The sequence below is a fragment of the Antribacter soli genome (assembly GCF_021568775.1).
GTDB lineage: Bacteria > Actinomycetota > Actinomycetes > Actinomycetales > Cellulomonadaceae > Antribacter > Antribacter soli.
The window spans coordinates 1-104,728 of the sequence record NZ_JAKGSG010000053.1 but is presented as its reverse complement, the minus strand read 5'-3'; the positions used below and the strand labels follow the sequence as shown (position 1 = coordinate 104,728).

General features: G+C 69.3%; 100 protein-coding genes, 3 tRNA genes and 3 pseudogenes. 56 read left to right on the top strand and 50 right to left on the bottom strand.

Annotated elements, in window-relative coordinates; translation table 11 throughout:
- Positions 1-106: 106 nt before the first annotated feature.
- On the bottom strand, positions 107-1,150 hold the full coding sequence (locus L1785_RS19150) for a sugar ABC transporter substrate-binding protein (protein WP_236090897.1): 1,044 nt from the start codon (positions 1,148-1,150) through the stop codon (positions 107-109).
- A 290-nt stretch (positions 1,151-1,440) separates the two neighbouring features.
- On the opposite strand from L1785_RS19150, the gene L1785_RS19145 reads away from it, so the two are divergent.
- The gene (locus L1785_RS19145) at positions 1,441-2,457 is read left to right on the top strand and encodes a LacI family DNA-binding transcriptional regulator (protein WP_236090895.1); all 1,017 of its coding nucleotides are present in this window, start codon (positions 1,441-1,443) and stop codon (positions 2,455-2,457) included.
- Position 2,458: 1 nt separating this feature from the next.
- Positions 2,459-3,217: a sulfite exporter TauE/SafE family protein gene (locus tag L1785_RS19140; RefSeq protein ID WP_308113382.1), complete on the top strand. Its 759-nt coding sequence runs from the start codon at positions 2,459-2,461 to the stop codon at positions 3,215-3,217.
- A 42-nt stretch (positions 3,218-3,259) separates the two neighbouring features.
- Here L1785_RS19140 and panB read toward each other — a convergent pair whose 3' ends face one another.
- Genes panB through L1785_RS19125 form a run of 3 tightly spaced genes read right to left on the bottom strand, consistent with a single transcriptional unit; the run spans position 3,260 to position 5,225 of the window.
- Positions 3,260-4,105, bottom strand: coding sequence for a 3-methyl-2-oxobutanoate hydroxymethyltransferase (panB, locus tag L1785_RS19135; protein WP_236090893.1), 846 nt, complete (start codon positions 4,103-4,105; stop codon positions 3,260-3,262).
- Positions 4,106-4,113: 8 nt separating this feature from the next.
- Positions 4,114-4,578, bottom strand: a complete 465-nt coding sequence (locus tag L1785_RS19130; RefSeq protein WP_236090892.1) for a PaaI family thioesterase — start codon at positions 4,576-4,578, stop codon at positions 4,114-4,116.
- Between the two features lie 26 nt (positions 4,579-4,604).
- On the bottom strand, positions 4,605-5,225 hold the full coding sequence (locus tag L1785_RS19125; RefSeq protein ID WP_236090891.1) for a LysE family translocator: 621 nt from the start codon (positions 5,223-5,225) through the stop codon (positions 4,605-4,607).
- 127 nt (positions 5,226-5,352) lie between these two features.
- On the opposite strand from L1785_RS19125, the gene L1785_RS19120 reads away from it, so the two are divergent.
- The 5 genes from L1785_RS19120 to L1785_RS19105 all read left to right on the top strand — a co-directional run bounded on the left by L1785_RS19120 (position 5,353) and on the right by L1785_RS19105 (position 9,302).
- Positions 5,353-5,805, top strand: a complete 453-nt coding sequence (locus L1785_RS19120; RefSeq protein ID WP_236090890.1) for an Lrp/AsnC family transcriptional regulator — start codon at positions 5,353-5,355, stop codon at positions 5,803-5,805.
- Between the two features lie 343 nt (positions 5,806-6,148).
- Positions 6,149-6,274 carry a hypothetical protein gene (locus L1785_RS22950; protein WP_268915472.1) on the top strand — a complete coding sequence of 42 codons (126 nt, stop codon included), beginning with the start codon at positions 6,149-6,151 and terminating at the stop codon, positions 6,272-6,274.
- Between the two features lie 298 nt (positions 6,275-6,572).
- Entirely contained in the window at positions 6,573-7,952 is a 1,380-nt protein-coding gene (locus L1785_RS19115) for a hypothetical protein (protein ID WP_236090889.1), read from the top strand.
- 173 nt (positions 7,953-8,125) lie between these two features.
- Entirely contained in the window at positions 8,126-8,950 is an 825-nt protein-coding gene (locus tag L1785_RS19110) for an ArdC family protein (protein ID WP_236090888.1), read from the top strand.
- A gap of 1 nt (position 8,951) precedes the next feature.
- On the top strand, positions 8,952-9,302 hold the full coding sequence (locus L1785_RS19105; RefSeq protein ID WP_236090887.1) for a hypothetical protein: 351 nt from the start codon (positions 8,952-8,954) through the stop codon (positions 9,300-9,302).
- A gap of 137 nt (positions 9,303-9,439) precedes the next feature.
- Here L1785_RS19105 and L1785_RS19100 read toward each other — a convergent pair.
- The 3 genes from L1785_RS19100 to L1785_RS19090 all read right to left on the bottom strand — a co-directional run bounded on the left by L1785_RS19100 (position 9,440) and on the right by L1785_RS19090 (position 10,507).
- Positions 9,440-9,515, bottom strand: a tRNA-Val gene (locus L1785_RS19100).
- A 75-nt stretch (positions 9,516-9,590) separates the two neighbouring features.
- A complete protein-coding gene (locus L1785_RS19095; RefSeq protein WP_372461887.1) occupies positions 9,591-10,049 on the bottom strand; it encodes a peroxiredoxin in 459 nt (152 codons plus the stop codon).
- Between the two features lie 29 nt (positions 10,050-10,078).
- Positions 10,079-10,507: a DUF3052 domain-containing protein gene (locus L1785_RS19090; RefSeq protein ID WP_236090885.1), complete on the bottom strand. Its 429-nt coding sequence runs from the start codon at positions 10,505-10,507 to the stop codon at positions 10,079-10,081.
- Positions 10,508-10,891: 384 nt separating this feature from the next.
- On the opposite strand from L1785_RS19090, the gene aceE reads away from it, so the two are divergent.
- From aceE to L1785_RS19075, 3 genes are all read left to right on the top strand, one after another.
- Positions 10,892-13,639: a pyruvate dehydrogenase (acetyl-transferring), homodimeric type gene (aceE, locus tag L1785_RS19085; RefSeq protein ID WP_236090884.1), complete on the top strand. Its 2,748-nt coding sequence runs from the start codon at positions 10,892-10,894 to the stop codon at positions 13,637-13,639.
- Positions 13,640-13,795: 156 nt separating this feature from the next.
- Entirely contained in the window at positions 13,796-14,281 is a 486-nt protein-coding gene (def, locus tag L1785_RS19080) for a peptide deformylase (protein WP_236090883.1), read from the top strand.
- Between the two features lie 328 nt (positions 14,282-14,609).
- Positions 14,610-15,107, top strand: a complete 498-nt coding sequence (locus L1785_RS19075; protein WP_236090882.1) for a DUF3145 domain-containing protein — start codon at positions 14,610-14,612, stop codon at positions 15,105-15,107.
- Positions 15,108-15,181: 74 nt separating this feature from the next.
- Here the strand turns inward: L1785_RS19075 and L1785_RS19070 are convergent, their stop codons facing one another.
- From L1785_RS19070 to L1785_RS19050, 5 genes are all read right to left on the bottom strand, one after another.
- Entirely contained in the window at positions 15,182-16,426 is a 1,245-nt protein-coding gene (locus tag L1785_RS19070) for a beta-ketoacyl-[acyl-carrier-protein] synthase family protein (protein ID WP_236090881.1), read from the bottom strand.
- A 112-nt stretch (positions 16,427-16,538) separates the two neighbouring features.
- Entirely contained in the window at positions 16,539-16,787 is a 249-nt protein-coding gene (locus L1785_RS19065) for an acyl carrier protein (protein ID WP_236090880.1), read from the bottom strand.
- A 71-nt stretch (positions 16,788-16,858) separates the two neighbouring features.
- Positions 16,859-17,860, bottom strand: coding sequence for a beta-ketoacyl-ACP synthase III (locus L1785_RS19060; protein ID WP_236090879.1), 1,002 nt, complete (start codon positions 17,858-17,860; stop codon positions 16,859-16,861).
- A complete protein-coding gene (locus L1785_RS19055; protein WP_236090878.1) occupies positions 17,857-18,828 on the bottom strand; it encodes an ACP S-malonyltransferase in 972 nt (323 codons plus the stop codon). Before L1785_RS19055 ends, L1785_RS19060 begins: the two co-directional genes overlap by 4 nt.
- A gap of 115 nt (positions 18,829-18,943) precedes the next feature.
- Entirely contained in the window at positions 18,944-20,101 is a 1,158-nt protein-coding gene (locus tag L1785_RS19050; RefSeq protein WP_236090900.1) for a PucR family transcriptional regulator, read from the bottom strand.
- Positions 20,102-20,226: 125 nt separating this feature from the next.
- Between L1785_RS19050 and L1785_RS19045 the strand changes: the two genes are divergently transcribed.
- Entirely contained in the window at positions 20,227-20,925 is a 699-nt protein-coding gene (locus L1785_RS19045) for a tetratricopeptide repeat protein (RefSeq protein WP_236090877.1), read from the top strand.
- Between the two features lie 122 nt (positions 20,926-21,047).
- Here the strand turns inward: L1785_RS19045 and L1785_RS19040 are convergent, their stop codons facing one another.
- Positions 21,048-22,271: an RtcB family protein gene (locus L1785_RS19040; RefSeq protein WP_236090876.1), complete on the bottom strand. Its 1,224-nt coding sequence runs from the start codon at positions 22,269-22,271 to the stop codon at positions 21,048-21,050.
- 251 nt (positions 22,272-22,522) lie between these two features.
- Between L1785_RS19040 and L1785_RS19035 the strand changes: the two genes are divergently transcribed.
- On the top strand, positions 22,523-23,509 hold the full coding sequence (locus L1785_RS19035) for an aldo/keto reductase (RefSeq protein WP_236090875.1): 987 nt from the start codon (positions 22,523-22,525) through the stop codon (positions 23,507-23,509).
- A gap of 149 nt (positions 23,510-23,658) precedes the next feature.
- Positions 23,659-23,732 (top strand) — tRNA-Ile (locus L1785_RS19030).
- Positions 23,733-23,990: 258 nt separating this feature from the next.
- On the opposite strand, the gene L1785_RS19025 is transcribed toward L1785_RS19030, so the two are convergent.
- Positions 23,991-24,464 (bottom strand): hypothetical protein, encoded by a 474-nt coding sequence (locus L1785_RS19025; protein ID WP_236090874.1) that lies wholly within the window; start codon positions 24,462-24,464, stop codon positions 23,991-23,993.
- On the opposite strand from L1785_RS19025, the gene L1785_RS19020 reads away from it, so the two are divergent.
- The gene (locus tag L1785_RS19020; RefSeq protein WP_236090873.1) at positions 24,455-25,000 is read left to right on the top strand and encodes a hypothetical protein; all 546 of its coding nucleotides are present in this window, start codon (positions 24,455-24,457) and stop codon (positions 24,998-25,000) included. The genes L1785_RS19025 and L1785_RS19020 overlap by 10 nt on opposite strands.
- Positions 25,001-25,135: 135 nt before the next feature.
- Positions 25,136-25,552: an MmyB family transcriptional regulator gene (locus L1785_RS23300; RefSeq protein ID WP_236090872.1), complete on the top strand. Its 417-nt coding sequence runs from the start codon at positions 25,136-25,138 to the stop codon at positions 25,550-25,552.
- Here the strand turns inward: L1785_RS23300 and L1785_RS19010 are convergent.
- A pseudogene (locus tag L1785_RS19010) lies at positions 25,524-26,070 on the bottom strand (helix-turn-helix domain-containing protein); the annotation flags it as partial. The gene L1785_RS23300 and the pseudogene L1785_RS19010 overlap by 29 nt on opposite strands.
- A gap of 77 nt (positions 26,071-26,147) precedes the next feature.
- Here L1785_RS19010 and L1785_RS19005 point away from each other — a divergent pair.
- Positions 26,148-26,672, top strand: a pseudogene (locus tag L1785_RS19005) (SDR family NAD(P)-dependent oxidoreductase); the annotation flags it as partial.
- 291 nt (positions 26,673-26,963) lie between these two features.
- Here the strand turns inward: L1785_RS19005 and L1785_RS19000 are convergent.
- Genes L1785_RS19000 through L1785_RS18990 form a run of 3 tightly spaced genes read right to left on the bottom strand, consistent with a single transcriptional unit; the run spans position 26,964 to position 30,030 of the window.
- A complete protein-coding gene (locus tag L1785_RS19000) occupies positions 26,964-28,484 on the bottom strand; it encodes an aldehyde dehydrogenase family protein (RefSeq protein WP_236090871.1) in 1,521 nt (506 codons plus the stop codon).
- Between the two features lie 35 nt (positions 28,485-28,519).
- Positions 28,520-29,095 carry a TetR/AcrR family transcriptional regulator gene (locus tag L1785_RS18995; protein ID WP_236090870.1) on the bottom strand — a complete coding sequence of 192 codons (576 nt, stop codon included), beginning with the start codon at positions 29,093-29,095 and terminating at the stop codon, positions 28,520-28,522.
- A 56-nt stretch (positions 29,096-29,151) separates the two neighbouring features.
- Complete coding sequence (locus L1785_RS18990; RefSeq protein WP_236090869.1) at positions 29,152-30,030, bottom strand: alpha/beta fold hydrolase; 879 nt, start codon at positions 30,028-30,030, stop codon at positions 29,152-29,154.
- A gap of 358 nt (positions 30,031-30,388) precedes the next feature.
- Here L1785_RS18990 and L1785_RS18985 point away from each other — a divergent pair, with 358 nt between their 5' ends.
- The gene (locus L1785_RS18985; protein WP_236090868.1) at positions 30,389-31,123 is read left to right on the top strand and encodes an NPP1 family protein; all 735 of its coding nucleotides are present in this window, start codon (positions 30,389-30,391) and stop codon (positions 31,121-31,123) included.
- Positions 31,124-31,337: 214 nt separating this feature from the next.
- Here L1785_RS18985 and L1785_RS18980 read toward each other — a convergent pair whose 3' ends face one another.
- Both L1785_RS18980 and L1785_RS18975 read right to left on the bottom strand, forming a co-directional pair.
- Complete coding sequence (locus tag L1785_RS18980; RefSeq protein ID WP_236090867.1) at positions 31,338-31,730, bottom strand: DUF8820 family protein; 393 nt, start codon at positions 31,728-31,730, stop codon at positions 31,338-31,340.
- Positions 31,731-31,743: 13 nt separating this feature from the next.
- The gene (locus L1785_RS18975; protein WP_236090866.1) at positions 31,744-33,666 is read right to left on the bottom strand and encodes a DUF6745 domain-containing protein; all 1,923 of its coding nucleotides are present in this window, start codon (positions 33,664-33,666) and stop codon (positions 31,744-31,746) included.
- A 176-nt stretch (positions 33,667-33,842) separates the two neighbouring features.
- On the opposite strand from L1785_RS18975, the pseudogene L1785_RS18970 reads away from it, so the two are divergent.
- Positions 33,843-34,283 (top strand): annotated as a pseudogene (locus L1785_RS18970) (IS5 family transposase); the annotation flags it as partial.
- Positions 34,284-34,471: 188 nt separating this feature from the next.
- On the top strand, positions 34,472-35,254 hold the full coding sequence (locus L1785_RS18965; protein WP_236090865.1) for an alpha/beta fold hydrolase: 783 nt from the start codon (positions 34,472-34,474) through the stop codon (positions 35,252-35,254).
- An 808-nt stretch (positions 35,255-36,062) separates the two neighbouring features.
- Here L1785_RS18965 and L1785_RS18960 read toward each other — a convergent pair.
- Positions 36,063-36,494 (bottom strand): GNAT family N-acetyltransferase, encoded by a 432-nt coding sequence (locus tag L1785_RS18960; protein ID WP_236090864.1) that lies wholly within the window; start codon positions 36,492-36,494, stop codon positions 36,063-36,065.
- A 235-nt stretch (positions 36,495-36,729) separates the two neighbouring features.
- On the opposite strand from L1785_RS18960, the gene L1785_RS18955 reads away from it, so the two are divergent.
- From L1785_RS18955 to L1785_RS18945, 3 genes are all read left to right on the top strand, one after another.
- Positions 36,730-37,110, top strand: coding sequence for a VOC family protein (locus L1785_RS18955; protein ID WP_308113381.1), 381 nt, complete (start codon positions 36,730-36,732; stop codon positions 37,108-37,110).
- A 105-nt stretch (positions 37,111-37,215) separates the two neighbouring features.
- Complete coding sequence (locus L1785_RS18950; RefSeq protein WP_236090863.1) at positions 37,216-37,866, top strand: SDR family oxidoreductase; 651 nt, start codon at positions 37,216-37,218, stop codon at positions 37,864-37,866.
- Between the two features lie 381 nt (positions 37,867-38,247).
- Positions 38,248-40,497: an RICIN domain-containing protein gene (locus L1785_RS18945; RefSeq protein WP_236090862.1), complete on the top strand. Its 2,250-nt coding sequence runs from the start codon at positions 38,248-38,250 to the stop codon at positions 40,495-40,497.
- A gap of 68 nt (positions 40,498-40,565) precedes the next feature.
- Here L1785_RS18945 and L1785_RS18940 read toward each other — a convergent pair whose 3' ends face one another.
- Both L1785_RS18940 and L1785_RS18935 read right to left on the bottom strand, forming a co-directional pair.
- Positions 40,566-41,930 (bottom strand): HAMP domain-containing sensor histidine kinase, encoded by a 1,365-nt coding sequence (locus L1785_RS18940; protein WP_236090861.1) that lies wholly within the window; start codon positions 41,928-41,930, stop codon positions 40,566-40,568.
- On the bottom strand, positions 41,927-42,604 hold the full coding sequence (locus L1785_RS18935; protein WP_236090860.1) for a response regulator transcription factor: 678 nt from the start codon (positions 42,602-42,604) through the stop codon (positions 41,927-41,929). The genes L1785_RS18940 and L1785_RS18935 overlap by 4 nt, the downstream gene beginning before the upstream one ends.
- A gap of 157 nt (positions 42,605-42,761) precedes the next feature.
- On the opposite strand from L1785_RS18935, the gene L1785_RS18930 reads away from it, so the two are divergent.
- From L1785_RS18930 to L1785_RS18890, 9 genes are all read left to right on the top strand, one after another.
- Positions 42,762-43,091, top strand: coding sequence for a PepSY domain-containing protein (locus L1785_RS18930; protein WP_236090859.1), 330 nt, complete (start codon positions 42,762-42,764; stop codon positions 43,089-43,091).
- Positions 43,091-43,912, top strand: coding sequence for a hypothetical protein (locus L1785_RS18925; RefSeq protein ID WP_236090858.1), 822 nt, complete (start codon positions 43,091-43,093; stop codon positions 43,910-43,912). Before L1785_RS18930 ends, L1785_RS18925 begins: the two co-directional genes overlap by 1 nt.
- Before the next feature lie 45 nt (positions 43,913-43,957).
- Positions 43,958-44,242 (top strand): epoxide hydrolase N-terminal domain-containing protein, encoded by a 285-nt coding sequence (locus tag L1785_RS18920; RefSeq protein ID WP_236090857.1) that lies wholly within the window; start codon positions 43,958-43,960, stop codon positions 44,240-44,242.
- Positions 44,243-44,331: 89 nt separating this feature from the next.
- Positions 44,332-45,204: an alpha/beta hydrolase gene (locus tag L1785_RS18915; protein ID WP_236090856.1), complete on the top strand. Its 873-nt coding sequence runs from the start codon at positions 44,332-44,334 to the stop codon at positions 45,202-45,204.
- 8 nt (positions 45,205-45,212) lie between these two features.
- Positions 45,213-46,229 carry an LLM class flavin-dependent oxidoreductase gene (locus L1785_RS18910; RefSeq protein ID WP_236090855.1) on the top strand — a complete coding sequence of 339 codons (1,017 nt, stop codon included), beginning with the start codon at positions 45,213-45,215 and terminating at the stop codon, positions 46,227-46,229.
- Positions 46,230-46,332: 103 nt separating this feature from the next.
- Positions 46,333-46,575, top strand: a complete 243-nt coding sequence (locus L1785_RS18905; protein WP_236090854.1) for a hypothetical protein — start codon at positions 46,333-46,335, stop codon at positions 46,573-46,575.
- A gap of 69 nt (positions 46,576-46,644) precedes the next feature.
- Complete coding sequence (locus L1785_RS18900) at positions 46,645-47,094, top strand: hypothetical protein (RefSeq protein ID WP_236090853.1); 450 nt, start codon at positions 46,645-46,647, stop codon at positions 47,092-47,094.
- Entirely contained in the window at positions 47,091-48,416 is a 1,326-nt protein-coding gene (locus tag L1785_RS18895) for an FAD-binding oxidoreductase (RefSeq protein ID WP_236090852.1), read from the top strand. Before L1785_RS18900 ends, L1785_RS18895 begins: the two co-directional genes overlap by 4 nt.
- Before the next feature lie 220 nt (positions 48,417-48,636).
- Positions 48,637-49,305 (top strand): hypothetical protein, encoded by a 669-nt coding sequence (locus L1785_RS18890; protein ID WP_236090851.1) that lies wholly within the window; start codon positions 48,637-48,639, stop codon positions 49,303-49,305.
- A 12-nt stretch (positions 49,306-49,317) separates the two neighbouring features.
- Here L1785_RS18890 and L1785_RS18885 read toward each other — a convergent pair whose 3' ends face one another.
- From L1785_RS18885 to L1785_RS18875, 3 genes are all read right to left on the bottom strand, one after another.
- Positions 49,318-49,653, bottom strand: coding sequence for a hypothetical protein (locus L1785_RS18885; RefSeq protein ID WP_236090850.1), 336 nt, complete (start codon positions 49,651-49,653; stop codon positions 49,318-49,320).
- 4 nt (positions 49,654-49,657) lie between these two features.
- Positions 49,658-50,386 (bottom strand): DUF6232 family protein, encoded by a 729-nt coding sequence (locus L1785_RS18880; RefSeq protein ID WP_236090849.1) that lies wholly within the window; start codon positions 50,384-50,386, stop codon positions 49,658-49,660.
- A gap of 115 nt (positions 50,387-50,501) precedes the next feature.
- Positions 50,502-50,795 carry a hypothetical protein gene (locus L1785_RS18875; RefSeq protein WP_236090848.1) on the bottom strand — a complete coding sequence of 98 codons (294 nt, stop codon included), beginning with the start codon at positions 50,793-50,795 and terminating at the stop codon, positions 50,502-50,504.
- Positions 50,796-50,964: 169 nt separating this feature from the next.
- Here L1785_RS18875 and L1785_RS18870 point away from each other — a divergent pair, with 169 nt between their 5' ends.
- Together L1785_RS18870 and L1785_RS18865 are read left to right on the top strand one after the other, a co-directional pair.
- Positions 50,965-51,504 carry a hypothetical protein gene (locus tag L1785_RS18870; RefSeq protein WP_236090847.1) on the top strand — a complete coding sequence of 180 codons (540 nt, stop codon included), beginning with the start codon at positions 50,965-50,967 and terminating at the stop codon, positions 51,502-51,504.
- A 57-nt stretch (positions 51,505-51,561) separates the two neighbouring features.
- Positions 51,562-51,634: transfer RNA gene (locus L1785_RS18865), tRNA-Asn, on the top strand.
- Between the two features lie 122 nt (positions 51,635-51,756).
- Here the strand turns inward: L1785_RS18865 and L1785_RS23295 are convergent.
- Positions 51,757-52,983 carry a tyrosine-type recombinase/integrase gene (locus L1785_RS23295; RefSeq protein ID WP_236090846.1) on the bottom strand — a complete coding sequence of 409 codons (1,227 nt, stop codon included), beginning with the start codon at positions 52,981-52,983 and terminating at the stop codon, positions 51,757-51,759.
- Positions 52,984-53,317: 334 nt separating this feature from the next.
- Here L1785_RS23295 and L1785_RS18855 point away from each other — a divergent pair, with 334 nt between their 5' ends.
- Together L1785_RS18855 and L1785_RS18850 are read left to right on the top strand one after the other, a co-directional pair.
- The gene (locus L1785_RS18855; RefSeq protein WP_236090845.1) at positions 53,318-53,992 is read left to right on the top strand and encodes a GNAT family N-acetyltransferase; all 675 of its coding nucleotides are present in this window, start codon (positions 53,318-53,320) and stop codon (positions 53,990-53,992) included.
- Positions 53,993-54,097: 105 nt separating this feature from the next.
- Positions 54,098-54,757, top strand: a complete 660-nt coding sequence (locus tag L1785_RS18850) for a hypothetical protein (protein ID WP_236090844.1) — start codon at positions 54,098-54,100, stop codon at positions 54,755-54,757.
- A gap of 272 nt (positions 54,758-55,029) precedes the next feature.
- On the opposite strand, the gene L1785_RS18845 is transcribed toward L1785_RS18850, so the two are convergent.
- The 4 genes from L1785_RS18845 to L1785_RS18830 are packed head-to-tail and all read right to left on the bottom strand — an operon-like array spanning position 55,030 to position 58,092.
- Complete coding sequence (locus L1785_RS18845) at positions 55,030-55,875, bottom strand: SMODS domain-containing nucleotidyltransferase (protein WP_236090843.1); 846 nt, start codon at positions 55,873-55,875, stop codon at positions 55,030-55,032.
- 17 nt (positions 55,876-55,892) lie between these two features.
- Complete coding sequence (locus tag L1785_RS18840) at positions 55,893-56,822, bottom strand: S-4TM family putative pore-forming effector (protein ID WP_236090842.1); 930 nt, start codon at positions 56,820-56,822, stop codon at positions 55,893-55,895.
- A gap of 10 nt (positions 56,823-56,832) precedes the next feature.
- Complete coding sequence (locus L1785_RS18835) at positions 56,833-57,690, bottom strand: SMODS domain-containing nucleotidyltransferase (protein ID WP_236090841.1); 858 nt, start codon at positions 57,688-57,690, stop codon at positions 56,833-56,835.
- A 27-nt stretch (positions 57,691-57,717) separates the two neighbouring features.
- Positions 57,718-58,092 (bottom strand): hypothetical protein, encoded by a 375-nt coding sequence (locus L1785_RS18830; RefSeq protein ID WP_236090840.1) that lies wholly within the window; start codon positions 58,090-58,092, stop codon positions 57,718-57,720.
- Between the two features lie 548 nt (positions 58,093-58,640).
- Here L1785_RS18830 and L1785_RS18825 point away from each other — a divergent pair.
- From L1785_RS18825 to L1785_RS18810, 4 genes are read left to right on the top strand one after another with little or no spacing between them, the layout of a single operon-like run.
- Positions 58,641-59,378 carry a TauD/TfdA family dioxygenase gene (locus tag L1785_RS18825; RefSeq protein WP_308113380.1) on the top strand — a complete coding sequence of 246 codons (738 nt, stop codon included), beginning with the start codon at positions 58,641-58,643 and terminating at the stop codon, positions 59,376-59,378.
- Positions 59,375-60,415: a tetratricopeptide repeat protein gene (locus tag L1785_RS18820; protein WP_236090838.1), complete on the top strand. Its 1,041-nt coding sequence runs from the start codon at positions 59,375-59,377 to the stop codon at positions 60,413-60,415. The genes L1785_RS18825 and L1785_RS18820 overlap by 4 nt, the downstream gene beginning before the upstream one ends.
- Positions 60,412-61,233, top strand: a complete 822-nt coding sequence (locus L1785_RS18815) for a protein phosphatase 2C domain-containing protein (RefSeq protein WP_236090837.1) — start codon at positions 60,412-60,414, stop codon at positions 61,231-61,233. The genes L1785_RS18820 and L1785_RS18815 overlap by 4 nt, the downstream gene beginning before the upstream one ends.
- A 10-nt stretch (positions 61,234-61,243) precedes the next feature.
- Complete coding sequence (locus L1785_RS18810; protein ID WP_236090836.1) at positions 61,244-61,705, top strand: NUDIX hydrolase; 462 nt, start codon at positions 61,244-61,246, stop codon at positions 61,703-61,705.
- Between the two features lie 921 nt (positions 61,706-62,626).
- Here L1785_RS18810 and L1785_RS18805 read toward each other — a convergent pair.
- The 5 genes from L1785_RS18805 to L1785_RS18785 all read right to left on the bottom strand — a co-directional run bounded on the left by L1785_RS18805 (position 62,627) and on the right by L1785_RS18785 (position 72,338).
- Positions 62,627-63,394: a DUF3800 domain-containing protein gene (locus tag L1785_RS18805; protein ID WP_236090835.1), complete on the bottom strand. Its 768-nt coding sequence runs from the start codon at positions 63,392-63,394 to the stop codon at positions 62,627-62,629.
- Between the two features lie 371 nt (positions 63,395-63,765).
- Positions 63,766-66,516, bottom strand: coding sequence for an RNaseH domain-containing protein (locus L1785_RS18800; RefSeq protein ID WP_236090834.1), 2,751 nt, complete (start codon positions 66,514-66,516; stop codon positions 63,766-63,768).
- Positions 66,517-66,531: 15 nt separating this feature from the next.
- The gene (locus L1785_RS18795) at positions 66,532-69,807 is read right to left on the bottom strand and encodes a hypothetical protein (RefSeq protein ID WP_236090833.1); all 3,276 of its coding nucleotides are present in this window, start codon (positions 69,805-69,807) and stop codon (positions 66,532-66,534) included.
- The gene (locus L1785_RS23290; RefSeq protein ID WP_236090832.1) at positions 69,798-71,039 is read right to left on the bottom strand and encodes a restriction endonuclease-related protein; all 1,242 of its coding nucleotides are present in this window, start codon (positions 71,037-71,039) and stop codon (positions 69,798-69,800) included. Before L1785_RS23290 ends, L1785_RS18795 begins: the two co-directional genes overlap by 10 nt.
- 48 nt (positions 71,040-71,087) lie before the next feature.
- Positions 71,088-72,338 carry a helix-turn-helix domain-containing protein gene (locus L1785_RS18785; RefSeq protein WP_236090831.1) on the bottom strand — a complete coding sequence of 417 codons (1,251 nt, stop codon included), beginning with the start codon at positions 72,336-72,338 and terminating at the stop codon, positions 71,088-71,090.
- 129 nt (positions 72,339-72,467) lie between these two features.
- Between L1785_RS18785 and L1785_RS18780 the strand changes: the two genes are divergently transcribed.
- The 6 genes from L1785_RS18780 (at position 72,468) to L1785_RS18755 (ending at position 82,367) form a co-directional block, all read left to right on the top strand.
- Entirely contained in the window at positions 72,468-74,714 is a 2,247-nt protein-coding gene (locus L1785_RS18780; protein WP_236090830.1) for an AAA family ATPase, read from the top strand.
- Positions 74,711-75,760, top strand: a complete 1,050-nt coding sequence (gene mcrC / locus L1785_RS18775) for a 5-methylcytosine-specific restriction endonuclease system specificity protein McrC (protein WP_236090829.1) — start codon at positions 74,711-74,713, stop codon at positions 75,758-75,760. Before L1785_RS18780 ends, mcrC begins: the two co-directional genes overlap by 4 nt.
- Positions 75,761-75,895: 135 nt before the next feature.
- On the top strand, positions 75,896-77,860 hold the full coding sequence (locus L1785_RS18770; RefSeq protein ID WP_236090828.1) for a type I restriction-modification system subunit M: 1,965 nt from the start codon (positions 75,896-75,898) through the stop codon (positions 77,858-77,860).
- Entirely contained in the window at positions 77,853-79,028 is a 1,176-nt protein-coding gene (locus L1785_RS18765; RefSeq protein WP_236090827.1) for a restriction endonuclease subunit S, read from the top strand. The genes L1785_RS18770 and L1785_RS18765 overlap by 8 nt, the downstream gene beginning before the upstream one ends.
- On the top strand, positions 79,025-82,156 hold the full coding sequence (locus L1785_RS18760) for a type I restriction endonuclease subunit R (protein WP_236090826.1): 3,132 nt from the start codon (positions 79,025-79,027) through the stop codon (positions 82,154-82,156). The genes L1785_RS18765 and L1785_RS18760 overlap by 4 nt, the downstream gene beginning before the upstream one ends.
- Before the next feature lie 7 nt (positions 82,157-82,163).
- Positions 82,164-82,367: a helix-turn-helix domain-containing protein gene (locus L1785_RS18755; protein ID WP_236090825.1), complete on the top strand. Its 204-nt coding sequence runs from the start codon at positions 82,164-82,166 to the stop codon at positions 82,365-82,367.
- 255 nt (positions 82,368-82,622) lie between these two features.
- Here L1785_RS18755 and L1785_RS18750 read toward each other — a convergent pair whose 3' ends face one another.
- Positions 82,623-83,294: a glutamate--cysteine ligase family protein gene (locus tag L1785_RS18750; RefSeq protein WP_236090824.1), complete on the bottom strand. Its 672-nt coding sequence runs from the start codon at positions 83,292-83,294 to the stop codon at positions 82,623-82,625.
- Positions 83,295-83,501: 207 nt separating this feature from the next.
- On the opposite strand from L1785_RS18750, the gene L1785_RS18745 reads away from it, so the two are divergent.
- The 3 genes from L1785_RS18745 (at position 83,502) to L1785_RS18735 (ending at position 85,287) form a co-directional block, all read left to right on the top strand.
- Entirely contained in the window at positions 83,502-83,786 is a 285-nt protein-coding gene (locus tag L1785_RS18745; protein WP_236090823.1) for a hypothetical protein, read from the top strand.
- An 80-nt stretch (positions 83,787-83,866) separates the two neighbouring features.
- Positions 83,867-84,652, top strand: coding sequence for a hypothetical protein (locus L1785_RS18740; RefSeq protein WP_236090822.1), 786 nt, complete (start codon positions 83,867-83,869; stop codon positions 84,650-84,652).
- Positions 84,649-85,287, top strand: coding sequence for a hypothetical protein (locus L1785_RS18735; RefSeq protein ID WP_236090821.1), 639 nt, complete (start codon positions 84,649-84,651; stop codon positions 85,285-85,287). The genes L1785_RS18740 and L1785_RS18735 overlap by 4 nt, the downstream gene beginning before the upstream one ends.
- A 74-nt stretch (positions 85,288-85,361) precedes the next feature.
- Here L1785_RS18735 and mobF read toward each other — a convergent pair whose 3' ends face one another.
- The 11 genes from mobF to L1785_RS18680 all read right to left on the bottom strand — a co-directional run bounded on the left by mobF (position 85,362) and on the right by L1785_RS18680 (position 98,443).
- Positions 85,362-88,655 carry a MobF family relaxase gene (mobF, locus tag L1785_RS18730; RefSeq protein ID WP_236090820.1) on the bottom strand — a complete coding sequence of 1,098 codons (3,294 nt, stop codon included), beginning with the start codon at positions 88,653-88,655 and terminating at the stop codon, positions 85,362-85,364.
- A gap of 314 nt (positions 88,656-88,969) precedes the next feature.
- Positions 88,970-90,451: a ParB/RepB/Spo0J family partition protein gene (locus L1785_RS18725; protein WP_236090819.1), complete on the bottom strand. Its 1,482-nt coding sequence runs from the start codon at positions 90,449-90,451 to the stop codon at positions 88,970-88,972.
- 107 nt (positions 90,452-90,558) lie between these two features.
- Positions 90,559-91,023 carry a helix-turn-helix domain-containing protein gene (locus L1785_RS18720; RefSeq protein ID WP_236090818.1) on the bottom strand — a complete coding sequence of 155 codons (465 nt, stop codon included), beginning with the start codon at positions 91,021-91,023 and terminating at the stop codon, positions 90,559-90,561.
- Between the two features lie 227 nt (positions 91,024-91,250).
- Positions 91,251-92,657 (bottom strand): glutamate--tRNA ligase, encoded by a 1,407-nt coding sequence (gene gltX, locus L1785_RS18715; protein ID WP_236090817.1) that lies wholly within the window; start codon positions 92,655-92,657, stop codon positions 91,251-91,253.
- A gap of 287 nt (positions 92,658-92,944) precedes the next feature.
- Positions 92,945-93,136 carry a hypothetical protein gene (locus L1785_RS18710; protein ID WP_236090816.1) on the bottom strand — a complete coding sequence of 64 codons (192 nt, stop codon included), beginning with the start codon at positions 93,134-93,136 and terminating at the stop codon, positions 92,945-92,947.
- The gene (locus L1785_RS18705; RefSeq protein WP_236090815.1) at positions 93,133-94,026 is read right to left on the bottom strand and encodes an aminoglycoside phosphotransferase family protein; all 894 of its coding nucleotides are present in this window, start codon (positions 94,024-94,026) and stop codon (positions 93,133-93,135) included. Before L1785_RS18705 ends, L1785_RS18710 begins: the two co-directional genes overlap by 4 nt.
- The gene (gene fxlM / locus L1785_RS18700) at positions 94,023-95,246 is read right to left on the bottom strand and encodes a methyltransferase, FxLD system (protein ID WP_236090814.1); all 1,224 of its coding nucleotides are present in this window, start codon (positions 95,244-95,246) and stop codon (positions 94,023-94,025) included. The genes L1785_RS18705 and fxlM overlap by 4 nt, the downstream gene beginning before the upstream one ends.
- Entirely contained in the window at positions 95,243-96,046 is an 804-nt protein-coding gene (locus tag L1785_RS18695; RefSeq protein WP_236090813.1) for an aldo/keto reductase, read from the bottom strand. The genes fxlM and L1785_RS18695 overlap by 4 nt, the downstream gene beginning before the upstream one ends.
- A complete protein-coding gene (gene tmk / locus L1785_RS18690) occupies positions 96,043-96,669 on the bottom strand; it encodes a dTMP kinase (protein WP_236090812.1) in 627 nt (208 codons plus the stop codon). Before tmk ends, L1785_RS18695 begins: the two co-directional genes overlap by 4 nt.
- Positions 96,666-97,283, bottom strand: a complete 618-nt coding sequence (locus tag L1785_RS18685; RefSeq protein ID WP_236090811.1) for a 3'-5' exonuclease — start codon at positions 97,281-97,283, stop codon at positions 96,666-96,668. The genes tmk and L1785_RS18685 overlap by 4 nt, the downstream gene beginning before the upstream one ends.
- Entirely contained in the window at positions 97,280-98,443 is a 1,164-nt protein-coding gene (locus tag L1785_RS18680; RefSeq protein WP_236090810.1) for a radical SAM protein, read from the bottom strand. The genes L1785_RS18685 and L1785_RS18680 overlap by 4 nt, the downstream gene beginning before the upstream one ends.
- A 204-nt stretch (positions 98,444-98,647) precedes the next feature.
- Between L1785_RS18680 and L1785_RS18675 the strand changes: the two genes are divergently transcribed.
- A complete protein-coding gene (locus tag L1785_RS18675; protein WP_236090809.1) occupies positions 98,648-99,925 on the top strand; it encodes a hypothetical protein in 1,278 nt (425 codons plus the stop codon).
- Positions 99,922-100,383, top strand: a complete 462-nt coding sequence (locus L1785_RS18670) for an NUDIX domain-containing protein (RefSeq protein ID WP_236090808.1) — start codon at positions 99,922-99,924, stop codon at positions 100,381-100,383. Before L1785_RS18675 ends, L1785_RS18670 begins: the two co-directional genes overlap by 4 nt.
- A 45-nt stretch (positions 100,384-100,428) precedes the next feature.
- Here the strand turns inward: L1785_RS18670 and L1785_RS18665 are convergent, their stop codons facing one another.
- The gene (locus L1785_RS18665) at positions 100,429-101,160 is read right to left on the bottom strand and encodes a GntR family transcriptional regulator (RefSeq protein WP_236090807.1); all 732 of its coding nucleotides are present in this window, start codon (positions 101,158-101,160) and stop codon (positions 100,429-100,431) included.
- Positions 101,157-101,690, bottom strand: a complete 534-nt coding sequence (locus L1785_RS18660; protein ID WP_236090806.1) for a GntR family transcriptional regulator — start codon at positions 101,688-101,690, stop codon at positions 101,157-101,159. Before L1785_RS18660 ends, L1785_RS18665 begins: the two co-directional genes overlap by 4 nt.
- A 281-nt stretch (positions 101,691-101,971) precedes the next feature.
- Here L1785_RS18660 and L1785_RS18655 point away from each other — a divergent pair, with 281 nt between their 5' ends.
- From L1785_RS18655 to L1785_RS18630, 6 genes are all read left to right on the top strand, one after another.
- Positions 101,972-102,268, top strand: a complete 297-nt coding sequence (locus tag L1785_RS18655) for a hypothetical protein (protein ID WP_236090805.1) — start codon at positions 101,972-101,974, stop codon at positions 102,266-102,268.
- Positions 102,265-102,642 carry an RNA-dependent RNA polymerase family protein gene (locus tag L1785_RS18650; RefSeq protein ID WP_236090804.1) on the top strand — a complete coding sequence of 126 codons (378 nt, stop codon included), beginning with the start codon at positions 102,265-102,267 and terminating at the stop codon, positions 102,640-102,642. Before L1785_RS18655 ends, L1785_RS18650 begins: the two co-directional genes overlap by 4 nt.
- Positions 102,639-103,499 (top strand): HAD family hydrolase, encoded by an 861-nt coding sequence (locus L1785_RS18645; protein WP_236090803.1) that lies wholly within the window; start codon positions 102,639-102,641, stop codon positions 103,497-103,499. Before L1785_RS18650 ends, L1785_RS18645 begins: the two co-directional genes overlap by 4 nt.
- Positions 103,496-103,831, top strand: a complete 336-nt coding sequence (locus tag L1785_RS18640; protein ID WP_236090802.1) for a hypothetical protein — start codon at positions 103,496-103,498, stop codon at positions 103,829-103,831. The genes L1785_RS18645 and L1785_RS18640 overlap by 4 nt, the downstream gene beginning before the upstream one ends.
- A gap of 224 nt (positions 103,832-104,055) precedes the next feature.
- Positions 104,056-104,565, top strand: a complete 510-nt coding sequence (locus tag L1785_RS18635) for a hypothetical protein (RefSeq protein ID WP_236090801.1) — start codon at positions 104,056-104,058, stop codon at positions 104,563-104,565.
- A gap of 1 nt (position 104,566) precedes the next feature.
- Positions 104,567-104,710 carry a hypothetical protein gene (locus tag L1785_RS18630; RefSeq protein ID WP_236090800.1) on the top strand — a complete coding sequence of 48 codons (144 nt, stop codon included), beginning with the start codon at positions 104,567-104,569 and terminating at the stop codon, positions 104,708-104,710.
- Positions 104,711-104,728 lie beyond the last annotated feature (18 nt).

Genomic DNA, 104,728 nt, shown 5'->3' with positions numbered 1-104,728 from the left:
CGGCTGCCTTGATTCTTTCACCTTCGAAAGGGTCGATGCCGACGACGACGTCGGCGAGGGCTGCGGTGCTGGGCCTCGGTCCCTCGAGGCCCAGCACCAGTCTTTGTCAGCGCACGCCGGCTGCCGCGCCGGCGATCGCGGAGTCGACGTTGGAGGCGTCGATGATTGCCGGGCCGGTCAGGATCGGCCGCTGGGGCAGCTCGATGCCGTACAGCACGTAGCTGTTCGCCATCGACACCGCCAGGTATCCCTGCATGTAGGGCTGCTGGTCGATCGCGAACAGCTGCTTGCCCTCCTTGATCCGCTCGAGCTGGGTCTCGTCCAGGTCGAACGTGCCGAGCGAGACCTTGTCGCCCAGGCCGGCCTGGTCGATCGCGCTCGCCGCGGCATCGGCGTCACCGGTTCCGATGGTGACCACCGCGTCGATGGTGTCGTCCTTCAGGAGCGCAGCCTTGATGCCCTGGGACACGGCCGTGGGGTTGCCGAAGCTCGACGACGGCATCGGGAGCTGCTCGGCCTCGCCGCCCGCCCCCTCGATCCCCTCGGCCAGACCGGCGCACCGCGACTCGCTGTTCGCGGCCCCGGGGAGCGTGTTGACGCAGAGGACGTGCTGGGCGCCTTGCTCACCGAGGTACTCGCCGCCCGTGACCCCCGCGACGTGGTCGTCGCTGCCGACGTAGTTGAGCGCGCCGACCGCGTCGGCCGCCTCGAGGCCACCCGAGTTGTAGATGAACAGCGGGATGTCCTTCTCCACGACGCGCTTGAAGGCGGCGTCCTCGGCTTCCGGCACCCAGTCCGGGCCGACGACGGCGTCGGCGCCGTTGCTGACCGCGGTGTCGATCAGCTTGGCCGCGTCGGGCCCGAGGTTGTCGTAGTTCTGGGGCCCGAGCCAGGTCACGCTGCCACCGCTCGCCTCCACGACCTTGGCGGCATCCTCCGCACCACGCTTCACGCGTGACCAGAACGGGTCGTCCGACTTCCCGCCGACCACGTAGATGTCGGCGCCGCCAACACTGCCGCCACCGCCCGACGTGGCGTCGTCGCCCGCGTCGCTGTTGCCGCTGCCCGAGTTGCAGGCACTTGCCAGCAGCAGCGTCGCTGCCGCCGCGGTTGCCAGGCCCGTCCGGGCCCAGGTGCGCGTCTTGCTCATGAGGTTCCTCCTCTCTCGACCGAACTGCGCGGGTCACTTCACTGTGACTCTTCGAAGACCCCGGAGCCGGTGTTCCGACATGGCCCCTTGTGGCGCCAGTCACCAGGGAACAGTCTCGGAAGAAAGAATATCAAGACATTCTAGCAAAGTTTCTGTAGCGCTCTAGATCCGCAGCCCTAGACCGTTCTAGAAGATTCGGTCCAGATCGCTCTATGCTGTCCTGGTCGAGGTTCGGGGCCGTCCCTGTGGCGGACCCGCTACGGTTGCCCACAGAGACGCGAAGGAGGCGAGTGGACGTGACAGAAGACCCGCGCCGGCGCGTCACGCTCGCCGATGTCGCGCGGCGCGCCGGCGTCTCCACCGCGCTGGTGTCCGTCGTCATGCGCGACGCGCCCGGCGCCAGCCAGGCCAGCCGAGAACGCATCCTCGGGGTGGCGAAGGAGCTCGGCTACCGGCCGGACGTCCGGGCCCGATCGCTGGCGAGCCTGAAGGCACACGTCATCGGGGTCCTCTTCGGCAAGGCGGGACGATTCCACCTGGAGCTGCTCGACGGCCTCTACGCCGCGGCGGAGGAACGGGGATGGGATCTCGCGCTCAGCGCGCTCACCGACAGCCGGGACGAGAAGCAGGCCGTGGACTCCCTGCGCGACTTCCGCCTGGACGCCCTGGTGATGCTCGGCCCACCGGTCCCTGAGCCGTTGCTGGCGGGACAGGTCCCGGTCGTGGTCGTGGGATGGCACGTCGACCACCCCGAGGTCGACATCGTGCGCACCTCCGACGAGCACGGCATGGCGCTGGCGGTCGACCACCTGGTCTCGCTCGGCCACAGCCGGATCGCCCATCTCGAAGGCGGCTCCGGGCTGGTCGCGCAGGCCCGGCGCGACGCCTACCGCAGCGCGATGCGTGCGCACGGCCTGGAAGCGCAGATCCGGGTAGTCCCGTGCGGTGGCGAGGACCAGCTGGACGGACAACGTGGGGCTCGGGCGCTGCTCCAAGCCGGTTCCGAGCTCCCGACCGCGGTGGTGGCGTTCAACGACGACATCGCGGCCGCCGCGATGTCGGTGCTGGCCCAGCAAGGGATCGACGTCCCGCGGGACATATCGGTCATCGGCTTCGACGACAGCGTGCTGGCCCAGAGCCCGGGGATCGACCTCACGAGCATCCGGCAGGTGCCTCGGGAGATGGCCCGCCTCGCGGTCGAACGCATCGTGGCGCGCACCGACGGCGCGGACGTGGCTGACCGGGAGATCGTGCTCGAGCCGGGGCTGCGCGTGCGGACCAGCACCGGTCCCGTCCGCGAGTCCTGACGTGGTGGCCGGCCTCTCAGCTTTCGATTGGACGCTTCTCGCACTCGCGGGGTTCATGGTCGGCTTCGCCAAGACCGCGGTGGGCGGGGTGGGATCCCTCGCGGTCGTCCTGTTCGCCGTCGTGCTGCCTGCGCGCGAATCGACCGGCGCGCTGCTCCCCCTGCTGATCGCCGGGGACCTCGTCGCCGTGGCGCTCTACCGCCGTCACGGGTCGGCCCGTGAGCTGGTCCGCCTGCTACCGGGCGTGGCGCCAGGGCTGCTCCTCGGCGCCTGGTTCGTCGCTCGCGTCGACGACACGGCCATGACGCTGACCATCGGGGCGGTCCTCGTCGTCATGGGAGCGGTGCAGATCGGGCTGCGGCTGAACCGCCGTCACCAAGACCTGCCTGAGCCGCCGGCAGTCCATCCGGTCTGGACCGCGGCCATCGGAGCGGTCGCCGGGTTCGCGACGATGACGGCCAACGCGGCCGGCCCAGTGATGGCGCTCTACCTGATCATGGCCGGGCTGCCGATGCTCCGGATACTCGGCACCGGCGCGTGGTTCTTCCTGGTGGTCAACCTGCTCAAGGTGCCGCTCAGCACCTCTCTCGACCTCATCAGCCGGTCATCCCTGCTGCTCGACGCCTGCCTGATCCCGGCAATGCTGCTCGGAGCCTTCGCCGGAGCCAGGATCGTGCGCGGCTGGCACCAACGACAGTTCGAGCTGGCGACCTTGGCGATGAGCATCGTCGCCGCCGGTCTGCTCATCGCATCGGCCTGATGCGGGAAGAGCGGTGTGCGCGGTGTGCCACAGGTAGGTCGGCTAGAAGGTGTGTTCCGGGCCGGGGAAGGTGCCGGCTTCGACGTCGGCGGCGTAGTCGCGTGCTGCCTGGACGAGGGTGGCGTGGAGGTCGGCGTACTGCTTGACGAACCGTGGCAGGCGTCCGGTGCGCAGACCAGCCATGTCTTGCCAGACGAGGACCTGGGCGTCGCAGCCGTTGCCTGCGCCGATGCCCACGGTGGGTATGGCGACGGCCCGGGTGATCTGGGTGGCCAGCTCGCCGGGGATCATCTCGAGGAGCAGGGCGAAGGCGCCGGCTGTCTCGAGCTCGCGCGCGGTGGCGATCAAGGCGGCAGCAGCCTCGCCGCGTCCTTGGACGCGGTAGCCGCCGAGGGTGTGCTCGCGTTGGGGCGTGAAGCCGATGTGGGCCATGACGGGGATGCCGGAGCGTGCGAGCAGCTCGACGTGGGGCGTGATCTCGTCGCCGCCCTCGATCTTCACGGCGTGGGCTCCCGCTTCCTTGACGAACCGCACGGCGGTGTGGAAGCACTGATCGGGTGAGGCCTCGTAGGAGCCGAAGGGCAGGTCGGCGAGGACCAGGGCGTGCTGGGCGGACCGGGTGACGGCCCGCACCAGGGGCAGGAGCTCGTCGACGGTGACCGGCAGGGTGGTGTCGTTGCCGTAGACGTTGTTCGATGCGGAGTCGCCGACGAGCAGGACGGGGATGCCGGCCTCGTCGAACGTCGCGGCGGTGTACATGTCGTAGGCGGTGAGCATGGCCCACCTGTGCCCGCGTTCCTTCATCTCGCGCAGGTGGTGGACGCGCACGCGCTTGCGAGTCGGTGGAGTGCTACGGCTCGTGCCGTACGGCGCGGGCTGTTCGGTCATTCCGGGTTCTACTTCTGTGCGGGGACCCGGATGAGGGTCTGCTGGCCGGCGGCGATCAAGGTGCGCCGGTCGTGGTCGACGGCGAAGGCCTCCAGCCGGCAGACGCTCAGGGTGTGCCCGGAGCGCAGCACGGTCCCGACGGCCTCGATGTATTGCCCGGCCGCGGGGGCCAGGAGGTTGATCTTGTACTCCACGGTCAGCACCTCCTGCCCTGCGTCGAAATGGGTGAGAGCGGCAAGACCGCCTGCGCTGTCGGCGATCGTGCTGGTCGCGCCGGCGTGGACGTAGCCGTGCTGCTGGGTGAGCTCAGGCCGGTGCGGCAGCCGGATCCGTACCTCGCCCGGGGCGATGCGGATCAGTTCGGCGCCGAGGTGGTCCATCAGGCTTTGGTTCTTGAAGCTCGCTCGGACGCGGGCTTCGACCTGCGCGCTGGCGCCGTTGGACGCCTGCGGGCTGGATGTCTCGTGGTCCACGCTTCTCCTCGGCTGCTGGCGGTGGGTCATCCGGTGATCGCCTGCTCGACGAGCAGGACGAGGCCGATCACGATCATGAGCGCACCCGAGACCCGGGTGACGACCCGGGCCGCGGTGGGCCGCGCGCGGAGCACGCGGCGCGCCGCGAGACCGACCGCTACGTAGACGACGGCGCAGCTGGCCGCGTGCACCAGGCCGAGGGCTGTGATCTGCACGGCGACGGGCCAGTCGGCGCCGGGGTCGGTGAACTGCGGCAGCAGGGCGAGGAACAGCAGGAACAGCTTCGGGTTCAGCCCGCTGACCCCCACGCCGCGGACCGCCTGCCCCAACCAGGAAGCGGCCACAGGTTCGGTGCCCGTGTGTGGGGCGGCGGGACGACGCAGCATCCCGATGCCGAGCCACACCAGGTAGGCCGCACCGATCGCCGTCAGCGCGGTCAGCACCGCTGGGGAACGTGCCACGAGCACCCCGACGCCCGCCGCGACGACCGCGGTCGCGAGCAGGTGCCCGGCGAGCATTCCGCCGACTGCCGGCAGCACCGATCGATTCCGCAGGCCCGCGGCGATCGCGTACGCCCAGTCGGCCCCCGGCGTGATCACGAACAGCACGGACACCGCCCAGAACGCGAGCACCATGGTCGCGGACACCTCACACCCTCCTCCGCACGATCCTCGGCTGCGCCGTGGTGGCGCACGAGGAACGGTAGATCGAGGTCCGCAGAAGGTGGTTCCAAGTTTTTGCGTCCGTGTGGAATGCCGTGGAACGATCCTTGCTGTGGATGCGATCGACCGCGAGATTCTTGCGGAGCTGCAGAAGGACGGGCGCCTGTCGCTCACCGAGCTGGCCGGACGAGTACGCCTGAGCGTGTCACCGTGCCACCGCCGGCTGCGTGCCCTGGAACGGTCCGGCGTGATCAGCGGGTACCGGGCCCAGCTGGACCCGCATGCCCTCGGCCTGACCTTCGAGGCGATCGTGTTCGTCACCATGCGCTCGGCCCGCCGGGAGTCGGTCTCGGCGTTCGAGGAAGCCATCGCCGACATGCCGAACGTGCTCCAGGCCGAGCGCCTCTTCGGCGATCCTGACTACCTACTGCGCGTCATCGCCGCCGACCTGCCGGCCTTTCAACGGCTCTACGACGACCAGCTCGCCACCCTGCCCGGCGTCGAGCGCCTGAGCTCCACCCTCGTCATGAAGAACGTCGTCGGTGATCGAGCCCTACCGCTGTGAGCCGCAGTCCTACGGCAGAGGTCCGGACATGACTGCTGATGCGCCGACCTGGCCGGCCCCGTCACCTCCGTCACGAGCGCGGGGACCCACCACCTGGTCGCAACGGGCGCCGCGCGGTTGATCACCAGCGCCGCCGACATCGTCGACCTGATCGACACGAGCAGTGGTGCGCCCCGGCTGGAGCCTGCCGGGCCCCAAGTTTTCGGCTCGTGCCCACCGCAGGAGCCGAGAACGGACACCGCACGCCAGCGCCCGGGCCGTCGCGGTGACCTCGACGGAGGAGATGATGGACGGTCTCACCCGGGTTTGATGGAGACATCGAAGACCCGGAGGATTGGGAGTCGTGCCTGCACCCCGCAAGTACGAGGCCGCGAATGCGTTCGCACTGGAGTTGGGCGCCCGCACCGCCAAGAACCTCGCGACGGTGGACCTGTGCGGGTCGCTGGTCGAACCGGACGCCACGACCTGACCGCGCGCGGCGTCGGACGTTGGTGGGGGTGCACGAGGCGCCCAGCACCGCTGGCGCAGGACTCAGCCCTCCCCACACAGGAGGCATGAGCACCAGTACGGACCCCATTCCCTCGAAGTTCACCGGCACGGCGCGTGCGAACGGTCGGACAGTTCAGCGCCCCACATGGACACCTCCTTCAAGCCCGGCACGTGTATGCCTCTGCCTCCCCGAGAGGCGGCCTCTTCCGCGCGGTCTGAGGCTCACGAGCCGATGGGGTACTGCCTGGGACGGCCAGCTGGGCATTGTCGCCACCACCGTGACCTGGCACCCTGGTCGGGCACCGACTCGGCACAGAACATGTCGTAACGGCAGGGGGATGTCCGTGGCTGGTGGACAGAGCGTCGACGACGACGGCGCGGCGCCATCGGAGAACGAGCGATCGCAACGAGGCCCGCAGAGTTCGTTGCGCAGGTTCCTTGGCTGGCTGGGTGGCTCGTTGCTCCTCTACCTGCTGGGCGATCCGATCAAGGAGCAGGTCATCGATCCGCTCCTGGCGCCCGTTGCCAGCCGGATCGGCGACGAGGCCGTCGGGTTCCTCTTCCGCCCGCTTGCGGTTCTCCTCATCCCCCTGGTGGTCTGTGCGGGCATCCTCCTGCTGGCAGCTCGTGACGCCGGCGGCCGGCTGCGCACGCCGTACCGCTTCCAGGGTGCGGCGACGTGGCTCGTCGTTGCCTTCCTCGGGACGACGCTCTGGAGCAGTTTCGACGGCAGGCCATGGTTGACGTACCTGTCCACGGCCGCTCTCGTGCTCGTGGCGGTCCTGGGCATCGAGCAGGCCGTGTGGCTCCGCGGCGGCAGAAGCGCCGGGCTCGGCCGCACGATGCTCGCCCTCTCGGCGATGCTGTACGGCGTGACGGAGGCCAAGATCGGCGTCAGCGGCATTGCCGATTCCTCGCTCCCCGCCGTGGAACGCGTCGACACCGGTTCACTCGCCCTGCTCGGGATGCTCTTCTCGGCGTTCGGCCTCGCAATTCTGCTGGATCTACGGTGGCTGCTGACTCTCCTCATGATGGCACTGTCCGTGCAGCTGACGCTCTGGAGCGTCGGCGCCTTCTTCATCGGCCAGCTTCCCCTGCGCAGCGCGACATTCGCGCTCGCTGCGACCGCGACCGCAGCCTTCGTCGTCGCGCTGTGGCGTGATGACGCGCGAGCACCCGGAGTGGCGGGAGTGCTTCGCGGCATCGCCGGGCGAGCCGGGACGCTTGGCGGTGTCGCCGCCGGGGCCGCGGGGGTTTCGCTGTCCGTCGATGTGCTCGTCCTCGACTACGGGGTTCCCGAGCCGTATCGGATCCTCCCTGCGGCGGCGTGGGCCATCGGCGGGCTCGCGTTCTGGACCTACGCCGCCGCACTCCTCACCGGACAGCGCATCATCGTGGGCGTTGCCGGGATCATGCTGGGCGCGGCGTTCGTGTGCGGCGCGGCGGGAGACGCACTCGTCGGAGCAGCGGGCCCCGCCAGCGGCAGCGCGCTGGACATCCCGATCGACTGGACACTGGGAGCAAGCGCGGAAGCCCTGGTCGGCGCCGCGTTCCTGACGATCGGTGGCGGACTGCTCCTGCGACAGCTCGACAAGACCAATCGGATCAAGCGGTGGGCACTTGACCTGTGGCAGCGCTGGGTGCCCTCATCCCCCTGACTAACCTCAGTGCTGGTGTAGACGCCGGACGGCATGTTCGGTGTCGGCTCCGCCGGCGGGCCACTACGCCGTACCCACCGCAGGGCACGGACGAGCCGTTCTGACCCATCGCCTCTAGCGACGTCGCTTGGCACGTGGTGCGCACCCTCCTCCCAGAGAATGGGAGGCCCCCGATGCGCCAGGACACCCGCACGCCCGAGTCGCAGGCCGCCGACCGGCAGGCGAAGCTCGACGCACTGCACAAGACCCTGACCGATGCCGTGCAGGCGCTGGTCACCGGTGAGGACTGGCGGCGCGCGATCGAGTTCGCGGCGAAGTTCAGAAGGTACAGCTTCGGCAACTCCTTGCTCTTGATGCAGCAAGGCCTCGCCGCGTACGAGGCGGGCCTGCTGCCGGACCCGTTCCCGGACTACGTCGCCGGGTACAGGCAGTGGCAGTCCCTCGGCCGCCAGGTTCGGGCAGGGACGCGCGGCTTCCAGATACTGGCCCCGACGACCGCGCGCGTCGTCGTAGCCGAGGACGGCTCCTACCGGCGCCTGGCACGCGGAGAGAAGCCCGCACCGGGTGAGACGACAACCACCCGCATGGTCGGGGTCCGCCCGGCGACGGTGTTCCCGGCCGCCTACACCGACGGCGAGACACCGATCCCGCAGCGTCCGGCCCCGCAGCTCCTGCAGGGCCGGGCACCACCCGGGCTGTGGGACGGCCTGGCGGCCCTGATCCGCGAGACCGTCCCCGATCCCGCAGCGTCCGGCCCCGCAGCTCCTGCAGGGCCAGGCGCCGGCGGGACTGTGGGAGGGGCTCACGACCCTGATCCGCGACACCGGGTTCACGGTCTCCACCGTCCCGGCGGCGGACGCGCTCGGCGGCGCCAACGGCGTGACCCGCTGGCCGACGAACGAGATCCTGGTCCGAGCCGACATGGACCCGCTGGCGATGTGCAAGACGCTCGCCCACGAGGCGGCTCATCGAACCGGGCACTCGCCCGACGACCCTGACGTGCCCGGCCACCGCGGCCTGGTCGAGGTAGAAGCGGAGTCAGCCGCCCTCCTCGTGCTCAGCGCGCACCACGTCGACACCTCCCCGTACACCGTCCCGTACGTCTCGACATGGGCGTCGCGGGTCGAGGGCGTCGACCCGGTCACCGCCGTCCAGCAGACCGCCGCCCGCGTCCGCACGATCGCGCTGAGCATCCTGGACCGTCTCGACACGGCGATGGTGCCCGACGGCGACCCGCCCGGCCTGGACCGGCTCCTGGCCGAGCAGGACGCTCCGTTGGACTCTTCGTCCTGCTGCTCCGGCGCGCCTCGACACCGCCGAACGGCCTCCGGCTACGAGTGGCCGCCATGAGCTCCACCTCCCCACGCAGGGAGGTAAGCGGGCCGTGTCGGAGCGGAGCCAGAGGGAATAGTGAGGGGATAGCTGCGGCCGCTCGTGTCCACGAGAGCGGACGGCGTCGATGCAGGTCACAGGCATAAAACGCCTGGTGGTGGGCCCGGCCGGGATCGAACCGACGACATCCACGGTGTAAGCGTGGCGCTCTGCCAGCTGAGCTACAGGCCCTGGCAGCGGCCAAGAATACTCGCACTGCCCCGCAAAGACCGCCGGGACCCGGCGCGTTGCGCCGGGTCTGGTGGATCAGACGCCCGCGAGCGCCTGGCGGTACCCCTCCAGGTCCCGGCGCTGCCCTCGCGGGTTGACCACGGACCAGCGCACGATCCCATCGGGATCGACGAGGAACGACCCGCGCAGCGGGTGGCCGGTGACGTCGTCGAACACGCCGTAGGCACGGGCGACCTCGCCGTGGGGCCAGAAGTCGGAGAGCAGGTCGAAGCCGAAGCCCTCCTTCTCCTGCCAGGCCTTGAGCGTGAAGACGGGGTCCGTCGAGACGGCGAGGAGCCGCACGCCGGCGGTCTCGAAGTCCTCGATGTTGTCGCGCAGCTCGCACAGCTCGGCCGTGCAGGTGCCCGAGAACGCGAACGGGTAGAAGACGACGAGCACGGTCTCCCCGCGCAGGTCGGCGAGGTTCACGGGCGTGCCGTGCGTGTCGGGCAGGGTGAAGTCGGGGGCCGGGTCGCCCGGCTGGATCGCGGTCACGCCCGTCATTCTCGCTCAGTCCCCCGCTGTCAGCGCCCCCGGCCCCGGAAGGCCAGCCGGGTGGCCGACCAGTCGGGTGCGATCGAGAGCGTGCTGGTGGCCTGCAGGCCTGCGGTGGTCGAGGCCTCCTGGACGTCGCTCGGGCGCACGTGGCCTTCACGGCCCGCCTTGGGCGTGAAGATCCAGATGAGACCGCCGTCGTCGAGCACGGTGAGCACGTCCACGAGGGCGTCGGCAAGGTCGCCGTCGTCCTCCCGCCACCACAGGATGACGGCGTCGGTGACGTCGTCGTAGTCCTCGTCGACCAGCTCGGAGCCGATGACGTTCTCGATGGCGGCACGCAGGTCGTCGTCGACGTCGTCCCCCCACCCGAACTCCTGCACGACCTGGCCGGCGGCAAATCCGAGCCGGGCGACGCCCGTCGACTCGGTGCCCTGGGGATCCGTGGTCTGTCCCACTTTGGTCCTTCGTTCCTTCCGTCGATGTGCGGACGGCAACAGCGGCGCGTCCTTCGTCGCAAAGGTAGTGCACGGAAACCCGCCGTGCTTCGCAACACCACCCGCCGACGTCGAGCAGCACGTCATTGCCGGTGCCAAGCCCCGTACTGAGTCTCACTCTGCCGATACGCCGTCTCATTCCAGACCGAAGTAACGCAGATCACGCGGGCTTGACCGGCACATGGTGTGAACCCGCGGCCGAAGGGGACAGAATGTGTGTTGACCACCTGTGCGTGGAGGGCACCGCGGCTACCACCGAGTGTCGTCCCTCCGCGCGTCGTGGCGCTGACAGGACGGCCCGGGCGAACCCGCCCCGTGCGGCCGAAGAATCGAGAGAGGTTGCTGGTGGCTTCGTTTGACGAGACCGGACCGCTGATCAACGGTCTGCTCAGCGCCGTTCCGGACATCGACCCTGCCGAGACGGCGGAGTGGGTCGAGTCCTTCGACGGTCTGATCGACGACAAGGGCGGCCCGCGGGCCCGGTACGTCATGCTCAACCTGCTCCGGCGGGCCCGTGAGCGCAACGTCCACATCCCGGCCTCCATGGCCACGCCGTACGTGAACACGATCGGCGTGCACGAGGAGCCCTACTTCCCGGGCGACGAGGCGATCGAGCGCCGCTACCGCTCCTGGATCCGCTGGAACGCCGCCGTCATGGTGACGCGCGCCCAGCGCCCGGGCCTGTCGGTCGGCGGCCACATCTCCTCCTACGCGTCGGTGTCGACGCTGTACGAGGTGGGCCTGAACCACTTCTTCCGCGGCAAGGACCACCCCGGTGGCGGCGACCAGATCTACTTCCAGGGCCACGCCTCCCCCGGCGTGTACGCGCGCGCATTCCTCGAGGGCCGCCTGTCGGCGGACCAGCTCGACGGCTTCCGCCAGGAGAAGTCGCACGCGGGCGGCGGCCTGCCGTCGTACCCGCACCCGCGCCTCATGCCCGACTTCTGGGAGTACCCGACGGTCAGCATGGGCCTCGGCCCGGCGTCCGCGATCTACCAGGCGTGGACCAACAAGTACCTCGAGAACCGCGGGATCAAGGACACGAGCCAGCAGGACGTCTGGGCGTTCCTCGGCGACGGCGAGATGGACGAGCCGGAGAGCCGCGGCATGATCCAGCTCGCGGCGCAGCAGCAGCTCGACAACCTGACGTTCGTCGTGAACTGCAACCTGCAGCGCCTCGACGGCCCTGTCCGCGGCAACGGCAAGATCATCCAGGAGCTGGAGTCACAGTTCCGCGGCGCCGGCTGGAACGTCATCAAGGTCGTGTGGGGCCGCGAGTGGGACGCCCTGCTCAACGCGGACAAGGACCGCGCGCTGGTCAACCTGATGAACGTCACGCCGGACGGCGACTACCAGACGTACCGCGCGGAGTCGGGCGCGTTCATCCGCGAGCACTTCTTCGGGCGTGACCCGCGCACGAAGGCGCTCGTCGAGAACATGACCGACGACGACATCTGGAACCTCAAGCGCGGCGGCCACGACTACCGCAAGCTCTACGCGGCGTACGCGGCGGCGCGGGCCCACACGGGCCAGCCGACGATCATCCTGGCGCACACGATCAAGGGCTACGGCCTGGGCTCCGGCTTCGCCGGCCGTATGGCGACGCACCAGATGAAGAAGCTCAAGGCCGACGAGCTCAAGAGCCTGCGCGACTCGCTGCACATCCCGATCTCCGACGAGGAGATCGAGGCGAACCCGTACCTGCCGCCGTACTACCACCCGGGCGCAGACTCCCAGGAGATCCAGTACATGCTGGAGGGCCGTCGCCGGCTCGGCGGGTTCGTGCCCGAGCGCCGCTCGGCCACGCGCTCCCTCACGCTCCCGGGCGACAAGACGTACGAGCTGCTCAAGAAGGGGTCGGGCACGCAGCAGATCGCCACCACGATGGCGTTCGTCCGCCTGCTCAAGGACCTGCTGAAGGACCCGGAGCTCGGCAGGCGCATCGTCCCGATCATCCCGGACGAGGCTCGCACGTTCGGCCTGGACTCCATCTTCCCGAGCGCGAAGATCTTCAACACGCTCGGCCAGCACTACCTCGCGGTCGACCGCGAGCTCATGCTGAGCTACAAGGAGTCCGAGCAGGGCCAGATCATGCACACCGGCATCAACGAGGCCGGTTCCGCGGCCGCGTTCCAGGCGGTGGGCACGTCGTACGCCACGCACGGCGAACCGATGATCCCGGTCTACATCTTCTACTCGATGTTCGGCTTCCAGCGCACCGGCGACCAGTTCTGGGCGGCGGGCGACCAGCTCACGCGCGGCTTCATCATCGGCGCGACCGCGGGCCGCACCACGCTCACGGGCGAGGGCCTGCAGCACGCCGACGGCCACTCGCCGATCATCGCCGGCACCAACGCGGCGATCGTGCAGTACGACCCGGCGTTCGGCTACGAGATCCGCCACATCGTCCGCGACGGCGTCGAGCGCATGTACGGCAACGGCTCCGACGGCCGGGATCAGAACGTCATGTACTACCTCACGGTGTACAACGAGCCGATGGTCCAGCCGGTCGAGCCGGAGGACGTGGACGTCGAGGGCATCAAGCGCGGCATCCACCGGATCTCTGTGTCCGACGCCGATGGCCCCAGGGCCCAGCTCCTCGCCTCCGGCGTGGGCGTGCCGTGGGCGCTCGAGGCGCAGCAGCTCCTGCTGGAGGACTGGGGCGTGGCCGCCGACGTGTGGTCCGTGACGAGCTGGAACGAGCTGCGCCGCGACGCCCTCGCCGCCGAGCACGACGCGCTGGTCGACCCGACGGCCGAGCCGCGTGTGCCGTACCTCACGGAGAAGCTCTCCGGGGCGCAGGGTCCGTTCGTCGCCACGAGCGACTTCGACCACCTGGTCCCCGACCAGATCCGCGCGTGGGTCCCCGGAGACTACGGGGTGCTCGGCGCCGACGGGTTCGGCTTCTCCGACACCCGCGCCGCCGCCCGCCGCCACTTCCTCATCGACGGCCCGTCGATGGTGGTCCGGACGCTGCAGATGCTCGCCCGCCGCGGCGAGATCCCGGCGGACGCGGTCGCCAAGGCCGTGGAGAAGTACCGCCTCCTCGACGTCACGGCCGGCACGTCCGGCAGCGCCGGCGGGGAGTCCTGACCTCGTAGTGCCCGACGCCGGTCTGGTCGCCTCTTGCGGGAGGCGACCAGACCGGCGTCGGGCATTTCCGCGACGAAACCGGGCCGGGCGACCACGGCGTGGCCGGGGGCTGGTGCCGCCCGGACCATGTCGGTGTCACATGGAAGAATGCCGCTCATGGCGATACGAGAGATCCGAGTGGTTCCCGACCCGGTGCTGCGAACCCCGTGCGAGGAGATCACGACGATCGACGACCGGGTCCGCGGCCTGGTCACGGACCTGGTGGAGACGGTCGACAAGGACGGCCGTGCGGGCCTGGCGGCGAACCAGATCGGCGTCAACCTGCGGGCATTCTCGTGGAACGTCGAGGACGAGATCGGCTACGTGCTGAACCCGCGGATCGTGGAGCTCTCCGAGGACACGCAGGACGGTGACGAGGGCTGCCTGTCCGTCCCGGGCCTGTGGTACCCGACGGCTCGCGCCTGGTACGCCAAGGTCGTGGGCATGGACCTCGACGGCAACGAGCTCGTCGTCGAGGGCACCGGCCTCATGGCCCGGGCCCTGCAGCACGAGTGCGACCACCTCGACGGCACGCTGTACCTCGACCGGCTCGACCGGACGGTGCGCAAGCAGGCGATGCGGGAGCTGCGCGAGCGCCTCTGACCACCGGGTGACGGTTCTGTGGAGAAATCACCTTCTCGCGGCGTGGCATCTGGCCTTGTGTCGAGCGCATGTCACGAGATCGTCATGATGTGTTTTCACGAATTGACGAAGAAGGTCTACCCCCGAAGCGCCCGTTTCGGTAAGAATGTGCGACACGAACTCGTTGCGCATGCGTGATTATCTGGACGTTGCGCACTGTTTCACCTCGCACGTCGACGGGGAGTCGGGCAGTATGTGGTGCGGAACACCGTGCGCGTACCGGACCACAGCGTCACCGCCCGGGTGAGGACGTAGGGGAAGACGTACCTCGACCCTCAGGGAGGAAGACATGGCCGGTGCCATCACCCGCGGTGTGCTGTTCGTGCACTCCGCGCCGCGCGCCCTGTGCCCCCACATCGAGTGGGCGGCGGGGAACGTGCTCGACGCGCGCGTCTCCATGGACTGGACCCAGCAGCCGGCTGGCCGCGGCCTCTACCGCGCAGAGCACTCGTGGCAGGGCCCGCAGGGCACGGGCGCCAAGGTGGCGTCCGCTCTGCGCGGCTGGTCGCACCTGCGCTACGAGGTCACGGAGGATGCCAGCCACGGTGCCGACGGCGCCCGCTGGTCCCACACCCCCGACCTCGGCATCTTCCACGCCATGACCGACGTGCACGGCAACATCGTCGTACCCGAGGACCGCGTCCGCGCCGCCCTCGACCTCAAGGAGCCGCGCGCGGTGCGGGACGCGCTGGACCTGGCGCTCGGAGCCGCGTGGGACGACGAGCTGGAGCCGTTCCGCTACGCCGGCGCCGGCGCGCCCGTGCGCTGGCTGCACCAGGTGGGGTGACAGGCACTCCCCCGCGAGACACGTCGGCGGCGCCACCCGTGAGGGAGGCGCCGCCGACGTCGCGTGCGGGGGTGTCAGGCGTTCGTGACCACGAGCGCCACGTTGTGACCACCGAACCCGAAGGAGTTGTTGATCGCCGCGACGTCGCCGCCGGGCAGCTTGGCCGGCTCGCCACGAACGAGCGGGACCTGGAGCTCCGGGTCGGGGTTCGCCACGTTGATCGTGGGCGGGGCGAGCCGCTCGTGCACCGCCTTGACCGTGAACACGGTCTCGAGCGCGCCGGCACCGCCGAGGAGGTGACCGGTCATCGACTTGGTCGCCGAGAGCAGGACGTGGTCCGCGTCGTCGCCGAGCAGGGTGCGGATGGACCGCGTCTCGGTGAGGTCGCCCACCTTGGTGGAGGTCGCGTGCGCGTTGACGTGCACCACGTCGGCGGGGGTGACGCCGGCGTCCTCCAGGGCCCGGCCCATCGCGGCCACCTGGCCGCGGCCCTCCGGGTCCGGCGAGGTGATGTGGTAGGCGTCGGCCGACAGGCCCACACCGGCGAGCTTCGCGTACACGCGCGCGCCGCGGGCGGCGGCGTGCTCGGCGCTCTCCAGCACGACGACGGCCGCGCCCTCGCCGACGACGAAGCCGTCACGGTCGATGTCGTACGGTCGCGACGCGCCCTCGGGGTCGTCGTTGCGCAGCGACAGCGTGCGGGACGCGGCGAAAGCGGCGATCGGCATCGGGTGGATCGTCGCCTCGGTGCCGCCGCAGATGACGACGTCGGCCCGACCGGTGCGGATCATGTCCGCGCCGTAGCCGATCGCCTCCGCGCCGGACGCGCAGGCCGAGACCAGCGCGTGCGCGCCCGCCCGGGCGCCGAACTCCAGCGACACGAAGGCCGCGGGCGAGTTCGGCATGAGCATGGGGACGGTCATCGGGAGCATGCGCCGGGCGCCGCGCTCGCGGAGCGTGTCCCAGCCGTCGAGCAGCGTCCAGACCCCGCCGATGCCGGACGACACCACGGCACCCAGCCGGTCGCCGTCCACCTCGGGCGCGCCGGCGTCGGACCAGGCCTCGCGCGCGGCGATGATCGCGTACTGCGCGGACGGGTCCATGCGCTTGATCTCGGGCCGGGGCAGGACATCCTCCGGCTTGACCTTGATCGTGGCCGCGAAGTTCACGGGGATCTCGTAGCGCTCGGCCCAGTCGTTGTCGAGCGTCCGTGCACCGGACCGGCCAGCGAGGGCGGCGTCCCAGGTGGACGGCACGTCACCGCCGAGCGGCGTGGTGGCGCCGAGGCCGGTGACGACGACGTCGCGTGCGGAGGTCATGTGGTTCTCCCTCGTGGGGTCGGTGGACGGTGGGGTGCTGCTTGCTGCCCGACGCCGGACCGGTCGCCTCCTGTGGGAGGCTGCCCGGCCGGCGTCGGGCACCTGAGCGGGATCAGGCCTGGGCGCCGGCGATGAAGCGGACCGCGTCGCCCACGGTGGCGAGGTTCTTGACCTCTTCGTCCGGGATGCGGACCCCGAACTTGTCCTCCGCGTGGGTGACGATGGTCATCATCGACAGCGAGTCGATGTCGAGGTCGTCCGTGAACGACTTCTCGAGCGCGACGGCGTCGGTGGGCAGGCCGGTCTCCTCGGCGACGATCTCGGCGAGGCCCTCGAGGATCTCCTGCTCGGTGTTGGCCATGGTGTTCCTTCTCTTTCGTGGTGAACCGGTGCCGTCGGCCCCGGGGGACTGCGTTTCGTTCGTGCGGAAGATTACGGCAGCACGACGACCTGTGCGGCATACACAAGGCCCGCCCCGAAGCCGATCTGCAGGGCGAGGTCGCCGGACTTCGCCTGGCCCTCGGTGAGCAGCCGCTCGGTCGCGAGGGGGATCGACGCGGCGGACGTGTTGCCGGTGTCGACGATGTCGCGCCCCACCACGACAGTGTCCGGCAGCCCGAGCTGCTTGACGACCTGGTCGATGATGCGCGTGTTCGCCTGGTGCGGGACGAAGACCTGGATGTCGTCCGCCGTCACGCCGGCCTCCGCCATCGCCTTCGCAGCGATCGGGGCCATCTGGAAGCTCGCCCACTTGAAGACGGTCGGGCCGTCCTGGCGCAGCGTCGGCCAGCCGAGGCTCGGGTCCTCGCGCAGCTCGGCCCAGGAGTGCGTCTGGCGGATCGCCGACGCCTTCGAGCCGTCCGAGCCCCACACGGTCGGGCCGATGCCCGGGGTGTCCGAAGGGCCGACGACGGCAGCGCCGGCGCCGTCGCCGAGGAGGAACGAGATGGTGCGGTCGGTCGGGTCGATGAAGTCGGAGAGCTTCTCCGCGCCGATCACGAGCACGTGGCGGGCGAGGCCCGCGCGCACCAGGGCGTCCGCCTGGCCGATGCCGTACGCGTAGCCCGCGCACGCGGCCGAGATGTCGTAGGCGGCGGCCGGCGTCGCGCCCAGGCGCTCCGCGAGGATCGCGGCGCCCGACGGCGTCTGGTGCCAGTGCGTGATCGTCGACAGGATCACCGCGTCGACGTGCGCGCCGGTCAGGCCCGCTGCGTCGAGGGCCTTGCGGGCGGCCGCCTCGGCGAGGTCCAGGACGTTCACCTCCGGGCCCGAGCGACGGCGGGTCACGATGCCCGTGCGCTGGCGGATCCACTCGTCCGACGAGTCGATCGGGCCGGCGATGTCGTCGTTCGTCACGACGTTCTCACCGCGCTCCGCGCCGATCGCGAGGATGCGGGAGAAATGGGTCGGGGTGGCCTGCTGGAGGATGGTCACTGCTCTGCTCCGGTGGTCCGGGCCGCCGAGTGGCGGGAGATGAGGTCACGGGCCGCGTCGATGTCTTCGGGCGACTTCACCGCGACGGCCTCGACGCCCTTCAGGCCGCGCTTCGCCAGGCCCGTGAGCACGCCACCGGGGGCGAGCTCCAGCAGGCCCGTGACGCCCCGCGCGGCGAGGGTCTCCATGCACAGGTCCCAGCGCACCGGCGCCGTCACCTGACCCGCCAGGTTCGCCAGCACGTCCGCGGCGCGGCCGTGGCCGTGCTCGCCCCCCGCGTACGCCGTGCCGTCCAGGTCCGCCAGGAGCGGCAGGCGCGGGTCGTTCGCCGCCCAGCCCAGCGCCACCGCCTCGAACACCTCGCGCGCCGACGCCATGAACGGCGTGTGGAACGCGCCGGCCACCTGCAGGGGGATCACGCGGGCACGTGCCGGCGGGTTCTCCCCCAGCTTCGCGAGGCCCTCGAGCGAGCCCGCCGCGACGACCTGGCCGCCGCCGTTGACGTTCGCCGGCCACAGCCCCGCGGCCTCGATCGCCGCGAGCACCTCCTCCGGCTCGCCCCCCACCACGGCGCTCATCCCGGACGGCGCCGACGCCGCGGCCCGGGCCATCGCCCGGGCGCGGTGCGAGACCAAGCCTGCCGCGCCGTCGTCGGACAGGACACCCGCGACGGCCGCCGCCGCCACCTCGCCGACGCTGTGCCCCGCGGTGACGTCCACGACGTCGGCAGCGTCCTGGCCGTCCAGGACCACGCGCAGGGCGAGCAGGGAGGACGCCACGATGAGCGGCTGGGCCACGGCCGTGTCGCGGATCGTGTCCGCGTCCGACGTGGTGCCGTGGGCGACCAGGTCCGTCCCGGCGGCGTCCGAGGCCGCCGCCAGAAGGTCGGCGATGCCGGGCAGCTCGAGCCAAGGGCTGAGCATCCCGGGGGTCTGCGAGCCCTGTCCAGGGCAGACGACGGCGAGCACGGGTCCACTGTGCCAACCAGGAACCGGCCCCGGACGTCGCGACCCGTACCAACCTGGCAGAAACCGGTTGTGGGATCCCTACAAGGCGCCGGGCGCGTCTCCGTGCGGGGCGCCCTCAGTCCCGGTCGCCGAGCTGGCCCAGGGCAAGGGCAATCTGCAGCACGAACGACTCCCGCGCGTCCAGCGGGTCCCAACCCGTGATCTCCGACACCTTCCGCAGCCGGTAACGCACCGTGTTCGGGTGCACGTACAGCCGCCGGGCCGCCGCCTCGAGCGACCGGCCCGTACCCAGGTACGCCGACAGCGTCTCGAGCACCGCGCCGCCCGCGTCCCGCAGCGGCACGAACGCCTGCGCCACGAGCGTGCGCCGCGCCGTGACGTCGCCCGTCAGGACGCGCTCCGGGAGCAGGTCGTCCGCCATGACCGGGCGCGGGGCCTGCGGCCATGCCGCCGCAGCAGCCAGGCCCGCGAGCGCCGCGCGCGCCGACCGGGCCGCCTCCGCCAGGCTCGGGACGGGCGAGCCGATCACGACGGGTCCCGGACCGAACCGGGTCAGCAGGTTGGTCGCCGCGCCCACGAGGTCACCCTCGCCGCCCAGCACGAGGACGAGGCGGTCGCCGTGGATACCGACCAGCGCGTCGCCCGCCGCGCGTCGCGCGACGCGGCGCAGCTCCGCCGTCCGCACGTCGTCGAGGGCGCTCGCGGTCGACCCGACGACGACGAGCGTGCTCCCCCGCCCGCTCCACCCGAGGGCCGACATGCGCGAGCGCAGGGAGTCGTGGGAGTCGCCGCGCACCAGGGCGTCGACGACGAGGGCCTCGAGCCGCGCGTCCCACGCGCCGCGAACCTCGGCGGCGCGCGCGTAGACCTCGGCGGCCGAGAACGCGACCTCGCGGGAGTACCGCAGCACCGCCTCGCGCAGGTCGCGCTCGCCGCCGGGCGCGGCGATCTGGTCGGAGAGCTGCTCGACGACGTCGACGCCCACCCGCACGAGCTGCAGCGTCTGCTGCAGGGAGATGGAGCGCGTCAGCTCCGGCGGGGCGGCCGAGAACATCTCGCCGACGCCGTGCGGCGGGCGGACGGGGTCCGCGAACCACGTGATGAACGCGTTCACCCCTGCCTGCGCGACGAGCCCTACGTAGGAGCGGTCCTCGGCGGGCAGGTCGCGGTACCACCCGAGCTCGTCGTCGAGGCGGCGGAGGGTGGCCGCGGTCAGCAGACCGCTGGCGTCGCGGACGCGCTGCAGGTTCTGCGGGCTGCCCTCGGGCTCCACGGTGGCGCCCTGAACGGGTCGGGGGGAGGCTGACACCCCTGGAGCATACGAGGGGGCCTTGTCGACAGTCCACAAACGGACTTTCGGCCTAACGAGCCACGGGGCGAAACTGTAGGGTCGTGGGCATGGCCCTGATGCCCCGGCTCCGCCAGCTCATCCGTCGGCCCTTCTCCGCATCCACGGTCGGGGCTCGCCGGCCGTCACCGTCTGCGCCACGGCGCGGCGACGAGGTGCACGAAGACGCGCTGCGCGCGATGCTGCTCGACGACCCCAACAACGAGAGTGCGTTCAGTGCCCTCGCCGAGATCGTCCGGCGCCGCGCGCAGGAGGACCCGCACCCCGACGACCCTCTCCGCGAGACCGGGGAGGAGCCGAGCGCGGCGGAAGCGCGGCAGCAGGCCGCCGACCTCGCCGTATGGGCGCTCGCCGAGGAGCTCGCCGGTCACCCGCGCGGGTGGTACCCGCTCGTGGAGCTCGGCCGGCTGTCCCTCGCCGACGACCCGGAGGGCGCCGTCCGGCGCCTCACGACCGCGGCCGAGCGCGACCCCCAGGGCCGCGCCCTCGCCGAGGGCATCGGCATCCTGCGGGAGGCCGGCCTGCCGGTCGAGGCGCTCGGCCTCGGCCTCGGGCACTGGCGGGTCCGCGACCACACCCCCGACGTGGGGCGGCACCTCGTGTACGCCGCCATCGAGGCAGGCCGGGTCTTCGAGGCGCGCCAGCACCTGGAGTCGCTGGGCATGCACCCGGACGCGGCGGCGGTCGAGGCCCTGCGGGACGAGCTGGAGCAGGCGATCGCGGTGGCGGAGCGCCGGACCTCGAACTGACCGCGCGTGTCGCCGGCGCACGTCGCAGTTCGGTACCGAGATCCGCAGCTTGAACTACGACTCTCCGTACCGAACTGCGACGTACACGCACGAGGCGACCGGTCCGCCGTCGGCAACGTGGGTCAGCCCTTGACGCAGAGGACCGTGGTCAGGCGGGCCACAACCTCGACGAGGTCGGCCTGGGCGGCGATCACGCTGTCCAGATCCTTGTAGGCACCGGGGATCTCGTCGAGGACCCCGGCGTCCTTGCGGCACTCGACGCCCGCCGTCTGCGCAGCGAGGTCGTCGGTGGTGAAGACCTGCTTCGCCTTGGTCCGCGACATCCGCCGTCCGGCGCCGTGCGACGCCGACCAGTACGACTGCGGGTTGCCGAGACCCCGCACGACGTACGAGCCCGTGCCCATCGAGCCCGGGATGAGCCCGAGGTCGCCCTTGCCGGCCCGGATCGCGCCCTTGCGGGTGACGATCAGCTCCGCGCCGTCGACCTGCTCGCGCGCCACGTAGTTGTGGTGCACGTTCACGCCCTCGTCGAAGGTGATGTCGCGCCCCGGGAACTCGTCGCGGACGGCCTGGACGGCGAGCGCCATCATGACCGCCCGCGACCGCGCCGCGTAGTCCTGCGCCCACCACAGGTCGTTCAGGTACGCGTCCATCTCGGGCGTGCCCGTGAGGAAGACGGCCAGGTCCCGGTCGACGATGCCCTGGTTGTGGTCCTGGCCCTTGGCGATCGCGACGTGACGCTCCGCGAGCTCCTTACCGATGTTGCGGGAGCCGGAGTGGAGCTGGAGCCAGACGTTACCGTCCGCGTCCACGCACACCTCGACGAAGTGATTGCCGCCGCCCAGGCTGCCGAGCTGCTTGCGCGCCCGCGTCTCGAGCTGCTGGACCTTCGGGTGCAGCCGCTCGAAGCGGTCCCAGAACGCCTGCTCGCCCCGCAGCCGCTCAGCGCCGCCCGAGCCCGCGACCGGACGCAGGCGCCGCAGGTCCACCGGCTCGTCGTGGGAGTGGAAGCCCACGGGGATCGCCGCCTCGATGCGCGAGCGCAGCCGCGACAGGTCGTCGGGCAGGTCGTCGGCCGTGAGCGACGTGCGCACGCCGATCATGCCGCAGCCGATGTCGACGCCCACCGCGTTCGGGGACACGGCATCGCGCATCGCGATCACCGAGCCGACGGTCGCGCCCTTGCCCAGGTGGACGTCGGGCATGACGCGCACGCCCTCGACCCACGGCAGGCGGGAGATGTTCCGCAGCTGGTTCAGGGCCGCGTGCTCGACGTCGTGCTCGTGCGCCCACATCAGGGTCTGCGCCCGGGCACCCGACAGGGCGACCGGGAAGGTGATGCTCATGACTGGTCCTTCGTCGATGGTTCAGGGACGGCGTCCGTCGACGCCAGGTTGGCGCGCGTCCGCGCCGTCCGCAGAACCTACGGGCCCGGGTCGCGGAGGGACCAGTGAAAATCGGCGCTGCCGGGCGGGTGCAGCCGAAGCAGGTACTGACAGGGCCCCGCAGTCTCGGCGACGTGCGCCTAGCGTGAACGGCATGGCGTGCATCGGTTCGCCGCACGCCGTCGTCGTCCCCGCCACACCGAGGAGTCAGCATGCACACCCGTACGCTCGGCCAGGGCCTCGAGGTCTCCGCGATCGGCCTCGGCGCCATGGGCATGTCCATGAGCTACGGCCCGACCCCGGGCAGCCGCGACGACATGACCGCCGTGCTGCGCGGCGCGGTCGACCGCGGCGTCACCTTCTTCGACACCGCAGAGGTCTACGGTCCCTACGTCAACGAAGAGCTCGTCGGCGAGGCGCTCGCGCCCGTGCGCGACCAGGTCGTCATCGCCACGAAGTTCGGCTGGCAGATCCGGGACGGCCGGATGACCGGCCTCGACAGCCGGCCCGAGCAGATCCGCCGGGTCGCCGACGCGTCCCTGCGCCGGCTCCGCACCGACATGATCGACCTGTTCTACCAGCACCGCGTCGACCCCCAGGTCCCGGTCGAGGACGTGGCCGGCACGGTCAAGGAGCTCGTCGAGGCGGGGAAGGTCCGCCACTTCGGCCTGTCGGAGGCCGGCGCCGCGACGATCCGGCGGGCGCACGCCGTCCACCCGGTCTCCGCTGTGCAGAGCGAGTACTCGCTGTGGACCCGAGACCCCGAGCCGGAGGTGCTGCCCACCCTCGCGGAGCTCGGGATCGGGTTCGTGCCGTTCAGCCCCCTGGGCAAGGGATTCCTCACCGGCACCGTCGACCCGGCCACCCAGTTCGCTCCCGGCGACATCCGCGCGACCATCCCCCGGTTCACCGAGGAGAACCGGACAGCCAACCAGGCACTCGTCGACCACGTGCGCGAGCTCGCGCGGACGAAGGGGGCGACGCCCGGCCAGGTCGCGCTCGCCTGGCTGCTGGCGCAGCAGCCCTGGATCGTGCCGATCCCCGGGACGCGGCGCATCGAGCGCGTCGAGGAGAACGCCGGCGCGACGTCGGTCCCCCTGTCTGCCGACGAGCGGTCCGACCTCGATGCGCTCGCCGCGCGAATCGGCGTGCACGGCAACCGGTACAACGAGACCGGGATGGCGATGGTCGGGCTCTGACACCGGGGCGGGTCGGGGCCGGCTTGGGGGCCGGGTCGTGGCCGGCTCCGTGGCCGGGCTCGGGACCCGGCGGAATCGGCGTCGGGCCTGGGCCGATGCCCGTCCTGACCGCTCGAACCGGTACTCTCGGCGTACGCCCGTAAGGGCGCGCCCCGTTAGCTCAGCTGGTCAGAGCAGGAGACTCATAATCTCTCGGTCGCGGGTTCAAGTCCTGCACGGGGCACCTCGAAAGGGCGGAGTTCTGCGGATCTCCGAGTCCCGAAAGGGGCGCAGACTTGATCTGCCCAACAGAAACCCAACACTTTGGCTCCGTTCGAGCTCTCGTGCGGCCCGTTCAGGCGACCCAGCTCGGAGTGCGCTGGAGTACCCCGGAGCGGCCCGCGCACCTCAGGGGCATGAACACCAACACTGCCCTGGAGAGCGGCATGCCGACGACGTCTCCGACGACCCGTCAATCCTGACCCGCGGGCAGGACCCGATGTCAGCCGACCCAGTCGTTGAGAGCCTCCGCCATTCTCGCGGTCCTTTTCCTGGCTTGGGCCATTTTGTGCGTGCGGTGGATGGCGTCGAGCGCCGTTTGGAGATCGTGGGTAGGGGCTCGGAGACCGTCCGATTCGTCCTCCTGCTTGAGTGTCGGACCTGCCGCGTAGCATGCCCAGCTATGACCGATGACGTGCTCAGCTACTCCCAGCCCGGACGCTTTACCAGCCTGGACGCGATGCAGCTTCAGCTCATCGACGGGCTGCCGGGCGACCCCGTGGGTATCTGCGCCGTCGCGCAAGGCCTGGTGATCCAGCCTGCTGACGCCAGCGCGTCGGGGATCGGCGAGGACCGGCTCGCGGAGAAGGACATCCGGCCGGCAAGCGAGCTGATCGCCGTGCTGACCGCCCTCGATTCGTCCCCGCTGCACCACGCCCGAACACCCGAGCGGCGGGTGGTCGGGACGTGCCGTCATTTCACCATCCTTGCCTGTGCGTTCTTGCGGGCGCGGGGGATCCCGGCGCGGGCCCATGCGGCTTCGGCACCTACTTCCTTGAGGGACGCGGCGTCGACCACTGGATCACCGAGTACTGGGACACCGACGATCGCCGCTGGGTGCGCGTCGACACCGAACACCTCGGCAACGGCTATGTCGAGCACCCCGAGGATCTCGCTCCGGGCGAGTTCCTGACCGGGGGCGAGGCATGGGTCCGATATCGAGCCGGTCTGGTCGATGGCCAGAACTTCGGAGTGCCCGGCACAGACCACGCCTGGGGGCCGGCCGAGATCAGCGGCAACGCCGTCCGCGACCTCGCCGCGCTGTGCAACCGGGAAATGCTGCCCTGGGACGAATGGGGCCGCATGACTGCGGCGTATGAGGGCAAGACGGGTCCCGACTACGACCACCTCATCGACACGCTGGCTAATACCTGCGCGGAAGACGATGCTCAGGCTTTGAGCCGCCTGCTCGGACACGAGGATCTGGCAGTTCCTGATCACATGCTGAAGTGATCAGCGCCGTGACCCCAGCTGGCGCGACCCCCGGTGTCAAACGCTGCTTGAAGTCTGACCCCTCGTTTGAATCTTGCCCCCCTTCGGACGACCTGCAGTTGCCAAGTGCAGAGAAGCTGAGACGGTGCGCCGTGAGTGGCTGGCCGAGTTCGCCCACCGCCCCGAAGGAGGCCGCCGAGTTCATCGCCACCGCCCTCGCGACCGAGGCTGCGGCCATCAAGAAGGCGAGCCTCGGCGGGCACTCCCTCGCGGCCGAGTGGATCGGGATCGCCGGCTGGTGCAGAACGGGCGGCTCGGCAGACCGTCGCGATCCTGCGGGCCAAGGCCGGTCGCGCCCCGCGCGACCGGGATCTCAGCGACCTGGTCGGCGAGCTCCTCACCAACTGCGACGACCGGCGCCGCCGAGTAGCGCAGCACCGACCAGGACACCATCGCGCAAGGCTGAACGAGATCCCAGACAGGTTCTCGTTCTGGCCCTGGCTTGCGGCTGGCTCGGTCTCGCCGGAGCGTCGGCCGGGTCGTGGGTGGCGGCCCAGCTGGCTAGAAGTTTGAGGGCGTCGTCACTGGGAGAGCCCGCTTCGGCGCTGAACGCGGTCAGTGCCAGGCCGGGGTCGCCGGACAGCTGCATCACCTCGTAGGACAGGTGCACGTCGCCGACGACGGGGTGGTGGATGTGTTTGAGCCCGGTGTGGTGCAGGCGGACGTCGTGCGCGGCCCAGCGGACACGGAAGTCGTCACTGCGGGTGCACAGCTCCCCGACCAGGTCGGTCAATGCCTTGTCGTAAGGGTCGCGACCGGCCTCGGCCCGCAGGATGGCGACGCTGCTCGGCCTCGTCCATGTGGAGTGCTCGGGCCAGGGCGTCGAGCACGCTGTCGGAGACGCCGCTGAGGTCGCCCCGCTCGAGCTGGGCGTAGTACTCGACGCTGACGCCGGCCAGGTCGGCGACCTCGCTACGGCGCAGTCCAGGCACCCGCCGTTTGTGGCCGTAGTTGCGCAGACCGGCCTGCTCGCGAGTGATCTTGGCTCGGCGGGAGCTGAGGAACGCCTTGACCTGCTCACGGTTGTCCACCCCTCCAGGCTAGGCCGGACTCCCAGGACGAGGGGCGGGCCACGAGTACACCGTCCAGCAGCAACTTCTTCGCGCTCATGGCAGGCGGTTACCTGGTGTTGCCGCCGCGGGCCGGAGCGGGGAAGACCCACATGACCGGCCGTCGACGCGGGGTTCCGACTCGTGACGAAGGACGTACGGACATGACTGACAAGACGGCTCAGAGCAAGGTGCTGCTGGTTACCGGCGCAGGCCGGGGCATGGGCGTGGACATCGCGCAGGCAGCCATCGACCACTTCGGTCGCGTCGACGTCCTGGTCAACAACGCAGGGAACCTCTTCGCCGGTTACTTCGAAGAGGTCTCACCCGCGCAGATGCGCCAGCAGTTCGAGACCAACCTCTTCGGCCCGATGAACGTCACCCGCGCCGTCCTACCTCTCATGCGCAGGCAGCGCGCCGGTCACGTCATCACCATCTCGTCGACCGCAGGCCTGGTCGGCCCGGAGTTCACCGCCGCGTACGCCGCCTCCAAGTTCGCAGTCGAGGGCTGGATGGAGTCCCTGCACCAGGACGTCGCGCCGTACAACATCCGCACCACGGTCGTGGAGCCCGGCTACTTCCGTACCGAGCTCCTCGTGGACGGCTCCACGGCCTGGCCCGAGCCGTCCATCAACGACTACGCCCCCCGGACCGTCCCGACGATCCAGGCCATGAAGGGCATGAACGGCCAGCAGCCCGGCGACCCAGCCAAGCTCGCTCGCGCACTGCTGACCATCGCCGGCCAGGACGAGCCGCTGCCGCGCTTCATCGCCGGCGCCGACGCTATCCAGGCCGAGACCTCGCCTACGACGACACCCACGCCTGAACACTACGCATCACGCACACCGCGAATGACCGTCTGCGCCCCCCTTCGATCAGCGGTGCTGGTCGAAGCTGTCGTGGTGCGCGAAGGTGCGCCGGGTGGTGAGGTCGGACCCGGTGAGCACACCCGCCCGGCCCAGAAGCCGCCCGTTCTCCCAGTTGGACAGTCCCAGCTCCGGGCGCTCGAGCGCGTACTGGCCGTCGACCCAGCGCGTGAACCCGTCGCCGACGAACGGCGCGTTGACCAGGTCACGGAACCGCGCGTGCGCGGCCGGGTCCGCCGAGACGAGGGACGCCACGAACTGCGGGCTGTACGCGTTGAACAACGCGACCGCCTCGTCGACGTCGTCGACCACCACCAGGCTCAGCTCCGGTGTGTCCTCCCACTCCCACTCGGTGCCGAGCTCCTCGAGCGGCAGCAGGCTCGCGCGCGACTCCTCGGACGGGCCTTCGGCCCGCCGCACCACGATGCGGCGCTCGAGCTCGGCCGGCGGCACCCAGCCCTCGCTGCCGCTGGCGACGTGCACGCGCGCGACGCCGCCCCGCGCCGCAGCGGCGTCGTCCGCCGCCCGCAGCAGCACGGGCACGAACTCGTCCGCGCGCTCGCGCACGACGGCGACGACGTTGAGGGTGTTGCAGACCTTCCGGTCGAGGGAGTGCCGCACGACGCCGGCGAAGCGCTCGACCTGCGCGGCACCGTCGGCCACCAGCCACGCGCCGCCCGTGCCGTGCGCGCTCACCGGGATCCCGCTCTGCCGCGCGACGCTGCTGAGCTGGGTCACTGCGGCCCCCGAGCCGCGCACCACGGCGAGCGCGAGCCGGGAGTCGCTGAACAGGGCCCAGCCGGCGGCGCGTTCGCGCACCGGGACCAGGGCGAGAGCGCCTTCGGGCAGGCCGGCGGACCGCAGGGCCGGGCGCAGGGCGTGCCGGTCGATCGCCCGGGCCGTCGCGAGCGCGTCGCCGCCGATGCGCAGCACCGCGGTGTTGCCCGTTGCCAGCACGCCGGCGGCGTCGGCGAAGACATTGGGGCGACCCTCGAAGACGAAGCCGATCACCCCGAGCGGGGCGGAGACGATCTCGACCGCCCAGCCGTCGTGCTCGACGCGCTCGACCAGATCGGCGGAACCGTCCCCGGCCCGGGCCGCCTGCTGAGCCGCCCAGCCGCGCAGGCCGGCGATCATGTCCTGGCGCATCTGCGCCGCGACGCGCAGCCTGGTCGTCGAGCGCCCGAGCTGCTCCGCGCGGGCCACGTCGTCGGTGTTGGCGGTCTCGATGAGGTTCCAGACGGCGTCGTCGGCCAGGGCGTCGGCAAACGCCGTGTAGAAATCACGCACCGTGCTCTTACCTGATGACCGCAGCCGCGCGAACGCGTCGACCGCCGCGTCGACCTGCACTGTCACGGCGGTGCGTACCGCCTCCGGGACGTGCAGCAGCGCCCCGGTCGACTGCACAACGTGCAGCTGGTCGCCCGCGCGAAAGGCCGCGGCGAGCTCGGCGGGCACCGTCGTGTACCGGTCCCCGCCGAAGGGGATGACGGCGCCCTCGGTGAGGCTGGTCAGTGCGGCGATGGCCATGACGCTTCCTTGCTCTTGCTCGGTCGTCCAGCGCGTCAGCGCAAACCTGCGGCGTCGAGGAGACCGCCGACGGTGGGTGAGACGAGTCCCGCCAGGTCGTCGGCCCCGACCCCTGCGCGAGCGCTCGCGCCGTCGAAGATCAGCATGAGCTGTCGGGCCAGCAGGTCGGGGTCACGTGCCCCGCCCCGGTCGGCCTCGGCGCGGAAGAACCCCGTCAGGTCGTCCTTGACGCCGCGCGCCACCCGGCTCGCAGGATGAGTGGGGTCCTTGAGCTCGATCTGGACGGCCAGGTATCGGCAGCCCTGGAAGTCGGGCGCCGCCGACTGCGACTCCAGCTGACCGAAGACGTGCAGGATCCGCTCACGCGGTGAACGGTCATCGCCTGCCGGAGGCAGGAGCCACGCCTTGTACGCGGGCGCGCCCCGCTCCAGGCTCACTGCCAGCAGCTCGTCCTTGCTGTCGAACAGCTGGTAGAGGGAACGCTTCGACACTCCCGCCGCCTGGCACAGCGCCTGGATGCCGACGCCGGTGCCCTCACGGTAGGTGAGCGTTGCCGCCGCCTCCAGCAGCCGCTCTCGCGTGCTCGCTTTCGCCTCCGTGGTCATGGTCATGGGGTCAGTCTATCGAGATCCGAGAGAAGCGGAAACCGATCGGTTTATGTTGGTCATCATGCCACGGCGTTCAGCAGGTCGGCCAGCACGTCGGGTCGCTCCAGGGCGATGAAGTGACCCGCCCCGGGCACCTGTGTGAACTCCGCGTCGGGCAGCAGGTCCTTGTTGGCCTGCCGGTCCGACGGCCGGGACCAGTCCTTCTCCCCGTAGACGAGGTGCACGGGGGACTTCACCTCGGGGTAGCGCGAGCGGGCCGCGATCAGGCTGGGCAGGCTCTGGTAGACGGCCCGGGCCACGGTCGGGTAGCCGGGGCGGGTCCCGACGTGGAGCAGCTCGTCGAGGTAGTCGTCCCGCAGGGCGGTCTTGTCGCTCAGTCCGCCCTGCAGGATCGTGCGGAGGGCCGCCTTGGGCTCGACCCCGGCGACCACGGGGCCTATGCCTGGGGCCAGAACGGCCCCGACCACGATCCGGGCAAGGAGGCTGGACCTGGCGATCCCACCGGGGAAGTCGTAGGTGTTGACCGCCACGACGCGCCGTACCCGGTGCGGCAGATCGGCTGCGACAGTCAGGGCGAGCGTCGCGCCCATGGACTCTCCGACCAGCGTCACGTCGTTGAGGTCGAGCTCGGTCAGGAGCCGTTCAACGCCGGCGCGCATCGCCGGCTCGTCATACGACGCCCCGGGCACGATCTCGGAGTGGCCCATCCCTGGCAGATCGAGGGCATAGACGGTGTAGTGATCCGAGATCAGCGGGATGAGCGAGCGGAAGTGCTCGGCCTGCGTACGCACGGTGTGCAGCAGCACGACAGGAGCTCCCGTGCCCGCCTTGAGGTAGCGCAGCGCACCCACGCGGCCGTCGTGCCCACCGAGCGGAGCGAGTGTGTGGCTGATGGTCCCCGGAACATCGATCGTGGACCGCGACTCTGGGCTGGACATGGCTCCCTCTTCCCTCTGGTGTGACCGGGCGACCATGGAAGCCAACCTCGATCCAGCAATCGTAAACCGATCGGTTTCCGTGCGCAAGGCGAGTACCGTTGCCCGTCTCGCCCCACCATGGCAGCAAGCCTAGCGCCGTTTAGAACACTAGTTCGATACACCAGGACCTGCTCGCACGCGAGTACATCGCACCGGCACCGGATGGCCGTCTTGTGGTAACTCGCTGCATTCCCTCGACTGCAAGAGTCAGGCCTTGCCAAGAGGTCTCGGCACACGGAGCGAGTGAATCGGAGAACCCAGCATGACTACTGCAGTGAGCTCGAGAGTTTCGTCTCGCCCGGCCAGGGCCTTTCTGGCCATGGTCGGCGCGGTCGCGCTGACCCTCGGCCTGCCGAACGTCGCCTCAGCCGCAGTGCTGGAGCCGCTGCCCCCGAACGCCACCTCGTTCCAGCGGACGTTCCAGCCGTTCTTCGACTACGACGGCGACGGCTGTCTGCCCGCCGCGGCAATCGACAACAGCGGCAGGCTCAACGGCGGCCTCGACGACAGCGGACCCGTCACCGGTCAGTGCCGCAGCGGCCACCTCGGCATGGCCAACACCTACTCGCGAGCCACGTGCAACAACGGCTGGTGCGCGATCGTCTACGCCTTGTACTTCGAAAAGGACATGAGCTGCGACAACTGCACCGCTACGTCGCACCGCCACGACTGGGAGGGCGTGGTGGTCTGGGTACCGCAGGGCTCGGGAACGCCCTCCTACGTGTCAGTGTCCCGCCACGGCCAGTACGAGACCAAGCCGTGGACCGACATCTCGGAGAAGAGCGGCTCCCGCGTCAAGGCGGTCTACCACAAGGACGGCGCAAGCACGCACGTCATGCGTTTCGCCATGTCCGGTGAGCAGGCGGAGGCGTGGGGCGACGGGGGCTGGGACCAGCCCGCACTGGTCAGCTGGACGGAACTCCGTAGTGATCTGCGCGACACGCTGAACAGGTCCTCGTGGGGCGACGCCAACTTCCCGCTTCAGGACAGCAGGTATCCGCTCGAGCTGAGCAGGGCCAAGCCGTCCGGGATCCCGTTCAACCCCAACGCCTGACACGAGTCCCAGCAGAAATCTCGACCGCACCTACCTGCGCACCGAACAAGGGCAGCCCGCCCGCTGGCGAAGCTCCCGGGTATGAACGATGACGCGGGATTCCCGCTCCTCCAGTCACCCTTCGGCCCGCAACCATTGCGGTGTCCACAGCCCGTACGGCTGGTTGATCTGGATGTGTGGCGCCGCCCGGCGCGACGCGTTGAGAAACGGCCACTCAGTCGGCGACCACTCGCCATCCGTTCGGCGTCATCTCCTCCTGCCGCCGCACCAGGTACTCCCCCGGTCCGCAGCCGAGCGCTGCGTGCTCTGGGTGCAGGACATAGGCCACCGCTTCCGCGGCGACCGTGAACATTCCCACGTCGCGGTAGTGCCACGGCACGGTCGTCCAGGTCACCGGGCCGTCGGCGACGAGCAGGTGGGTATGGCCGGTCTCGCCGCTGATCAGCGCGATCCCCTCGGCCGGCACCGGCACCGGCGGCGACTGGTCGAGGCGGTAGGCCATGCCCACCGGGATGATGGCGACGTCGCCCTGGCGTTGGAGTCCGGTCAAGACGGGGATGTCCACCTCGACGGTGGGCTGGGCTTCGATGCGGCGGGTGTCGGTCACGGGGGCCTCCGGTTCAGGTCGCGCGCTGCATGGTCAGGTAATGCTCCCGGCTCAGCCCGAACAGGCTGGCGGCGGCACGGACCGGATCGTCGTCGGAGCCCCGGACCTCGACTCCGTACCGGCGGCGGGTGCCGTCGCGTTCCAGACTGGCGTTGCTGCACACCAGGATCCGGCCGCCCCACGGCACGTCGTAGAGGGTCAGCGTCTGGCCGGGGTTGCCGGGGTCGAGGGCCGGCTGGCCGACCTGGCGCAGCCCGGCCTCGTCGATGAACCTGGGCCAACCGTGGCGTTCGATCGCGCAACGACGCACCTCGAGGTTGGGTTCGCTGAGAATCCGGGTGACCGACCAGCCCTCCTCGATCAGGTCGGCCGGGACCGGGGTGCCGTGCCAGGCGTAGTACCGCGTGCCGTCGGCGAACTCCAGTACCGGCCCGTCCCCGCGGTGCAGGCGCCGGCCGCGTTCGCGGCCGGTCAACTCCTCGGTGGCCATCGCCACCGGCCGCCGGGAGATGACGCACAGGTCGCGGTGCGGCCACCACCATCCGATGCCAGTCTGGCCGACCTCGACCGCCAGTTCGAGTACGGCGTCGGTGCCGGCCCCGTAGCGGACCAGGTCCAGGTCCCGGGCGAGGTCGAAGAACCCGAGCCAGTATGTCGACAGCCAGGCGGGGTACGCCGGTGGGCACTGCGCGTCCGGCCCGATCACGCGGTGCACCGAGCCCGCCAGGATCGACTCGACCGAGTAGCCGTGGGCACCCTCGACGGGCGGGCCGTAGGCGTCGAACATCAGCAGGTCGAACGCGTCCGCCAGGTGCCACAACGCCGTCGGGTCGGCCTGGTCGCCGAGGTCCCAGTCCGGTGCCGAGGCCGGCCACGTCCCCGGCGGCAGGGTCGGGGCGTCGGCGAAGGCCCGGACGGGTGGGATGGGGCTACCGTTGAAGATGGACAGTGACGGCCCAGCGTCGGCTACCTTCAGCAGCTGCAGGGCGGCGACCGGCGAGTCCACCCAGTGGATGGGCGGGACGGCGAGGTCCCGGTCTTCGTAGATCTCGGCCATAGCCGCTTCGGCCAGCACCCGGTCGACCGGCACGTCGAGGCCGGTCATCGCCCGCCACGGTCCGCACAACCGGGGCAGCGCCGCCACCTGTTCCGGGTCCAAGGTCACCAGCAGCGTGCGGGCCGGGGCGGGCATCGCCGCCTTGTCGGCGTCGGCGGGTGCCTCCGCGCGGACCGCCGCGAGAAATTCGTCGAGTTCGGCGCAGATCCGGGCGACGGAGTCGATCGCCGGGTCGCCGTCGAACGTGCGGCACAGGGCGTCCAGCGCATCGCGGGCCGGCCCGAACGCGCGCGCACACCGATCGGAAAGCTGCCGGGCGTAGTCCCCGGGTCGGACCGTTGCGACCATGTACCGGAAGATCGCCCGATGCCGCCATACCTCGCTGTGCCCGGGCACGCCGGTCTGGTGGAACGTCCTGGCGGGGCCCACCATGGGCCGGTTTCGTCGGGCCGTCGCCACTGCCTCGTCCAGGTGGGCCTGCAGCCGGACGAGGCGTTGGGCCGCGTCCACGAACCCGTCCGGCACCGCGTCGAACAGGGGCCGCGCCGCCCGCACGACACCCTGGACCGCCCTGAGCACATTGATCGTGGTGGCGTAAGGCCCCGTCTCGCCACGGAATCGCCGCAACACGTCCAGCCACGGATGCCGTGCCGCGGGCGGCACCTCGCAGGCGGCGAGGTAGCCGGTCAGCTCCTCGGGCGACGGCAGCGTGGTGCCGACCCGGATCCGTTCGATGGCCTCCGTCGTCAACCAGTACCCGACCTTGGTCGCGCGGGCCACCAGGGCGTGGTCGGCGTCGCCGGGTCGGCGCAACGCGGCCACCAGGGCAAGAAAGCCCGGCGCGTGCGTGGCGGTGCGCGGGTCGGGCTCTCCGTCCACGGTGGCCTCCCAGGTTCCGGGAGACACAGCCTACGGTCTCGTGCCGGGTTTGGAGAAGAATAACCGGTGTGTCCGGTGTGCCCAGTTCGGGTGGATCGGGCGTGCTGCGGGATCGTGATCGACGATCTGGTCGCTGACGGGCTGTGGGAGCAAGTACGCCCGCTGCTTCCGGCTCCGACGCCGCCCGCCCCGGCTCCAAGCACCACCTGATTGTCGACGCGAACGGCGTGCCCCTGCAGGTGAGTCTGACCGGTGGGAACCGCCACGACGTCACCCAGCTGCTACCACTGGTCGACTCGCTGCCCGCGATCCGCGGCGTGGTCGGGCGGCCGCGCCGCAAGCCCAGACGGCTGTTCGCCGACCGCGGCTACGACTACGACATCTACCGCCGCCAGCTGCGCGCCCGCGGCACCGCCCCCAAGATCGCCCGCCGGGGCACCGCCCACGGGTCCGGACTCGGCAAGAAGCGGTGGGTCGTCGAACGCTCATTCGCCTGGCTGCACCAGCACAAACGCCTGCGCACCCGCTACGAACGCCGCGCCGACCTCCGCCTGGGCCTCATGCACCTCGCCTGCGCGATCATCTGCTGGCGCAAACTGCCCGACCAGCCATTCTGAAACGAGCTCTAAATGACGCAAGTCGGTACTCGCCGTAGCCCTCCGCCGCCGCGTCCTGGGCCAACCAGCGCAACCGATCAAGATGACCCTGTCGCCGAGTGCGTCACGGATCATCAGAACTCCAGCCTGCTGGCGGGGATCGTTGGGCCTACCGTTCATGAGTAGGAGTCCACTATTCGGAGGTGGCCATGAGGGAAGCCTGGGAGCTTCTGACATCGGGACCACCGGATGCGGATCGATCGGTCCTGCTCCTACCGGGCGGAGCCAACGCGGCTCGGTCGTTCGACCTCGTGATGGCTGACCCGGCGCTGTCCGGGTTTCGCTTGGTGGCCACGACACTGCCGGGCATGGCAGGCGCGCCTGTGTCCGAAGACGTGTCCATCCCCGCCCTGTCCCGTCGGGCTGGCGAACTGGCCAAAGCACACGGGTGCGACGTGGTCGTAGGCTTCTCCCACGGCGCGACAGTGGCCCTGGACATGGTGCTGTCAGGGCACTTCCAGGGCCCGGTCGTACTCCTCGGCATCAGCCTGACGACTGAGGATGAGGCTCGGTTCTTCCGCGCCGTCGTACGGGCGTCGCAGAAGGTAGGCAGCTGGCCGATGGCCGTGCTGCTCCGGCTCATGCCACTGATGGCCAGATCTGCCAAGACACCTGAGCGGCACAAGAAGGAACTGATCGAGGACTTCAAGCAGAACAGGGCCGGCGATTCGGTCCGAGCAAGCGGCGAGTACCTCGACTACATCGCCGAAGACCGGGACTTCGCTGCGCAGCTGGCCGCGTCTGACAATCCTGTGTGGGTGGTCCACGCCGAAAAGGGGGACGGAGGCCTCACCGACGCCGAGCGCGCCACACTCCAAGCGGCCCACAACGTGACCCTGGTGACGATTCCCGGCTCGGTGTTCCTCCTCCCGGACGAGGCTCCGCAGAAGACCGCCGCAGTGATCGCAAGCGCTCTGTCGCAGGCGTCCTGATCATCCCTGGATTTCAACCTGGGCTCGGTGAAGGCCCACGCACAGCCAGGTCCAAGACCCAGCGCTCCCGCTCCACTATCGCGACGTCGAGGAACGTGCCGTCCTCCAGCGCCACGGCGCCCACGCCGTCCTGACTTCGGCCATGTTCGACAGGCGGCAGACCGCGTGGCGCTGTGACTACGGGTTTGATCGGCTGGTTGCACGTCGGAGCGCACTGATCGGGGCCCGTGTGCCCACGACCTTCAAAACAGCGCTCGAGGCCACGACACGCACTAAATGGCGTAAGTCAGGAGGAGTCCGTGGTGCGATCACGAGCCTCGATGTGACAACTTCACGGTGCCAGCGGCTAGGTGCTCTCGCTGTCTCGCTCGATCGGTGCACGCATCACTGCCCCGAGTCCCGAGATGCGCGGAGCCGCGCGACCCTTGACCGAGGGGGCGACGTCCGCGTTTCGCGTGACGACCTGACCCTCCCCCTCAGAACCTGCCCGATTGAACCCGCATCAACCCGTGGACGACCGGATAGACTGCCGACCGACGCCCGGCGTCAACCCGCAGAATCCCAAGAGATTCCGCGGATACCTAGCCCGGTTTCTGGGTCCGCCAATGGCCTCGGAAGCCTCCTCTCGGTCGCGGGTTCAAGTCCTGCACGGGGCACCATATCGGGCCAGGTCAACCCAGGAATCTCTCCTGAGTGGACCCGGAGACCTGATCGACCGGACCAATCGTCGGGTCCTCGAAGGACCAGGGTGCTCTTCAGGCGAGTCGGCCAGAGCTTGTTTCAGAGATCTCTTCGCTCATCGTCTCGCTCAGAGCGTCTTCTCCAACTTCTTCGCGAGCTGCTCATATCCAAGCCTCTCGTAGAAGGCGTGAGCCCCTGTGCGGCGGAAGGACGATGCGACGGTGGCGCGGCTGCTGCCCGCAGCCGTCGCCCACTCCTCGAAAGTCGCCACGAGGGCCCGGCCAGCTCCGGCGCCACGGCGCCGTTCGGTGACGACGAGAGCGGTCAGCTCGGCCACTGGCGTGTCGAGCTCGTAGGGCCAGAAGAGGTGTCCGGCGGCAAATCCAAGGATGACTTCTTCATCGTGCGGATCGACCGCGACCCATGCGGGGTCGTTCTCACTCTCGGCGAGGCGCGCGAACCGGGCGGCGACCTTCTCCGCCGAGGTCGGATACCCGAGCTGGCCGAGTAGCAGGGCGGTGGCACGCGCATCGTCAGGGACCGCGCCTCGGATGAGCACGCTTCACCCCAGGCCGGCCCCTGACACCGGCAACGGTCGATGGGTTTCGTTGCCCGGGGCGCGGATTCGCTGTTAGCCTCGCGACCGTGATGACCGGTCAGGCTGCTCGCAGCCACGCACAGATGGGCGATCCGGTCGTCGTCTGACGTCATCGATGCCGCGCAGCAACGCTGCTGCCCGCGGCCCGCCGTCGGGTTCCTGAAGCCACACGCAGGAACGACCAACCGACAGAGAGATGACCATGACCGCCAGCTTCAACCACACCATCGTCGCGGCCAAGGACACGGCGGCCTCGGCCGCCTTCTTCCGCGACCTCCTCGAGCTCGAGGACGCGCCCTCCTGGGGCCCGTTCACCAACCTGCAGTTCGACGACGGCTTCCTGCTGCAGTTCGCCGCGACGCCGATCGACTTCCCGCCCCAGCACTACGCGTTCCTGATGGACGATGCCCACTTCGATCGCGCCTACGCCAAGATCCAGGCCGAGAAGCGCGACCACTGGGCCGACCCGCAGCGAGCACGACCGGGAGAGACGAACACCGGGCACGGCGGCCGGGGCGTCTACCTCCTGGACCCGGCAGGCCACTACATCGAGCTGATCACCAGGCCCTACCTGTAGCGGCCGCCGACGGCCGGTGGGCCCCCCAAGAGGTGGACCCATCGGCCCGGCGGGCGCGCCGCCGTCCGGCATAGCCTGGAGCCGAACCTGACGGAAGGAAGCCCCATGTCCCGCGTCCTGATCATCGGCGGCCACGGAAAGATCGCGCTCCTGCTCGCTCCGCTCCTCGTGGAGCGGGGCGACGACGTCACCAGTGTGATCCGCAACCCCGACCATCTGGAGGAGGTCGCAGCCACGGGCGCGACCCCGCTGGTCGCCGACGTCGAGAAGCTCGACACCGCCGGGCTCGCCGAGCTCGTGCGGGGGCAGGACGCCGTCGTCTGGTCGGCGGGCGCGGGCGGCGGGAACCCCGCGCGCACCTACGCCGTGGACCGCGACGCCGCCGTCCGCTCGATGGACGCCGCGAAGGCGGCGGGCGTCGCGCGCTACGTCATGGTGTCCTACATCGGCGCGGGCCCCGACCATGGCGTCCCCGAGACCAGCTCGTTCTTCGCCTACGCCGACGCGAAGAGCGCGGCCGACGAGCACCTGCGCGCCCTCGGGCTCGACTACACGATCCTCGCCCCCGGTCCGCTCACGCTGGACGAGCCCACGGGCCTCATCGAGGTGACGAACCCCGGCGACGGCCGGGTCTCGCGGGCCGACGTCGCCGCGGTCGCCGCCGCGGTCCTGGCCGACGGCGGCACCGTCGGGCGGACCATCGCGTTCGGCAACGGTGGGACGCCGATCGCGGAGGCGGTCGCCGCCGCGAGCTAGGGATGTGCTTGTGACCCGCACGCCGGCCGACGACTGAAGCGCGCCCGGACACGGTCCGCCGGGCTCGATCGCGAGCAACGAGGCGAACCGATGTTACCGGTCACATTGGTCTTGTTATCGGTAACATCCTGCCCTAAGGTGCAGATCGGCGACAGACAGCGTGGTCGGTCAGTGCACCGCACGACAGCCTCGGAGGCGACGGCGAAGTACCTCACGGGGCGGACTGATCCCGCTCGATCCGCCACCTCACTCGTCCATGGCCCGGGACGACTGGCTGACGGTTGACGTCTCCCCAGCCGGCCGATCCCGTCAAGGTGTCCCCTGCCGCGGGCCGGGCGACGAGTGAGCTGCTTCGACCGACAAGGAAGTGGAGGAACTGGCATGAGAAGAAGGATCAAGGCGACGGCACTCGGAGTGCTCCTGGCCGTCTCGGCGGCGATGCTGGCTCCGGTCGTGACCGCACAGGCCTACAACCCGACCGGTGGAGTCATGTACCAGCTCCCCGCGCAGGAGCCGTGCCTCAAGGGCCTCGGCAACTGCGTGGTCTACCCGAAGACGGCGCAGCTGCCGAGCGGACGGCTGGTCGCGGCGTTCGAGAAGTCGACGGTGGTGGACTACCCCGCACCGGACACGATCGGCGGCGCCGTGGGTCAGACCCTGCCGATCTGGAAGAGCGACGACTCCGGCACCTCCTGGCAGCCGCTGTCCGAGGTGCGCTCGCCGGCCGAGCTGTCCAACGACCCGGCGATGGACAAGTACACGAGCAACTGGACCAGCCCGTACCTCTACGTGCTGCCGCAGGACGTCGGCAACCTGAGGACGGGGACGCTGGTCCTCGCGAGCCTGGTCACCGGTGAGGACGAGTACTACCGGGAGCGCAAGGCCGCGGACCCGAGCTGGGTGCCGACGAACGACGGCGACCGCCGTGACCTCGCCCTCGCGCTCTACGCGAGCACCGACGAGGGCGTGAGCTGGGAGTTCGTCAACATCATCGCGACCGGCGGGTGGCAGGGCGGCAGCGCGGGGGCCACAGGCACCAACGTCGCGCAGGCGAACACCACCCGGCAGGTCGACCCGGTCTGGGAGCCGCACCTGATGGTGCGCAACAACCGGCTCGTCACCTACTACTCCGACGAGAACGACTACCTCGGCTACAACACGACGACGGGCGTCCCGACCCTCGACCCGGCGAACGACACCGCACCGGACTCGCACGCCCAGATCTTGGCGCACAGGACCTGGGACGGCACGAGCGCCGCCTGGAGCGCCCCGGTCGTCGACGTCGCCGGAGACACGTTCAACGTGAACGGCGGACAGCAGATCGGCGGTGGCCGGCCGGGCATGACGACGATCGCGCCCACGACCGACGGAAGGTGGATCCTCACGTTCGAGTACTGGGGTGGGGGTTCGAACGTCCGGTACAAGATCGCCGACGACCCCTTGCGGTTCTTCGCCGACGGCGACCCCAACGGCCTCGAGATCGGCCAGCTGCCCGTGGACACCGGATCGCGACGCCTCGCGACGGGCGGGAGCCCGGTCATCGGCACCCTCCCCGACGGGCGCATCATCTACAACGCTGCTGGTAGCGGAAGCATCTGGATGAACGACGGAAGCAGCACCGGCACCTGGACCGAGTACCAGACGACCGTGCCCGCCGGGTACAGCCGCCCCCTGCAGTACGTCGAAGGAACGGGGCGGGTGGCGATCCTCTCGGGGACGTGGGGCGGTGCGACGACCACCCCCGTCATCCGGTTCGGTGAGGTCGACCTGGGGCAGTCGAACGGGGCGTACCAACAGATCGTGAACCGCAAGACCGGCCAGGTGATCGGGACCGGCAACAACACCAACGACGCCAACCTCGGCAACGCCGACGTCCCGGACGTGCGGCTCGAGGCGGCCGGGTCGGCAGCCAACCCGGCTACGCAGCTGTGGCACGTGACGGACAAGCCGAACAACACGGTGACGCTGCTCAACAAGTCAGGTGGCCGCGCAGCAGGGATCTGGACCGGGAACGCGACCGCCGGGCAGCGGATCGGCCAGTGGGTCGACAACATCGCGAACGGGCTCTGGACCGTCGTCCCCGCCTCGGACGGCTACGTCAGGCTCCGTTCCACCGCGAACACGAACCTCTACCTGACCGGTTCGACGGCGGGCGCGCCGCTCACTCTCGAGACCTCACTGGCCGACGGATCGCAGGAGTGGCAGCTCAACCAGCAGCCGTCGCCCGCGGTCCGGGTCCGCAACGTCAACAGCAACCTGTGCGCCGACGTCTGGAACGCCAGCACCGCGAACCAGGCGGCCGTCAGGCAGTACACCTGCAACGGCGGGACCAACCAGCAGTGGACGGTGGAGCCCGTCGGGAGCAGTTACCGGCTCGTGAACGTCAACAGCGGGAAGTGCCTCGAGATCCCGGCGTTCAACCAGGCCCCCGGAACCGCTGCCGTGCAGTACACCTGCAACGGCGGGACCAATCAGCTGTGGACCCGGTCCGGGACACCCGGCGGCATGACGTTCCGCAACGTCAACAGCGGCCTGTGCCTCGAGGTCTTCGGCTTCTCGACCGCGAACGGCGCCGCTCTGGTGCAGTACACCTGCAACGGCGGGACCAACCAGCGGTGGATCGTGGGCTGAGCACCTGAGGGCGCCGGTCTCGCCTCCGCTGTCGGAGCCGGGACCGGCGTCCTTGTCCACGAGCAAGGCTACGGCTGCCCAGCACGCCCGGGGAGCGTCATGGTCGCCACCGTCCCCCCGCCGTCGCTGCGGTTCTCGACGGTCACCGTGCCGTCCAGCTCGGAGACGATGGCCTGGACGATCGTGAGGCCGAGCCCTCGGCCGCCCTGCGCCCGAGGTGCCGAGGATCGGCCGAACGGCTCGAAGACACGAGCGCGGAGCGCGTCGTCAAGGCCCGGGCCACGGTCGGTCACCCAGATCGAGACCCGGCCGTCCTGCCAGGTGGACCGGAGCTCGACGTCACCGGCTCCATGACGAACCGCGTTGTCGACGAGGTTGCTCAGCGCGCGCTCGAGGCGCCCGGCATGCGCGCGGACGACGGGACGGCCCTCGCACCGGACGACGATCCGGCGGCCCTCCTGCCTGGCGCGTGCTGAGAAGCGGGCGGCCGACTTCTTCAGCAGTGACCGGACGTCGACGTCCGACTGGTCCGGCGGAGGACGGCCGTCCTGCGACGAGGCGAGGAGGAGCAGGTCGTCGGAGAGCCTGGTGAGGCGGTCGACGTCCTCGTCCGCCGACCTCAGGACGGCGACGAGCTCGTCGGCCGAGCGGGGCTGGGCAAGTGCGAGGTCGAGCTCGAGCTTCAGCAGTGCGAGCGGCGTGCGCAGCTCGTGGCTGGCCTCCGCGACGAAGCGACGCTCGCGCTGCAGCCCGGCCTCCAGGCGATCGAGCATCTGGTTCAGCGTCAGCCCGAGCTGGTGGAGCTCGTCGCGCGCCGCGGGCAGCGGCAGGCGCTCGCCCGAGCTCTGTGCGGAGATGGCCTCGGCGTGCCGCCGCATCCGTTCCATCGGGCGCAGCGCCGCCCCCGCGGCCAGATAGCCGGCCACCGATGCGAGAACGAGGGCCAGCGGCCCGCCGATCAGCAGCTGGGTGCGCACGCCCCACAGCGCATCGTCCAGGTCCTCCCTGGAGGTGCCGACCGCCAGGACCTGATCCCCGTCCCGGCGGAGCAGGAGGATCGCGGCCTCCCGTTCGTCCTCCTCGATCAGGAGCACCGGACGCTCGACGACCACGTCCTCACCCTGCGCCAGGCCTGGCAGGTCGCCGGTCACCATGGACCCGCTCAACTGTGGCGACGAGACGACGACAGCACCCGCGGGGGTCAGGACCTGGCCGAAGAACTCGCCGGTCATGGCCCCGATCGCACCGCGACGCGCCGACTCCGGGAGGTCGGCGAGCGCATCCATCTGCGCATCGAGAGACACGCGCGCCTGGTCGTGGAGCGTCGCCTCGACGCGGTAGTACACGAAAAGACCCAGCGCCACGAAGGCGATCGTGGCTGCGGCCGTGAACACCGCCACGACGCGTTGGCGAAGGGGCCACCGGTCTCTCATGGACGTGCGTCCCTGAGGCGGTACCCCACGCCCCGCACCGTCTCGAGCGTCTTTCGCCCGAACGGGCGGTCGATCTTCTCCCGCAGGTAGCGCACGTACACGTCGACGACGTTCGACCGCGACTCGAAGGCGATGTCCCAGGCGTGCTCGAGGAGCTGGTCGCGGGTGAGCACCTGATCGGGCCGGCGCATGAACGTCTCGAGAAGATCGAACTCCTTGGCCGACAGCGGGACCTCCTGCTCACCACGCCACACCCGCCGTGTCGCCGGGTCCATGGTCAGGTCCCCGGTCGTCAGCAGGGTCGGGCGAGGCACCGGCCCCCGGCGTGCCAGTGCCCGGATGCGGGCGAGCAGCTCCTCCAGCGAGAACGGTTTGAGCAGGTAGTCGTCCGCCCCGCCGTCGAGTCCCCGGACCCGGTCCTCGACGGCGGTGCGGGCCGTGACCATGAGCACGGGGACCCAGACCCGCGCGGCCCGCAGACGCCGGCAGACCTCGACGCCGTCGATCCCCGGCAGCGCCACGTCGAGCAGCACGACGTCGAAGTCCCCCGCGGTCGCGATCGCAGACGCGGCCTCTCCCGTCGGGGCGACCTCCACGGTGTTGCCCCGCTCGGTCAGGCCACGCTGGAGCAGGCGGGCCATCTTCGGCTCGTCCTCCACGACGAGGATGTGCATCTTCCTCATCGTAGGCGGGCAGGTGAGAGCCGCATGAGAGCGGAGCCCGACGATGCCCGCCATGGATTTCGCGAAACTCATCCCCCGCTCATCTGGCATGCCTACCGTGGAGGTGCAGGGGCAGGGAGCCGGGGGCAACGCGAGAGCGGAGAGTGAGATGGCACCGCAGAAGAAGACGACGAGGCGCATCGCGATCGGCGTGGGTGCGCTGGCCGTGATCGGGGTGGCGGGAGCCGGGGCGGCGATCGGTTCGGGCGACGACGACGGCTCCGACACCGCGATCACCGGCACGGCCCTCACCCGCGCCACCGAGGCGGCGCTCGCCGCGACGGGCGGCGGACGGGTGACCGGGACCGAGGTGGGCGACGAGGAGAGCCTGTACGAGGTCGAGGTGACCCGCACCGACGGCAGCCAGGTGGACGTCCAGCTCGACGAGGACTTCCACGTGGTCGCCACCGAAGGGGAGCACGCAGAGGATGACGGCTGATGAAACCCGTCGAGCGACCGTTGCGCTGGGGGCTGGCAGCGGTCTGCGTGCTCGTCCTGGCTGCCGGCTGCGGTGAGGGCGGGGGCCAAACGGGTGAGCCGGCCGGGGCGGACGCGGACCTGCCGCGGTCGGACGAACCGGTCGACCTGGACCCCGCCGACTTCACCACGGAGATCGACAACGAGTACTGGCCGATGGAACCGGGGACGCGCTGGGTCTACGGGGAGACCGATGAGAACGGCCGGGAGCTGCGCGTCGTCGTGACCGTCACGAGCGTGACGAAGGAGGTCGCCAACGGGGTCACGGCACGCGTCGTCCGGGACACGGTCACTCGGGGCGGCGAGGTCGTCGAGGACACCTTCGACTGGTACGCCCAGGACGCCGACGGGACGATCTGGTACCTCGGCGAGGACACCGCCGAGCTCGACGGCGGCCAGATCACGTCCACGGAGGGCTCCTTCGAGGCCGGGGCGGACGGCGCCCTGGCGGGGGTCATCATGCCGGCCGACCCTGCTGTCGGGATGGCGTACCGGCAGGAGTACCTCGAGGGCGAGGCGGAGGACAACGGCGAGGTGCTCAGTCTCGACGAGCAGGTCGAGGTCCCGGCCGGGCACTTCGACCGGGCTCTGCTGACCAAGGACACGATCACCATCGAGCCCGACGTGCTCGAGTACAAGCTCTACGCTCCCGGCGTCGGCCCGGTGCTCACCCTCGGCATCTCCGGAGGGGGCGGCCGCGAGGAGCTCCTCGAGGTCGCCACCGTGTCCGAGGAGACCGCCCGATCGGCCGGCACCACCCCGCTCGGCGAGGAGTACGGCTGACCGGGGCGAGTGATGAGCGACGGCCACCCAACTACCATGGCGCGCATGGCCGGTCCGACACCGTTCTCGATCGCCGTGCCCGACGAGGTGCTGACGGACCTGGCGGAGCGGCTCGCCGGGACACGGTTCGTCGACGACTCGCCCCGGCGGCCTCCGTCGCGCATGTCGGTCCCGTACCTGCGCGACCTCGTCCGGTCGTGGCGCACATGGGACTGGCGCGCCCGGGAGCGGTGGCTGAACGGTCACCCGCAGTTCACGGCGGACCTGGCGACACCACACTCCACGTGCACGCGCGTGCCGACCGGTCGAACGCGCCGGCGCTGCTCGTGATGCACGGCTGACGGGTTCGGAGCTCGCCGCTTGGCACACTATTCCGCAGGCTCTGGCGGCTGCGGCGCACGACGGCGGACGATGAAGGCATGGCAGCGGTGCGACGCGCGGTGCGGGCGGCGGCCCTGACGGCCGGCGTCCTCGCGGGGGTGGCGGGCCTGGCCGTCGGCGCCGCATGGCTCGGCCAGGACGCGCTCGTGCATCACCCCGACCGCTCGTCGCCGGGCCCGGCAGCGTCGGTGCTCGACGGCGGCGTCGACGTCACGCTGGTCACCTCCGACGGGCTCGATCTGGCGGCCTGGTTCGTCCCGCCCGCGCCCGAGGTACGCGACCGTGAGGTCGCCGTCCTGGTCGCGCCCGGCAACGGTGGCAACCGGCTCGGACGCGCCGGGCTTGCCGAGCTGCTCGCGGGGCGCGGGTTCGCGGTCCTCCTGCTGGACTATCGCGGCTACGGCGGGAACCTCGGCCGTCCGACCGAGGCCGGGCTCGCGCTCGACGCGGAGGCCGCCCGGCGGGCGCTGGCGGAGCGCGGGTACCCGCCCGAGCGGACGATCTACTTCGGCGAGTCGCTCGGCGCCGGGGTCGTCGCCGCGCTCCAGGCCGAGTTCCCACCTGCCGGCCTCCTGCTGCGCTCACCGTTCACGTCCCTCGCCGAGATCGGCTCCCACCACTACCCCTTCCTGCCCGTCGAGGCCCTGCTGCGGGACCGGTACACGGTCCTCGATCACGTGGCCGCGACACAGGTCCCGGTCACGGTCGTGCACGGCGACCGCGACGACGTCGTGCCGCCGGCCCAGAGCGAGGCCGTGGCGCGCGCCGCGCCCCGGCTGGTCGAGCACCTGGTGCTCCCGGGGGCGGGGCACAACGACGCCGTGATGTTCGGGCCGGAGGTCGCGGACGCCGTCGTCCGGCTCGCCGATCACACCGTCGGCGGTCCTGATCAGGCGGTGGAGTCTGGTTGACTGACCGCGTGACGCGCCCGCTGCGGAAGCTCGGCTTCCTGACCATCGGCTTGTTCGACCCCGACCGCCCGCGCGAGGGTCACGAGAGCACACTTCGCCTGATCGAGCTGGGCGAGCGTCTCGGGTTCGACAGCGCGTGGCTGCGGCACCGGCACCTGCAGCACGGCATCTCGTCGCCCGTCGCCGTGCTCGCTGCAGCGTCTCAGCGCACCTCGCGGATCGAGCTGGGCACCGCGGTCACCCCGCTCGGCCTGGAGAACCCGTTCCGGCTGGCGGAGGACCTGGCCACGGTCGACGTGCTCTCGGGCGGGCGGCTCAACCCGGGCGTCAGTGTCGGCACGCCGATCCACTGGGAGCACCTGCGCGACCACCTCTACCCCGGCACCTGGGAGCAGGAGGACTTCTCGAAGCAGCGGGTGGCACGCCTGCTGCACAACCTGGCGGGCGGTGACGTCTCCACGTTCTCCGGGACCGAGGGGATCGAGACCTTCTCCACCCGGATCCAGCCGTTCTCACCGGGCCTGCGCGAACGAGTCTGGTACGGCGGCGGGTCGCACGGCTCGGCGGCGTGGGCGGGCGAGGCGAACGTCAACTTCCTCACCTCCTCCGTCGTGATGGCCGGGGACATCGAGAATCCGGACTTCGCGACGGTCCAGCGCGAGCAGATCGACCTGTTCCGGTCGAAGCACGCGGACGGCGAGGCGGCGCGCGTGTCCCAGGGCCTCGTGGTGATCCCCACCGACTCGGCGACACCCGAGCAGGTGGCCCGGTACGAGGCGTACGCCGCTGCCCGGCTGCCCCGGACGTCGGCTCCGGTGGGGCCCGCGCGGCTGATGTTCGCCCCCGACCTGGTGGGTACGTCCGGGCAGGTCGCCGAGGCGCTGTCCGGTCACGCCGGCTTCCAGGCCGTGGACGAGGTCGCCTTCGCGCTGCCGTTCACGTTCGAGGAGGCCGACTACGTGCAGATCCTCACCGATATGGCCGAGCGGCTCGGCCCGCTGCTCGGCTGGTCACCGGCGTCGTAGCGGCTGGCGGCTGAGGCCCGGCTGATGGCGAGGTCCGGGCCCCCGTGCCTCGGGACGGCCGACGGCCCGGCCCCTGCGTAGCCTGGGCCTGGAGGAGGCGGCGATGATCCCGACGATGATCGTGTACGGGCTTCTCCTCGGGCGCTGGTGGCGCGTCGCCATCGTCTCCGCAGCACTCGTGTGGCCTCTCCTGCTCGTGCTCGCCGACGTCCCGATCAGCGGTAACGGCCTCGTCGCCGCCGCCTTCCTCGGCGCAGCCAACGCTTCCGCCGGGGTGCTCGTCCATCAGGGCGTCCTCTGGCTCGTGCGGCGCCTCCGGGCAGACCGGAAGGACGATCACCGATGACTTCCGGACCTGACGGTCGTCGGACCCGTCAGGTGTGCGAGCACCGGAGCAGCGCCGACGGAGGTCACGATGCGAAACACGGAGCTGGCGAGGCTCGACGGGCTCGTCGGGCAGTGGACGACGGCCATGTCCGACGCCTGGTTCCTGGAACCGAAGGGAACCGAGGTCCCGGGCACCACCACCATCGAGTGGCTCGGCGAGTCGTTCGTGCTGGTCCGGACCCGGTTCTCCGGTGACGAGCACGAACACTCCGAGATGACCATGGTCCTGGGCCGCAGCGACCCCAACGACGCGTACGTCGCGCTCTACCACGACGACCGCGGCGTGTGCCGCGAGTTCGCGATGACCTACGACGGCGAGCGCTGGACCCTGTCTCGCGAGGACCCGGACTTCCACCAGCGCTGGATCGCCGACGTCGGCCTCGACCTGATCCGTGGCCGCTGGGAGGCCTCCGAGGACGCCGGCGTCACCTGGCGCAAGGACTACGACCTCACGTTCGAGCGGAGGGCCGACGCGTGACCGGCTACGTCGACGGGCAGCGGACCATGGCCGAGATCGAGACGCTGCGTCCGGGCGACACCGGGTATGACGAGGCACGCCAGGTGTGGAACGCCATGGTGGACCGGCGTCCCGCGCTGATCGTCCGCTGCCGGAGCACGCGGGACGTCGTGGCTGCGGTCGCGCTGGCTCGCAACGAGGGCCTGGAGATCGGCGTGCGCTGCGGCGGACACAGCGTCGTCGGCCTGTCTGTTCCGGAGGGCGGCCTGATGATCGACCTGACCCCGATGGGCGGGGTCCGCGTCGACCCGGACCGGCGCCGGGCGCGGGTCCAGGGCGGCGCGCTGCTCGGCGCGCTGGACCGTGCCACCCAGGCGCACGGGCTGGCGACGACGGCGGGCAACATCTCGCACACGGGGGTCGGCGGCCTGACGCTGGGCGGCGGGATGGGCTGGCTCGCCCGCCGGTACGGCCTGTCCTGCGACAACGTCGAGTCGTTCGAGGTCGTCACGGCCACCGGCGACGTGGTGCGCGCCTCAGCCGAGGAGAATCCCGAGCTGTTCTGGGGACTGCGCGGTGGCGGCGGGAACTTCGGCGTCGTGACCGAGTTCGAGTTCCGGCTCCACCCCACGGGGACGCAGGCGCTGAGCGTCGAGCTGGACTTCCCGGCCGAGGATGCCTTCCGAGCGCTGTCCCGGTGGCGCGACCTGGCGGTGTCGGCCCCGCGGCAGGCGACGTACGCCGCGTCCGTGGGCGGCGGCGTCGCGACGCTCGGCTTCGTGTGGGTGGGCGACCCGGCGGCCGGGCGCGAGCACACGCGCGCCCTCGAGGCGCTCGGGAGCCCGGCGCAGCGGCGCGTGGCCGACCTGACCTACGTGGAGCTGCAGACACGAGACGACACTCCCCAGGGCCACGCGCAGCGCCGGTACTGGAAGGGCCACTACTTCAGCGACCTGCCCGACGCTGCGATCGAACGGCTCGCGACGCACGACCCCACCGTGTTCGCAGGCATCCAGGCGTACGGAGGCGCGATCACCGACGTGCCGGACGAGGCGACGGCGTTCAGCCACCGCGCGACCGCGTTCGAGTACGTCGGCGCCACCCGCTGGACCGACCCGGCCGAGGACCAGGCACGCATCGCCGCGGCACGGGCGAGCGCGGCGAGCCTGGAGCCGTTCGCCGACGGCGTCTACGTCAACACCCTCGGCGACGACGGCGCGGCCGGCATCGAGCGCGCCTACCCGCCCGCGAAGCTCGCCCGGCTCACGGCCCTCAAGGACGCCGTCGACCCCGACAACGTCTTCCACCTGAACCAGAACATCCGCCCGAGCCGGCCGAGGTAGGCGGCGGGCGCTACCTCGCGTTCCCCGTCGGCTTCCACGCCGTCTGGTCGAACGGTCGCACGAGCCGCATCTGGAACCCGGCGGGCGACCTCATCTGGGACGCGGACGCGCGCGATCGCGCGACACAGGCCACCACCACGGAATAGCCCGCGCGCCGCGGCGCGATGGATCCCTCCACAGGCCTTGCGATCCGTCGGCTAATGCGATTAGCCTCCTTGCTATGACGATGAGCCGCACCGCCTCTCCGCAAGTAGCTCGCTGGACCGCCGCCTCGCTGACCCTCGCGGGAATCCTGTTCCTGCTCTTCCCCGTGCTGCGGCCGTGGCCCGACGAGACGGTCGCGACGATGGATCTCGCCGCCGCCTTCGCGTCCGACCGGTGGGTCCTCGCGCACGTCTTGGGCATCCTGGGCCTGACCCTGCTCGGGCCGGCGTTCCTCGGCCTGCGGACGCTTCTCGGCGGGACCAGGGGCGCCGCCGCCGCGACCGCCGCGACCGCCGCGGCCGTCACCGCCTGGGCCGGCGCAAGCCTGTCGGCCCTGTACTTCGGCGCCGAGATCTTCGGCATCCGGACCATCGCCCAGGCCGCCACCCGCGAGGGGGATGCCGGCCTTCTCGCGGACGTCGAGGTGCTGCGGATGCAGCCGATGGCCGCGACCCTGTTCGCCATCGGCCTCCTGCTGCTCGCGGTCGCCGGAGTCCTCGTCGCGACCGCGCTCTGGCGCTCGGGCGGGCCGACCCGGTGGGCGGGCCTCCCCCTCGCCGCAGGCCTCCTCCTCGTCCTGCCCCAGTTCTGGGGCGGCCCGAGCGTGCGGATCGCGCACGGCGTGCTGGTGGCGGTCGGATGCCTGCTCGCGGCGTGGGCCGTGCGGGCGACGCGTGCCGCCTAGCTCCTGAGGGGGTCAGCCGCCGAAGAGCGTCTGCGCCTGCGCGATCGTCTCGAGGACCGCCTGGCCGGCCGTGCCCGCGAGGCCCGCGATCCCGGCCACCTCCTTCAGCACGGGCAGGAGCTGCTGACGGTCCTTGCCGCTCCCGGACTGCATCGTCGTCGCGGCGCGGTCCAGGGCCGCAGCGTCGTCGGCGTCGACGTGGGGGCGAAGTGTCTCCATGGCGAGGAGCAGCTGCCGCACGGCGGCGTCGAGGTCTTGGGCCTGGTGGTGGTTCACGATGCCGGTCCCGTGATCCCTGACGACCCCGACGTTGCCGTTGCCGTGCACGTAGATGTTGTCGCCGCTCATCGTGTCATCCCCTCGAGATGCCGGTCGCCCGGTCCCTGACCACGCCCACGTTGTTGTCGCCGACGATGACGACGTTGTCCCCACCCGCGAACTCGTAGACGTTCATCGCGCCCGAGTAGCTGGTCTTCGGATCGTTGATCGCCCGGGTCAGGGCACCGCGCAGCTGCTGCAGGGCATGTCCGTCGTCGGAGGTCAGGCGGGTGCTCTCGCCGCCCGACGTCGTGACGATCAGCTGGTGGTACGTGCGGGCCTCCGGCGGGCGGCGCGCCACGAGCGACCAGATCAGGAGGACGACGGCGGGCCACGCGTAGAGCCCGACGACCGTCACCCAGTTGACAGGGTCGGTGAGCACCAGCCACACCGACGCGAGCGGACCCGTCGCCGCGGCGAGGCCGACGACGGGCCACTTCCAGCCGTGCGGGAAGGGTACGCGTCCGCGCAGTGCGCGGAAGGTGAAGACCATGAGCGCGATGTGGCCGACGGCGAACGGCGCGTACACCAACCGCTGGCCCAACGAACCGACGTCCGAGGTCATGAACCCCACGAGCCAGAGGGAACCGAGCAGCGAGAGCCCGAACCCCCAGCGGGTCGCGCGACCCGGCCGGGTTGTCCGAGGCGCGACCGTGACCCTCCGGAGCGACGTCTTCACGACGTTGTGCAGCGGGTAGGTGTCCTGGCCGATCCACAGCGTGCGCCGGACGATCCGCACGTTCTGCCGGGAGATATGGGGCATGGGATCCTTCGGGTACGGCCGTGGTCGGCGGACGAATGGGGGCAAATCTACTACGGCGGCACTTGTCCCGATCAAGGCCTGTCGCCGACGTGTCCGGGTGAGATCTCTCGGTCGTTCAGCGATTCCACGACGCCGCACTGCTCAGCAGGCGACCGCGCTCTTCCAGCCGAGCACGGTCCTCGGCCGGCGGGTTCGTGATCGCGACCACGACGACCACCTGCCGGTCCCCACGGCGGCTCGGATCAGTCTGTCGTGTCACGACCTTGAGCCCGAGCTCTCGTGCAGCACGCCGACCACAGCGCCGGAACTGAGCGATGCCGTCCTCGTCCGGCTCGTCGAACGCACGCACCGCCCGGAAGTCCAGCTCGAGGATCGGCTTCAGCTCCGCGGTCAGCTCGTCGTCGTTCATGTTCTTCCTACCCTTCCCGCTCCCCCACCTTGCACGCGCTCGGTGAGTTCCTCGGTCATGGCACCCATGGTGCCCTGAGCGGGTTGCCGGCGCGCAGCAGGTCCTCCGCCGTCGGCGCCTGGGTCGTCTCCGCGACGCCAGGCTCCGGCACCGACGGTACGGTGACGGCATGCTGTGGTTCAGCCGTCCGCGCCTGCCCGACGACGTCCGGCGCGCCCTGCGCGCGCAGGGCGCCGACACTCCGCTCGCCCAGGCGGCGCTCGCCGACGGGTCGTGGGCCGTGGCGACGCGTGCCGCGCTCGCGACGACGAGCACGCCTCCCGCAAGCGCTCCTGAGGGTGGCCGGACCGTCGTCGTGCACCGCCCGTGGTGCGACGTGGACCGCGCGTCCTTCGAGCCCACGGACGGGGTCCTGACCGTGGAGTGGGTGGACCGCGAGCCCGCGCTACTGCTGCCGCTCGAGCCGGAGCAGCGCACGTCGTTGCCGCAGGTCGTGCGGGAGCGGGTGCAGTGGTCGGTGGTGCACGCCGAGCCCGTCGCGCTCGCCGGCGGACGCTCCGCCCGGGTCGCGGTGCGGCGAACCGCCGACGGCGAGATCTTCTCCCAGGCGATCGCCGGACCGGGCGTCGACCTGGACGATCCGGCCGTAGCGGATGTGATCGACGCCGCGGAGGCCCGGGTCCGAAATGCGGCGGGACTACCGGCCTGAACCTGCTAGAGTTTCTTCCGGCCGCTCGACCGGGAGAACCCGGGCGGGTGGACACCTTCCCGCGTAGCTCAGCTGGCAGAGCATCCGACTGTTAATCGGACGGTCGTAGGTTCAAGTCCTACCGCGGGAGCCGAAAAGGGCCTCTGACCTGGTGCGATACCGGGCAGAGGCCCTTCACGTATCGTCGAACTTTGTACGACGAGTCACTTTCGGGTCACATTGAGTGAAGTCTCGGGCGTCAGGCGGCCCGGTTCAGAGCAGTTCAGCAGCGGCCTCTCCGACCGTCTTGCGGCTCATGTAGATGTCGCGGGTGGTCTTCGTCGAGGCGTGCCCGAGCTGGTTCGCGACCTCGCGGTCCGAGAGGCCGGCTCGGTTGAGTTTGCTCGCGACCGACTTGCGGAACAGGTGAGAGCCCTGCCCCTTGGGGACCTCGACACCGGCATCCTCGAACACCTGACGGATCTGCTTGGTCGTGTTGGCCACATCGCGCAGTGTGCCGCCGCGCCGGGTCGCCGCGCCATTCTTGGCTGTCGGGTAGGTCGCCGTCGGGAAGACGAGGTTCAGCTCGTTCGCCGGCACCCGCGTCATGCGATCCAGCAGCCTCACGACCAGCCACGGCGGCAGCTTGAGTATGCGGTCGCCGATCTTGGTGCTGCCGTGCTCCACGATCTCCAGCGAGCCGCCGCGCGGCCGGGTCACCGTGTGCAAGCCGGTTTCGGCCGTGCCCTCGACGAGGTCGAGGTCGTCCCACCGGAGTGCCAGCGCCTCCCCGATTCGCACGCCAGTGCCCTGCATGAAGGCGATGAGGTCGCCGACGTCGCGGCGGTTGTGCTTGGCCACGGTGTCCGCCACGTGCAGGATCTGCTTCTTCTCCGTGTCCGTGAACTGGTCACGCTTGGCGGTCTCGATCCTCTGCACCACCTTGCGCGGCGCCGTGATGGGTTCCGCCTCCCGGACCGGGTTTCGGTCGATCGCCCCGTTGCTCACCGCGAGCGTGAACATGCCCCGCAGTACTGTGCGCACGGTCTTGGCCGTGCCGCGCCCCTTGCCTGTGCTCTTGTCGATCAGGCTGTGGAGGAAGTCGGCGACGCGGCCGGCGTTGACCTCGCGGACCTGGAGGTGGGCCAGCGCGCCCGTCGTGACGTACTTGTCGAGGTTGAGCTCGTAAAGTCGGAGCGTGTCCTCCGAGTGCTGACTGGCGCGTTCGATGTTGTCCCACCACAGCTTGCCGAGCCGCGCGACCGTCGTGGTGGGCTTGATTTCCGCAGTCGACGGGGCATGGCGGTCTCCGATCGCCGCCTCGAGTTCGGCCCGAGCCTCGTCCTTCGTCACGCCGAACCTCTTGACCCTCCGACGCACGCCGTCGGCGTCGCGCACGTACACAAGCGCCGTCCACACGTCGGGCTTAACCGACGTACCGTCGCTCGTGACGTAGCGCGAGCCATGCTTCGTGAGGGTCTCGGGGTCGCGTCCGGACACCTTCCGTCCAGGGGTATAGATGATGGACCCGCGTTCGCCGGGCCGGATCCTGCTTCGAACCATGGATCGAGAGTAGGGCGGCGCCAATTAGAGGAGCGCGTCGACAGGCGGCGAGTGGCCGATTGCCTTCAGACGCGCGGGCGACACGCCGTGCTCACGAGCTAGCAAACCTCACGCCGTAGTCGAACTCGTCCCGAGCCCTCCGCAAGCCTCCGGCAGAGCAGGCTGGACGCCGGGGAAGTGCGGCCACACCCCAGCCATGCCCGCCGGATCCCAGTCGTCGAGAAGGTCAAATCCGTCGCGACGTTGCCCGTCATCCGCAACGATGCTGGCCATGACCGTCGCGCTTAGGGCCCTATTGACCGCCGTCGTCCCGACGTTCGGACTCGCCGTGCGGTGCGGCGACCTGGAACTGAAGGTGCCCGACGACGCCGACCTGGTGGCGCTCGCCGACGTCGCCGCTACCGGAGTCCATCACGCAGACGCGGCCTTCACCTGGCCGTGGACTCGCGGCGGGCCAGATCGTGTGCGCCGTAACGTGCTGGAGCACCACTGGAGCCTGCGATCCTGCGCCGAGCTGAACTACTGGCGCCTGGGACTGGGCATCTACCGTGCCGAGCGGATCGTGGGCATCCAGTCGATGGTCGCCAGGGACTTCCCAGTCCTCCGATCGGCAACGACCGGCTCCTGGGTGGGCGCCTCGTTCCACGGACATGGGATCGGCACCAAGGCGCGGCACATGGTTCTCCATCTGGCGTTCGAGGGCCTCGGTGCGCGCGAGATGGTCAGCGAGGCGGACACCGACAACGCGGCATCCAACGCCGTCTCGGCCAAGCTGGGGTACGAACTCGGAGGGGAACGGCTCGTCGCGCGCGACGGGAAGCCGGCAGTCAGGCAGCGCTGGCGGCTGACCCGGGAGGCGTGGGACGCCAGGCCAGACCAGCTTCGTCCGGACGTCCGGCTCCACGGCGTGACGCCAGTGCTCGAGCATCTGGGGATCAGCTCCTGACGAAGCTTCTGTCCAGGCTGCTCGAGCGCGTGCGTCGGGGGCCCGGGCTGCTGCCCCTACGTGTCTCCTCGGTCGTGGCGATGGGTGGTGCCGTAGCGTGGCGTGATGAGTGCCAACCGCCTCGCACAGCGTCAACGCCTCCGCCAGGGGCTCGACTGGCTCGAGTTCGACCTGCGCGTCACACATGTGCCCCGTCACGCCGAGTTCCCCGTCTCTTCGTGGACCGTGACCGCCGATCTCGATGACTTCGACGAGGACGGCGAGAGCGCGGCTGAGACCATCTTCTGGATGGACGGCTGGCTGTTCCCGGTCCTCCCGCTCGGAACCAGAATGTTTGACGCCCTGGACGCGACCGCCGCCGATGCTGAGGTCTTCGCGCCGCTCACCGACTCGACCGGCCGGCTCGCCGAGAAGTACCAACCCGGATTCGGCTCCCACCTCGTCATCACCAACCACGCGAAGCTGGCTCCAGAATGGCGCGGCATGGGCGGTCTGGGGCGCTACCTCGCCGGATCTGCGTTCCTCCTGCTCAGCGACTTCGCCACCTGCATCGCCCTTCACCCCAGTCCGTTCGAGCTCCGTGAGAAGCGTGAGGACGACGTTCCCGACCACGAGTGGGAGGCCGGGATCCGCAAGCTGACCGAGTTGTGGATGTCCCTCGGTGCCGAGCCGGCGCCGGGTGGGAACCTCGTGATCGACCCGACGCTGATCCACCTGCAGAACGCGGTCGACCAGCTCTACAAGAACCTCTCCGCATCCGCGTAGTGCGAACAGACCGTCCACCGGCCGCACGGGCCCAGCGGCCGTACCGTGTCGACGAGCTGGTCGCTGAGTACGGTTGCCGGGTGGGCAACAAGAGCCGCGGGGAGCTCTGCGGGGGTTCGACCTCGTCGCGATAGGTCATCCGCGGCTTGTTGTAGACCTCGACCGCAGCCAGCACCGCCGCCAGCGAGTTGTCGACCGGCCGCCAATCGAGACGTACGGCGCGCTCATCGGTTGACCACTTGGTTGACTCGGTTGGTGTCGCAGCGGACTGACTAGCTCGGGAAGCTCGAGCCCAGGATGATCCGCCAGAGACGCTTGGCCTCGTCATGGTCGCCTCTCGCCTCCGCCTCATTCGCTTTGCGTGCTCGATCGGCCGCGGAAGCCAGTGCTTGAATGACCTCCTCCCGTCCAGGCCAGCTGAGGTAGTTACTGAGCGTTCCCGATTGGCCGCCAGGGTCGCTGACGTTCAGGTGCGATGGCGCCCACTCGAAGAAATTGGCCAGGGCGCTCTGCCGGTTGCTTCCGAGCGTCCTGAACGTGCTGGCGGCGATCGTCTCCAGGTGGAAGGAGCGGAGCCGTTTCGAGTGCGCGTTGTTCCACTTCTTCAGAAGCCGCACCAGAGGCGCCAGGTTGTAGCCGAGGTCGGCATGCTTCTTCGCGAACCACGAGTTCGCCACCGTGGGAGCTGTGTTGATCCACCCGCCGTCGCCTCCCGGTAGTCCGTAGACGTCGTTGCCGTGAGAGAACACCGGCGCCACGTCGACATGGCCGCCGTTTTTGAAGAAGATGCGCACTGCTTGGCCTCGAGCGCCGACTTGCGCCGTCGACAGCCCGTTGTACGCTCGGCGCACCCCGTAGAGGAATGCCTGCGAGTCAAGACGGTAGGTGTTCCACGCGCCGTTCGCGTTCGAGAACACCGCCAGGACGTCGATGTCGTCGATGGGACGAACGATCGTTCCCTTCGCGGCCGAGCCCATCAGGATCGCGCGGCTGAAGGGAAGATCGGTGGTGGAGGGGAAGGCGGCTGTAAGGTTCTCCACGACGCGGTCTTTGCGTGCGTTGATGATCGACGTCTGCTGGTAATCCGTGACGGATATGTCGGAGAGGTACTGCGCCATCGCTTGACTCGTGGTTGTCATTCGCCCTCCTGGCGTGCACGCTTGCTCAGCTGCGCAGCGGCAGCTGACATCGCTACCTCGTTCTTCTGACGCTGGAGCTTGTAGATGAAGTCCGGGACTGTCGGTGTGTCACGACGTAGTTCGAACAGCGCCTCCTGCCAGACACGCAGGTTCTCGCCGGTGATCGGCTCGTCCTTGTTACCGATCCTGCTTTCGATCTCTCGGTAGAGCGCCTCTCGATCCTTGGCTGAGCGCACGATGCCGACGATGTACTCGGTCACGTCAAGGAAGGCGGGCAGCAGCGGGAGGACGACCCCCAGCAAGAACGTCGCAAGAGTGAGGCCGGTGACGATGCAAATCGCCGTGAGCACTCCTGCCCAGATCACGGCAACTACCGACCAGATGATTCCCGTGAACCTCAACAGGCGGTAGCTATATGCGGCGTTCGAGCGCTGCGCGATCGCAACCGCAACTTCACCAGTGTCGTCCTTCGCGACGACATACCATCCGAGCATCTTCTCTTGGCCCGCGACCGCCATAAGCTCAGCATCAGGCCCAGCCGCCAGCGAGATGTCCTCGAGCGAAGGCAGCTTCGGACGAGGCGTGCCCGACGGCATCTCGTAGACGTAGAAGTCGAACTGCTCCTGCACTGCGGCAGCCTGCTCAGTGCTCCTCTTCTGAACGTGCATCAACAGGGTGCGTCCGAGGAAGAGCCAGGCTCCCGCGATGCTGCCAACGATCACACTGCTCTCTGGCCAGATCACCGCGACGATGGGCGCGGCGAGGCCGATGACGAGCATCCCGAACCAGCGAATCGCGACCCAACGCTTCGCACGCGAGTACAGACGCTTCTGGGCAATGAGGAGGCGCAGCGCATCGAGCTCGTCCTGGCGACGCAGGAGGGTCGCTCCAGAGGCGGGTGGGGTGTATTCGCCGAGATCAGTCATCGGGCCTCCGTTACCTATTGAAGAGCAGCTTCAACTGCTCAATTGCCTCGGCGTGCTCCCCGTCAGCCTCGTACTCCCGTGCTTTGTTGGCGCGGGTGACCGCTCTGCCGAGCTTTGACAGCGCGTCCTGCCGATTCGACTCCGATGAACATGCCCCGAAACGCGAGCCAAGGCCGGTCGGATCATTCATCGCCGCAAGGTTGGCTTCATACATCTTGTCGAGCGCGAGGTAGAGATCCCAGAACGGCGAGTACGACGACTCGCCATCAAGGTGCTTGGCAGCTCGCATCTCGAGGTAGCAGGACGACACCGGAACGTTGCGCAGGTACTTCCAGATCTTCAGTTGGCGCGCGAGCGTCTTTGCGCCCCCGTTGTGCTTGGCGTTGACGTCGTTAACGTACTTGTTGTGCTCCTTGGGATGAGTCTTCATCCAACCATCAGCCGGGTTGGCCATCCAGTAGCCGCTTGCCGCCGGATAGGCCGGAACGACCTCAACCATTCCGTCGGAGAAACGACACACGACCGCAGGCCGACGCACCACAATCGTGGTATTTGGAAATCGATCCTGAAGCGTATCCTTGACCCGGTTCAACATCGTCCACGGCGACTCAGGCTGAACACCCTTCAATGACGCCAAGTAGTCAGCGTCGCTGTATTGCCAGATACCGGTTCCGTGACGGAGGGAACCGATCTCGAACATGTCGTGGAGCCCCAGGTAGGCATCGAGCCGCATCTCGATGGAGGCACGATGACTCTTCGCCGCATCGAACTGTGACGACGTTGGCGTATACAGGCTGGTGAGGCTGTTGAGCCAGGCTCGGGCAGTCTCACTCATAATCGCGCTCCCAATCGCATCGTCATCAAACATGTGTTGGCCATATCCGCTACTGCACCTCTACCTTCTCGTCCGGGATGTACGACTCCAGAACCGGGTCGTCGCCCTCCGTGACCTCGCGGTCCCGCAGCACATAGTGGACACGCTGATCGTGGAGATGTCGGCGTACATCGCCGACCGCCACTCCACCCCGGGCAGCGTGGTACCCGCTGGCTTGGCCCCGATCACTCCAAGCACCCGCCGATCCAGGTACAGCAGGTAGTCCGGCCGGCCACGCCCCTGGGCCATCGTGACCTCATGCACCGCAACCCCCTGGGCCCCGAACAGGTTCAAGTCGCGGACGTTCTGTACCACCCAGCCCGCCGCCTCCAGCTGGGCATCGATCAGCGCACGCGCCCGCGCCTCTGCGGGAAGCCGTGAAGGGTCGTCAGCCACGTGGCGAGTGTATGTGCGGCCACCGACAAAAGCCGGCAACCGGGCACAAGGTTCACCCTTTGCGACTGAGTCGACGCCTGGGGCCACGATCAAGGGGATCGCCCGTGACCTGGGCGTGGCCCGCGAGACGCTGCGGCTGTGGGGCCGAGAAGCGGACCCTGACGACCGAGCGGGAGTTCCTGCGCAAGGCTGCGAAGTATTTCGCGGGAGCGTCGACCTGGTGGGCCGCTTCCAGTTCGTCGCCGAGCACCATCCCGCCTACTCGGTGAAGCGACTGTGCCAGGTCCTGGGCGTCAACCGGTTCAGGTACTACAAGTGGCAGGCCGGCACCGAGGCCCGCCGGGGGCGGCCGGCGACGCCGTCCTGGCCGACCGGGTCCGGTTTCTGCACCGCGCAGGATCCCGCTCTGCCTGCGGGGAGGTCCCCGCTGCACCGTCGGCGGACGCGTCGATAGCGCTCTGCCTACTCGCCGCGTTGCACGACGTGCACATGGCACGCCCTCCACAGGAGGGCTATATAGCACGCAAGAAGAACCGGGCGAAACGTGCATGGCGCTCATTCTGCTTTCGCGCCGACTCCCCTATGCTGGTCGGGCTGTTCGTGCAGGTGGCAGCGCCATAGGGGTCGGGGGCCGTTCGTCGATGGGTCATGTTGCCGCTCGGGTGCAGGACCGTGGGCTCGTTGTCCTGCCGCAGGTCACTACGTCGGAGTTTGCGATGATCGTGTCCGGGCTGGGTCGGATCTACCCTCACCCGGACGGTGATGCGGACGGGCGGACCACGATCAGCCCTTCGGGACGGCGTGGTGAGCCCGGTCCGGGCTTCACGGTGCAGGCGCTGGGCGTGCATACGGATCGGTCCTCGCTGCCCGTCCCGCCGCGGTTCTTGGGGATGCATCTGGTGCGTCATGACGCCTCGACGGGCGGGTTCCCGCTGTTCGCGGACCTGGAGCTGCTGACGGCCGGGCTGTCCGACACCGAGATCGCGAGCCTATGGATCGAGCGCCAGGCCGACGGGGTGCGGCTTCCGTTCCGGCTCGGGCCGTCGGGTGGGTTCCGGTACCGGGACGACGATCACTTTCGTCTGGCCGGCCCGGCCGTCCTGGTGGCCGAGGTCCGTCGTCGGGCGGCGCGGATCACGCAGACGGTGGACTGGCTGCGCAGCGGGGACGCGTACGTCATCGACAACCACCGGGTCGCTCACGGGCGCACCCGGATCACCGACCCGTCACGGGTCGGTGTGCGGATCCTGGCATACTCGCCGGACCAGACGGAGGCAGAGCTGTGACCACGACCATCCCGTCCTGGACTTCGGCGACCTTCGCCGAGGACGTGCGCGAGCACCTGGCCAGGAACCTCACGCAGGACCAACTCCGCGCGATCCTGGCCGACGAGTCGCGCCCGGCCGATGAACGCTTCACCTGCCTGTACACGCTCCTGCAGGACATGCACCGCGAGGAGCGCGAAGCGGAGTACCGGGGTCTGGTCACCCGGTACGAGCCGGAGTTCGGGTCCAACCCGTACTACGGCACGTTCCGCGCGATCGCAGCGATCGGGGATGGCACGTCGGTCACCCGCCTGCGGCAGGCGCTGCGGCACTCGAGGCAGGCGATCAAGTCCCTGGGCGACCGTCCCGGGGTGTGGCACCAGTACGCCGCGCTGTACGCGGACCTGGGCGATCTGGCCCCCGACCTCGTGACCCCGGCCGAGCTGGGCTTCGCCCTGGACGCGGTCGACACCGCGCTGCGCACCTCGACGAGGGACAACCCGAACTTCCACTTCACGCGTGCCCGCCTGCTGCATCTGGGTGGGCGCATTCGCGAAGCCCTGACCGAGGTTCAGGTCGCCATCCACTATCAGGAGGCCCGCACCCCGGGCGGCGTGCGGCGGCTCGCGCGCTACGAAGCACTCCGCGCCCGCCTGCTCATCGACCGGCAAGGGTCCGACCTCCTGGCGCAGATGGCCCAGACCAAGGCCGCCGTGGACACCGCACGCGGCGACCAGGTGCAGCTCCTGGGCGTGCTCGCCGCAGTCATCGCGCTGATCACCACCGCCGTCACGGTCGCCACCCGCATCGACGTGTCCGACGGCGTCCCGCTGATCCTCGTCGCGACCGGCAGCATCACGATCGCGTTCTCCTGCCTCATGTGGGCCGGCGGCGTCCGCTCCGTCTGGCGCCTGGTTCCCGGTGTGGTCCTGGGCCTGCTCATGTGCCTGGCGGCGATCCATCTCGTCGGGCTCGTGGACCTGACATCCTGGGTACACCAGCTCGGGGGTCTGGCTCCCGGGACCATGCCCTCACCGACGTCTGGAACCGGCGGATGACCACGACCACGACCGGCCTGACCGTGCTGGACACCGCCACCAGCAAGGGCGTCGGCGAGCTGAACGAGGACCTGGCAGGGTCGGCCGGACCGTACGCGTGGATGTTCGACGGCGCCACCGACACCCCCGAAACGTTCCGCCCCGACCCCGACGTCACCGGCGCGTACTGGATCTCCCACACCTGCGACACCTGGCTGCGTTCACGGCCGCTCACCCGGCGCCCCCCGGGACTGGTCACCAGCCTCGCCACCCACGTCGCCGAATCACTCCGCTTGGCCGGGATGCCCGACGACGGGCTGCCGCCGGTCTGCTCTATGGGCATCGTCCGCCGCACGGATGCGCAGGTCGAGGCCGCGATCGTCGGTGATGTGTTCATCTACCACGCCGGCAAATACGCCCTGCTGTCCAACCCCGTGTTCGGGCGCAACGAGCACACCGCGGTCCGCACGCAGCGCGACACCCGCCAGTCACCCCAGGAAGCCGCCGCCGGGATCACCGCCCGCCGGCGGGGCTACCTCAAGGGCCGCGACGGCGCGTGGGTCCTGGGCAACAACCCGGCCGTCGGCGCAGACGTGCTCTTCGCAGCCTGGGACTACACGCCGGGTGACCTGTTGCTCCTGGCGACGGACGGCTTCGCCCGCGCCGTCACCGACTACCACCTGGCCGAGTCGTGGACCGACCTGACCAACCTTGTCGTCCGGCGGTCAGCCGCCAGGGTCATCCAGATGATCCGCGACCACGAAGCGTCCACCGACCAGTCAGCGCCGTTCTTCAAGAAGTCCGACGACGCGTGCGTCACCCTCCTCCAGCTCTCCTGACAGGACCCCGATGCTGAACACCCGCAGCCCCGAAGAGCCGTACCTGATCGAACGCAACACCGGGTACTTCGAGTACCAGCTGCCCATCTCCGTCAAGGCCGTCATCAACTGGCGTGGCCAGCTTCCCCTGCTGCGCAACGAACGCGACGAGTGGGAACTGCCCGGCGGCAAGCTCGACCTCGGCGAGGACCCCGCCGACTGCCTGGCCCGCGAGATCCGCGAAGAGCTCTCCTGGGACACCACCGTCGGCGACCCCTACCACGCCTGGGTCTACCGGATCTTCCCGCACCGGCACGTCTTCGTCCTGACATTCCTCGCCAACTACGACGGCCACACCCCACCCGCCTACAGCCACGAGCACAAGGAACTCGTCCTCCTCACCCCGGACGAGATCGACGCCCTGACCATGCCCCAGGACTACAAGACCGCCATCCGCCAAGCCGCCGACCGGGGACACTTCACCCGGCCTTGACGGATCGGCCGTGGGCAAGGATGAGTCATTGCTGACTCCCACCCACAAGTCCCGGACTCGCCACCCCCCGCCATCTTCGACCTCGTCGCGACGTCGACGTCGAGACGACTGCGAGCCCGTCGAAGCGCTTGTGCGACAGGTGGTCGTGGTCCAGGGCGACCACGTCTACGACGGCCTGGTAGCGCGGACGTGGCCAGGGCTGCCGGTGTGGTGTGGTGCAACGTCATCGTCATGCTGGCGCCGAAGCCCCTGCCGCAAGTTGCCGCATGACGTTTGGCGCGTCTTTGACCAGCGTCGTGCGCCACGGGACTTCTCCGTGCTCTTCCAGGCGACCGATGATCAGAATTGGATTCACCTGCAACTGTGCCGCGACTTCGTCGATCTATCCGGCTCCGACGCGCATTGGGCGCCGCGGGAGCGGCGCCGGAAGGAGCAGTCCGCCCCGCCAGTTCATTAGCGGCCGCCTCGTCCGACCCCAGACTAGCGTCCAGCTCATCTATGACTGGCACACCGGACACGTGGCCGAGGAGGATGTGCGCGATCTCGTGCAGGAGTGCGAACAGGACCTTGTCTATCTGCCGACAAACAGCCATCTACCACTGCAGACGGTCGCCATTCCGACAGCGGTAGCCTCACGCCAGGCGTCGTCGTTGGGAGGATCAGTAGGCGCACTAGCCGAGTCGTTCGATGACCGTCCGGGTCCGCAGTCGCTGCCGGGGAAAGACTGGGGGCAGGGTCGTCACGGCCAGAAGTTGTGCCGGCCGGGGACGACCGAGCGTGAACTGGAGGGTGAATTGAAGTTTCTCGGTCTGCGCGGTCTGCGGGCGGCGCGGATTGTGGTCTACTGGAGATGCACGGACGGCCGTCTGCATCGGGACGACCGACGCACCCGCGCCAAGCGGCAGAAGCCGGTCGACGTGCTCACAGGGCCGCCACCCATGGGTAGGCGGCCTTCGTGGTCTCTCGCCACGGGTGCATCTTGAGCCCGTAAGAGGTGAGCGCGTTCTCGCCGCTCCCGTGGCGGTAGAGACGGCTCGCGAACTGCCCCAGATACTCGGGGTGCGTCTTCCCGTCCCGCCCGGCAGTGAAGGCAGCCGCCGTGGCAGAGGTCGCGAGGTCGGCGATCTGCAGGAGTTCCTCTCGCTTCGGCTGATCGATCGAGCCCCCGGCCGGGTCGACATGCTGCCAAGCGATCTTGCATCTGGGCTCGGGCGTGCTCCGGAGGATCGCTTCGTACTCACGCAGCTTCGCGAGCTTAAACCGGTGCTTGTGGGCCAAGGTGTACGAGACCGGCATCCCGGACCGCCGGGCGTACCAGGAGAGGCGCTCGAGCAGGAATCGGAAGGTGTAGAGGTAGTTCGTGTCGTCGTCGACGTGATCTCCCGCAACAAGGTGGTCCTTGCAGGCGACGACCGAAATGAAGGTGCCCCACTCCTGATGGGCGAGTGCGTGCGCGACTCGGTCGCGCTGCCCCGGCTTCTTCAGGTTCGTAAAGTGAAGGAGCTGTCCAGGCTGGCGTCCCAGCGCCGTGCGGCCCTTGGCCAGCCAGTCGCGCGCCTCGTCGGTCCGATGGACATCGAACACGACCGCCGTCATCACGAAGTGGCGGCTCGATGTCGGCTTCGGCGAGGGATCCCCCGATTCGTCGATGTACGCGACGAGGCGAGAAGGATCGGGGGCGAGGGGCATGCAGATGAGGCTACGGAAGAAAGAGGACTTTCGGCACGTCATCAACCGCCCCCGCCGGTGTTGGCAGGACGCGACCACGAGGGACATCGGCTCCCTTCGGACGAAGTTCACCCGGCAACGGGTGCGCGAAGGCGCGCTTCAGGAGCGGCACTGCGCGCTGGGTGGCCATGGTGGTGACGCACCTGCCGTGATCCGCCGCATGTGTGGGTCAGCCACGAACCGTGAACCCTCTCATCGGACGACCGCACTTGTCCCGTCCGTGCCATGCGCACGGGCGCTGAAGCCAGTACTTCGGCACGCCCTCTCCGCAGTCACTCCTGCCCGCGTGGGTAGCAGCGTCCGTGGCGGCATTGCCGCAGAATCGCTCCCCGTCAGAAGAGCGTCTCTGGCCACTCGTCGTCCGGCTCGTCCAGTATGTCGTCGTCGGGCGTCTCGGGTGCGATAGTGCGCCGGTACTGCGGGTGGTCGAGGTCCATCTGCGCAGCGGCGTGGAGCGGGACAGGGTACTTGGCGCGGTTGGTCCAGTAGAGCGTCTGGTGGCAGAGCTTCGCGATTCCCGCGACGAGGCCCTCGTCGCTGAGATCCGAGCGGTTGGCTACCGGGAAGATCTCGGTGGCGTTCATCGTGTACCAGTTCTGGCGCATCTCTGCGGTCGGGTCGTTCCTGGCGCTCCAGCGCGTGTACTTCTCGCCGACGCGCTGGCCGCCGTCGAACTGGACAGGGACACTGCACAGGTACCACGCAGGGCTACCGAAGTCCGTGGTGAGGCGGTAGAGGCTTCGCGCCGTCGCCTGCTTGCTGGAGCCGGCCGATTCGCCGTTTGCTGCGTTAGTGGCAGCCTCCTTCGACACGGCCGAGACTGCCGTCGGCTTGGGCATCTCAATGCTGGACGTGTTGAGCCGCACGATCGCGCACGGTTGCGACGCAGTGTCCAGCGACGCACCGGGCAGCCAACCTTGCGCGACGTTCGCGTCGGGCCTCTCGTCGAGGCGGCTGTTTTGGAGCCCGGGCCAGATCCGGCGGGTCTCCTCGGCGTCCACAGTCACGGTGTACGGCACGTCGTCGAGGTCGTCGGCGAGGTCCTCAAGTGCCTGGTCGACGAGGCGGCGCACCTCCGACCACTGCTCGTCGTCTCGCTGGAAGCTGGAGGCCGGCGGGAACTGCCGGGCGTGGAAGTCGGTCTGCGCACGGTGGTACGGCTGCCAAGTCGGTCCGGTCAGCGACCACCCGAGGAGCCGCCACGGCTCGTCCTCTCGGGCAGGTGGCACGAGGGCCGAGGCGGTCACTACGTACTTGGGCGAGCCCTTTTCACCAGGGCGTCGACTCTGCTTGCGCACCCGGATCCCGATGTGGGCCATCGAGGCGAATCCCGAGGCGCCCTCCTTGGTAGCGAGGGCGCCGGAGATCCGGTCATCAACGATCCCGAGCGAACGGAACAGGTCGAGGAGTGCCGCCTGCGCAGGGTGATCGTCGAACCCCAGCGCGTCGGCCTTGGGCTTGCGCTTGCCCTCACGGGTCACGAGGTACTGGTTCGGGACGCCGGCCCTGGCGAGCATGACGCTGGTGTGGGTCTTGGCGTCTTCCTCGTCGTCGGGAACCGACATCTCGGTCTCGCACCAGGCGGCGAGCAGTTCGCCCCCCGCGGCCTCTGGCAGGACCTTCGTGGCCGAGGGACGTACAGCGGCGGGACCGTGCCGGAGGAAGTCGGGGGCTTCGATGAAGGTCGCGGAGATCTTGTCTCCGGCGAGGGGGATCTCGGCGCCTGGCTCGGTGTCCTTCAGGTCGAGGTTGAACGCTCGGTTGAAGATCTTGAGCATCCGCTGTCGGACGTCGTCGGAGTACCAGAGGCACACGAACCGGAGGCGGTCGTGACCGAGAGCGCGCACCGAGGCGTGGATCGCCTCGGCCGTCGGGAAGATCCGCGCCTTGATCCTGGCAAGTTCAATGGCCCGCTCGGGTGTCTTCGGCTCTGACTCCAGCTTGGTCGATGCGGGGTCGTTCGGCCGCGCGCCGAACCGCACAGCCGTCTCTCGCATGAGGAGCCGCTCGACGTCGTCGCCGAACGTCTGCGAGGCGTGCTCCTGCAGCCGACGCAAGTGCTCCATGCCGGCGCCGACACCGAAGTTCGCTGAGAGGTACCGCGAGTTCTTCGCAGCGACCGGCCAGATCGTGACCGGGCGCTCCGTGAAGAAGGCGAGCGGCTCGCCCTTCTTCCGCTCGGCGAGGACCTTCTTCTCGACGGTGAGCCGGTCAGACATGGCGTGGAGCACCGTGTCGTTCATCGACAGTCGGCTCAGTGTCTGGAGGGCGAACATGCTGACGCTCCGTGCGCCGCCTCGTCCGTCGAGGGAGACGTTCAGCAGCGGCTTGCCCGTACCCTGGTCGCCGATTGCTGTCTTGCTGAACACGAGCGAGTTCGAGATGCGGGTGACGCTCGAACCGAGCAGCACGACGGGGGTAGAGACATTTGGCAGCGTCTTGAGGCTGACGGTGGTGCGAGACAGCGCGTAGCTCATGCCGTCCGCGCTCACCCAGGGGTCGTCGAGCGCGACGAGGCGTCCGGTGACGTCCGGGCGCAGGGGGACGGCGTGCCCGTCGCCGTGCTGGAACGGCTTGCGGGCGAGCCTGCTGGACAGGTCCCAGCCCACGGTGTCGTAGACCCAGCCCGGAACCCGCGGTTGCTCAGCCTCGCTGACAGCGAGCTGCTCGGCCAGGGACTTGGGCTGCTCGGCGGTCGCGGCGACACGCGCCGCCAGCCGCGTCGGCTCGTTCAGGTCGACCTCCTCCACGGGGATGCCGTGCACGATCCCCTCGAGGACGGTAAACACCCGCTCGAGAAGTGTGGAGCGGATCGGCTGCAGCGATGCGAGAAACCGTCCTTGCGGGGAGAAGTGAACGAAGCCGCCAGTTATGACGCGCAGCACCGTTGTCGCGACGGAGTGGGGAGGCTGAACCTCGCGACCGGTGCGCTGCTTGGCGGCCCTTTCGAGCTGCCACCACAGCCCCATCGTCTCCTGGTCGAGCTCACGCAGGTAGATGACGGTGTCGCCGATCAGCGCGGGAGTGCAGCGTAGCGCGAGCGTGTCGAGGTACTTCCCGGCCTCAAGGGCTCCGTCGGGCACGTGACTCTCCTTCCGTCAGCGGGCAGGGGATAGTTCGGGCGAGATGCCAGCGTATGAGAGGAATGCGTTGAGCGCTTCTCCATACATCCGGTTCATCTGCTGGCGTTCGTCCGGCGACCACTTGGAGTGGATGCGTCGGATGATCGTGTTGAGGTCGGCGCTCCAGGCGTCCTCCTGGAACGCGTAGTCGACCATGTGGAGCACGGCGTCCGTGCCGCCGCGGCGGGCGCGGCCTGCCAGCTGGATGAGGTCGACGAGGACGCCCGCGATGACCTCCTCCTGGAGGACGTGCGGCATCGACGCGAACTGGGGCGCGGCACGCAGCAAGAGCGAGAGACGGTCTCCTGCGGCCTCGCGCGCCTCGGCCAACGCGCGGGCGGGATCTGGCTCTTGTGAGGCGAGCAGCGCATTGAGTCCGGCGGCGTTGATGCTGCCATACATCTCTGCCGGCTCGGTCAGGAGCGCGAGCGGGCGAACGCACAGGTAGATGGCACGCACCGCCGACCGGGTACCGATGACGATGTTCAGGCCGCGGGCGATGAGCTGCAGAGGCACCACGAGGATGCGTCCGTGCTTGGGGAACTCCTCGAACTGCTCCCGCGTGAGCCGGGTCGCGACGCGCGGCTCAGGGAGGTCCGTGCTGGTCGACGTGAGGTCTTCATCCCGGACGGCGACGCACAGCCCACCCTGGAAGTCGGCGGCGCGTGAGATTCCCGTCGCCAGGTGGGCGCACTGGTCGTAGGAGTTGGCGACGACGAGGACGTGCGCCCGGGTGGGGTCCTTCCGGAGCTGCTTCTGCAGCTCCTGGTGGATGTGCGTGTCGTACAGGCGGCTGCCCAGCTCGATGAGGGCAGGCCGCTTGTGGTTCGCGGGCAGGCCCGAGATCCGGATCGGATCCCCGAACAGGTCGTGCTCCGCGCCGTAGTCGACCCTTCGCTGGCGGGCCACGATCGACCGGGCTCTGGCATCGGTCATCCACCAACAGACGTCGGCGTGCACGTGCTCTCGGACGGCCTGGGGGAAGTACGCCGTTGCTGAGAAGCCCATGACCGGGCGTTCGACGTCGGCGAGGACAAGCGAGACGAGACCTCCGAGCTCGGCGGTGAATGCGTGCGGGTCGCCGCCGATGTTCTGCGCGGAGAGCGTCGCGTTCTTCTCGACGTCGTCGAGCCCACCGACCCGATAGCCGGTGATCGATCGTCCGATGGTCCCGTAGGGGAAGATCTCGGTGACCGTGGAGGGCTGGAGGTTCGCGGCGATGCGCTGCGCGGACCGCAACCCGAGGGACCTGTACCCGTGGGCGCGTCCGCGTAGTCCTGACAGCGCATGGTCGAGCTCCAGCATCATTGCCCGCAGGACGAGATCGTTGATCACCTCGGTACGTGACGTGACGTCGGGGACGACGTCCGACAGGACGTCGTGCAGCTCGAGCTTGATCTCGCTGACGTGGTCCTCGCCTCGGGGCGCGACGATGTGACCGAGCAGCGAGGGGATGTCGACGAGCCGTGGGTCGTCGACCGGTACACGTGCCACTCCGCGAGGCGCTGGCATGAGCGCGGCGAGGCGGGTGTAGACCTCTTCGGGGAGCTGCTCACCGTCGACGACCGTCTCGTCCGGCCAGAGTGCTCGCACGATCGCCTTGTCGCGTCCCCGAGAGCGGTGCCACCGGGTGCTGGTACGTGCACCGAGGTGGCGCAGGTCTGTGGCTTCGACGTCTTCGAGGCTGAGACGGCCGCTGGAGATGTTCAGCAGCAGGCTCTCAGCCATCAGACGGACGTGGTTGATTCCGTAGAGCAGGTTCCGCTCGTCGCTGACGGGCAGGCGCTTGGAGTCGGCGTCGATCTCCTGCGGCGCGGCGGTCCAGGGCCGGCGCGAGTGGAGGGTCAGCTCAGAGGTGCACTTCTCCACCGCGCGGCTCTGGAACTGGTCCACCTCATCAACGAGCACCGCGTGGCTGGTCTTGAGGACGAGCTCGGCAGCGCTCGGGCCGTTGATCGCATGCCCGTCGAGGTTCACGCCGATCTTGACCTTGCCCTGCATGAACATGAAGTGGTTGAGCACGACGACGTCAGCGGTGGCCGATTCGTAGGCCGGCTTGAACTTGCCGCACACCCGGACCCACGGGCACATGTGTGACTTGCCTTCACCGCGGACCAGCCTCGTGCACGGCTCCTGCCCGTGCGGGTAGGTGCCGTGCTCGGTCTGCATCAGCGGTCGCAGCGCACAGCCGTAGGCGAGGTCGTCAAGGCTGCGCTGCTCTGCACGGTCCCAAATTCCGGGCTCGGCCGGGTCCTCTTTGACCAGACGCGCGTTCTTGACCACGCGGTCGTGTATCCCCGAGTCCGACATGAGGTGAGCACAGGTGGCGTCCCGCTCGAGGACGCCGGTCTCCCGGAGGTGCTTGAAGTCATCGCGGATCTCCCAGGTCAGCTTGATGCATGCCGGGATGTCTGGCAGGACGATCGCGACGCGCAGGTTGTTCAGCGCGAACCAGCTGGCCATGACCCGGACCAGGACGCTCTTGCCCGTGCCCGTAGGGGCATTGAAGATCTGCAGTCCTCCGGAGCCGAGCCGCAGCGCCTCGGACGGGCTGATCTCGTCGCTGGTTTCCGTCTCTGCGAGAAGGTCGGTGAGGATGCGGTGCAGGTACGGCTCGGTCAGTCGCTGGTCGATCTGGCGAGCGAGCGTGAGCAGGGCGTCGGACGGGATCGTCAGATCGGCCAGCGGCGGGACCGTCGTGAAGCTCGGGAGCTGATCATGGCCTGGCATATCTGAGTTTCCGGGGTACGACGGGATGCTCACGATCCCGGACACCTTGCCCTGGTCCTCGAAGTACTGTTCGGGGACCGTCCAGGAACCGGGGCCGGCGAAAGGCAGCGGCTTACGGACGACGGGCTTCTTCAGCTGACGGTCGACGAACGACAGCAGGTCGCCACCTACCCGTGGGATGACGATCTGCCGGCCCCCGTCGCGGACGACGTCGAACAGCGTGGGGGCGTTGTTGGCGCTCTCGGCGAGGAATGAACGCGCAGCCCGCGAGAAAGCCAGCGGTGAAGCCAGGTCCGCGGGGGCCATGCGGAAGACCGATGCGACCCGTGCGCGCTCCTGCGGGCTCATGTCCGGCCACCGTGACCAGGACCGGTACTGACCGGTCAGGAAGAATGCTGCCGACTCGAAGGTCGCACCGGACTCGACGCCGACCGTCGTCGGGAAGTAGTGGGCGGCCAGGGCCATGGCCGCGCAGAGCGATCGCGTCTCCACATCTGGAGTTCGGTCGACGTTCACAGCCATGAGATCCCTGCCTTCTGACAGATCGATTCAGCGAAGTCAGTGGCCGCCTCGGCCCTCATGCCGTACTTGGCGCAGACGTTCTGCAGCAGCGGCACCTGGTCGGCGCGGTGGTCCGGGACGACAAGCACCTCTGCGCCGCCCTTGTCGCCTTCCTGGCTGTGGACCAGCTGGCCGAGCGTCATCCCGGAGGTGTAGTCCTTGACATCGACCTTGACGCCGTCGTCGGGCCCCGGTCCCCCGCCCAGCACGGTGATGCGGAGGTCGAATAGGTCGAGCCCGGGCCACAGGTCCACACCCAGTCCCCGTTCCTTGAGGCGGTCGTGGAGGGCGAGTTCGATCAGGCCAGGAACCGTCGTGTACCGCCAGACTCCCCGCGCGAGGGCGCGGTGGTCGTCCACAGGTAGGGCCCTCGGCGGGTCGCCGAGAGTGGGCACGAGGACCAGCTCGCGGGGTGGCCTTCGGCGGGCTGGCCTCTGCGGGACGAGCACGGGTGCGCTCCCGTCGTCGGGCAGCCGGAAGCCGTACGACGCCCCGAGGTCGGCATGTGGCGCGTACCAGCAACGAACGACGCCGTGGCCACCATCCTTACGGCCGTTTGCTGCGGCCGTGACCCGCATCGGCCACCGGCACGCCGGGCACGGGTACCACCAGTCGTGGAAGCGTGAGTCGAGCGAGATCTCCCGGTACGCGCCGCGGGCGGCCTCCGGCAGCGCGAGCGCCGCGATGTCGTCGACGCTTCCCGACGGGTACCGGATCAGGTTCGACCGGTACAGCTCGTAACGGTCCTGCTTGCCGCCCTTCTTCATGGCCTCGTAGACGAGCTCCTGGTCGATCTCGTCCACGAGTTGCTGGTCGGTCATGATCCCGGGAAGGCCGTCGGTATGGCGAACAGCACGGAGTACGAGGCGCTGCTCGAAGTCGAGATCGAACAGGCCGGCGGACTCAAGCCCGTCATCCAGGAGGCTGACGTGCTCCAGCCCGTCCGGGGCGATCCCATCTGGCAGGAGACCTGCTACGGTCCCAATCAGCAGACCTCGGAAGTCCGAGAACGGCATCGAGGCCGACGGGCCATGGGCGGCCAGCACGATGCCGTGGCACTCCATGAGCGTCGTCATGCGGTCCTCGGGCGCCAGCCCTGGAGCAGTAGCGGCGCGCGCGGCGCGCAGCGCAGCCCGCGTGACCAGGGCGCGAATCCGCTGGTCGCTGAGCGATTCCTCGGGGATGGTCGTCACGCCGCAGACCCTACGACGGACCACTGACACTCGACCGGAGGGTCGCTGCTAACCCCGGGTATCAGCGATCTCTTCCAGCCCCGCCGTCTCCTCCCCGGGGTACAGCTCCTGATACGTAGCCAGGTACTCCGCTACATGGCGACGTCCGAGTCTCGTCAGCCGCCAGCGATACTCCAGCACGTGGGTGTCGCCCGGGGCGTGCACCGGCACCGCGTCGATGAACCCGCGGCTGGGTCGTCCCCCCGCCCGGTGCTTGTAGCCCACTCCGATGAAGAAGAGTGAACGACCCGCCAGGTCGTTCTCCGGAAGGCCCACTGGTTCAGAGCGTGCGACACGAGCCACAACGCCCCAGAGCCACTCCGACAATAGGTGTCCAGGAGGTGCAGCATCGGGCGCGCCCGTACCGGCGCGGACCGCTGCACGCCCACGTCGGGTCAGCTCGACCGCAATTCTTATCAAGGTCCCGCCGAGGGGATGCTGCATCTCCTCCTCGGTGACGGTTACCAGATCACGCTTGGCCAAGGCGTGGATCGTCGAGCCGGTCCCAGGATCATGGACGCCGCGTTCGATCAGACGCTGCTGCAGACGGGTGTGGCTGAGACCCTCTGCTTCACCGCGATACGCCAAGGTGAGGCGTCGCCACCCGCGCGACGGCTCACGTGAGCCGTTCGCCCGTGCCTGTCGACGCTCGTGCTCCACCGCCTGCTCTTCGGCGTAGATCTCAGCGAGGTAGTCCTGCTGGCGCTTGTTCAGGTGCTGCCACGCCACCATGGCCGCCTTCGACAGGTGGGGTGCTCCAGTCCCAGGGATATGGGGTGTGACGTCTCCGGGACGCGACCGCATCCACGCGTCGAGAACCATCCGTGTCGGTGTTCCGTAGAGGCCACCCAACGCGACTACCAGCCGGCCCAGGGCCGCACCGTCGTCCCAGCCTTGCGCAGGGACCAGGATGCCCGATTCGGCCGCGGACAAGGTCCGCGGGGTGAGATGCAAGCCAATGTCTGCGAAGTCAGAGCGGAGAGCCTCCGCGACCTCGGCGAGGCTCAGACCGGCTGCATAACGAAGGTCCCGCAGGGACTCCTCCCCGCGAACCACCCCCGTGAGTTCACCCGGTTCGCATTCCAGCGCGTCAGCGAGCTGGCGCAGCCTTCGCGGTGTCGGCCCATGCTCGCCCGCCTCGTACAGGTAGACCATCCGCTCCGAGATCCCCGCGTCGGCGGCCAATTCACAGCGAGACAAGCGCGCTGCCGCTCGCGTCCGGGCCAAGGCCTTAGCGAAGTGGGCCCGCGTATCCGTCATGGCTTGCACGATACTGAAGACTTCAGTCCTGCTTGCGTTGCACGCGGCACCAGCAGCGGATGAATCGGCGCCGGCCCGAAGTCGCTCTGCTTCAGAGCGCCGCAGGCCGCCAGCATGGAGAATGCGGTGATGGACGATGAGCACTCCTACGACGTCGAAGATGCCGCGCTTGCGGCATCTCGCCCTGCTCCCGACATGGCGATCGCGCACGAAGTCGCCGAGGTCGTTGCCCACATGCTCGGTGATGGCCGTTCGGTCATCGACCCGGCCACGACGATCTGGACGGCCGAGGCGGCCGAGGACCTTCGGCGCAGGATCGGGGACAATCCCATCCTCGGCAAGGGCACGGGACAGTGGGAGAAGCTCGACCAGCAACTTGAGGGTGCCTCGCGTGCTGTCGTGCTCCTCGCGGCCGAGCTCGTGTTCTTGCGCGAGCATCCGTTGCGCTCCGCCCTGCCCGAGACGCGCAGGGCGCACGTCGCACGGGTGCTCGCGCATTGCGACTCGCCCGTAACGATTCCCGCCTCGATGGAGCAGTGGCTCTCCACGCCCGCCGGGAGCGCGGGGTTCGAGCCAGGATCATGGTTCAACGGCGCCCTGTGGCGGCACATCATCTGGGCGGCGACTTTCGTGCGCGCGTGGAACGGGTTGTCCGACGAGGCTCGGGATGCCGCACGGAGTGACCCGTGGGAGCTTCAGCGAGCCATGCTCGCCGCTGGCGACGACCGCTCGGACATCCGCAACGCGTTGCAGTTCCTCGCCCGCCCCGACACGTTCGAGCCCATCTCGTCGGCAGGCATGAAGTCACGGATCCGGGCCGGGCTCGCGGGCCGGATCGGCGGGGAGACCGGCAGCGACCCCGAGTCGATCGACCGGGACCTGCTGGCGATCCGCGCCGCCTTGGCCAAGGAGATCGAGGGGCCGTTCCATTTCTGGTCCCCTGGCGTCCGCGAGTTGTGGGACCACTCCTCAGCCGAGACGGACGAGCCCCCAGCCGGTGAGACCGGTTCGGACGAGCCGCGGCCCCGCCACTATTGGCTCTACTCGCCTGGGGCACAGGCGTCGGAGTGGGGCGAGTTCTCGACCGACGAGATCATGGCCATCGGGTGGGACGAGCTCGGCGACCTCGCTGACTACACGAGCCGAGAGGCGATCCGCAAGGCCCTCGACACTGAAGGGTCTGGCTCGTCGATGCGAAATGGCGTGCTGGCCCTGTGGCAGTTCCAGAACGAGATCGCCATAGGCGACGTCGTCTACGCCAAGCGTGGAAGGCGGGAAATCGTGGGTCGCGGTGAGGTCGTCTCCGATGCACGGTTCGAGCCCGACCGCAGCGAGTTCCGGCACGTCCGCTCAGTGAAGTGGACTCATTCCGGCGTGTGGAAGCATCCGGGCGACGCGGTGACGAAGACGCTCACCGACATCACCTCGTACCGCGACTACATCGAAAAGCTCGAGGCTCTCTTCGCCGACGACGACGTCCCTGACGTCACCGACGAGCTCGTCACGCCGCCCCCGGTCTACGACCAGAACGCTTTCCTCGAAGAGGTCTACCTCTCCGAGGTCAGCTACGACAGGCTCAGAGCCCTCCTGCTGCGCAAGAAGAACGTCATCCTCGCGGGCCCTCCCGGCGTCGGGAAGACCTTTGCAGCCAAACGCCTCGCCTACTCGATCATGGGTGCGAAGGACCCGAGCCGAGTACAGATGGTGCAGTTCCATCAGAGCTACTCGTACGAGGACTTCATGATGGGCTACCGGCCCACCGAGTCCGGCGGGTTCACACTCGCCGAAGGCCCGTTCTACCGGTTCTGCGAAAAGGCACGGAAGGACGACACCGACCGGCCGTACTTCTTCATCGTCGACGAGATCAACCGCGGCAACATCTCGAAGACCTTCGGCGAGCTGCTCATGCTCATCGAGGCCGACAAGCGCGGCCAAGACCTGAGGCTCCTTTACAAGAACGAGACGTTCTCCGTCCCGGCCAACCTCCACATCATCGGCATGATGAACACCGCCGACCGCAGCCTCGCCGTCCTCGACTATGCACTGCGCCGCCGCTTCGGGTTCTTCGAGATGACTCCAGGCTTCGACTCGCCCGGCTTCACCCTCTGGCGGCAGTCCGCCGACAGCCCCACTCTCGACCACCTCGTCTCCGTCGTCATCGACCTCAACAAGGCCATCGCAGCCGACCCGGCGCTCGGCCGAGGATTCGCCATCGGTCACAGCTTCCTTTCTCGTCCCCTGGACGACGACGCCGATGACGCCTGGTTGTACTCCGTCGTCGAAGACGAGCTCGTCCCGCTGCTCGATGAGTACTGGTTCGACGAACCGCAGACTGCCTCGGACTGGGCCGCCAAGCTGCGGCAAGCCGTCGCATGATTGACCGCACGATCACCATCCGCAACGTATACGTGATGCTGGCCTATGCGTTCCGGGCGATGCGGAGCCCGGGCACCGACCGCATCGCCGCCGAGCGGTTCGACCACCTCCACGACCTGCTGGCAGAGATCCTCGTGCGCGGCCTCGGGGCACAGGTCAAGCGCGGACTTCACCACGACTTCCTCCACCGGAGCGACGAGCTCGCTACCGTTCGCGGACGCGTCGACGTCGCCCGCACCGCCGCCGCCCGCTCGATGACCCGTGGTCGCCTAGTGTGCGACTTCGACGACTTCGACCCGGATACGCCCCACAACCAGGCCCTGAAGTCCGTGATCGTGCTCCTGCTCCGGCACAGCGACGTCACCTTGCAGCGGAGGAACGCGCTACGCCGGCTCCTGCCCTACCTCGACGCCGTCACACTCGTGGACCCGACGTCGATCCGTTGGAACACGCTCACCTACCACCGCGCCAACTCCTCCTACCGACTCCTGCTCGGCGTCTGCGAGCTCATCGTCCGCGGGCTCCTACCCACCGAGACGGCTGGAACCACCGAGCTCACGTCGTGGGTCTCGGACGACGCCATGAGCAGCCTCTACGAACGGTTCCTGCGGGAGTACTACGCCGTCCACCACCCCGAGCTCTCCCCCGCGGCGCCCACCGTTGCTTGGGATCTCGACCAGCCGAGCGCCTTCAGCGGCCAGCTGCCCGTAATGCGTACCGACGTGACGCTCCGACGAGGGCAGCGCACCCTGATCATCGACGCGAAGTACTACGGGCACTCCATGCAAGCCGGCCCGTGGGGCAAGGCGACCGTCCACTCCACGAACCTGTACCAAATCCTGACGTACGTGAAGAACGAGGACGTCCACCGCGACGGCTCCGTCAGCGGCTTGCTCCTGTACGCCCGTACCGACGCGGCAGAACAGCCCGACCTCGATGTCGTGGTCCAGGGCAACCGGATTGGCGCGCGGACCCTCGATCTCAACCGGCCCTGGGAAGAGCTCGCCATGCGGCTCGACGAGGTGTGTCGTTGGCTCGAGTCCTGACGGCCGCCCTCGTCGCCGCCCGACGTCAGGGTGGTTCGAGGCAGGCGATTCGCGTCGAACGAGCGCATCGGTCGGGTTCGTAGATGTAAAGTTTCTGATACATCACCCTGCGATCTCGATCAGCGAAGAGGCTCCATGACCACCGCCACACCGGCGCAGGCCCAGCGCGCGGCTACGACGGCGAACGTCGTCTGGGACACCGCGGACAAGTTCCTGCGCAACGTCGTCGAGGAGACCGAGTACGGCGACTACATCCTGCCGTTTACGGTGCTGCGCCGCATCGAGTGCCTACTCGCCGACACAAAGGACGAGCTCATCGAGGTCGTTGAGGCGCTCGTCGAGAACGACACGCCGACGCGGTTCATCGACGCGGAGGTCAAGCGCCGGTTCGGGCTGAGCTTCTACAACACATCACCGCTGAGCCTGGCTGCGATCGCGTCGACGGATGACAACGTCGCGGAGTCGGTACTCGACTACGTCGGGAAGTTCTCGCACAACATCGCCGACATCTGGACGTCGTTCGAGTTCCCCCGCCTGGTGAAGAAGCTCGCCGAGGCGAACCGTCTCCATGCCGTCATCCGGCACTTCTCGAAGCTAGACCTGTCGGCGCAGTCGATGCCGAACACCGCGATGGGTGACCTCTTCGAGGACGTCATGTACCGCGCCTTCGACAAGAAGGGGAAGGCCGCTGGTGGCTTCTATACCCCTCGCGATGCGATCCACCTCATGGTCGACCTGCTCTTCGCCTCGGACGAGGACTCGCTGGCCGGGCGGAGCACGACTCGCTCGATCTACGACCCGACAGCGGGCTCGGGCGGCATGCTGCTCGTGGCGAAGGAGCACCTCGCGACTCTTAACCCCGACATCGAGGTCAACCTCTTCGGCCAGGAGATGATGGACAACGCCTACGCCCTGGGCAAGGCGGACCTTCTCATCCAGGGCGGTCTGCCTGATGCGATCCGCAAGGGCGATACGCTCATCAAGGACGAGTACGAGGACCGGAAGTTCGACTACGTGCTCTCCAACCCGCCATTCGGCACCGACTGGGAGGTGCAGCAGGGGTTCGTCGTCGAGCAGGCGAAGGTCGCGGGCTCCCGCTTCTCGCACGGTCTGCCTAGCAAGACCGACGGGCAGATGCTGTTCCTTGCGCACTGCGCCTCGAAGCTCGCGCCCGCCGGCAAGGCCGGTCACGGTGGCAGGGCTGCCGTGGTCTCGAACGCCTCTCCGCTGTTCAACAGTGACAAGGGGCCGAACTCGATTCGCCAGTGGCTGTTCGATGAGGACCTCATCGACGCGATCATCCAGCTCCCGAACGACATGTTCTACGGCACGGGCATCGCGACGTACGTGTGGCTGCTCGATACGAACAAGGAGCCCGAGCGGCAGGGAAAGATGCAGCTCATCGACGCCTCGGCGCAATGGGACTCGATGCGCAAGCCGATGGGCTTCAAGCGCCGCGAGATGACCGAGAAGAAGCGCCAGGCCGTGCACGAGGCGTACAAAGCCTTCGAGGATGCGGACCCGGCGATCTCTCGCGTGATGGTCAAGGAAGACTTCATGTTCCGCGACGTGCCCGTCTACAAGCAGGTCCGGCTTGCCACGCGGTTCTCCGAGGAAGCGCTCGAGCAGGTCGCCGAGCACATGGACTTCGTCGAGGGGCACGCCGAGATCATGGAGAAGCTCAACGGCGCTCCGTGGAACAACCTGCCCGAGGCGTTCAAGGACATGTGCAAGGCCCAGGGCCTCAGGGCACCTCTCGGGCTGGTTGACGCGGTGAGCGCAGCGATGGGCGTGCATGACGATGCCGCACCGCCCGCGGTGGACCGCAAGGGCAAGCCCGTGCTGCTGGACGGGTGGAAGATCATCGAGCGCGTGCCGATGAGCGACGACCTCGACGAGCATATGCAGCGCGAGGTGCTGCCGTTCGCTGAGGGTGCGACCTGGGACGAGGCGAAGGCCAAGGAGGGTAACGAGATCCCGTTCACGCGGATCTTCTACGTCTCCGAGGAGCCGCGTGCGCTCGAGGAGATCGACGCCGACGTCGCGCGTCTCATGCGCGAGCTCGGTGTGATGTTCCAGGCGGTGCACAAGGATGCATGAGGCGCGACTCACCCCGATCAAGTTCATCGGAAAGATCGTCAGTGGAGGTACTCCGACGGCCGATGCCGCGAACTGGGGTGGCGAGGTCCCGTTCATCACGCCGCCTGATCTCAACGGCGTCGACGGTGGTGTTGTGCCACATTGGGATCGTTCACTCACGGAGCGCGGGACCGCGGGTTCCGCGGTAGTGGAGAACGCGGCGCTTCTCTCGTGTCGCGCTCCGATCGGACACGTTGGAATCGTCAGGGGGGCGGCTGCATTCAACCAGGGCTGCAAGGCGATTCTCCCTGAACACCCCGAGGACCTGAGGTATCTCGGTCACGTCTTGGTTGCACAACGGGGAGCGCTGCAAGCTGCCGGTCGAGGTACGACGTTCCTCGAGCTTTCGACGACGGAACTTGCTTCGTTCGGGGTCCCATGGCCTGAGCCGGCCGCGCGTGCGCACATCGCCGACTACCTCGACCGTGAGACCAGCGAGATCGACGCGATGATCGGGAAGCTCGACGAGCTGGCGGCACGCATCCGTGAGCGGCGAGGTTCGGTGTGGTCGTCGACCTACGCACGAGGCTTCGAGCAGAAGCGGCTGCAGTGGTTCGTCGATGAGATCGACGAACGAGCCGGTGGAGTCCTGGCAGACCTCCCCATGCTCTCGGTGTCCATCCATCACGGCATCCAACGGAGGGAGGACTCGTCCAGCAAGCAGCGCGCCGGTGAGGACCTGACGAAGTACAAGGTCGCTCGAGCGGGTGACATCGTGATCAACAGGATGCGTGCGTTCCAGGGCGGGCTCGGTCGGACGAGCGTTGACGGCTTGGTGAGCCCGGACTATGCAGTGCTGCGACCGACCAACGGCTTCAACGCGCAGTGGGGTGAGTACGTCATGCGCTCGCCGCGGTTCGTCAGCGAGATGTCGCAGCGGCTGCGCGGGATCGGCGGCGCCGATCAGAGCAGCGTTCGGACACCGCGGATCAACGTCCGCGATCTGCTGCTGATCATGATTCCGGTTGCTGATCCGGATGCGCTCAGGGTTGCAACGGACCACCTCGACGAAGTAACCGGGCGCATCGACCAGATGCTGGCCAAGGTCGCCGATCTCAAGAAGCTCCTCCTCGAGCGTCGTGCGGCGCTGATTACCGACGTCGTCACCGGACGGAAGGACATCGCATGAGCGGTGACCAGCAACTGATGGAGCTTGAGTTCGAGCAGAACCTCTGCGAGGCGCTCGGTGGGCGCGGCTGGATCTATGAGGACTCCGGCAACCCGAACGCCGTGGGCTGGGACGTCGCGCGTGCGATGGTGCCGGGCGACGTGCTCGACTGGCTCGCAACGCAGTACCCGGACGAGTACGAGAAGGCCGTGCCGTCGGACCTCGTGAACGGCGCGCTCGAGCTGGCGCAGGCGAAGCTCCTCGATCACGTCATCAAGGAGCTCGGCAAGGTCACGAAGATGGACCCGATCACGGGGCACCCGATGGGCGGGCTGCTGGGCGTGCTGCGCAAGGGTTTCAGCTTCGCACAGGTCGGACGGCCGACGGCGAAGTTTGGGCCGCTCATGGCCTTCCCGCCCGCGAACCCGCAGCTTACGAGCGTGGTCGAGCAGGCGGCGGCGGTCAGGCTGAGGGTTCTGCGGCAGGTGCGGTTCGATACGAAGACGACCGAGACGATCGACGTGGTGCTCACCGCCAACGGTCTGCCGGTCGTGACTCTTGAGCTCAAGACCGACAACACGCAGACGGTGAACGACGCTGTCAAGCAGTACAAGGTCGATCGGGTGCCGGGGTCGTCGCGCGCGCTGTTGGCCCCCGGGCGCGCGCTCGTGCACTTTGCGGTGTCGAACGACCGCGTCTTCATGACGACGAAGCTCGCTGGCGCCGAGACGGTGTTCCTGCCGTTCAACCAGGGCGACGACGGCCACGAGGGCAACCCGCCCTCGGACACGGGCTCGGCGACGGACTACCTGTGGCGCGAGATCCTCGCGCGGCCGATGTTCATGCGCATCGTCAAGGACTTCGCGCTCTTCGAGCCGGGACGGTCGAAGAAGAAGGACGGGCGGCTCGTCTTCCCGCGGTTCCATCAACTGCGTGCCGTCGAGCGCATCGTCGCCGATATCGAGCAGCAAGGTCCTGGTGGCCGGTACCTCGTGTGGCACTCGGCGGGGTCAGGCAAGACGAAGACGATCGCCTGGCTCTCGCACAGGCTGATCCGGCACATGGGCGCTGACGCGAGCTCGACGTTCGACTCGGTCATCGTCGTCACCGACCGGACCGTTCTCGACGAGAACGTGCGCGACGACATAAACCTCGTGCAGTCGAGCACGGGCCTCGTCGTCAACATCGGCTCGGCTTCGGGCGCGAAGTCCGCGCAGGTTAAGACGGCGCTCCTCGACGGCGGGCACATCATCACGTGCACTCTCCAGACGTTCCCGCACGTCATGAAGCTCATCGAGGACACCGAGGAACTGCGGGGCCGGCGCTGGGCAATCGTCGCCGACGAGGCGCACTCCTCGCAGACGGGCAGCGCTGCGCGCGCGCTCAAGAGCCTCCTCGTCGACGTCGAGCTCGATGACGACGAGGAGATTAGCGCGGACGACCTGCTGGCTGCGACGGACTCGGCGATCGCGAAGAGCGCGAACATCACCTTCGTCGCGCTCACGGCCACGCCGAAGGCGAAGACCCTGCGGCTGTTCGGGACGCAGGTCGACGGCGAGGATCGCTGGGAGGCGTTCGATAACTACACGATGGCTCAGGCGATCGAGGAGGGCTTCATCCTCGACGTGCTCACGAACTACTCGACCTACGACATGTTCCTGCGGGTGAAGAACGCGCTTGAGGACGAGGAGGTCGAGACCGAGGTCGAGACCGAGGTCGAGACCGGGCGCGCGGTCAAGGACATCGTCCGGTTCGCACAGCTGCACCCGACGGCGATCGCGCAGAAGGTCCAGGTCGTCGTCGAGCACTTCCGGCGCAACGTGATGGGGCTCCTCGGCGGGCAGGCCCGGGCGATGGTCGTGACCTCGGGACGCAAGGACGCCGTCCTGTGGTCGGAGAAGATGAACGCCTACATCGCCGACCGCGGGTACGACCGGCAGTTCCAGACCCTCGTCGCCTTCTCGGGCTCGGCGGAGAACGGCGCCGGCGAGAACGTCACAGAAGTCGCCATGAACGGCGTGAGCGACGTCGCCACGGCCTTCCGCGACGATGACGACTACAAGGTCCTCATCGTCGCGAACAAGTTCCAGACGGGCTTCGACGAGCCGCGCCTCATGGCGATGTATGTCGACAAGGTTCTCACCGACATCGCGACCGTGCAGACGCTCTCGCGCCTGAACCGGATCTACCCGGGCAAGTCGGCACCGATGGTCGTCGACTTCGTCAACAGCCCGGAGAGTATCCAGAAGGATTTCGAGCGGTACTACACCGACGCGCACGTCGAGGGCGAGGTGGACCCGAACGCGCTCATCGAACTCGCTGAGCGGCTCGACGCGTCGGGGCTCTACAGCGAGGCACAGCTGCACGCCGTGGCCGAGGCGTACATCGAGAAGAAGGGTGGTGAGGCGATTCAGCGGGCGCTCGGGCCGATCAAGCACGCGTGGGTCACCGAGTTGCAGCAAGCGAAGGTGCGCCGCGACAAGGAGCGGTACGAGGAGCTCAAGCAGTTCCGGGCTGACGCGATCAGCTACCGCAACGCCTGGCAATTCCTGTCGCAGATCGTCGACTACCAGGATGAGGACCTGCGGCTGCGCGCGGTGCTCATGACGCTGCTCGCCCGCAACCTCCACCTCACGCCCGAGACGTACGACGACAGCTACATGGACGACGTCCAGCTCGGCGGGGTGAAGCTCGTACCGGGCAAGGTCAGCGAAAACTACGCGCTGTCCGCGGGTGGTGAGAGCCAGAGGCTCGACCTGCCGACCTTCGGCACGCAGGCACACAGCGACGCCGCAAAGCCGAAGGGTCCGCTCGAGGAAGCGATCCAGAAGGTCAACGACCTCTTCAGCGCGAAGGGCATCGACGCGAACCCGACGAGCGTGTCCGGCTTCATCACCGCGTACTGGGGCTACCTCGATGCCGACGAGGAAGCCGTGGCGATGGCCAAGAGCAACACCGTCGAGCAGCTCGACAGCTCAACAAAGTTCTCGGACGCTGCTGAGTACGCGGCCTTCCAGGCGTTCCAAGACGCCGGAGAGATCAAGAAGGCGCTCGCCGACGCGGAAGTGATGGACAAGCTCATCTCGATCAGCGCCGAGATGATGCACGCCGAGCACCACGGCGGGACCGACGACGATGAACAGGCATGATGAGCCGATGGCTGGTATCGCTCAGCGAATCCGTGAAGCGCGTGACGTGCATGGCTGGTCCCAGGAGGAACTGGCTGCACATGCGGGCGTCTCGCGCCCCAGCATCGCCCGCATCGAACGTGGCGACGACGTGTCGACGGCGACCCTCGTGAAAGTCACCCAGGCGCTCGGCCTGGCCGTGGGGATCACGGAGGTTCGCGCGGAGCAGTAGGCGGCCCCCTTCACGCCCGACAAGGCGTGGCCGCCTCGTCCGGTCACGCCTCGTCGGTCAGGTGCCCACTACCTGCCGGTGTGCCTACAGTGGAACCTTGGGGAACGGACTTAAGGCCCACCTCCGTGAGTTGCGCCGACGACCACGAAGAGTACGTGCGTCGTCTCCGCTCGGTCAGAGGCGTTCCACAGGTGGGAGCGCGCCACTGCCGTGGCGACGGCAGACGCCCAGCGCCAAGCCGTCCGGGGAGAGGCTTCAGTTCTGCCGTCTACCGTTCTCCCGCAACCAGGACTCAAGCCCTTGCGGCACCCCGGTGTCGTCGATGTTCGCCTGCTCGCCGGCAGCGACGAGCCACTCCTGGTGAGCCGTCGGCAGGGTCGCCGCCGTGGCCTCAACGGCGTACGCGCACTGCACGGTGTCGGCCAGGTCGCCGCCCAAGGCGGCCTGGCGCGCGGCAGCCAGCGTCAACCCGACACGGTCGGCCGCATCACGTAACGTGTCCGCAGCACGCATCACGACTTCCTTGAGCGCAGCGGTGAACTCGCGGCGCACCTCGTCGGGAGTCGCGTCCGGGCCGTTGTCGCCAAGGTGGTCCAGAACGCTTCGCGTCGCCGTCGGCTTCAGCAGCGCGGTCGAAGGGGACACGGGAAGTAGGTCCCGTTCCTCGATACCCACACCATGGCCTGCGGCGAGGCCTGCCTGGGCTTCCTTCAGGACCGCGAGCTTGATCGCGGAGATCGCTGCCCCACGGGCCGCTGCCGCCACCTCGTCGACCGCACTCGCCACAGCAGCGGCGTCGGTCTCCGCGAGACCCTCATCAAGAGCACGGCATGCCTCGTCGATGGCCACCGACCGGTTGTCGAGGTCTTCCTCGAGGAACGCGACGTTGTCGTCGACGAAGGTGTCGGTTCTCTGCCAGTCCGGCACGCAGCACTCCCCTGTAGGCATCGATCGCGAGAGTTGAGCAGCCCCAGGCTGCCGCGGCAACACCTTGGACCCTCCAGATGACCGGCGCGCAGCGGGCCATCCACAGTTGCTCGCTCGGCACCCTACCGACCGCCCCGTCCGACGGGCTGCGCGAACACGCCCGCCAGGTCCCCCACCTGGGGTTTTCTTCCTGGTAGACAGCCTGTCGTGACGACGAAGCCGACCATCGCCGACCGGATCCGAGACGATGTCGCCCTCGTCGACAGCACCCACCAAGGCGCCCTGATGCTCCTGCACATTCTGAGAAAGCGCCGCGACGCAGCAACCGACGAGCTGGAGCGCGACTGCTGGCAGGCGCCGATAGACGTCCCCAACGAGGCCGACCGCGCGGTGCGACGTGTCCTGCCTAAGCCGCCCCTGAGGATCCTCGCGCTCCAGGACCGCTGGATTGCCGAGATCAACCAGCTACGCGCCGACGAGCCGGTGCCGTAGTCCCAGCGGCGCCTGCGCACGCGCTACCGAACCGCCACCTGACCCAGTTCGCAGAGCACGTCCGATGAGGGGGACCGAGCGTGTCATTCTACAAGTCATCGCGAGCGCTGGACGAGATCGAGACCGGCCGCATCAAGGAGACGACCAAGTCGTTCGGACTGAGCAAGATTCTGACCGGCAGCATTAGTCGAACCGTCGAGCCCGGCTTTCAGGACCAGGTGGACTACGCGCTCGGTCGCAGCAGAAAAAAGGGCCGCGCGGTGCTCACCGATCCCTGGGACACCGTCGAGGAAGGGCAGATCCTCGATCTGCACCTGAGCGCCCTGTACTCGGGGATCATGCCGTTCCTCAGGTTCGGCGACATCCGCCGCGGCGAGAACATCAGTGTCGCGGCGTTCTGGGCCCACGGGTACGTCGCGCCGTTCCAGCAGCCCAGCGGCTTCCCCGATGGCCAGGACGCAGCTGGTCTACATCTTGTACTCGTTGGTTCGCTCGACAACGTCTGCCGGGCGAGTTGGGCGTCGGAGGTGCCGGATGCGGTAGGACATGAGTACCCGTCCGATCCAGGATTCCTCTCCTCGTTCATCGCGGCAGAACTCGGGCTCGACAGCCCGCACGTGCGTCAGCACATCTATATGAACGAGAAGAGCCAGAACCTCGAACCCGGGGACCGCGCCGCGTTCGCCTGGCGGGAGACCTCACGTGCCTCGAAGGGGCGTGCAGTGTCAGGACCCGACATCTGGATCCGTCAACACCACCCCGCTACCCGGGTCGTGGCAACCGTCGTCGACATCACGCCCGATCCCGTCGAAGGCGCCGAACGGGTCGTCCTTGCGCGCCCGGTGCTCATCCAGGACCTTGCATGACCGGCCGACCGACCAACGGAGGGTCGCCCGGTCCGAAGGGCGAGGCGGACTGGGACACACCGAGCGCTCAAGAGAACATGGAGTACCTCCTTGCCGAGGTCCGCGCCGGCCGGCCACAGCTGATACGTGACGCGGGCGAGCTGGATGTCCGTGTCTCCCTGTCCGACGGCGGCCCCGACGCCCCCGAGCCGCTGGGGCTGTCGTACCTGCTCACAGGTCGCGCCAACGCAGAGGCTCTTGAGCAGGCCATCCAGCAGTGGTACGAGAGCCGCTACCCGGATCCGACGAAAACCAGTCCGGCCATGAGGCACCTGCCACCGAACCTCGCTGGCGACGTCGCGCTCTGGATCAAGCGCGAGCAGGGAACAATGGCACTAGCGATGCACGTCCTCGTCTACGTCATCGCGCTCCGCAACGCACAGGACGTCCTCGAGCTCCCCCGTTCGACCGCAAGCGCCGTCGCTGCCGGACTCGACCTGACGACGAGCGGCATACTCATCGATGCCCAGACCGCCCAGGAGCTCACGCACCTGGTCTGGAGCATCGACTGGGGCGAAGACGCGGCCGAGACCGTCGTCGGCGACGACTGGGGACACATCAGCCGACGGGGTGACGGCCCTAAACCCGTCACGTGAGGACCGTAGCGCTCAACCCGCAAGGGCACGGCGTGTCGACGCTGGCACGCCCCGGTGCGACCCTCCGGGGTCAGTTACAGACAGGGGCCGGTGGTGGTCGTCGTTCGGGCGGGCGGTCCCGGCAGCGGGCCCAGACTACCGGCTCGGGCATCAAGGGCGGCGCGTTCGTCGTCGGGCATCGGCCCGGCCGCCTGCGGGATCCCGCCGGGCAGGATCCGAACGCGGCCAGGGACGGGGTTGCTGGTGGCGCGGGCGAGCCGGTGCTTGAGGACGGCGCAGACGTCGTCGGCTCCCAGCAGCGTGCCGTGGGCAGCGACGGCGGGCAGGGCGCGCTCGACGTCGTGCCCGTGGGCCTCCGCCCGGCGGAGCTCGCGGCAGAGCGGCCCGAAGGCGTCCGACGTGATCGCCGTGGCTGCTTCATCTTCGGTCAAGCGGCCCGCGCCGGTGAGAGCTCCGAGGATCAGCCGGGTCCAGCGTGGGCGCTGGGCGTGGTCGGCGAGGTGCTCGTACTCGGTGATGAGCCGTTCGCGGCTCGCCCACTTCTCGCGCTCCTCGCGCAGGGTCTCGTGTGCCGAGAGCTCCGCGCCGGTGCGTGCGAGGACGCGGTAGAGGATCGCTCGGGCGGTGGCGGCTTCGGCGGGTGGGGTGTGGTCGTCGTCGGGCAGGTCGGTGGCGACGTAGGCGTGGTTGGCGTACCGGCCGCGGGTGAGCGCGACGTAGAGGTTCTCCCGGGCGGTCTTGGCTGTGACGACGACGTGGCCGGTGTCCACGGTGAGTCCCTGGGCGCGGTGGGCGGTGACGGCGTAGCCGAGGTCGAGGTGGTCGACGACGTACCGGGCGGGCAGGACTACCGCGGAGCCCAGGCGGACGCGCCCTGCGGTCGACTTCAGGCGTCGGGCTTCGACCGCGCCGTCGCGGCGGACGCCGGTGATCTGCCAGCGGTCACCGTTGCGGACGAAGCCGCCGCGGAGCGTGACAAGGCCACGGGCGTTGCGGCGGGTGATCACGATGTCCCCAGGGGAGGCCTCGGGACCGTGGGCCAGGGCGACCGCGCGTCTGGGGTCGACGAGCCCGGCGAGGATGCGGTCGGCGCGGGCGCGACGGTTTAGGTCCGCGACCGTGGCGGCCGCGTCCGCGATCAGGACTGACGCGCGTCCACCTTCGAGGTCTAGCGCCCAGGCGGTGTAGGCGGCGTCGAGCGCTTCGTCGTGGGCGCCTTCGTGGATGCGGCCGTGGTCGTCGTAGGCGGCGACGGCTTCTGGTAGGCCCGCACGCAGGGACTTTGATGCTTCCTTTTCCCACATGTGGACGAACCTGTGGATATCGGTGAGCGTGGGTGCGTCGGGGCGGGCATGGACGAGCATGCGGAACGCACCGCCGGCGTCGACGGCTTGGAGCTGAGCCGGGTCGCCTACGAGCAGCAACTTGGCGCCAGCCGCGTGGGTGGCGTCGGCGATTGCCGTGAGGGTGCGGGTCCCCGCGAGGGTCGCCTCGTCGACGATCACGAGCTGTCCCCTGCTCAGCCGAATCGGGCCCTGGGCGGTCTCGTGGAGCAACTTGGCGGTGGTCTCCGCGCGGAGGCGGATGTCGTGGCCGAGGACCTTGGCGGCTGCCGCAGACGGCGCGAGTCCGATGACGGACTGACGGCCGTGGGCCCCGGTCCAGGCCCGCACCAGGGCACGCATCGTGGTCGTCTTGCCGGCGCCCGCCGGTCCGACGAGCAGGTCGACCGTCCTCCGAGATCTGGCGACCGCGGCTACCGCGCGGGCTTGTTCGGCGGTGAGGTCCCGTCCGCGATCAGGTCGCCCGACGGCGGCTGCGATCTCGTTCAGGCTGACGGCCGGCGCACGCAGGTCGTCGGCGAGGTCCAGGAGCCGTTGCTCGGCGTCCCACACCTCCACCGAGGTGAACACCCTGTGGTGGCGCGGGCGGAGGCGGGAGGTTCCGTTCTCGCGTTGCAGCACGGGTGGTGTCGGTGCGAGTTCGTCGGGGGTGAGCGGGATCGATCCCGCCTCGGCCAGGTCGACGATCCGCGCGGTGACACCTTCGCGATCGTGTGCCGTGGCGAAGCGCCAGCCGAGGGTCTGCCGGGAGGCTTCGGCCCAGAGGTTCCAGTGGGTCCAGACCGACTTCTTGTCCGACACCACGGCAAGGGTCTGCGCCGCGGCCTTCTCCACCGCTTCCGCGGGAGCGTCGTCGGCGCGGAACACCGGCGCGGCGCCCTGGGTCGTGAGGCGACGGGCAAGCCCTACCGGGTCGCCGTCGGGCACGAGCGTGGCGGCGCGGCGCCGCCAGGCATTGGTGAGGTCGTGCAGCGAATGCAGGACCTTCTCCGGACGGGTCGCCAGCGTGGCACGCGCTCGGAGCCGGCCGATCATGGTGCGGGTCGGGCGACGGCCGTGGCTGGCGACGTAGTCGTCGATGAGCTCGTCGGTGCACGCGTTGATCTGCGCCGACCGGGACGAGAACTCCTCGATGAGGTCCTCGCTGATCCCGGCGATCTCCCACTGCAGGGTGCGGTCCGCGCCGCGGCCGCGAAGTTCCCAGCCGACGCCGAACGTGGCGGTGAGCCGGTCGCGCAGAAGCGCGTCGTAGTGCGCCGACAGAGCGACCGTCGCGGCGAACAGCGGCTGAGCGTCCAGGGTGCGCCAGACACCGTCGACGATCGTGCGGACCCTGTTCGAGACGACGGCGTGCGTGTGCAGCTGCGGGTCGTTGGAGCGGGAGTCCCAGTGGTCGAACGCCGCGACGATGAGGCCGGAGATGTCTGCCTGCTCGATGCCCTGGACGCCGCGGCGCGTCGCGCCGACGTGCCGCTCGAGCAGGTCGAGGGTCTCGCGGACGGCGGCGTGGTGGGCTTCGACGATCCGGGCCTGGGTGTTGGCGTCGGCCATCGCCCACAGAACGCTGACGGACTTCGGGACCGAGAACGTGAGGTCGAACCCCGCAACCGCGTGCTTGTCGCCGGCGCGGTACTCCTCGGACTCGATGACCGCGACGGCACACGCCCGCTCGACCTCGCTGAGGTTCGGATCGAGGTCGGCGATGCGCTCAGCGATCCGCTGCACCGCGGGCTTGTACTCCGCGTAGTCGCGCCCCAGCGGCGAGCCGTTGAGCGGATTACGCCCGGCGCCGACGAGACGCTTGAGCTGCTCCTCGGTGACCAAGTCGCCTTCCTGGAGGGCGAACCCTCCTCTCGCGAGGTCGGCGACGGCCGATCCAAGCCAGAACCCGGGCGGCGTCCCGGCCTCCAGGTAGTAACGGGTGACCCTGTCGGGGGCCGCGCGATCGCCGTCGCCGCGAGCGACCGAGCGCAGGAGGTATGCATACCCGTGCCCGGCACTGACCTTGCGAATCGACATCGTCATGGCACACCTCCCACAACGGAGGTGCGTCGGCCATGTCAGCCACGGCACAGCCAGGCACAGACACCTCTAGGCCTGAGTGCAATCGGTGTGATGCTTGCTCTGGTGGTTGGGCTGGTCGTCGTGGCTCGTCTGACGTCGTGGTCGTGATGTGACCATTGTCTAGATCTGTTGGCCTGCTGGTCTGCGTCCGTTGTGATCTTGGATCTGGTCAGTCTGGTCTCGGTCGTTCTGCATCGTGACTGCTGTGACGCTCCACAGGCATGCGAAAAGCCGGGCCGTCGCTGGTTGCGACGGCCCGGCCTCGCTGCGGTGGGTCAGGCGCTCGTTGCCGCCGTCACCGGGGTGTCGGCCTGCTTGACGGGCGCGTTCTTCGGCGCCGTCGCCTTCGCCCTGGTCGCGTTCGTGCGCGGGGCGGGCCGGTTCGCGGTCGGGCCCGGCTCGGGCTGCGGCTGCTCGCCTCGGGCGATCTGCTCGACGGGCGAGAGCGTGTACCCCCAGGACTCGAGAGCGGTGAGGTAGCGGCGCTCCGCTCCGGTGCGGCGCCAGGTCTGGACACCGGTGCGGGCCTCGATCGCGGCCAGGACGAGGACGAGCGTGATGTGCTGGGCCCGGGCCGGGCCTGCCTTGGCGATCAGGTCCCGGATCCTGTCGCGTCCGCCGAGCGTGCCGGGGATGCCGAGCCAGCCGGCCGCGAGCGGGTGGCCCTCGGTGCTGGCCGACTCCAGGGAGTGCGTGTCGGTCACCAGGGCGGTGGCGATGAAGGTCGCGGCGTCCTTCGGGGTGGTCTTGCGCTTGGCGAACCCGGCCAGCCACTCGCGGCGGACGGTCTCGGCCGACCGCCACGCGGCGTTGTTCTCGACGACCTCGGCCCGCTCGGCCTTGGCCTTCGCGGCGGCCTCCACGTCGACCGGGGTCCCGGGCGTGGTGCCGGGCGTCTTGTGCTTGTTCGCCTTCCACGCGTCGCACACGAACACGGTGGCGACCTGCCCGTCCCAGGCCTGGCGCAGGAACGCGGCGTGCCCGGGGCAGGCCTGGTGGGACTTGGGGGTCAGGGCGTTGCCGTCCGCGTCGGTCAGGCTTTCCAGCGGCTTGACGGTCTTGTCGCCCTGCGCGGGGACCGAGACCTGCCGGACCCCGGCGTCCTTGAGACCCTGCTGCGCGGCGGCCAGCTTCGCCTCGCGGTCGCGCTGGTCGCGCAGCCGCTGGGCCAGGTGGCCGAACTGTCCGGGGTCCTTGACCGCAGTCGCGGTGAGGCTCTTGATCGCTTCGTCGTCGCCCTCGAAGGTCGCGATCACGGCGGCCTGGTCCAGGGTCAGGTCGTACTTCGTCTGGACGGCGGTGGCGACCTTCGACGCGGCCACGCCGAGCGCGGTGGTCACCGTCTCCTTGGCGTGGCCGGTCTTCTTCGCGATCTGCGCGGCCGGGACGCCGAGCAGGGACAGCTGCTGGAACCCGGCGACACGGTCCGCGTCGCGCAGGGCGGCGCGGGCGTCGTTCTCCACGACCTGCTCGATGATCCTGCGGGCCTGGTCGCCGTCGGCGTCCACGATCCTGGCCGGGATCGTCTCCAGCCCGGCCTCGATCGCCGCCAGCGTGCGGCGCTGCCCGGCCCGCACGAGCAACTGCCCGTCGGTGGTCCGCTGGACCAGGATCGGGACGAGCACCCCGTGCTCGCGCACGGAGTCGATGAACTCGGGCGTGAGCCCGGCGTCGGAGCGCACGTTCGTCTCGATGGCGAGCGCGCGCGGGTCGAGGTTGGCGAACTCGGTCGCCGTCTCTACGGTGGGGTGGGACATGATCGGCTCCTTCTACCCGAAAGCCCTGGGGATTTTCCCCTGGTGCTTTATCCCATTCTATTTCATCAGTTGTCGGCTGGCAACATTTGCCGCGTGATTGTGCCGACTTATTCGGGATCTCTTATCGCGCCGAAAGCGGCCAATTCCTCGCGCGTCCCGACTCTGGTTCCCGGTACGGCGCGGGCGGCGCGGGCCACCACGGCGCGCCACCATCCCGGCCCGTAGTCGGTAAGATCGGGCGACCCGCCGCCCACCAGTCCCTGCTCCCCGGAAAGAATGACGTACGGCGATCGCATTTCTTTCAGAGAGTCGATCAATGAATTCACTGCGCTATCCGTCGCATTCTCTATCGCGCGAAGATCATCGCGCACGCGGAACGGCACCGGGTCTTTCCCGATCTCCCAGCGGCGCACCGTGTCCTCGCGCACGGCCAGGGTGCGGGCCAGCTCGGCCCGCGACATTCCGACGTGCAGTCGCGCGATCTGCAGCTCGGTGCCGGTCATCCGTGCACTCTCGGGATGGCGGGCCTGGGCTGCCGGGTCGGTGACGTGGGACGGCGCGTCGTCGGTCATTCGGCCAGGGTAGGCCGATTCGACAGCCCGCGGGCGAGCAGGACCCCCTCACGGAGAGCTCAGCCTGCGGGCTTTGCGATGGTTCCTCGCCGAGAATTACTGCTCGGCGAGGAACCCGCAAGACCTTCAACCAGATCGTTGAACGTCTCCGTCCTGTCCTACCGCCGCCGCGTGGCAGCGGATCGATCTTCAGAGGCTGGCTCCGATGAACCGCAAGGTGCGGCGGATCAGCTCAGCCGCTGCGCTGCAGCCCTGAGGCGGGCGAGTGTCGCTTCCCGCCCCAGTACCTCCATCGACTCGAACAGAGGCAGCCCCACCCTCCGGCCCGTGACCGCGACACGGACCGGCGCCTGGGTTTTGCCCAGCTTTAGCCCGCGGCCCGCGCCGAGTGTCTCCAGCTCCGTCTTGAGTACGTCCGCCGTCCACTCGACCTCGGAGTACCGCTCGATCGTGTCGGCAAGGATGCCAGCGGCATGCTCGGAACCCATCGCCTTGGACCATGCGTCCTCGTCGGACACCGGCTCGCCAAGGAACAGGAAGTCGACCATCGGCACAACCTCGCCGAGCAGCACGATCCTGGTCTGCACCAGCTCGGCCACAGCCGCGAAAACCGCGGGGTCGTATGCCTCAGCGGGCCACGGGGCCTTGTTGGACACGAGCCACGGCTGGGCCGCCTCGATGAAGCCGTCCAGCGGCAGGGCGCGGATGTAATCGCCGTTGAAGGCCCGCAACTTTTTGACGTCGAAGAACGCCGGGGACGGGTTGACATCCTCGAGCTGGAACTCGGCCACGATTTCGTCCCAGGGGACCATCTCCCGGTCGCCCGATGGCGCCCAGCCGAGCAGCATCAGGTAGTTTCGCATCGCCTCGGCCAGATAGCCCTCGGCGCGGAAGTCCTCCAGCGCGACGCGGTCGCGCCGCTTGGACAGCTTCTGGCGAGCCTCGTTCACCAGCACGGGCGCGTGGGCCCAGATCGGAGGCCGCGCACCCAGCGCTTCCCAGATCAACTGCTGCTTGGGCGTATTCGGCAGGTGCTCCTCGGCACGCATGACGTGCGTGATGCCCATGATCATGTCGTCCACGACGTTCGCCAGCAGGAACACAGGCGACCCGTCACCGCGGGCGATCACGAAGTCCTCGATTAATGCGTTCTCGAACTCCGGCTTGCCACGCACCAGGTCGACCACCACCGTGGAGCCCACGTCCGGCGTGCGGAACCGCACGGCCCGTCCCTCGGCGGCTTCCATCCCACGGTCACGGCAGAAGCCGTCGTATCCCTTGTGGCTCGACCCAGTCCTGGCAACGACGTCGTCGCGGGTGCAGTCGCAGTAGTAGGCGCGGCCGTCCCTTAGGAGCTTGTCAATCGCCTCGCGGTGCTTGCCCACGTAGTCCGACTGGAACAACGGACCCTCGTACTGCGAGTCGTCGATCCCGAGCCAGGCCATCGCGTCCAGGATGCCCTGCACCCATTCCGGCCGGCTGCGCTCGGCGTCGGTGTCCTCGATCCGCAGGACCAGTGACCCACCCGATTGACGCGCGAACACCCAGTTGAACAGCGCCGATCGAGCGTTCCCAACGTGGAACATGCCGGTCGGCGAAGGCGCGAAGCGAACGCGGATCTCGGGACTCGTCACGGAGCCAAGGTTAGCTTTCATCGTTCCTGCAGAACCCTCCTGATGTGGCCGGAATCAGCCGGTCGTGTGGCCAGCGAACGATCTCGTGGACCACGACGAATCGCGCGGTGACCATCTCGTAGTTCAAGCGCGGAAGCACCTGTACCGAACGGCGCGCTCGTTCGTTCACGCGGTCCGAGACAGGGGCTTGAGTTCGAGCAAAGGGTGACCGGCCCATAAGTTGGTCGATCGTCCGGTCAGACACATCTCTTCGCCGGAACAGCCAAAGAGCGGATCCGCGTCGTGACTCAGTCCCCCGTCACGGCAAGGAGCTTGGCGCGATCAAGCGCCAGATTCAGCGTGCCGCCGGTTTCGAAGTTGGCCGGGCCGATGTCGAGTCCCCCTTTTGCGGTCAAGGTGATTGTGGTGACCTGAGAGTTGGCGACGGCCTCACCCTTGTAGGTCACCTCGAGATCGGTGTTCCGTTCCGCCGACGTCACCGGCGACCCATCGACGCCTGGTCCGCCTGGTCCGCCTCGTCCAGAACGTCGTCGACCATGCGGTGCCCGAGGCGCTCGAAACTCTCATCGCCGATCTCGTACCCCCAGACCGCCGTGCCGATCGCCTCACGGACCAGGGTGCGGAACCAGGCGTCCGGGTCGCGTGGGTCGCGTCCGTACCCGTCGAGGAAGGCCGTCTCCAGCTCTCGGTGGCCCGGGAAGTTCTTCACGGCGAGGCGGACGAGGTCCGTCCACGCCGGGCGCAGCGCCGCGCGCCCGAAGTCGATGACCTTGACGACACCGTCGTCGGTCAGCCAGTTGCGCGGCTGCCAGTCGCCGTGCGTCGGCACGATTGTCACCGGCGGCGTCTCGAACGAGCCGACGACGTCCCGCAGCCGGGCCACCGTGTCGGCCGGGAGGCGGTGCGACCGGTCGAGCCGCGCGAGCGAGCGGGCGTTCTCCGCAGCCTCCCACTGGTCGTCGACGAGCGCGCACTGCGCGTGGAACACCGCGAGGAGCTCACCGGCCTGCTGGTACACGTCCGGGTCCGTCTCGTGCCGCGTGCCCAGTACCAGGTCGCCGGGCAGGTACCGGGTGAGGAGCAGATTCGCGTCGGCGTCGTGCCGCACTGCGACGGGTGCGCGGCCCGTCGAGGTCCACGGGTGCGCCCAGTGCTGGTGGGCGTGGATCTCTCGGCCGATCTTCACGTCGGCGGGGCCGGCGGCCTTGACGATGAACCGGCCACCGTCGGTGGTGGCGACCTCCAGGACGGTCGTCTGGTCGTAGCCCCAGCTGTGGTCGCGCACGACGACGGCATTCGGCAGCCACGCGGCGAGCAGCCCGCGCTGGCGTTCGTCGAGTGCCGTCGTGTTCGCGATCGGTGTCGTCACGCTCGACCCGCCTGGGGCCAGCTGATCGTCAGCGTGCCGTGAGGGCGGGGCAGGAGGGCCACCGACGGCGGGGTGCGGGGAAGCCCGGCGCCGGAGGGCCACCACTGGTACAGGGGCTCGCTACCGCGGTGCTCGGCGTCGTAGGCGCGCACGGCGGCCGCGAGCCGGCCGGCGAGGCGGTCGGCCTCGGGCCCCTTCGCGACGGCGCCGATCTCACTGAGTTCGCCGTCCGCGGCGGGCCGCGTGGTGAGTACGGTGAACGAGGCGCCGTCGGCGAGGCCGGGGAAGAACGCCTTGGCGTGGCCGAGATCCGTCCGGTCGGCGGCCTGGACCTGACAGCCGCCGGGCTGCACCAGGACCCACGTGAGCAGGTCGGACCACTCCTCGCCGTCCGCGTAGGTCACGCCGGACCAGGCCTCGACCGGGCTGGTGGCCAGGACGTCGTCGGACACGGCGAGGTCTGGCGGGAAGGTGTCGTCGAACCGGAACGTGACCGGGCTGCCCGACGGGCTGGTGAGCGTGACGGCCGGTTCATCGTAGTGGTCGATGCCCTGCATGGGCACGAACCCGCCGATCACGACGGACTCGGCCACCAGCCGGTCGCTACGGCGGTGGAACCCCAGCACGCGCTGGCTGTTGGGGGCGAGCTGGAAGGGGACGACGAGGATGCCGTCGTCGGCGAGCTGGTCGAGCCACACCTCCGGGACGGTGCGTGCGGCGACGGTCACGATGATCCGGTCGAACACGCCGCGGTCGAGGGGCAGGCCGGCGTCGGCGGTGATGACCTTGACCCGGCCGGTCAGGCCCAGGTGCTCGAGCCCGGTTCGGGTGCGGGTGGTGACGCCCTCGTCGATGTCGACGGTGACGACCTCTCCGCCGGAGCTGACGATGTGGGCCAGGAGGGCGGCGAGGGGCCCGCCAGATCCAATCTCGAGTACTCGCATCCCGGCTTCGACCTGTGCCTGGGCGAGGTTGCGGGCGTGCAGGAGTGGGGCGGTCAGGGACGAGAGCGTCTTGCCGTCCGCGCCGAAGCGGGTACGGACCTTGTCGTGGATCAGGTACGGCTGTTCCAGGGGCGTCCCCGGCGGGCAGAACACCTCGCGCGGAACGGCGCGGAACGCGGCCTCGACGACCGGGTCGGTGATCGCGCCGTCATGGAGCAGTTCGGCCACCATGCGCTCGCGCAGGGACTCGGCCGTGACAGGGGTCGTGTCGGTCATGCGGGCTCCAGGGGCGCGGGGAGGTGGAGGTTGTCCTCCAGGTGCTGGAGAGAAGTGGTGCCAGGGATCGGGAGGACGTTCGGCGCGAGGTCCAGCAGCCAGCGCAGCGCGACGCCCGCGGACAGGGAGATGACGCCGGCGGCGAGCGGTGCGTACGGGACGAACGCGATGTCGTTCTCGATGCAGTGGTCCAGGACGTCGTCGTCGCCCTCGAGCATGTTGAACTTGTTCTGCACCGCAACGATCGGGGTGATCTCCCGGGCGGCCTCGATCTGCTCGACGGTGACCTTCGACAGGCCGAGGTGGTGGATCTTGCCCTCGTCCTGGAGGTCGGCGAGGACGCCGATCTGGTCTTCGAGCGGGACACGCGGGTCAACCCGGTGCAGGTAGTACAGGTCGATCCGGTCGACGGCGAGGCGGCGCAGGCTCATCTCGACGCACTGACGCAGGTACTCCGGTCGCCCGACGGGGGCCCACCGGTCGGGTCCCTGCCGGGTCAGGCCGCCCTTGGTCGCGATGACGAGGTGCTCGGGGTAGGGGTGCAGGGCCTTGCGGATGAGGTGCTCGACGGTCTCGGGTCCGTAGGCGTCGGCGGTGTCAAGGTGGTTGATCCCGAGGTCGACGGCCCGCCGCAGCACCGCTTTCGCACCGTCGATCTCGGCGGGGTGGTACCAGTGGCCGGGGCCGGTGAGCTGCATCGTGCCGTATCCGATGCGGTGCACGGGCAGGTCCCCGCCGATGGTGAAGGTGCCAGAGGCCGCGGCGGGGCTCGACGAATCCAGCGGTGTCGTGATGGTCATGCGGCCTGACCTTCCTTGGAGGTGAGTGCGTCGCGGACGTGCTGGTGCGCCAGTGCGGTGACGGCGTCGGCGGTCAGGTGCGTGGTGTCGATGCCGTGCACGACGGCGCCTGCCGCGGCCAGGTGGTCGGCGGCCTCGCGGTGCCAGGTGGCCTCGTCGCGGGAGGAGGTGTGCTGGTCCTGGTACCGGTTGTGCGTCCCGCGACGGGTGAGCCGGCGGCGGATGACGTCGTCGTCCGCGGTCAGGGCGAGCAGCACGTCCGGGGTCTGCGCGTGCTCGTTGAGCATGCTCAGGAATGTGGGGTCGACGCCGTCGAGCCGCTGCATCACCAGCCCGGAGGCGACGTACCGGTCGGTGATCACCACGGCACCGGCGGCAAGGCGCGGGGCGATCTCGTGGGCGAGGTGGTGGTACCGGTCGGCGGCGTACAGGCACGCCAGGGTGAGGCCGTCGGCGGTATTCGTCATGCCGCGGGCCAAGGATCCGATGGGGCCGTCCGAGGGTTCGGCGGTGCGATGGACTGTGTACCCCTCCTCGCCCAGACGGACCGTCAGGGCGCGGGTGAGCGTCGACTTGCCGACGCCGGACGGGCCGTCGATGGCGATGAACAGGGCGGTGCTCATGGCAGGTCGAACAGGCTCGGCGAAGCGGTCAGGTTCGGCGTCGGCCGCGCCGGGGCGCCCATGTCGAGGAGCGCGTCGAGCGTGAGCCCGCCCGCCGTGCTGGTGGCCAGGTCGACGAGCAACCGGGCCGTGACCAGGGCGTCGTAGTCGGCACGGTGCGGCCGCAGGCCGGCGGGCAGACCAGCGTCGAGGTGTCGGTGCTCGACGAGCGCGCCGAGCCGGTAGCTCGGCAGCCGCCAGGTCCGCCGCGCCAGCCGCAGGGTGTCGATCCGCTCCAGGGGCTGCCACCCGGGCAGGGAGCGGGTCAGGACGTCGAGGTCGACGTGCACGTTGTGCCCTACCACGACGGCGTCCTGCAGAACGGTGCGCACGTCGTCGGCGATCTGGTCGATGGTGGGCGCTGTGGCGACGTCCGCGTCGGAGATCCCGTGGATGGCGCGCGCCTGCCACGTGATCGGCGACGGCGGGCGTACGAGCCAGGTGCCGGGGCTGCCGACCTGCCCGGCCCGGATGGGCACGACGGCGAGCTCGACCAGCTCCGGGGGTCGGGCTCCGTTGCCCTCGACGTCGATGACGACGTAGTCGGCGTCGTCCCAGCGAGGTGCGCGGGTCATGACAGCACCTCCTGCTGTGCGGCGTCCCAGCCGACGTCGGCCCGCCCGTGCAGGCGGTGCTTATGGGGGTGGCGCTGGTCGTGAACCTGGAACCCGAGCCCGTGCTGCAGGAAGTAGCGCGGCTGCTCGTCCAGGCCGGCCACGATCGCCGCACGCTCGGTGATCTCCACGACCTCGACATCCTCCCGGCCCGGCAGGCGTCGCGCGAGGTCACGGATGTGATCAGCCGTCGGGACGAGATGCGCGTCCCCGCAGAACGCCAGCTGCTTGGCCGGGCAGATGTCGCACAGCTCGCGGATGCCGTAGTGCCCGTTGTAGTCCGGCACCTCGTGCGCGAACGAGACCGAGCACGACGTCTTGCGGAACAACGGACCGCCTCTCCCGTCGGCGAATGCCCCCAGCACCCGGCGCTCGAGCGTCTCGGGAACGATCTTGCGCCGCGCCGTGCCCGAGTACGGCTCCGGCAGCCCGTTGGCCTTGTAGTAGTCGGCGATCTCGTCCCGGTAGAACAAGCCGGTGAACACCGTCGCATGCGCGTGATGTGACAACTCGACCGCCTTGGCCAGATGCTCCGGAGAGTCGTTCAGGCCCGGCACCAACGGGCGCCAGTACAGGATGACCCGATACCGCTGAGCGTGGTCGAACGCCGTGCGGAGCGAAGCTTCGGCGATCGAGGACCGCACCGGCTCGATCCGCTCGTCCTCGATCCCGGAGTACGTGACCAGCAGCGTCAAGCGGATGTTCCGCAGCCGGTTGAGCCGCTCACAGTCCTCCGGGTCGATGCGGTACCGGGTGATCACCAGGACGTGGTTCGTCAGGCCGCGTGCGTCGAGGTCCTCCAGCACATTGAACAGGTGCTCCTTGACCCGTGGCAGGAACGGGTCGGTCGCCCGGTTGAACACCTGCACCGGCGTCCGGTCCGGCTGGAAGTACGGGTGGGACACGAGCGCCTCAACGGCCTCGGCGTCGGGCATTAGCGCCCGCGGCTGGCGCATGTCCCACACCCCATAGGTGTGCCGGATGCAGTAGGCGCAATCCAGCGGGCAGCCCTGGATGTGATTCAAAGACAGGCCAGACTTGCGGTACTCGACGACCTCGCGCGCCCGCTCTGGCAGGCGCTCGATCTGCTCACGGGATAGCAGCGGGACGGTGACAGGCACGGACGCCTCCCCAAGACGCTGGAACTCCGCGCATTGCCGGGCGGCGACACGCAGACCCACTCTCCGTCCCACCGCCTCGCTCGCCGGAGGGCATTCTGGACGGCAGGTTCCGGCAATCTGGAGCACGGCACTCCTCGTCTGTGGCGGGCGTCACTACCCTGGGCGTGGCAGTGATCTCCATTCGGCCCGAGGAAGGGGGAAACCGTGGCCAACGAGTACCTGCGCCGTTTGCGCGAGGCAACCCCGTCGCCGTCCGGCAGCGGCCTGCCGATGACGCGGGCCGAGCTCGCCGCCGCGGTCAACCAGTACATCTGGTCCACGACGGGCAAGCACTGCCACCTCGACGTCGACACCCTCGCCCGCTACGAACGCGGACTGATCCGCTGGCCAAGTGCGATGTACCGCGACGGGCTGCGGGCGGTTCTCGGCGCCCAGACCGATGCAGGTCTCGGTTTCTATCCGACACCTCGAGGAAGATCGACAGCTTCGCTGTCGAACCCTCAATCGTGGGCCGTGCCGCGAGATACAGACGCGGAGGACCCAGCGGCATCGACCGACATGGGCAGGGCGATGGCGTCATTGCGGCGGGTCCTCGTTTCATACCGGCCAGATCGGGTCGCCGGCTCCTCTCCAGACGCGGTGAAGCGGGGCGTTGCCGCCTCGTTCTCTGCGTACCAGGCAGGTCGCTACGAGGACTCAGCGCTGCGTGTCGTGGACGCCATGCGCGGGCTTCGCAACAACACCGACCTACGGGTGCGGGCCCTCGCGCACCAGATCGCCGCGATCGTGCTGACCAAGGCCGGGCATGCAGACATCGCATGGATCGCTGCCGACCGCGGCGTCTTCGCGGCAGAGGCCGCCGAAGACGCGCGCCTTCACCTGTCGTTGATACGAACCGCAGCCTTCGCAATGGCCGCCGGTGGCCACCACGCCGACGCCTTGACAAGCATCGACGCCGCGGCGCACGGGTTCCAGAGGCACATGGCCCAGACACCAGCATCGGCATCCGTCTACGGCACGCTGCTGCTTTCGGGCGCGGTCCTAGCCGCAGGCCATGGCAACCCGCGGCTAGCGAGCACGTATCTCGACGAGGCGCAACGCGCGGCAGACGTGAACGCCATCGACCGCAACGACCTGTGGACCGCCTTCGGGCCGACCAACGTGGCGATCCACCGCGCGAACGTCGCCGCAGCCCTCGGTGACATGGATGCGGTTCTCTCGGTCGGCGGAGCGTTGTCCGTTGAGCATCTGCCGGTGGAGCGCCAGGTGCGGCTACACCTCGACGTCGCCCGAGCTAGCCTCGCGGTCGGTGACCGTGAGGACGCCCTCGCTACCCTGGTCCGGGCTGAAGCCACAGCACCGTCGCAGGTCCGCCACCACCACATCACGAAGGACGTCGTGACCTCCCTGATCGCCACCGCGCAGCGCCGTCCGGGCGCAGCATTGACTCGCCTCGCCACGCTCGTCGGAGTCGCCCCATGAGCACCGACCCCACGGCCAGGTTCGCGACGCCACGCGTCGCAGCCGGCGCTCTCTTCGCCACCCATGACGCCGTGCTTCTGGTTCGCAAGACCTACGGCAACCGGTGGGACCTACCCGGTGGATACCTCGACATCGGCGAGTCCCCCGCTGCCGCATGCGAGCGCGAGGTACACGAAGAGCTCGGCCTCAAGCGCACCGCACGCCGAATGCTCGTCTGTGACTGGGCACCGAACCCCGGCGAGGGCGACAAGATCCTCTACCTCTTTGACTGCGGCACCCTCGGAGACGACGAGGACCGCATCGTCCTAGACCGCACCGAGCTCGACCACTGGCAGTGGGTCCCGATCGCAGAGATCGACCACTTCGCCATACCGCGCCTCGCACGGCGGGTTCGAGAAGCCCACACCGCCTGGCGCGAGGGGACGACCCTCTACCTGGAGCATGGCGCGCCGCGTTAGTGACCTTCCGGACCTCGTTCGCCCGCGAGTTTCGGGCTCGGTCTGCTATGCCCGGCTGTCGGGGTAGGGCACAGACTGCCGGTACTGCAGTTCATAGAGGTGCGCGCCCTTAATGAGGACGGAGACTTCGACGGGGCGGTCGTCGTCGGTCAGGACCGTGCGGAACTGACGCAGGACCGGCACGCCTGCGGGCAGGTCGAGGACCGTGATCTCCTCGCGTGTCGGAGGGCGGGCGGAGATCCGGTCGACGAACGCACGCTGCGGGGCTCCGAGGTCGGCGAGGACCTGCGGGGCGCCGCCGGGGATCTTGCCGGCTCTGGCCAGGGGCGTTCCGGTGGCGAGGTCGGCCGCGTAGTAGGAGATGGACAGCTCGACGGGCTGTTTGTCGAGGTAGAGGATGCGGCGGCGGCGGACGGCCTGTCCGGTCGGGTCGAGGTTGAGCGCCGTGGCGACGTCGGTGGGTGGGGTGAGGGTGGTGACGTCGAGCAGGTCGTAGCGGACCTTGCCGTCGGGTGGGAGGTAGGCGCCGACGTCGATGACCAGGGGCCGGTGCCCGCGGATGTAGACGCCCTTGCCGACGCGGCTGTCCAGGAAGCCCTCGTCCTTGAGGGACTTCAGCGCGCGCTGGATCGTGGCGTTTGCGGCGTCGAACCGGGCCATGAGCTGGGCGGTCGACGGGAGCTGGGCGCCCGGGGCAAGGTCTCCGCGCAGGATCTCCTCGCGCAGGTCGGCGGCGATCTGCTCGTGCCGGGGCCGGGCGTCGGTACCGCGGTTCACAGGGCGACCTCGTAGCGCAGCCGTCTCGAATCGGCAGGCGAGGTCATGAACGTGGCCTCGACCGGCACGTCGTCGTCGGACAGGATCACACGCGCGATCTCGAGCACGCACGCCGGCGCGGCAAGGCCCAACTCCTCGATCTCGGCCTGGGTCGCGAGGCGAGCCGTGACGTCCTCGACCGCTCGGCGTGGCGGGTACCCGAGCTGTGTCAGGTGCGAGACGGCGCCGCCAGGCACCTTGCGACGCTCGGCCAGCAGGGTGTCACCCGCGATCGCGGCCGGGTAGTACGAGTCGACGAGCTCGACCGGCCGCTCGTCAAGGAGCATCACGCGCGACCGCAGGACGACGGGCTCGCCCGCTTCGAGCCCGAGTAGCCGGGCGACGAGATCGGGTGCGGGCACCTCGCCGACGGCCACGAGCTTCTGCGTCCCGGCCCCGCCCTGCGCGGCGGCCTCGGCCGCCCAGGCGTCGCCCGGCTGCCCCGAGACGTAGGGCGCAGAGACGCTGACCCACTGCCTGCGGTCGCTCATCGCATGGCCCTCCCACGCCTCCTCGACGGTTCGATCGACGCGCCCACTGTACGCGGGCACCGGCCCGCGAAGACGAAGAACTGACATTGTCACCTTACGCGATAGGCAGTAAGGTGCCGAACGTGCGGCGGCCCGGTTGGGCGCCGCCGTCAGAATGCCGGACCGCAGATCGCTGAATGCCCTGCTCTGGGCCGCGACCCCGGCCGACAGTAGGCACCACCGATCACGGCGTGACCGGCTCGCCCCGCAGTTGGGCGCAGACCGCCGCGCGAGGAGGACCCATGAGACCGATGAAGCAAGGCTCCGAGTCGCTGGCCCGTGCCCTCGGCGTCGTCGTCGAGACATTGGCGAGGGTCGGCCTGGAGCGGATCGAGGCGATCACTCTGACCCGCAACCACATCAGCCTGCAGCCGGCGGACCTGGCCGAGGGGGAGCAGATCGCCAAGACGCTCGGGTGTGACTTCCCCCTGGACCACCGCATGCTCACCCCCGGGTTCACGGACTGGACCGGCGATGTCTCCGGCTTCGAGGTCCACGTCCGCGCCCAGCTGCGCCGCCCGATCGGAGCGGCGCTGTGAACGCGCCGGCACCGGTTGCCGTCGGGTACGTCTGCGGACGCGACGCCGCCAGCCTGGACCGACAGCGCGACGCGGTCACCGGGCACGCGCGCGAGGAGGGCTTCGCCCTGGCTCAGGTCGTGATCGACCGGTTCGACACGTTCACGATCAGCCAGGTCGTCCAGGCCGCACGCCTTCACGACGCCCGCGTGGTGATCATGCCCGCCGACGTGCGTCTCGCCTCGGTGCACCGACGGGTCCGACGCGAGCTGGAGCGTCACGGCGCGACGTGCGTGGTCGTCGGCGGCGGCAGCGGGGCCACGGTCCAGACCGGACGGCTCACCGAGGACATCCGGCGTCGGGAAGGCGCCCCCGCCGAGGCGGCGAGCCGATGACCAGCGTGCCTGACCGGGCGGCGGACCCGCTCCTGGTGGCCCTCGACATCGACGGCACGCTCGTCCCTGAAGGAACCTGCAACCTGCCCGACGTGACGCGGCAGGCGGTGGCCGACGTCGTCGGGGGCGGGCACCACATAGTCCTGGCCACGGGGCGGTCCCTGGTCGGCGTACTCCCCCTCGCCAACGCGCTCGGCCTCGACGGCGCGTGGATCGTGTGCTCGAACGGCGCCGTCACGGCCCGCCTGGACCGGACCTGGCCGTGCAGCTACCGGGTGGAGTCCTGCCAGACCCTCGACATCGAACCGGTACTCAAACTGGCCCGGCGCCTATGCCCCGCAGTCCGGATCGCTGTCGAGGAAGTCGGCTGGGGCTACCACGTCTCCGAGCCCTTCGGACCAGACCAGGTCAACGGGCGCCAGCTGGTCGTCTCCGATGAGGACCTCACCGCCGAGCCAGCCCCGCGCGTGATCCTGTCCGCGCCGAGTGCCGCAGCGCTGCTGCTGGAACCCGTCCGGTCGCTCGGTGTGACGGTGAACCCCGCATCCTCGTCCTGGTTGGACGTGACACCACCTGGCTTGTCGAAGGCGTCTGCGCTCGAGACCGTCCGCCGGCGCCTCGCCGTCGAGGCCGAGCACACGGTGTTCGTGGGCGACGGTGTCAACGACATCGAGGCAATGGCCTGGGCCTCCCGCTCCTTCGCGATGGGGCACGCCCCCATGCTGGTGCAGGACACCGCCGACCACGTCACCGGGACGCTCGCCGAGCACGGCGCGGCGATGGTGCTCCGTGACCTGCTCGCCGCACCGGCCCGGGCCAGTGCGGAAGCACAGGCGCTGGCGGGAGCAGGCTCATGACCGACCCTGCGCTGCCGGTCGAGCTCGTCGAACAGGTCCTCGCCCTGGTCGAGGAGTGGCACCCGCGCACCCACCCGGTGGCGGTCCGGGTCCGCCTGGCCGGCGCAGGTCCGGCGCTGGCGTCCTGCGAGGTCTGGACCGGCGACGCCGACGCACTCCTGGCCCACCGTGCGGACCTTACGGCTGCCGTCGGGCGCACGATGCTCGACCTGGAACGCGCCCTGGTGTCCGTCGGGTACGTCTACGACCTCACCCCCGACGGGCGCCCGAAATACAGGTTCGACGCGAACGGCGGCGGCATCTACACCCTGGACATCGTGCGCCCCTGGTGACCTGCCTGCACAGGGTCGTCATCCAAGTCTTGCGACCGGGCACTTCCCCGACGCCTGGCCCGGTCGCGAGTGTCCCGCTCCTGAACGGCGGGACAGCGGGCCGGGACCATCCGGGGTCCCGGCCCGCCACCCCATCCGAGCGGAGGACGACGTGAGCGCACTGGCCGAAGACCGGGGCGCGCCCGCGTGTCGGGGTCCTCCGACCCGCACCTAGAGTGGAAACCATGCGCGCTCCCAGATTCCTCACGTGGCTGACCGACCTCCTCACCAGCGACCTGCCCGACGGCGTCACGCTCGTCAGCTGGACCGACGCCGGCGTGACCGGCGAAGCCGGCATGGAGCACACCACCGGCGTCGTCCTGCGGGCCCCGGACGGCGGCGCCGCGTACCTGCAGATCGTGCACGGCGGAGGCCGCTACGACGGCGAGGAGAAGATCGTCGAGGGCAACCCGCCCGCGCCGGTCGCGCCGGTCAGTCTGGTCGTGCAGCCAGGCGGCCAACTCCGGATGGTCGACGTCGAGGCATGGATCACGGCCGCGATCGTCAACAGTCAGTCACGCGAGCTGGCCACCGTCGAGCGGTACTCGACCCGGGAGAAGTCTGGAGCCCACCCGTTCGGGTTCAACATCACCTGGCACTCCGGTGCCTCCACGCACGCACACCTGCTCTACACCCTGCGTCCCGGCGAGCGTCGGGGCGCGGACACCCGATACCGAGTCCTGGAGACCGTCTGACATGTCGAAGTCCGTGATCTGCCCCGACTGCAACCAGCGCGGCGGGGTCCGCGACGGCAAGATCAACACCCACCAGAAGCCCGGCGGCGGCACCTGCCCCGGCTCGGGCAAGAGCGAAAGCTCCGGCCGGGAACCGCGCGACTGACACGCGAACCACCAGCGG

Bases quoted from the DNA above. Each gene is read 5' to 3' on its own strand.
- L1785_RS18645 (WP_236090803.1), top strand. From the start codon at position 102,639: ATGACCAGCGTGCCTGACCGGGCGGCGGACCCGCTCCTGGTGGCCCTC.
- L1785_RS18905 (WP_236090854.1), top strand. From the start codon at position 46,333: ATGATCCCGACGATGATCGTGTACGGGCTTCTCCTCGGGCGCTGGTGG.
- L1785_RS18935 (WP_236090860.1), bottom strand. From the start codon at position 42,604: ATGCACATCCTCGTCGTGGAGGACGAGCCGAAGATGGCCCGCCTGCTC.
- L1785_RS18765 (WP_236090827.1), top strand. From the start codon at position 77,853: ATGCATGAGGCGCGACTCACCCCGATCAAGTTCATCGGAAAGATCGTC.
- L1785_RS18670 (WP_236090808.1), top strand. From the start codon at position 99,922: ATGAGCACCGACCCCACGGCCAGGTTCGCGACGCCACGCGTCGCAGCC.
- L1785_RS18805 (WP_236090835.1), bottom strand. From the start codon at position 63,394: ATGCCCCTCGCCCCCGATCCTTCTCGCCTCGTCGCGTACATCGACGAA.
- L1785_RS19025 (WP_236090874.1), bottom strand. From the start codon at position 24,464: ATGACGGCACGTCCCGACCACCCGCCGCTCGGGTGTTCGGGCGTGGTG.
- L1785_RS18640 (WP_236090802.1), top strand. From the start codon at position 103,496: ATGACCGACCCTGCGCTGCCGGTCGAGCTCGTCGAACAGGTCCTCGCC.
- L1785_RS18890 (WP_236090851.1), top strand. From the start codon at position 48,637: ATGACGATGAGCCGCACCGCCTCTCCGCAAGTAGCTCGCTGGACCGCC.
- tmk (WP_236090812.1), bottom strand. From the start codon at position 96,669: ATGAGCACCGCCCTGTTCATCGCCATCGACGGCCCGTCCGGCGTCGGC.
- L1785_RS18840 (WP_236090842.1), bottom strand. From the start codon at position 56,822: ATGACTGATCTCGGCGAATACACCCCACCCGCCTCTGGAGCGACCCTC.
- L1785_RS18725 (WP_236090819.1), bottom strand. From the start codon at position 90,451: ATGTCCCACCCCACCGTAGAGACGGCGACCGAGTTCGCCAACCTCGAC.
- L1785_RS18855 (WP_236090845.1), top strand. From the start codon at position 53,318: ATGACCGTCGCGCTTAGGGCCCTATTGACCGCCGTCGTCCCGACGTTC.
- panB (WP_236090893.1), bottom strand. From the start codon at position 4,105: ATGACCGAACAGCCCGCGCCGTACGGCACGAGCCGTAGCACTCCACCG.
- def (WP_236090883.1), top strand. From the start codon at position 13,796: ATGGCGATACGAGAGATCCGAGTGGTTCCCGACCCGGTGCTGCGAACC.
- L1785_RS18780 (WP_236090830.1), top strand. From the start codon at position 72,468: ATGGACGATGAGCACTCCTACGACGTCGAAGATGCCGCGCTTGCGGCA.
- L1785_RS18835 (WP_236090841.1), bottom strand. From the start codon at position 57,690: ATGTTTGATGACGATGCGATTGGGAGCGCGATTATGAGTGAGACTGCC.
- L1785_RS18845 (WP_236090843.1), bottom strand. From the start codon at position 55,875: ATGGCGCAGTACCTCTCCGACATATCCGTCACGGATTACCAGCAGACG.
- L1785_RS18915 (WP_236090856.1), top strand. From the start codon at position 44,332: ATGGCAGCGGTGCGACGCGCGGTGCGGGCGGCGGCCCTGACGGCCGGC.
- L1785_RS19000 (WP_236090871.1), bottom strand. From the start codon at position 28,484: ATGGCCATCGCCGCACTGACCAGCCTCACCGAGGGCGCCGTCATCCCC.
- L1785_RS18770 (WP_236090828.1), top strand. From the start codon at position 75,896: ATGACCACCGCCACACCGGCGCAGGCCCAGCGCGCGGCTACGACGGCG.
- L1785_RS18880 (WP_236090849.1), bottom strand. From the start codon at position 50,386: ATGCCCCATATCTCCCGGCAGAACGTGCGGATCGTCCGGCGCACGCTG.
- L1785_RS18685 (WP_236090811.1), bottom strand. From the start codon at position 97,283: ATGACCCGCGCACCTCGCTGGGACGACGCCGACTACGTCGTCATCGAC.
- L1785_RS18660 (WP_236090806.1), bottom strand. From the start codon at position 101,690: ATGAGCGACCGCAGGCAGTGGGTCAGCGTCTCTGCGCCCTACGTCTCG.
- L1785_RS18870 (WP_236090847.1), top strand. From the start codon at position 50,965: ATGCTGTGGTTCAGCCGTCCGCGCCTGCCCGACGACGTCCGGCGCGCC.
- L1785_RS18920 (WP_236090857.1), top strand. From the start codon at position 43,958: ATGGCCGGTCCGACACCGTTCTCGATCGCCGTGCCCGACGAGGTGCTG.
- L1785_RS18635 (WP_236090801.1), top strand. From the start codon at position 104,056: ATGCGCGCTCCCAGATTCCTCACGTGGCTGACCGACCTCCTCACCAGC.
- L1785_RS18940 (WP_236090861.1), bottom strand. From the start codon at position 41,930: ATGAGAGACCGGTGGCCCCTTCGCCAACGCGTCGTGGCGGTGTTCACG.
- L1785_RS18875 (WP_236090848.1), bottom strand. From the start codon at position 50,795: ATGAACGACGACGAGCTGACCGCGGAGCTGAAGCCGATCCTCGAGCTG.
- L1785_RS19065 (WP_236090880.1), bottom strand. From the start codon at position 16,787: ATGGCCAACACCGAGCAGGAGATCCTCGAGGGCCTCGCCGAGATCGTC.
- L1785_RS18950 (WP_236090863.1), top strand. From the start codon at position 37,216: ATGTCCCGCGTCCTGATCATCGGCGGCCACGGAAAGATCGCGCTCCTG.
- fxlM (WP_236090814.1), bottom strand. From the start codon at position 95,246: ATGACCGACACGACCCCTGTCACGGCCGAGTCCCTGCGCGAGCGCATG.
- mcrC (WP_236090829.1), top strand. From the start codon at position 74,711: ATGATTGACCGCACGATCACCATCCGCAACGTATACGTGATGCTGGCC.
- L1785_RS18785 (WP_236090831.1), bottom strand. From the start codon at position 72,338: ATGACGGATACGCGGGCCCACTTCGCTAAGGCCTTGGCCCGGACGCGA.
- mobF (WP_236090820.1), bottom strand. From the start codon at position 88,655: ATGACGATGTCGATTCGCAAGGTCAGTGCCGGGCACGGGTATGCATAC.
- L1785_RS18795 (WP_236090833.1), bottom strand. From the start codon at position 69,807: ATGGCTGTGAACGTCGACCGAACTCCAGATGTGGAGACGCGATCGCTC.
- L1785_RS18630 (WP_236090800.1), top strand. From the start codon at position 104,567: ATGTCGAAGTCCGTGATCTGCCCCGACTGCAACCAGCGCGGCGGGGTC.
- L1785_RS18990 (WP_236090869.1), bottom strand. From the start codon at position 30,030: ATGTCCAGCCCAGAGTCGCGGTCCACGATCGATGTTCCGGGGACCATC.
- L1785_RS19075 (WP_236090882.1), top strand. From the start codon at position 14,610: ATGGCCGGTGCCATCACCCGCGGTGTGCTGTTCGTGCACTCCGCGCCG.
- L1785_RS19150 (WP_236090897.1), bottom strand. From the start codon at position 1,150: ATGAGCAAGACGCGCACCTGGGCCCGGACGGGCCTGGCAACCGCGGCG.
- L1785_RS18655 (WP_236090805.1), top strand. From the start codon at position 101,972: ATGAGACCGATGAAGCAAGGCTCCGAGTCGCTGGCCCGTGCCCTCGGC.
- L1785_RS19045 (WP_236090877.1), top strand. From the start codon at position 20,227: ATGGCCCTGATGCCCCGGCTCCGCCAGCTCATCCGTCGGCCCTTCTCC.
- L1785_RS19035 (WP_236090875.1), top strand. From the start codon at position 22,523: ATGCACACCCGTACGCTCGGCCAGGGCCTCGAGGTCTCCGCGATCGGC.
- L1785_RS18955 (WP_308113381.1), top strand. From the start codon at position 36,730: ATGACCATGACCGCCAGCTTCAACCACACCATCGTCGCGGCCAAGGAC.
- L1785_RS18885 (WP_236090850.1), bottom strand. From the start codon at position 49,653: ATGAGCGGCGACAACATCTACGTGCACGGCAACGGCAACGTCGGGGTC.
- L1785_RS18985 (WP_236090868.1), top strand. From the start codon at position 30,389: ATGGTCGGCGCGGTCGCGCTGACCCTCGGCCTGCCGAACGTCGCCTCA.
- L1785_RS18965 (WP_236090865.1), top strand. From the start codon at position 34,472: ATGAGGGAAGCCTGGGAGCTTCTGACATCGGGACCACCGGATGCGGAT.
- L1785_RS18925 (WP_236090858.1), top strand. From the start codon at position 43,091: ATGAAACCCGTCGAGCGACCGTTGCGCTGGGGGCTGGCAGCGGTCTGC.
- L1785_RS18930 (WP_236090859.1), top strand. From the start codon at position 42,762: ATGGCACCGCAGAAGAAGACGACGAGGCGCATCGCGATCGGCGTGGGT.
- L1785_RS19110 (WP_236090888.1), top strand. From the start codon at position 8,126: ATGCGCCAGGACACCCGCACGCCCGAGTCGCAGGCCGCCGACCGGCAG.
- L1785_RS18735 (WP_236090821.1), top strand. From the start codon at position 84,649: ATGACCGGCCGACCGACCAACGGAGGGTCGCCCGGTCCGAAGGGCGAG.
- L1785_RS19040 (WP_236090876.1), bottom strand. From the start codon at position 22,271: ATGAGCATCACCTTCCCGGTCGCCCTGTCGGGTGCCCGGGCGCAGACC.
- L1785_RS18815 (WP_236090837.1), top strand. From the start codon at position 60,412: ATGACCACGACCACGACCGGCCTGACCGTGCTGGACACCGCCACCAGC.
- L1785_RS18720 (WP_236090818.1), bottom strand. From the start codon at position 91,023: ATGACCGACGACGCGCCGTCCCACGTCACCGACCCGGCAGCCCAGGCC.
- L1785_RS18810 (WP_236090836.1), top strand. From the start codon at position 61,244: ATGCTGAACACCCGCAGCCCCGAAGAGCCGTACCTGATCGAACGCAAC.
- L1785_RS18850 (WP_236090844.1), top strand. From the start codon at position 54,098: ATGAGTGCCAACCGCCTCGCACAGCGTCAACGCCTCCGCCAGGGGCTC.
- L1785_RS19070 (WP_236090881.1), bottom strand. From the start codon at position 16,426: ATGACCTCCGCACGCGACGTCGTCGTCACCGGCCTCGGCGCCACCACG.
- L1785_RS18945 (WP_236090862.1), top strand. From the start codon at position 38,248: ATGAGAAGAAGGATCAAGGCGACGGCACTCGGAGTGCTCCTGGCCGTC.
- L1785_RS18755 (WP_236090825.1), top strand. From the start codon at position 82,164: ATGGCTGGTATCGCTCAGCGAATCCGTGAAGCGCGTGACGTGCATGGC.
- L1785_RS18695 (WP_236090813.1), bottom strand. From the start codon at position 96,046: ATGACCATCACGACACCGCTGGATTCGTCGAGCCCCGCCGCGGCCTCT.
- L1785_RS18900 (WP_236090853.1), top strand. From the start codon at position 46,645: ATGCGAAACACGGAGCTGGCGAGGCTCGACGGGCTCGTCGGGCAGTGG.
- L1785_RS18995 (WP_236090870.1), bottom strand. From the start codon at position 29,095: ATGACCATGACCACGGAGGCGAAAGCGAGCACGCGAGAGCGGCTGCTG.
- L1785_RS18825 (WP_308113380.1), top strand. From the start codon at position 58,641: ATGGCGCTCATTCTGCTTTCGCGCCGACTCCCCTATGCTGGTCGGGCT.
- L1785_RS18760 (WP_236090826.1), top strand. From the start codon at position 79,025: ATGAGCGGTGACCAGCAACTGATGGAGCTTGAGTTCGAGCAGAACCTC.